This window comes from Siculibacillus lacustris, assembly GCF_004328075.1.
Taxonomy (GTDB): domain Bacteria; phylum Pseudomonadota; class Alphaproteobacteria; order Rhizobiales; family Ancalomicrobiaceae; genus Siculibacillus; species Siculibacillus lacustris.
The window spans coordinates 1-112,489 of sequence record NZ_SJFN01000001.1; the positions used below are offsets into that span (position 1 = coordinate 1).

Genomic DNA, 112,489 nt, shown 5'->3' on the forward strand with positions numbered 1-112,489 from the left:
CTCGCCCGTTTCGGCAACCGGCCCGATCTGACCATCATCCTGTTCACGTTGGACGAGACGGTCTATTCGCGCGAGCTCGCCCCGCTCGCCGGGCACTATCCGGCGCTGAAGCTCGGGCCGGCGTGGTGGTTCCACGACAGCCCGGAGGGCATGCGGCGCTACCGCGAGCAGGTCACCGAGACCGCCGGCTTCTACAACACCGTCGGTTTCAACGACGACACCCGGGCCTTCCTGTCGATCCCGGCGCGTCACGACGTCGCCCGCCGCATCGACGCCGGCTTCCTGGCGCGTCTGGTCGCCGAACACCGCCTCGACGGCGACGACGCCTTCGAGGTCGCCCACGACCTCGCCTACCGCCTCGTCAAACAGGCCTATAAGCTCTGAGCGAGGTCCCGTTCCACGACGGACGGAGAAACCGTCGTGACGAAGCACAAAGAGACGAAGGGAGAGACCCCATGTTCGATCGCAGCCTATCTCGCCGCGGCTTCTTGCTGACCACCGGCGGTGCCGCCGGACTGCTGGCCGGCGCCGGCCCGGTGTTCGCCGCGCTGGCCAAGCCGGCCGCCCCGGTGACGCTCAACATCGTCGACGTCGCCGGCAACCTCGCCCTCACCCAGAAGGCGATCGACAACTACCGCAAGGCCAAGCCGGAGTGGGTGTCGAAGATCACCTTCTCCAAGGCGCCGGCCCCGGAACTGCCGGGCAAGCTCAAAGCCCAGCAGGACGCCGACCGCGTCGACATCGACATGGTTCTGACCGGCACCGACGTGCTGTCGGCCGGCGTCGACCAGAAGCTGTGGCAGGAACTGATCCCCGCCCATGCAGGCGATCTGCCCAAGCTCCAGGACGTGTTCCTCGAGCCGGCGTGGCGGATGCAGGCGCTGGCCCAGGGCCAGGGCGTGGTCGTCACCTATTATCCCTCCGGGCCGCTGATCGAATACGCCCCCGAGCGGGTCAAGTCCGTGCCGAAGAACGCCGCCGAGCTGCTCGCCTGGGCCAAGGCCAATCCGAAGCGCTTCATGTATGCCCGTCCGGCCAACTCCGGCCCGGGGCGGACCTTCATCATGGGTCTGCCGCACATCCTCGGCGACAAGGATCCGCAGGACCCGATCAACGGCTGGGCCAAGACCTGGGATTATTTGCGCGAACTCGGCGAGACCATCGACAACTATCCCGCCGGCACGACCCCGACGATGAAGGCGCTGGGCGAAGGTTCCTGCGACATGATCGCCACCACCACGGGCTGGGATATCAACCCGCGGGTGCTCGGCGTGGTGCCGAAGTCGGCCGAGATCTTCTCGCTGGCCGGCTTCAAGTGGGTCGCCGATGCGCACTACATGTGCATCCCGAAGGGCGTCAAGGCCGACAAGGTCGCGGTGCTGCTCGACCTGATGAACCATCTGCTCAGCCCCGAGCAGCAGGCCTATACCTATGACGAGGGCTACTTCTATCCGGGTCCGGCGGTGAAGGGCGTGACCCTGAAGATGGCTCCGGCCGACAGCCAGGCGGCGATCGCCGAATACGGCCGCCCGATCTACGAGAAGCTGATCGCCGAAACGCCGATCGAACTGCCCCTGCCCGCCGACAAGCTCGTCCAGGCGTTCCGCCGCTGGGACGAAGAGATCGGCTCGCGCAAGGGCAAGTGAGCGGGCGTCGGGCGGGCGGGGTTCTCCCCGCCCGCCCCGGCCCCTCGTGATCGCCTCCCTACCGTTCCCTGCGCCGATCCCGGCGCGGCAGCTCGAAGCGAGACCCCATGACCGTCGGATCGACCAAGTTCGAAACGCTGCGCCTGGAAGGCGTCAAACGCGACTTCGGCACCTTCAACGCCCTGCGCGGCCTCGATTTGACCATCGCGCGCGGCGAGTTCGTGGCGCTGCTCGGGCCCTCCGGCTGCGGCAAGACCACCGCGCTGAACTGCATCGCCGGTCTGCTCGACGTCACCGGCGGTCGCATCATGCTCGACGACACGCGGATCGACACGATCCGCACCGAAGAGCGCGGTTTCGGCATGGTGTTCCAGAACTACGCGCTGTTTCCGCACATGACGGTGCGCCGCAACGTCGGCTTCGGCCTCAAGATGCGCGGCGTGCCGCGGGCCGAGATCGACCGGCGGGTCGAACAGGTGATCGCCACGGTGCGCCTGCAGGGTCAGGCCGACAAGTTGCCCGGCCAGCTCTCCGGCGGCCAGCAGCAGCGCGTGGCGATCGCCCGGGCGATCGTCATCGAGCCGCCGCTGGTGCTGATGGACGAGCCGCTGTCGAACCTCGACGCCAAGCTGCGCCTGGAGATGCGCGGCGAGATCCGCCGCATCCATCAGTCGCTCGGATCGACCACGATCTATGTCACCCACGACCAGGAAGAGGCGCTGTCGCTCGCCGACCGCATCGTGGTGTTGCGCGACGGCGCGATCCGCCAGGTCGGCCGGCCCGACGAACTCTATGCGGCGCCGGCCCATCTCGACGTCGCCGACTTCATGGGCTACCGCAACCGCATTCCCGGTCGGGTCACCGCCCAGGACGGCGGCCGCGTCACCATCAGCGTCGGCGAAACCGCCGCGCTGATCGGCCGGCCCTGCGACGGTCTGGTCGACGGCCCGGCGATCGCCATGATCCGCCCCGACGACCTCGAACCCACCGACGCGGCGATCGGCATCCCGGCGACGGTCGAGACCATCGAATATCGCGGCCGCGAGTTTCATGGCCTCGCCCGCACCATCGCCAACCAGGAACTGCATTTCCGCTCATCGGTGTCGGTCGGACGCGGCGAGACCATCCGGCTCGGCGCCGATCCGGCCCGCGTCCTGATCTATCCGGGAGCGACGCCATGACCGATCGCGGACCGACCCTGACCCAACGCCTGCGGGCGCGCGGCCTCGACGGCGTGACCCTGCTGGTCCTGCCCTGCGTGTTGGCGATCATCGCGCTGTTCATCTACCCGTTCCTCTACGGGCTGTGGCTGTCGTTCCAGCCCAAGGACGGCACGACGATGGGCAATTACGACCGGTTCTTCCGCGAACCGTTCCTGTACAAGACGATTTGGACGACGCTGAAGATCTCGATCCCGGTGACCATCCTCAATCTGCTGCTCGCCGTGCCGATCGCCTTCCGGGTGCGGCTGATGAAGCATCAGCGGTTGCTGACCACCATCCTGGTGCTGCCGATCACGCTGGGCACCGTGCTGGTCGCCGAGGGCATGCTGTTCTACTTCGGACCGCAGGGCTGGTTCTCGCGCACCGTGATGGCCCTCGGGCTGATGGACCACGCGCCGTCGATCACCCACGGCTACTGGGGGGTGTTCCTGTCGCTGCTGATCACCGGCTTCCCCTTCACCTTCCTCTTGACCCTGTCCTACGTCACCGGCATCGAGCCGGCGCTGGAACAGGCGGCGGCGACGCTCGGGGCGGGGCCGGCGGCGCGATTCCGCGAGATCTTCCTGCCGCTGCTGCTGCCGGGGCTGGCGATCACCTTCTGCCTGTCCTTCGTCCAGGCCTATTCGGTCCTGCCGAGCGCGATCCTGGTCGGCGATCCGGCCAACACCACGCGCGTCATCTCGATCGCCGCCTATCAGGCCGCCTTCGAGGACTACGACTACTCGCTCGCCTCGGCGATCGCGATGATCATGGGGGCGGTTCAGCTCGTCGTGGTCGCGGCGATCCTCGGCGCTCGGACGCTCGTCTATCGCGGCCCCGTCGCCGCCGCCAAGGGTTGAGGAGCGGACCATGCGCGCCAGCAGTCGAACCCCGCTCACCACCCGCCTCTGGGCCTTCGGGGTGTGGAGCGTCGTGATCTTCTTCGTGCTCAACCTCCTCGGCCTGATCGGCTCGGTGGTGACCTCGTCCTTCGCGACGCGCTGGCTCGGAACCTGGTTTCCGGCCGGCTTCACCTGGAAATGGTACTTCGCCGCCTGGGACGAGTTCCAACTCGGCGACGTGCTGTGGGTCACCTTCGAGGTGGTCGGCTGGGTGGTGGTGATCTCCGGCCTGCTCGGGGTGCCGGCGGCCTATGCGCTGGCCCGTCGCGAATTCCCCGGCAAACGCTTCGTGGTGCTGCTGCTCCTGCTGCCGCTGCTGGTGCCTTCGGTGACCTACGGCATTCCGCTGGCCACGGTGCTCTACAAGGTCGGCTTCGGCGGCTCGCTGGTCGGGGTGATCCTGGCCAATCTGGTGCCGACGGTGCCCTTCGTGGTGCTGGTGATGATCCCGTTCATCGAGCAGATCGACCCGCGCATCGAGTCGGCGGCCCGGGTGTTCGGCGCCAACACCTTCAAGGTGTTCGTCTACGTGCTGGTGCCGATCCTGATGCCCGGCGTGCTGGCGGCCCTGCTCCTGGTGCTGGTGCGGACCATCGCGATGTTCGAACTGACCTTCCTGGTCGCCGGGCCGGGGTCGCAGACCCTGGTCGTGGCGCTCTATTACGCGGTCTTCGCGGCCGGCGTGCGGGCGGTGCAGTCGATCGACGCCATGGCCGTGGTCTACATGGTGACGACGCTGATCTGGCTGATCATCGCCCTGCGTTTCGTCAATCCGACCCAGATCGTCGCGCGGGCCAAGCGCGACACGTCTCACTGATCGCCGTCCTGACGCGACGCGACGTCTCCGAGGAGCGTTTCCCCATGAAGATGACCTTCCGTTGGTACGGCAAGGACGACCCGGTCACCCTCGACAACATCCGCCAGATCCCGGGCATGACCGGCGTCGTCTCGGCGGTCTACGACGTGCCGGTCGGCGAGGTGTGGCCGCCCGAGCGGATCCGCGCCCTGGTCGACGAGGTCCACGCCCATGGGCTCGCGCTCGAGGTGATCGAGAGCGTGCCGGTGCACGAGGACATCAAGCTCGGCAAGCCGAGCCGCGACCGGCTGATCGCCAACTACGGCGAGACGCTGCGCAATCTGGCGGCCTACGGCATCAAGGTGGTCTGCTACAACTTCATGCCGATGTTCGACTGGACCCGCACCACGCTCGACATGAAGCTGCCGGACGGGTCGTCGACCTTGGCCTTCGACGCCGCGGCGATCGAGAAGATCGACCCCAAGCAGGGCATCCGTCTGCCCGGCTGGGACGCCAGCTATACGCCCGACGAGCTGCGCGATCTGCTCGCCGAATATGCCCATGTCGACGAGGCGAAGCTGCGCGACAATCTCGCCTATTTCCTGCGCGGGGTGATCCCGGTGGCCAAGGAGGTCGGGATCGCCATGGCGATCCATCCCGACGACCCACCGCGGCCGATCTTCGGCCTGCCGCGGATCGTCAAGAACCGCGAGGATCTCGCCCGCATCCTCGACGTGGTCGATGACCCGGCCAACGGCCTGACGCTGTGCTCGGGGTCGCTCGGCTCGGACGTCGGCAACGACGTGGCGGCGCTGGTGCGCGAATTCGGCGGCCGCGGCCGCATCCACTTCGCCCATCTGCGCAACGTCAAGGTCGACGCCAGCGGCAGCTTCCACGAGACCGGTCACCGCTCGGCCGACGGCTCGCTCGACATGGCCGAGATCGTCCGCGCCTATCACGACACCGGCTTCACCGGCTACGTCCGCCCCGACCACGGCCGGATGATCTGGGGCGAGACCGGGCGACCGGGCTACGGCCTCTACGACCGAGCGCTCGGCGCGGTCTATCTCGCCGGCCTGTGGGAAGGCATCGACAAGGTCACGCCGACCCCGGCCCCGGCCCCCTGATCCGACCTGCGGTGCGCCAACGCGCCTCGATCTGCGCCTCTCTCACGTGCTCCGCGACCGCCGTCGCGGGGCGCGTCGGCGTTTCGGCCGGGGGTCGCGGGACCGAGCGGCGTCCGCGACCGAGGGTCGCAGCGCGCGATCTGCGCGGAGTCGCTGCGCGTTTCGCGCATGATCGACACCCGTTTCCGCCTTTTGCGCCATCCCTCGCATTTCCGCACTTGATTTTTGCGCGATTTGCGCATTTTCTGGAGCTGCACGCGCGGTTCGAGCGGCTTCGGCCGTCGCCGGATCCGGGCCCCGGCTCGCCGACGACCGGCCGCGCCGACCCTTCGCGAAGAGGACACGAGGACCATGACCGCTCCCTGGCTGATCGTCGCCGACGACCTCACCGGCGCCGCCGACTGCGGCATCGCCTTCGCCGGAGCGGGCATCGCCACGGTGGTGGTGTGGGACGACGCGTCGCAGGGCGCGGTCACGGTCACCTCGGTCGACACCCGCAGCCGCTTCCTGCCGGCGGCGCTGGCCGCCGCCCGTCAGGTCGCGGCGACCACCGCCCGCCACACCCCCGGCACGCGGGTCTACAAGAAGATCGATTCGACCTTGCGCGGTCAGTTCGCCGCCGAACTCGCGGCCCAGCGCGACCTGCTCGCCGAACGTACCGCCGGCGCCGCGCCGATGGCGATCGTCGCCCCGGCCTTTCCGGCGACCGGACGGACCACCGAGGGCGGAAAAGTGCGGGTCGCCGGGCGGCCGCTCGAAGAGACGCCGCTGTGGGCGCGCGACCACACCTATGCGGACGCCGATCTGGTGGCGATCCTGGCCGGCGTCGGGATCGGCGCCGAGGCCCTGGATCTCGCGACGATCCGCGGCGATCGCGCCGATCTCGCCGCGACCTTCGCCGAGGCCCGCCGCCGCGGCGTCGCGGCGCTGGTCTGCGACGCGGTGACCGAGAGCGATCTCGCGGCGATCGCCGCCGCTTCGCTGCCGCTCGCCGATTCGGTGATGTGGGTCGGCACCGGCGGCCTCGCCAAACATCTGGCGGCGCTGATCGCCCCGAGCGCGGCGGCCGCTTCCGCGCTCGACGTCACCGCTGCCGGAGGGCCGGTGCTGCTGGTGATCGGCAGCGTCGCCGAGGCTTCGCGGTTGCAGGCGGCCGAACTGGTCGGCTCCGGCGCGGTCGAGGGTTTCGCCGTGGCGGCGGAGGATCTCTTCGCCGGCGAAGGATCGGCGGCGACCGCAGTGCTGCGCGCGACGATCGCCGCGCGGCTCGCCGCCGGCCGCGACGTGCTGGTCAAACTCGCCGACGATGCCGCCCCGGATCTGGCGCGCGGCACCGAGCTCGCCGATCTGTTCGCCGACTGGTTGGGGCCGGTGCTGCCGCAGGCCGGTGCCCTGGTGATGACCGGCGGCGACACCGCCTGTGCGCTGCTCGGGCGGATCGGCGCGGCCGGCATCCGGCTGGTCGCCGAGGTCGAGCCGGGCGTGCCGATCGGCCGGGCGCTGGGGCCTCTGTCCCTACCGGTGGTGAGCAAGGCCGGCGCCTTCGGCGACGCGCAGACGCTGGCGCGCTGCCTCTCCCATCTCAAACGCGACGCCCGGTCGCCGGCCGCGGCCGACGCCCGCTCCTGACTTATCCGACCCCTGCGCCGGGCCATGCCCGCCCGCGCCGAACCTTTCGAGGCCACCATGCACAAGCCGATCATAGCCATCACCATGGGCGATCCCTGCGGCGTCGGGCCGGAGATCATCATGAAGAGCTTCGCCCATGACGAGCTCTATGCGATCTGCCGACCGGTGGTGATCGGCGACGCCGGGCGCCTGATTCGCGCCGGCGAAATCTGCGGCTCGACCCTGACCGTCCACGCCATCGAGGACCTCGCCGCGGCGACCTACGCCCCCGGCGTGGTCGAGGTGATCCAGGTCGGCGTGGTGCCGCCGGATCTGCCGTTCGGACAGGTGTCGGCCGAGGGCGGCGACGCCGCCTACCGCTACATCGAGCGGGCGGCGCGGCTGGCGGTGGCCGGCGAGGTCGGGGCGATCTGCACCGCACCGCTCAACAAGGCGGCGCTGCATGCCGGCGGCCATATCTTCCCCGGCCATACCGAGATGCTCGCCCATCTCACCGGCACGCCGGAAGTCTCGATGATGCTGACCGCGCCGGGGCTGCGGGTGATCCACGTCACCACCCACATCGGTCTGATCGACGCGATCGCCCGCATCGACGCCGGACTGGTGCAGCGGACCATCGAACGCGCCCACGCCACCCTGGCCAAGGCCGGCATCGCCGATCCGCGCATCGGCGTCTGCGCGATCAACCCGCACGCCGGCGAGAACGGCCTGTTCGGCCACGGCGAGGAGGCGGAGAAGATCACCCCGGCGATCGAGGTGCTGCAGGCGCGCGGCTGGCGGATCGAGGGCCCGCTGCCGGCAGACACGCTGTTCTTCCGCGCCGGTCGCGGCGATTTCGACGTGGTGGTGGCGATGTACCACGACCAGGGCCACGGACCGGTCAAGGTGCTGGGCATCGAGAACGGCGTGAACATCACCGTGGGCTTGCCGGTGGTGCGCACTTCGGTCGATCATGGCACCGCCTTCGACATCGCCGGCACCGGCGTGGCCGACGAGCGCAGCCTGCTCGAGGCTCTGCGTCAGGCGGTGGCGCTCGCCGACGTGCGGGCCCAGGCCGCCGCCTGAGCGCGGAGCGAACGGGAACACCGATGAACCGCACCGAACGTCGCCGTCGCCGTCTGCTCGAGCTGATCACCGCCGGCGAAGAAGACGTCGACGTGCTGGCCGCCGCGGTCGAGGTCTCGGCCTCGACGATCCGGCGCGATCTGGCGGCGCTCGCCGAGGACGGGCGGATCACCCGCACCTACGGCGGGGCGGTGCCGGCCCGTCCGCTCGCCGAACATCCGCTGACCACCCGCGAGGCCCTCCACCGCGCCGCCAAGGCCGAGATCGCCGAGCGAGCGCTCGATCTGGTCGAGGACGGCGACAGCCTGCTGCTCGACGCCGGCTCGACGGTGGCGGCCTTCGGCCGGCTGCTGGTCGGCCGACGGGTGCGGGTGGTGACCGGGAACATGGCGCTGGTGGCGCCGCTGATCCAGGCCGGGATCGAGGTGACGGTGCTCGGCGGGGTGGTGCGACCGCTCAGCATGGGGGTGGTCGGGCCGCTGGCCGAGGCGGTGTTGCGCCGGCTCACCGTCGACAAGGCCTTCCTCGGCGCCGACGGGGTGGTCGCCGGGCGCGGGCTTTGCGAAGCGCGCCCCGAACAGAGCGCCCTGAAGGAACTGATGATGGCCCAGGCCGCCCGCGTGGTGGTGCTCGCCGACGCCTCCAAGCTCGGCATGGCCGGGCAGCCGTGCTGGGCGCCGCTGCCCGGGGCCTGGACCCTGGTCACCGACGCGCAGGCCACCGACGAGCAGATCCGGCCGTTCCTGCGCACCGCCGGGGTCGCGGTGCTGCGCGGGCCGCGGTCGACGTGAGCCGCGGGCGTGGCCGGATGCGGCGGCGCGGGCTTTCGGTGTAGAAGAGCCCCATGAAGGGCCGGAGGCGCCGCAGCGGCGGCGCGAGGACACGGGCCTCACGCAGGGCGGGGAGACGGTGCGGGGATGGTGGCGCGGGTCTGTCTGATCGCTCCCTACGAGGATCTCTCGGAGGTCGCCCGCTCGGTCGGCGGCGACTTCGACTTCGACGTGACCACCGCCAACCTCGAGGACGCACTGGCGCTGTTGCCGCGGCTCGAGGCCGAGGGCCGGCAGGTCTTGATCAGCCGCGGCAAGACCGCGCAGCTCTTGCGCCAGCACACCTCGCTGCCGGTGATCGACATCCGCATCAGCGCCTACGACGCCCTTGCGGTGCTCGCCGATCTGGTCGGCCAGCCGTGCCGGGTGGCGATCGTCGGCCATGCCGAAGTGATGCGCCACTGCAAGCGGATCGCCGACCAGCTCGGCATCTCGGCCTATGCGATCCTGTTCGATCAGGTCGAAGCGCTCGAATACGAACGCCTCCAGGACGTGGTGCGCGAGCGGCTGGCCCGCGATCCGATCGACGTGATGATCGGCGACACCATTCCGCTCAGCCGCTTCTCGCATCTGTGCGACCGCTTCCGGCTGATCTCGTCGGGGCCCGACAGCGTGCGCGAGGCGCTGGAGAGCGCCATGGCGCTGCTCGCGGCGATCGATCGCGAGCGCGCCAACCGCGACCATCTGTGCACCGTGCTCGACATGTTCGAGAAGGCGGTGTTCTCGCTCGACGCCGACGGGCGGATCACCCACGCCAACCGCACCGCGAGTTCGCTGTTCCGCAAGAGCCGCGCCGAGATGATGGGGATGCGCATCGAGACGGTCGACCCGGCGCTGGTGATCGCCCACGACACCATCGCCGACGGCATCTGGGAGGTCGGCCAGGTGGTCGAGACCGCCCAGGGGCGGATGGTCTCCTACCTCTACCCGATCGCCGAGGACGTCGGCGTGCGCTCGATGGTGCTGGCGCTCGAACGGGTCGAGCGGATCTACACCATCGAGCAGAAGATCCGCCACCAGGAGCAGCAGAAGAGCCGCTTCACCGCCCATCACCGGCTCGACGGCTACGTCACCTCCGAACCGGAGATGCAGGCCCGCCTCGATCTGCTCAAACGCTATGCCCGCACCGACGCGACGGTGCTGATCACCGGCGAGAGCGGCACCGGCAAGGAACTGCTCGCCCAGGGCATCCACAACGCCTCGCCGCGGGTCCAGGGGCCGTTCGTGGCGGTCAATTGCGGGGCGCTGCCGCCGACGCTGCTGGAGAGCGAGTTGTTCGGCTATGTCGAGGGCGCCTTCACCGGTGCGGCACGCAAGGGCAAGAAGGGCCTGTTCGAACTCGCCCATCACGGCACGCTGTTCCTCGACGAGATCGGCGAGCTCGACAAGTCGCTGCAGACCCGGCTGCTGCGGGTGATCCAGGAGCGCGAGTTGATGCGGCTCGGCGCGGAACACGCCATCCCGATCGACGTGCGGCTGGTGGCGGCGACCAACCAGGACCTCGAGGCGATGGTGGCGGCCGGCAGTTTCCGCCAGGATCTCTATTATCGGCTGGCGGTGTTGGAGTTCGAGACGCTGCCCTTGCGCGAGCGGCCGCGCGACATCGTGCCGAGCGCGCTGCTGCTGCTGCGCAAGTTCGCTCGGCTGCACCACAGCGTCGCGGTCGATCTCGACCCGGACTTGCGCCGACTGCTCGCCGGCCACGACTGGCCGGGCAACTTCCGCCAGCTCAGCAACGTCATCGAGCGGATCGCCATCATCGCGTCGTCGGCGATGGTCGACCTCGACGGCGTCGCACCGGCCTTGAAGGAACTGCGGCGCGCGCCGCGCCGGGGAACGGCGAGCGACGACGACCCGTTGGGCGGTTCGATGGACGACATCCGCCGGCGGGCGGTCGCCCGGGTGATGCAGGACGAGAAGGGGTCGAAGACCCGGACCGCCCGACGCCTCGGGGTCGACCGCACCACGCTCAACCGCTGGCTCAAGGACGCCGGCGAGAGCGTCGGCGACGACGGCTGAGGGAAGCCTGCGGCCGCCCCGACCCTGCACGTGGCAAAATCCAACGAGGGCGATGCATTCTGCTCGGCGCAGGCGCCGCGGCGATCGACACATCCCTCTGGTCTCACAGCTCTTTTCTTCTTGGCACGGAGCTCGCTTACGCAGGCGCCAGTGGACCCGAACCGGCGCAACGACGCGGTTCGCCACACCGCGAGGTCCTCCACGACGACGGGCCGGCGGACGGCCCATCTTCAGGAGGAAACGAACATGCAGATTCCGATCAAACGCGCGATCGAGAGAGTCCCCGGCGGGATGATGGTGGTGCCATTGCTGCTCGGGGCGATTCTCAACACCTTCTTCCCCGGCACGCCGAAGTTCTTCGGATCGTTCACCGGCGCCCTGTTCGCCGGCGGCATGCCGATCTTGGCGGCGTTCTTCATCTGCATGGGCGCCAGCATCGACATCAAGGCGACCCCCTACGTGCTCAAGAAGGGCGGTTCGCTGTTCGCCACCAAGATCATCATCGGCGCGGTGTTCGGGGTGATCCTCGGGCATTTCCTCGGCGAGGCACCGATCCAGGGCGGCCTGTTCGGCGGTCTGTCGACGCTCGCGGTGGTCGCGGCGATGAACGACACCAACGGCGGCCTCTATTGCGCGCTGATGGGCCAGTACGGCCGCTCGCGCGACGTCGGCGCCTATTCGATCATGTCGCTGGAATCCGGACCGTTCCTGACCATGACGACGCTCGGGCTGGCCGGCCTGTCGTCGTTCCCGTGGCAGACCATGCTCGGCGCCATCCTGCCGCTGTTGATCGGCATGGCGATCGGCAACCTCGATCGCGAGATGCGGCTGTTCCTGGGCAAGATCGCCCCGGGCCTGATCCCGTTCTTCGCCTTCGGCCTCGGTGCCGGCCTCGATCTCAGCAAGGTGTGGAGCGCCGGTCTGCTCGGCCTCGGCGTCGGCGTGGCGGTGGTGGCGATCACCGGTCTGGCGCTGTTCTTCGTCGACCGGGCGACCGGGGGCACCGGGGTCGCCGGCGTCGCCGCCTCCTCGACCGCCGGCAACGCCGCGGCGGTTCCGGCGATCATCGCCGGCGCCAACCCGGCCTATGCGGAAGCCGCGCAGAGTGCGACCATCCTGGTCGCCGCGGCGGTGGTGGTCACCGCCATCCTGGTGCCGCTGGTGACGTCCTTCGTGGCGTCGAAGTTCGGAACCATGACCGACGACGACGACGAGACCGCGGCGGAGACCGACACCGTGCCGGTCCATCCCTGATCGCGACGGTCGGCGGCGGATTCCTCGCCGCCGACCGCTCCTCGTCGTCCGCCGCGACGCGTCCACCCGAGAACGGAAGCCCCCCATGAACGACACGGTCAACATCGCCTACGGCCGCGGCCATCTCGCCGTCCGCCTGCCCGACGACGCCGAGGCGACGGTCATCCGCAAGGTCACCCTGCCCAAGCTCGGCGACCAGACGGCGGCGATCCGGGCGGCGCTCGAGGCCCCGATCGGTGCGGTCCCCTATTCGACCCTGGTGAAGGGCCGGAGGAGCGCCTGCATCCTGATCTGCGACATCACCCGGCCGGTGCCGAACCGGCTGTTCCTGCGGCCGATGATCGAAGGGCTGCTCGCCGCGGGCATGCCCGCCGCGGCGATCTCGGTGGTGGTGGCGACCGGCCTGCATCGCCCCAACGAAGGCGCCGAGTTGGCCGAGCTGGTCGGCGACCCCTGGGTGCTCGACACGGTGCGGGTCGAGAACCATTTCGCCCGCGACGACGACGCCCATGTCGACCTCGGCCCGACCTCGCGCGGCACGCCGGTCAAGATCGACCGCCGCTTCGTCGACGCCGATCTGCGCATCGTCACCGGGCTGATCGAGCCGCATTTCATGGCCGGCTGGTCGGGCGGGCGCAAGGTGATCGCCCCCGGCGTCGCCCATCACGAGACCATCCGCACCTTTCATTCCGCCCGCTTCATGGAAGATCCGCTGGCGGTCCAGTGCAATCTGGTCGGCAATCCGCTGCACGAGGAACAGCTGGAGATCGTCGCCAAGATCGGCGAGGTCTACGCGCTCAACACCGTCCTCGACGAGGACCGCGATCTGGTCCACGTGACCTTCGGCGAGGTGATCGCCAGCCATCTCGCGGCGATCGAGTTCATCGCCGAATCCACCGCGATCGCCGTGCCGCGGCGCTTCAAGACCATCGTCACCTCGTCGGCCGGCTATCCCCTCGACAAGACCTACTACCAGACGGTCAAGGGCATGGTCACGCCGATGGACATCCTGGAGCCGGGCGGCACGCTGATCATCGCCTCGGAATGTTCGGAGGGCTTCGGCTCGCCGGAGTTCCGCGACGCCCAGGAGCGACTGGTGACCCTCGGACCGGAACGCTTCCTGGCCACGCTGAAGGCCAAGACCTTCGCCGAGATCGACGAGTGGCAGACCGAGATGCAGCTGAAGCCGATGCGGATGAGCCGCGTCCAGCTCTACACCACCGGCCTCGGCGCGGAAGAGCGGCGGATCACCGGCGTCGAACTGGTCGAGTCGGTCGAGGCGGCGATCCGGGCGAGCATCGATCGCGCCGGCGACGTCGCGGTGGCGATCATCCCGGAAGGACCCTATGTGGTGCCGGTCCATGCCGCTCGAAGCTGAACCGCTGCACGTCCATCTCGATGCGGTCGGGGGGGCGGCCGGCGACATGTTCGTCGCCGCCCTGCTCGACGCGCTGCCGCATCTGCGGCCGCGGGTGTTCGCCGATCTCGCCGCGGTGCTGCCGGCGTCTTGCGGCCGACCGGTGCTGGTCCCCGGCACCAGCGGCGGCATCGCCGTCACCCGCTTCGGCCTGGACGGGCCGGAGCCGGAGGTGGCGCGAGAGCATGGGCATGGGCACGAGCACGCGCATGCGGCCGGACACGATCACGGTCACTCGCACGGGCACGGCCATGACCACCCCCACGGCCATGATCACAGCCACGACCATGCCCATGGCCACGATCACCCCCACTCCCACGACGCCCCGTCCGGGCCGGCGCGGATCGTGCGCTTTCCGGAGATCGCCGCGATGATCGCGGCGGCCGACCTCGCCCCGGGCACCGGCGCGGCGGCGATCGCCATTCTGCGCCGCCTCGCCGAAGCCGAGAGCCGGATGCACGCGGTGCCGCTCGACGACGTGCATTTCCACGAGCTCGCCGATTGGGATTCGCTGATGGACGTGGTGGCGGCCGGCAGCCTGATCGCCGCGTTGCCCAACGCCACCTGGAGCGTCTCCGATCTGCCGCGCGGCCGCGGATTGGTGCGCACCGCCCATGGCCTGTTGCCGGTGCCGGCGCCGGCCACCGCGGCGATCCTCGGACGCTTCTCGTGGCGCGACGACGGCATCGGCGGCGAGCGGGTGACCCCGACCGGCGCGGCGATCCTCGCCCATCTGATCGACCCCGACACGCCGCATCCCGCCGCCGGGCGGCTCGGTGCGACCGGCACCGGCGCCGGCACGCGAACCCTGCCGGGGATGCCCAACATCCTGCGCGCCCTGGTGTTCACCGCCGCGCAGGAGGCGGCCCCGGCCGACGACGACGAGGTGATGGTGGTCACCTTCGACGTCGACGACATGACCGGCGAGGAGATCGCCGTGGCGGCCGAGCGGCTGCGGGCCTGCGACGGGGTGATCGACCTGACGCTCGGCGCCCGCCAGGGCAAGAAGGGCCGCCCGGTCACCGACTTCCGCCTGATGGTCCGGCCCGCCGCTCTCGCCGCGGTCGGCGAGCGCTGTTTCCTGGAGACCGCGACGCTCGGCTTGCGTTGGCGCGCGGAACGGCGCATCTGCCTGCCGCGGGGCGCCGCGGCAGTGGTCGTCGACGGCCGCACCCTGGCGGTCAAGCGGGCGGAACGGCCCGACGGCCGCACCACCGTCAAGGTGGAGAACGATTCCCTCGCCCCGATCGACGGGCTCGGCGCGCGGCGCCGGGCGCAGCGGGCGGCCGAGAACGACGCAGAGGAGACCGACGCTTGACGATCGCCATCCGCGAAGCGGCCCTGGTGGCCGCCCTCGACCGCCACCCCGCCCTGGCGATCGCCGTCAGCGGCGGCGTCGATTCGATGGTGCTGGCCCATGTCGGCCACCGCCTGTCGCAGGCCGCGACCACCGCGGTCCATGCGGTGTCGCCGGCGGTGCCGGCGCTGGCCACCGCCCGGGTCGAGGACCACGCCCGCCGCTTCGGCTGGCGGCTGCGGCTGATCGACGCCGGCGAGCTCGCCGATCCGGCCTATCGCGCCAATCCGGTCGACCGCTGTTTCTATTGCAAGAGCAACCTCTACAGCCGCATCCGCGAGGTGATCGGCGGATCGATCGCCTCCGGCACCAATCTAGACGATCTCGACGACTTCCGACCGGGCCTCGACGCGGCACGACGGGCCGAAGTCGTGCATCCCTTCGTCGAGGCGGGGCTCGGCAAGGCCGACATCTACGAACTCGCCCGCGCCTATGGGCTCGACGACCTCGCGGCGCTGCCGGCTCAGCCGTGTCTGGCCAGCCGCATCGAGACCGGCATCGGCGTCGACGAGGACGCCCTGGCGTTCATCGAGGCGGTGGAGATCGAGCTCGCGGCGGCGCTGCCCGGCGCCGAGGCGCTGCGTTGTCGCATCACCGCGGCCGGCGTCTTCGCCGAATGCGCGCCGCTGCCCGAGGGGCCGCAGGCCGAAGCGATCGCCGCTCGGGTCGCGGCACTGGCGGCCGCCGCCGGGCGGCCGTTCGGCGGGCTCCGGGCCTATCGCCGCGGCGCGGCCTTCCTGCGGGACCTGCGATGAGAGAGTTCGAGATCGACTGGGACCGCGAAGCCCGCACCGGCAGTGCCGAAGCGATCCTGTGCGACGGCAAGAGCGTCGCGCAGATCGAGGCGATCCTCGCGGCGGCCGGCGATCGCCGTCTGTTGCTGACCCGTCTCGACGGGGAGAAGCACGACGCCCTGGCGGCGGCGACGCGGCGGCGGCTCGACCACGATCCGCTCTCGCGTACGGCGACCCACGGCGCGCCGGCGCCGGTGCGGCGCCCCGGGCCGGGGATCGTCTGCGCCGGAACCTCCGACCTGCCGGTGGCGCGCGAAGCGGCGCGCAGCCTCGCCTTCGCCGGCTGGGCGGCACCGATCGTCGCCGACGTCGGGGTCGCCGGGCTGTGGCGGCTCTTCGCCCGGCTCGACGAGATCCGCGGCTTCTCGGTGGTGATCGTGGTGGCCGGCATGGAGGGGGCGCTGTTCGGCGTGCTCGCCGGCCTGATCGCCGCGCCGGTGATCGCCGTGCCGACCTCGATCGGCTACGGCGTGGCGACCGGCGGCCGCGCGGCGCTGACCGGGGCGCTGGCCTCCTGTGCGCCGGGGCTGGTCACCGTCAACATCGACAACGGCTTCGGCGCCGCCTGCGCGGCGCTGCGCATCCTCGAGACCTTCCCGACCGCCCCTCACCCGATTCCATGACCACCCGCCCCGTCCGCGGCTCGCGCCGCGCACGGCTCAGCAGCCTCCAGGGAGACTCCCCATGAAGATCGTGATCGCGCCGGATTCCTACAAGGAGAGCCTGTCGGCGCTCGAGGTGGCCCTGGAGATCGAAACCGGATTCCGCGAGATCTTTCCCGATGCGGTCTATGTCCGCATCCCCGTCGCCGACGGCGGCGAGGGCACGGTCGACGCGATGGTCGCGGCGACCGGCGGCACCTCGATCGACACGCCGGTGACCGGCCCGCTCGGGCAACCGGTCGTGGCACGCTGGGGCCTGACCGGCGACGGCGGCACCGCGGTGATCGAGATGGCGGCGGCGAGCGGCCTGACGCTGGTCGCGCCGGACGCGCGCAATCCGCTGCTCACCACCACCTACGGGGTCGGCGAGCTGATCCGCGCCGCCCTCGACCAGGGCTCGCGGCGCTTCATCATCGGCATCGGCGGCAGCGCCACCAACGACGGCGGCGCCGGCATGGTCGAAGCGCTGGGCGGACGTCTGCTCGACGGCGAAGGCCGGGCGATCGTCCGCGGCGGCGGCGGCCTCGCGTCGCTCGCCCGCATCGACGTCGCCGGGCTCGACCCGCGGCTCGCCGAGTGCCGGATCGAAGTCGCCTGCGACGTCGACAATCCGCTGACCGGGCCGCACGGCGCTTCGGCGACCTTCGGGCCGCAGAAGGGCGCGACCCCGGCGATGGTCGCCGAACTCGACGCGGCGCTCGCCCACTATGCCGCCATCATCCAGCGCGACCTCGGCAAGGCGGTGGCCGATCTGCCCGGCGCCGGTGCGGCCGGCGGCCTCGGCGCGGCGATGGTCGCCTTCCTCGGCGCCACCCTGCGGCCGGGGGCCGAAATCGTCACCACCGCGCTCGGCCTCGACGCGGCGGTCGCCGACGCCGATCTGGTGATCACCGGCGAAGGCCGGATCGACGGCCAGACGGTGCACGGCAAGACGCCGATGGGCGTGGCGCGGGTCGCCGCCCGCCACGGCAAGCCGGTGATCGGCATCGCCGGCTGCCTCGGCACCGGCTCGGAGCTGGTCCATGGCCACGACATCGCCGCGGTGTTCGCGGTGATGCGCCGGCCCTGCACGGTGGCCGAAGCGCTGGCCGACGCCGCCGTCAACGTCCGCACCGCGGCGCGCAACGTCGCCGCGGCGATCGCGCTGGGCCGCAGTCTCGCGCGCTGAGAGGCGCGCCTCAGCGGCCGCTCTCGCGGGCGAAGCGCCGGGCGACGTCGACGAAGGCCCGGAGTTTCGGCTGGGTCTGGGCGCGCGCCGGAAAATAGAGGTAGAGGCCCGGCCCGGTCGGCAGGTCGGCGGTGAGCACCCGCTCGAGCCGGCCGGCAGCGACGGCGTCGGCGACCAGCCCGAGCGGCAGGTAGGTGAGGCCCTGCCCGGCCTCGGCCAGGCGCAGCGCCAGATCGGCGTCGTCGAGGGTGATCGCCCCCGGCACGTCGATCGACAGATCCCGGCCGTGCCGAGTGAACTCCCAGCGATAGACCGCGCCGGAGGTCGGGAAGCGGTAGCGCAGCGCCACGTGGCGGGCGAGATCTTCGGGCGCCGCCGGTCGGCCGTGGGCGGCGAAATAGGCCGGGGAACCGACCACCGTCCAGGTGATGTCGGCGGTGAGGGCCACGGCGATCATGTCGCGGGCGAGCGATTCGCCGATGCGGATGCCGGCGTCGTAGCCCTTCTCGGTGATGTCGAGGGTCCCGTCCTCGACGGCGATCTCGAGCGTCACGTCGGGACAGGCGGCGCGGAACCGCGCCAGCAGCGGCGCCAGTACCAAGGACACCGCCAGCCGCGGCACGCTCAGCCGCAACCGACCCATCGGCCGATCGCGGAAGCCGGCGAGCCCCTCGACCGCGGCGCGGATTTCGCCGGCCGCCGGCCCGAGGCGGGCAAGGAAGGCGGCGCCGGCCTCGGTCAGCCCGACCCGGCGGGTGGTGCGGGCGAACAGCGCCACGCCGAGGCGGGTCTCGAGGGTGCGGATCGCCTGGCCGACCGCGGTCGGGCTGACCCCGAGGCTCGCGGCGGCGGCGGTGAAGGAGCGATGTTCGGCGACCGCGAGGAATTCGGTCAGCCCGTCGAAGGGGTCGATGCGCATCGGATCATGAAGCCCTGCTTCGCGGTTCATCCAGTCTAGCGCGGTTTATCTCCGCAATGCGAGGGGCGATGGTGAGCGGGTCCGGCGGGAGCGGCCCGCCGCGGCACCCTCGAGGAGGATCCCCATGCGCACCACCACCCTCGGAGACAGCGGTCTGATCGTGTCGCGGCTCGCCTTCGGGGCGATGACCTTCACCGCCGGCCATCCCGGTCTGGCGGCGGTCTACAAGACCGAGGCGGCCGAGGCGGAGGCGATGGTCGGCCGGGCGCTCGACGCCGGCATCACCCTGTTCGACACCGCCGACGCCTATGCCGACGGGCAGTCCGAGGAGATGCTGGGGCGGGCGCTCGGCGCGCGGCGCGACGAAGTGGTGATCACCACCAAGGTCGGCTTCCGCATGGGCGCGCCGCTGAACCGGGCCGGCCTGTCGCGGCGCCACATCCTGTGGTCGGTCGACGGCAGTCTGAAGCGGCTCGGCACCGACCGGATCGACCTCTATGTGGTCCACAAGGAAGATCCCTACACGCCGCTCGAGGAGACGCTGGAGGCGCTCGACGCGGTGGTGCGGGCCGGCAAGGTGCGCTATCTCGGCTTCTCCAACTGGTCGGCGTGGAAGGTCGCGGCGGCGCTGGAGATCCAGAAGGCACGTGGGCTCGCCCGATTCTGCCACGGCCAGATGCACTATTCGCTGCTCGGGCGCGACGTCGAACGCGACGTGATCCCGATGATGCGGCGCTACGGCCTCGGCCTGACGGTGTGGAGCCCGCTCGCTTCCGGATTCCTGACCGGCAAGTACACGCCCGAGACCCTGAACGATCCGGCCAACCGCTATTCGGGCTTCGACATCCTGCCCTTCGACAAGGCGGCGGGGTTCCGGCTGGTCGAGACCATGCGGGGGATCGCCGCGGCGCACGGGGCGAGCGTCGCCCAGGTGGCGATCGCCTGGCTGTTGGCCAAGAGCGCCGTGTCGAGCGTGCTGATCGGCGCATCGCGGCCGTCGCAGCTCGCCGACAATCTCGGCGCCGCCGACCTGACCCTGTCGGCCGAGGCGATTGCCACCCTCGACGCGGCGACGACCCCGGCGCCGGTCTATCCCAACTGGTTCATCGACCGGCTGGTCGACCCGGCGATGGTCGAAGCGCTGGGCCCGCGCTGACCCGCCCGGCGCGACGACCGACCGGCGCCTCGGGGTGTCGACGCCTCAGGGCGCCGGGGCGATCATCGCCACGCAGGCGCGCAGCGCCAGGAGATAGGACTCGACGCCGAAGCCGACGATCTGGCCGCGGACGATCGCCGAGATCACCGAGGTGTGGCGGAAGGTCTCGCGGGCGTGGACGTTGGACATGTGGACCTCGACGATCGGCACCGTGAGGATCGCCAGGGCGTCGCGGATGCCATAGCTGTAATGGGTCCAAGCGCCGGCGTTGACCATCACCGCGTCGACGCCCTCGAGATGGGCGCGGTGGATGCGCTCGACGAAGACGCCTTCGTGATTGCTCTGGAAATTCTCGACCTCGACCCCGAGCTCGCCGGCGAGCGCTTCGATCCGGCCGTAGATGTCGGCGAGAGTGGCGGTGCCGTACTGGGCGGGATCGCGCCGGCCGAACATGTCGTGGTTGATGCCGTGCAGCGCCAGGATCTTCGCCATGTCGCTCTCCGTCGCGGGTTGGGAACGGCGGCGGCGGACCGGCCCGGTCGGGGCCGCTCCGCCGGGCCGGGATCAGGCGGGGTTCAGCGCGTGGACGGCGCGGGCGGCAATCATGTCGGCGGTCGCGGCGCCATAGGCGGCCATGTGCGGGGCCGCGGCATGGGCGGCGAGATGAGCGGCGCTCTCCCACTTCTCGATCACCACGAAGGTGTCGGGACCGAAGGTCGCGAGCCCCGGCACGCCGGCGTCGACGGTCGGGCCGTATTCGATGCAGCCGGCCTCGGCGCGGACGGTCGGGACGAGCGCCCGGAACAGGTCGAGGACCTGGGCGCGCAGGCCGGGCTTGGTGGTGATGATCGCCACTACGTGCAGCATGGGGCTTCCTCGTGTCTGGGAGACGGAACGGCCGGGGCACCGTCGCGGCGCCCTGCGGAGCGCTCCGCGGCCCCGACCTGACAGGCTCGCTCGGGTCGAGTCAAGGGCTCGCCACGGGAGTGCGGCGAGGGCGACCGGTCACCGCACGTCGTCCCAGATCGCGCTGTGGGCGACGCCGTCGCGGCCGATCCAGGCGCGATACATGCCCTCGCTGTTGTAGGGCAGCGACACCGCACCGGTGGCGTCGACCGCCACCAGACCGCCCGACCCGCCGAAGGGGGCGATCTCGGCGACCACCGCCGGGGCGGCTTCTTCGAGCGACTGGCCGAGCAGGCGCATGCGCGCGTCGATCTCGTGGCCGACCGCCCAGCGGACGAAGATCTCGCCGTGACCGGTCGCCGAGATCGCGCAGGTGCGGTCGTCGGCCCAGGTGCCGGCGCCGATCAGCGGGCTGTCGCCGACCCGGCCGGGGCGTTTGCCGGTCATGCCGCCGGTCGAGGTGGCGGCGGCGAGATGGCCGTGGGCGTCGAGGGCGACCGCCCCGACGGTGCCGTGGCGGCGGGCCGGATCGTCGTCGCCGGACAGGCCGGCGGCGCGGCGGGCGAGTTCGTCGTCGAGGGCGGCGAGGCGGGCGTCGGTGGCGAACCACGTGGGATCGGCCATTTCCAGACCGCTGTCGCGGCAGAAGGCCCGCGCCCCCTCGCCGGTGAGCAGCACGTGCTCGGTGGTCTCCATCACCGCGCGAGCGGCGAGCACCGGGTGGCGCGGCCCGAAGATGCCGGCGACCGCGCCGCAGCGGCGATCCGCCCCGACCATCACCGCCGCATCCATCTCCTGGGTGCGGTCGGAGGTATAGACGGCACCCCGGCCGGCGTTGAACTGCGGATCGTCCTCGAGCGCCATCACCGCCGCGCAGACCGCGTCGAGGGCGGCGCCGCCGGCGCGCAGCACCGCGTGGCCGGCCTCCAGGGCGGCGCGCAGGCCGGCGTGGTAGGCGCGGGCGCGATCGGGAGTGACGACGGCGCGACGGATGGTGCCGGCACCGCCGTGCAGCGCGAGGACGGGAGGAATTTCGGACATCGGAACCTCGAGGGTCGGAACGGACGGGCGGATCACCGCAGGGCGGCGGAGAGGGCGGACAGCGCGTTCATCCAACCGACGGCGTCGGCGGCATCGGCGCAGTCGAAGGCGACGGTGGTGGCGTCGAGGCGACGGGCCGGCGGCAGCACCGCGGCGAGATCGGCGAGCGCCGGGGAATTCATCTCGAACTCGGCGACGAAGGGGCCGGGCACCACGAAGGGCGCCATCGCCCGGCAGCGCGCGACCGCGGCGGCGGCGGCGGCGCGGATCGCGGTGCGGGCGCGGGCCGGCGAGATCTGGCGGGCGGCGCGGTGGCCCAGCGCGGTCTTCACCGCCACGAACTCGGCCTCCGGGAACAGCGGCCGCGTCTCCTCGACGGTGCGGTCGTCGCCGGTGACCAGCGCCACCGGCACCCCGAGGGTGCCGGCATAGGCGCCGTAGATGCCGGGCTCGCCGAGCGGCCGGCCGGCGAGGCGGACGGCGCGGAAGGCGAAGCCGTTGGTGGTGTGGGCGAGCACGCCGCGGCCGCCGGCGGCGCCGTGGTGGCCGACCAGGAACATCGCATCGAAGGCGCGGTCGAGCCCGGCGGCCATGTTGAAGGGCTTGGGCTTGCCGAGGATCAGGTCGGCGCGAGGATCGAGCGCCTCGGGCAGGAGGTTGATCATCGAGCCGTGGGAATCGTTGACCACCACCTCGGTCGCCCCGCCGAGAAAGGCGCCGACCACCGCGGCGTCGACCTCGTCGGTCATCAGGCGGCGGGCGCGTTCGTATTCGGGATTGCCCGGCGTGCCCTGGAGGGGAGAAACGACGCCCGCCACGCCCTCGATGTCGGCGGAAATGAAGATCTTCATGACTTGTCCTTCAGCACATCGGCGAGCGAGGGGCGAAAATGACCGTCGCGGCCGCCGGTCGCCGGGGCGGCGAGGAGGGCGTTGAGGACCGCCTCCTGGGTGGCGTCGGCGGCGGCGCGGAACAGGAGATCGATACGGGCTTCGTCGAGCACCCGGCGCGTGGCGATCGCCGTCGGCGCGCGATGGGGGATGCGTTCGGCGGTGGAGACGGCCAGCGCGACGTCGCCGCTGCCGTTGCCCCAATGGGCGCCGAGCCGGGCGAGGCCGACGCCGGCCCGCTGCGCCACCCGCCGCAACTGGCGGCCGTCCATCGGCACGTCGGTGGCCAGCACGACGATCACCGAACCGCGCTCGGGCGGATCGGCGTCGACGACCGCGGCCGGGCGGCGCGGCGCTCTGGGCGGCCGCGGCCGGCGGCCGTCCGGCAGCACCAGATCGCCGGCGCGGCCGAAATTGGCGAGCACCAGGGCGCCGAGCGTCAGACCGGTGCCGTCGAGATCGAAACGGCGCGAGGCGGTGCCGATGCCGCCCTTGAAACCGAAGGCGCTCATGCCGGTGCCGGCGCCGACCGCGCCTTCGGCGACCGGTCCGCCGGCCGCCGCATCGAGGGCGGCCTCGGCGTCGGCGACCCCGAGGGCGCGGGCGCGGATGTCGGACAGCCAGCCGTCGTTGCACTCGAACACCACCGGATTGACGGTGCCGGTGTCGCGGCCGATGTCGGGATGGGCGGCGAGCGCCCGGCCGACCAGGGCATCGAAGCCGCAGCCGACGGCGAAGGTATTGGTGAGCAGGATCGGCGTCTCGAGCTGGCCGAGCTCGGCCACCTGCATCAACCCGAGGCTCTTGCCGAAACCGTTGATGACCTCGACGGCGGCCGGCAGTTTCTCGGCGAAGAGATCGCCGTCGTGGGGCCGGATCGCGGTGAAGCCGGTGCGGACGTCGCCGGCGACCAGGGTGCGATGGCCGACGGCGACGCCGGGGACGTCGGTGATGGCGTCGCACGGTCCGGTCGGCAGGTCGCCGCAGGCGAGACCGAAGGCGCGGGCACGGGCCGGGCGGGAGCCGTCCATGTCACAGACGCCTCAATTTGGGATCCAGCGCATCGCGCAGACCGTCGCCGAGCAGGTTGAAGGCCAGCACGGTGACGAAGATGGCGAGGCCGGGGAACAGCGTGACGTGGTCGGCGACGCCGATGTAGTTGCGGCCGTCGGCGAGCATGGCACCCCATTCCGGCGACGGCGGCTGGGCGCCGAGGCCGATGAACGACAGGCTGGCGGCGGTCAGGATCGAAGTGCCGATGCGCATCGAGAAATAGACCACGACGTTGGGCAGCGCGCCGGGCAGCAGGTGGCGGACCATGATCAGCCGGTCGGCGACGCCGATGGCACGAGCGGCGTCGATGTAGACGGCGCGTTTCAGCGACAGGGTCGAGCTGCGGGCGAGCCGGGCGAACACCGGCACCGAGAACACCGCCACGGCGTAGATGACGTTGTCGATGCCGGGGCCGAGGATGGCGATGACGGCGATCGCCAGCAGGATGCCGGGGAAGGCCAGCAGCACGTCGCAGATGCGCATGATCAGGCTGTCGACGAGGCCGCCGTAATAGCCGGAGATCACCCCGAGGGTGACGCCGCCGAGGCTGCCGAGGCTGACCGACAGGAAGCCGACGGCGAGCGAGATGCGGGCGCCGTGGACGATGCGCGAGAAGACGTCGCGGCCATAGGCGTCGGTGCCGGCCCAATGGCGGGCCGAGACGCCCTCGAGCACCGCCTCGTAGTCGGGGGCGACGGGGTCGAAGGGCACGATCCACGGCGCGGCGATCGCCACGGCGATCAGCGCGCAGAGGAACAGGCCGGCGAAGAGGGCGACCTTCTGGCGGCGGAAACGGCGCCAGAATTCTCCGAACGGGGTGCGGGTGGCCTCGGCGGCGAGGGAAGCGACGGTCGCGTCGGTCATCTGAAGCGGATCTCCGGATTGGCGAGCGCGTAGAGCACGTCGACGGCGAGGTTGATGACGATGAATTCGAGCGAGAACAGCAGGATCTCGGCCTGGATCACCGGATAGTCGCGATAGGCCACCGAATCGACCAGCAACCGGCCGAGGCCGGGCCAGGTGAACACCGTCTCGACGACGATCGAACCGCCGAGCAGAAAGCCGAACTGCAGGCCGACCATGGTGATCACCGGCACCAGGGCATTTCGCAGGGTGTGCTTCCAGATCACCGTCTGCTCCGGCACGCCCTTGGCGCGGGCGGTGCGGACGTAGTCCTCGCGGGCGATCTCGATGAAGGCGGAACGGGTGAAGCGGGCCATCACCGCCGCGACGCCGAGGCCGAGGGTGAAGGACGGCATCACGAAATGGGCCGGGGTGCCGTAACCGCCGGTCGGCAGCCAGCCGAGGCGGACCGAGAACAGGTCGATCATCAGCAGGCCGAGCCAGAAGGACGGGAAGGAGATGCCGGAGACGGCGACGAACATGCCGCCCCAGTCCTGCCAGCGGCCGCGCTTGACGGCGGAGGCGACGCCGATCAGCAGGCCGGCGGCGGTGGCCCAGACCATCGCGAAGACGGTCAGCCAGACGGTCGGCATCAGGCGTTCGCCGATCTCGGTGATCACCGGCCGGCGGCTCTTCAGCGACATGCCGAAGTCGCCCTGCACGGCGTGCGACAGGAAGCGCCAGTACTGGTCCCAGATCGGTCCGTCGAGGCCGAGCGACTTGCGCACCGCGGCGACGTCTTCGAGGGTCGCGTCCATGCCGGCGACCAGCCGGGCGGGGTCGCCGGGCAGGAGGTGCACGAAGGCGAAGACCACCACCGAGATCACCAGGATCACGGGGATCGTCCCGAGGATGCGACGGACGAGATAGTCGAGCATGGCGGCTCCGGCGGCGCGAAGGGTGGGGCGGGCCGCCGCCGGGACGTGTCCCCGGCGGCGGCCCGGCGTCTCACTTGAGTTCGGCGTCTTCGACCACGAAGCCGCGGTCGGGCAGCATGTAGACGCCGGACAGCGACTTCGACTGGGCCGAGATGTTCTCGATCACCCCGAGATAGACCCACGGCGCATCGACCCAGGCGAGCTTCTGCGCCTCGGCGTAGAAGGCGGCGCGCTTGGTCGGATCGGCGGTGCCCAGCGCCCCCTCGATGGCCGCGTCGACCTTGTCGTTCTTGTAGTAGGCGACGTTGTACATCGCCGGCGGGAAGCTCTTGCCGTAGAGCAGCGGGCGCAGACCCCAGTCGGCGTCACCGGTCGACGACGACCAGCCGCCGTACTGCAGCTGGACGGTGGCGTCCTCGGGCTTCTGCACCGACCAGATCTTCTGGGCCATCACGCCGGATTCGAGCGGGGTGACCGTCAACTTGACACCGACCTGGGCGAACTGCTGCTGTAGGAACTGCATGGCGCGGATCGCATTGGTGTTGTTGTTGGCGAACATCTCCGCCTCGAAGCCGTTCGGGAAGCCGGCGTCGGCGAGCAGGGCCTTGGCCTTGGCGACGTCGAAGGCGAATTCCAGCTGCTTCTGGTAGAAGCCGAGCTTCTGCGGGATGACCGAATCCGCCGGGGTGCAGAAGCCGGTGTAGACGATCTTGCAATAGGCGACCTTGTCGACCGCATGGTTCAGCGCCTGGCGGACGCGGAGATCGTCGAAGGGCTTCTTCATGGTGTTGATCGCCACGTACCACTCGACGATCGACGGTTCCTTGACCACCGACAGGGTCGGGATCTTCTCGGCGACGGCGACCAGTTCGGACGGGAACGGCACCGCGTACTGGATCTCGCCGGCCTGGAGCATGGCGAAGCGGGCGCCGTTCTCCGGCACCGAGCGGAAGGTCACGCCGTCGACCTTGGGCCAGCCCTTCTTCCAATAGCCGTCGAACTTCTCGACTTCGAGCACATCGGCGGCCCAGCGCTTGAACTTGAACGGGCCGGTGCCGACCGGGTTGCGGCCGATGTCCTTGCCGTACTTCTCGATCGCCGCGGGCGACAGCATCATCGCGCCGGGATGGGCGAGCGAGTTGATCATCGCGCCGAACGGGGTCTTGAGGATGATCTTGACGGTCGCGGCATCGATCACGTCGACGTGGTCGACCATCGCCACCAGCGAGCGGCGGGAGAGCTTGTTGTCGGGATTGGCGAGGCGCTCGATGTTGATCTTGACCGCGGTGGCGTCGAAGTCGGTGCCGTCGTGGAACTTCACGCCCTTGCGCAGGTGCAGGACGAATTCGGTGGCGGTGTCGTTGGCCTCGTAGCTCTCGGCGAGCAACGGCACCAGCTTCATGTCGTGGTCGAAGCCGAACAGGCCCTGATAGATCGTCCGCATCGCCGTCTGCGACTGGGTGTCGTTGACGTTGGTCGGATCGAGGCCGGTCATGTTGTCGGGCACGCCGACCACCAGGGTCTTGGCCGCAGCCAGACCCGGCAGCAGGAGAACGGTCGCCAGAGTGCCGGCGGCCAGAAGGTCACGGATACGCATCGCGGGGTTTCCTCTCTCTTCTCGCGTCAGGTGAAGTCGCCGATCGGGTGACGGGCGACGAAGTGTCCGGGTGCGACCTCGACCAGGGGGCGAACCACGGGGAGATCGTCGAGACGGCGGATCGGGCTGGGGATCTCGCCCTCGAGCATCGGTCGATCGCGGTCGCGACGGGTCGGGTCGGCGATCGGGACGGCCGCCATCAAGCGGCGGGTATAGGCGTGCTGGGGGTTCTCGAAGACCGCGATGCGCGGGCCGATCTCGACGATCTGGCCGAGATACATCACCGCCACGCGGTGGCTGACCCGCTCGACCACGGCGATGTCGTGGCTGATGAAGACATAGGCGAGGCCGCGCTTTTCCTGCAGTTCCATCAAGAGGTTGACGATCTGGGCCTGGATCGAGACGTCGAGCGCGGCGACCGCTTCGTCGGCGATCAGCAGTTCCGGCTCGCAGGCGAGTGCGCGGGCGATGCACAGGCGCTGACGTTGGCCGCCGGAGAATTCGTAAGGGTAGCGCTTGGCGTGTTCGGGTAGCAGGCCGACGTCGGCGAGCAGGGCGGCGACCCGGTCGTCGATCTCGGCGCGCGGCACCAGCTCGTGGGTCAACAGCGGTTCGGCGATCGAGAAGCCGACGGTGAGACGCGGATCGAGCGAGGCGAAGGGGTCCTGGAAGACGTATTGGATCTTCTGGCGCAGCCGCCGCCGCTCGGCCGGGGCCATCGCGAAGATGTCGCGACCCTTGAAGGCGATGCGGCCCGAGGTCGCCGTCTGGAGCTGCATGATGGTGCGGCCGGTGGTCGACTTGCCGCAGCCGCTCTCCCCGACCAGTGCCAGGGTCTCGCCGGCGCGCAGGTCGAAGGACACCTGCTCGACGGCGTGGACGCGGCCGGTCAGGCCGCCGAACAGGCCTTTGCGGACGTCGAAGCGGGTGGTGAGGTCGCCGACCTCGAGCAGGGGCCTGTCGCCGCGGACGGTGTCCTGCGGCGGCGACTGGGTGGTCGAGCCGGCGACGCCGGCGGCGCCGTCCTCGATCACCACCAGCGGGAAGCGGCGCGGCAAGGTCTCGCCGGCGAGTGCGCCGAGGCGCGGCACGGCGGAGAGCAGGGCGCGGGTATAGGGATGGCGGGGGCGCGCGAAGATCTCGGTGGCGCTGCCTTCTTCGACCTTCTTGCCCCGATGCATCACCAGGACCCGGTCGGCGACTTCGGCGACCACGCCCATGTCGTGGGTGATGAACATCACCGCCATGCCCATCTCTTCCTGGAGGATCCGGATGAGCCGCAGGATCTGGGCCTGGATGGTGACGTCGAGGGCGGTGGTCGGTTCGTCGGCGACCAGGAGCTTCGGCCGGCAGGCCAGCGCCATGGCGATCATCACCCGCTGGCGCATGCCGCCGGAGAGCTGGTGCGGGTGGCGGTCGAGCAGACCGCGGGCCTCGGGGATGCGGACCTTCTCCAGCATCCGCAGCGCCTCGGCGCGGGCGTCGCGGTCGTTGGCGCCCTGGTGCAGGCGCACCGCTTCGGCGATCTGCTCGCCGATGGTGAACACCGGATTGAGCGAGGTCATCGGCTCCTGGAAGATCATGGCGATCTCGTTGCCGCGGATGCCGTTCATCGCTTCGAGCGGCTCGGCGGCGAGGTCGCGCCGGCCCGTGCTGCCGTCGAACAGGATCGAACCGGCGGAGATCCGGCCACCGCCGAATTCGACCAGCCGCATCAGGGCGAGCGAGGTCACCGACTTGCCGGAGCCGCTCTCGCCGACCACCGCCAGGGTCTCGCCGGGATCGATGTGGAAATCGAGCCCGTCGACGGCGCGCAAGGCCCCCTCTTCGGTGGCGAATTCCACCGTCAGGCCGCGGACCTGGACGAGGGGCGTCGGCGCGGGGGACGCGGCGGCGGAAAGGGTCATTCGCGGAACCTCGTGGAGTCCGGGGCGGCACCTGGGCCGAAGGCTTCGATGTCCTCGACCCACAGATGGGGCGAGATGCGACGGGAGAGCTCGGCTTCCGCCGCGGTGCTGCGGCGACGGGCGGTGAGCAGGGCCGCGAAGGCCTCGAACAGCCCGACCACCGCGGTCGGCGAGGCGTGCAGCAGCGGATGCTGGGCGGAGGCGACGAGCACCAGATCGGCGAGGGCGGCGAGCGGCGCGGCGCGGGCATCGGTGAAGCCGATCACCGTGGCGCCCTGGGCGCGCAGCGCCGCGGCATGGTCGAGGGTCGCACGGGAATAGCGCGGCAGGGTGACGGCGATCACCACGTCCTCGGGGCCGACGTCGAGGGTGCGGCGCAGGATGCGCTCCTGGCCGCCGTGACCGTCGAGCACCACCGAGGCGCGGCAGAACGGACCGATCATGTCGGCGAACAGGTCGACCAGCGCCGCCGACAGGCCGAAACCGAGGAAATAGACCCGCCGGGCCTCGGCGACCGCTTCGGCGGCCCGCACCCAGGTGGCGAGATCGAGGCTCGCCCCGGCCTCGCGCAGGTTGGCGCCGGCGGCCTCCAGCGAAGCGGCGACGACGAAACCATCGTCGCCGAGACGATCGGCCTGCGCCTCGAGCTTTTCGACCGGCGACATGATCCGGCGGAAACCGGCGACCGCCAGGAGGCGGAAGGCGGCGAACCCGTCGAGCCCGAGGCCGCGGGCGAAGCGGTTGACGGTGGCCACCGAGACGCCGGCGGCGAAGGCCAGTTCCTCGATGCCCATGGTCGCCGTCTGGACCGGATGACCCGCGACGTAGTCGGCGATCCGCCCCTGCTGAGGCGTCAGGTCGGCGCGGCGCGAGGCGATCAACGACAACAGCGGGGACATCGGCACCGAGGGTCCTCCTGCGTGTCCGGTCGGCGGTGAAAATATCTCGGTCAGATCGCGCGGCCTTGCAATGAAATTTTTCTCTGTCCCGCCTGAGAATTGGGCCGCCGGGCAGCGGCGGCGTCGAGCGAGCCGCCTCTCCGCACAATGCATGGCACCCGCCCCGAATCCGGGCTTGGGCCCGGCCCCGCCCGCGTATTAGGCTCCGCGTTTGCCGGAGGCGTCGCCGCCCGTCGCCTCCCGTCCGTCACCCGCCGGCCCCACGCGTCCGAACGACGCAGGGGGATCGCGCCCGCCCGGGAGCTTCGCCTTGAACCGGATCGCCTATCTCAACGGAGACTTCGTGCCCCTCGGGGAGGCCCGCGTGTCGGTGCTCGACCGCGGCTTCCTGTTCGCCGACGGCATCTACGAGGTCTCGGCGGTGCTCGACGGCAAATTGATCGACAACGACAGCCATCTGGCGCGGCTCGAACGGTCGGTCGGCGAGATTTCGCTGGCCCTGCCGGTGTCGCTACCGCGTCTGGTCGAGATCCAGCGCGAGCTGATCGCCCGCAACGGGCTCGCCGACGGCGTGGTCTACATCCAGGTGACCCGCGGCGTCGCCGATCGCGACTTCCACTTCCCCGAGGGCGCCACCCCGACGCTGTTCCTGTTCACCCAGGCCAAGAACATCATCGAGTCGCCGGCCGCCAAGACCGGGGTCGCGGTCAAGCTGGTGCCCGACCTGCGCTGGGGGCGCTGCGACATCAAGAGCGTGGCGCTGCTCGCCCAGGTGCTGGCCAAACAGGCGGCGCACGAGGCCGGCTGCGCCGAGGCCTGGATGACCCGCGACGGCTTCGTCACCGAAGGCGGCTCGTCGACGGCGTTCATCGTCACCGCCGACGGCACCGTGGTGACCCGGCCGAACTCGACGGCGATCCTGCCCGGCTGTACCCGCAAGGCGCTGCTGGCGCTGGCCGCGGAAGGATCGATCCGGCTCGAGGAACGGGCCTTCTCGGTCGACGAGGCCTTCGCCGCGTCGGAAGCCTTCATGACCTCGGCGTCGAGCTTCGTCTATCCGATCGTCACCATCGACGGCCGCCCGGTCGGCACCGGCCAGCCCGGCCCGGTCGCCACCCGTCTGCGCGAACTCTACATCGCCTTCGCCCGCGCCACCGCGGTGTGAGCGAGGCTCGCGAACGACCTCGGATCCCGGCCCCGGCGGCAACGCCGGGGCCGTCGTCTTTCGGGGCCTCGCCCGGCCGCGTCAGGCGTTGTCGCGAACCCAGGCGGCGATCTCGGCATGGGTGGCGAACCACACGTCGCCGGTCGCCTTGATGTGGGCGATCAGCTCCTCGAGGATGAAGAAGCGCGAGCGGTAGGTGATGACGTGCGGATGCATGGTCAGCAGGAACAGCCCGCCAGCGGCGGCCGCGCCGTCGAATTCGCGACGGAAGATCTCGGCCACCGTCGAGGGCGCGGTATAGGGGCGCAGCGCCTGGAAGCGGTTCATGTTGAAATAGACCGCGTCGTCGCGGATCCATTCGACCGGCAGTTCGACGATGCCGGTGGGCTCGCCGTTTTCGACGATCTCGTAGGGGTCGTCGTCGGCCATCAGCGAGCTGTCGTAGAGCAGGCCGAGCTCGCGCTCGATCTTCAGGGTCGCCGGCGAGAAGTCCCAGGACGGGGTGCGCATGCCGACCGGGCGCACCCCGGTGATCTTTTCCAGCGTGTCGGCGGCGCGGAAGTGCAACTCGCGTTCGTCGGCTTCCGGCAGGGCGGTGTTGAGCTCGTGGATCCAGCCGTGCAGGCCGATCTCGTGGCCCTCGGCGATCACCCGGCGCTGTTCGTCGGGGTGGAGCAGGGCCGAGACCGCCGGCACGAAGAAGGTCGCCGGGATGCTCTCCCGGCCCAAGAGATCGAGGATCTTCGGCACGCCGACCCTGGCGCCGTATTCGCCCCAGGACAGGCGCCCGAAGGACTTGCCGCCGTCGCGCAACTCGTTGGTCTCGTGGTCGCTGTCGAAGGACAGGGCGACGGCGCAGCGCTTGCCGCCCGGCCAGGCCTTCGGCTTCAGCGAGCGGCCGGCCCGCACCTTGGCGACGCGGGCGCGCCATTCCTCTTCCGGCCATTGCCAGGGTTCCATCGGATCAACCTCCATGCGGGACGTGGGGGGGAGCGTCGGTCGCCAGATGGCAGGCGACGTCGCGGCCGTCGGCGAGGCGGCGCAACAGCGGGCGTTCGACGCGGCAGCGCGCCTCGGCCAACGGACAGCGCGGATGGAAGTGGCAGCCCGGCGGCGGCGCCAGGGGCGAGGGCAATTCGCCGCTGATCGGCGAGACCCCGCCGGCGGCGTCGGGATCGAGGCGCAGGCGCGGCACGCTGTCGAGCAGGGCGCGGGTGTAGGGGTGGCGCGGATGGCCGTAGACCTCCGCCGCGGTGCCGACTTCGACGATGCGGCCGAGATACATGATCGCCACGCGGTCGCAGAGATGGCGGACCACGCCGAGATCGTGGCTGATGAACAACAGCGTCAGGCCGAGGTCGCGCCGCAGTTTCAGGAACAGATTGACGATCTGCGCCTGGATCGAGACGTCGAGCGAGGCGACCGGCTCGTCGCAGACCAGCACGTCGGGACGCATGGCGAGCGCCCGGGCGATGGCCACACGTTGGCGCTGGCCGCCGGAGAACTGGTGGGGGAAACGGCGGGCGAAGGCCGGATCGAGGCCGACCCGGAGCAGCCATTCGGCGACATGGGCCTGCGCGGCGCGGCGCTCGACGAAGCCATGGGCGATCGGCCCCTCGGAGATCGTCTCGCCGACGGTCATGCGCGGATCCAGCGAGGCGAAGGGATCCTGGAACACGGTCTGGACGCGGGTGGTGGTCTTGCGGCCGGCGGCGTCGGTGACCGGCCGGCCGTCGATGCGCACCCGGCCTTCGCTGGCGCGGTGGATGCCGGCGAGGATGCGGCCGAGGGTCGACTTGCCGCAGCCGGATTCGCCGACCAGCCCCAGAGCTTCACCCTTGGCGATGGTCAGATCGACGCCGTCGACGGCGTGCAGCACCCGGCGATCGAGGCCGGCGCCGAGATGGGCGAGGAGTTCCTCGGCGAGCGAGATCTGCGGCGCGAAGATCTTGCCGACCTTGTCGAGCACCACGAAGGCCTCGGCGGCGACGCCGGCGGGCGGGGCGAGGGTCATCGGCGGGCCTCCTCGAGCGGATGGTGGCAACGCCAGCCGCGCGGCCCCACCTCGGTCGCCGGCGGCGCCACGCCGCAGGCGGCGTCGGCATGGCCGCACCGCGGGGCGAAGGCACAGCCGGGCGGCAGGGCGGCGAGCGACGGCGGTGCGCCGGGGATCTGGGCGAGGTCGTGGCCGGGCTCGCCGCGCGACGGCAGCGAGTCGAGCAGGCCGCGTGTATAGGGATGGCGCGGCCGCGACAGGACCGCGGTGGTCGGGCCGTGCTCGACGATGCGGCCGGCGTACATCACCGCGACGCGGTCGGCGACGGTCGAGACGGTCGCCAGATCGTGGCTGATCCAGATCATCGCGGTGCCGTCCTCGCGGGCCAGCCGCTGCAGCTCGACCAGGATCTGCGCCTGGATCGACACGTCGAGCGCGGTGGTCGGCTCGTCGGCGATGATCACCGCGGGGTGGTTGAGGATGGCGATGGCGATGGCGACGCGCTGGCGCATGCCGCCGGAGAACTGGTGGGGATAGGCGTCGAGCCGGGCGCGGGCCTCGGGGATGCCGACCCGGGTCAGGGCCTCGGCGGCGCGGGTCGCCATGTCGGCGCGGCTCATGCGGTGATGGGCGGCGATCACCAGGCCCATCTGGTCGCCGATCGACAGCACCGGGTTCAGGGTCATCATCGGATCCTGGAACACCATCGAGATGCGGCGGCCGCGCAGGGCGCGCATCTCGGGCTCGGCCAAGCCGACCAGCTCGCGGCCGTCGAGTTCGACCGACGCGGTCGGCTCGACCCGGCCGGGCTCGTCGACCAGACCGATCAACGAGAAGCCGGTCATCGACTTGCCCGATCCCGACTCGCCGACGAGGCCGAGAACCTCGCCGCGATCGAGGGTGAAGGACACGCCGTCGACGACGGTGACGGTGCCGGCACGCGAGCGGAAGCGGGTGGTCAGGTCGCGGACGCGCAGGATCGGTCCGGTCATCGCTTCAGCCTCGGATTGAGTTGGTCGCGCAACTGGTCGCCGACCAGATTGATGGCGACGATCAGGATGATCAGCGCGACGCCGGGATAGATCGAGATCCAGTAGCGGCCCGAGAGCATGTACTGGAAGCCGTTGGCGATCAGCATGCCGAGGGAGGGCTCGGTCGGCGGCAGGCCGACGCCGAGGAAGGACAGGGTCGCCTCCAGCGACACCGCGGCGGCGACCTGGACGGTGGCGACGACGATCAGCGGCGGCAGGCAGTTGGGCAGGATGTGGCGCAGCACCACCCGCGGCGCCGACAGCGGGATCGACAGCGCCGCCTCGACATAGTCCTTCTGGCGTTCGGCCGCCGCCGAGCCGTGGGCGGTGCGGGCGAAATAGGCGTATTGCGCGGCGACCAGGGCGGTGATCAGCGGCCCGCGGCCCTGACCGAGCAGCGCGGCGAGGACGAAGGCGAGCAGGATCGCCGGAAACGACAGTTGCAGATCGACGATGCGCATGATCAGCGATTCGATGCGCCCCCCCGCATAGGCCGCGCCGGTGCCGAGCAGGGCGCCGATGACGAAGGCCAGCGCCCCGGCGGCGAGCCCCATCTCGAGCGAGATCCGGAGGCCGTAGAGGATCGCCGACAGCAGGTCGCGGCCCTGGGCGTCGGTGCCGAGGAGGTGGTGGATGCCGGTCGAGCCGACGAAGCCGGGCGGACGGCGGGCGTCGCGCAGGGTCAGGCCCGAGAGGTCGTAAGGGTCCTGGGGGGCCACCAGCGGCGCGAACATCGCCAAGAGCAGGATCACCACCACCACCACCGCGGCGGCGACGGCGACGCGGTTTTCCAGGAATTCGGCGAGGAAGCGGCGCAGCGGGGTCGAGGTGTCCATCACGAGCGACCCTTGCTCAGGCGCGGATCGAGCGCCGCATAGGCGAGATCGACCGAGAGGTTGATGGCGATGAACACGAAGGAGACGATCACCAGATAGGCGACCATCACCGGGCGATCGAGGGCGGTGATCGACTCGATCACCAGCTTGCCGAGGCCCGGCCAGGAGAAGATCGTCTCGGTGACCACCGCGAAGGCCAGCGTCGAGGCGAGCTCGAGACCGAACACGGTGACGATGGGGATGGCGATCAGGCGCAGGACGTGGCGGCTCAGCACCGTCCATTCCGACAGGCCGGCGGCACGGGCGAACTTGACGACGTCGCTCGACATAGTCTCGCGGGTGCCGGAGCGGGCGAGCCGGACCATCATGGCGAATTTGAACAGCGACAGGTTGAGCGCCGGCAGCAGCATGTGGCGCAGGCCGTCGAGGGTCAGGAAACTCCATTCGACTCCGAACAGGCTCACCGTCTCGCCGCGGCCGCCGGCGGGCAGCCAGCCGAGATCGACCGCGAAGACGAAGATCAGGACCAGGCCGATCCAGAAGGTCGGCACCGAGAAGCCGAGGATCGACAGGCCCATGACCACCCGGGAGAAGATCCGGTCGGGTCGATAGCCGGCGTACATGCCGAGCGGCACGCCGACCAGGGTGGCGCCGAAGATCGCGGTGAGGGTCAGTTCCAGGGTCGCCGGCAGGCGGGTCAGGATCAGCTGGGTCACCGGAATGCCGTAGACGAAGGAGGTGCCGAAGTCGCCGCTGAGCACCCGGCCGAGGAAGGCGAAATACTGCTCCCACAGCGGCAGATCGAGGCCGTAGCGGGCGATCGTCGCGGCGCGGATGTCCTGGGTGGCATCGGGCGAGATCAGCACGTCGATCGGGTTGCCGATGGCGTAGACCCCGACGAAGACGAGGGCCGACATCACCAGCATGACGACCACCGCCTGCATCAATCTCTGGAGTACGAACCCGGCCATCCCGTCCTCTTCTCGCCGTCGCCGACGTCGTATCCGCTCAGGCCCAGGGACCTTCGATCGCCGCGCGAGTCTCTTCGACCGCCACCGCCCAGATCGCCGCCATCTCGGCGTCGTCGCGCTGGTAGAGGCCGTGGTAGTTGCCGTCGCCGATCAGCCGGCGGCGTTCGCCGGGATCGGACATGGCCAGCGCCACGCGGTCGATCTCGGGCTTGCGTTCGGTCGGCTGGACGACGCCGGCGACCCGCGTCCAGGGGAAATTCTCCATCCACGAGGCGTGCGAGGCGGCCGGATCGATCGCCATCACCTTGGCCCAGGTGGCCGGCGCGCGCCACCAGTCGTGCAGCTTGACCCGGCTGCCGCGGCGGCGGTCGAGCCATTCGGCGGCGATGGTCGCCACCGGACTGTTGCCGCCGTGGCCGTTGACCAGGGTGATGCGGCGGAAACCGGAGCGGTGGAGGCCCTCGAGCAGGTCCTCGATCAGCGCGCAATAGGTCGAGAGCCGCAGCGACACGGTGCCGGGATAGTCGACGAAACCGGCGGCCAGCCCATAGGGCAGCACCGGGAACACCGGCACGCCGAGCGGTTCGGCCGCTTCGATCGCGACCTTCTCGGCGAGGACGGCGTCGGTGGCGAGGCTGAGATGGGCGTGCTGTTCGACGCTGCCGATCGGCAGGACACAGCGGTCGTCGAGCGCTGCGCGTTCGGAAACGCCGTTCCAATTCATCGCTGCGATCCGCATGAAACCTCCCCTGTCGCGCCCGTCCACGAAGACACCGTTTCGCTTGCCGCAGAAATGAGCAAATGCAAACGAATGCGTCACCGCGTTAGTTCTGATCGGAACCAGATCAAGATGATTGACGGCTCAATCCATTGGTGTCAAGTTTCATACGGAACTAATTCCCCGAAGATGACGAGAGCCGGATGGACGCCTTGGAGAGCCGTATCGGGATGCTCTGGCCGGATGCGGCGGCCTTCGCCGCGGGTCATGGGCTCGATCCGCTGGTGGCCACCAAGCTGTGGGAGAACCCGTGCTGGTTCTCGTTCCGGCTGAACTACCTCGCCCTGCACTTCAACGGACCGGTCTACGGCTACATCCAGGAGCGTCACGGCCTGATGCGGCCGGAATACGTGGTGCTCTATTCGCTGTCGCTGAAGGACGGCTCGACCGCCAAGGCGATCAGCGAATCCTCGGGCTTCCCCAAGACCACCATCAGCCGGGCGGTACAGTCGCTGATCGAGCGCCGGCTGATCGAGCGTACACCCGATTCCGGCGACCGTCGCAGCTTTCGCCTCGAACTGACCGCCGAGGGCCGCCGGATCACCGACGAGACCCTGACGCCGATGTTGGAACGCGAGCGCCTGATGCTCGCCCCGCTCAGCCCGGCCGAACGTTTCATGCTCGCCGAACTGCTCGCCAAACTGGTCGTCGCCGCCCCGACTTGGCCCGACGCCGTACTTCCCGGACCCGCGACCGTCTGACGACGGACGGACCGTTCATCGGAGGACTCGACATGATGCGCATCCGCAGTCTCACGTTGGCGACCTCACTGGTCGCCCTCGGCCTCGCCGCCGCGCTCGTCCCGGCGAGTGCCCAGACCCTGAACATCGGCGTCCGCGCCGGGCCGCTGTCGATCGACCCGCACTTCACCGCGGTCGGCACCCAGGCCGAGGCGGTCAAGCACATCTTCGACAGTCTGGTGGTGTCGGGCAACGATCTCGAGCTGAAGCCGGGCCTGGCGACCAGCTGGACGGTGCTCGACGAGACCCATTGGGAGTTCAAGCTGCGGCCGGGCGTCAAGTTCCACGACGGCTCCGACTTCACCGCGGAAGACGTCAAGTTCTCGATCGAGCGCATCCCGGCGGTGACCGGACCCAATCCGACGACGATCTATGTGCGCCGTGTCAAGGGCATCACCATCGTCGATCCGCTGACCATCCGGATCGAGACCGACGGTCCGGCGCCGACCCTGCCCAACGACTTCGTCCGGCTGTTCGTGGTGTCGCACACCGCGGCCAAGGACTTCTCGACCAAGGACACCGCGACCGCCGGATTCAATTCCGGCAAGGCGGCGATCGGCACCGGCCCCTACAAGTTCGTCTCGTGGACGCCCAACGAGCAGTTGGTGCTGGAGCGGTTCGACGGCTACTGGGGCGGCAAGGAGCCCTGGGAGAAGGTGGTCCGCAAGGAACTGCCCAACGACGCCGCCCGGGTGGCGCAGCTCAAGGCCGGTCAGGTCGACATCATCGCCCGCACCCCGGCCGCCGACGTGCCGTCGCTGGAGAAGGATCCGAAGATCGCCACGGTGCGCAAGGAGAGCGCCTACATCTTCTACGTCGAGTTCGACATGCGCGAGAAGACGCCGCAGGTCACCGCCAAGGACGGCTCGCCGCTGCCCAAGAACCCCTTCCTCGATCCCAAGGTGCGCGAGGCCTTCGATCTGGCGATCGATCGCGAGGCACTGACCGAGATCGCCATGGAAGGGCTCGGCAGCGCCACCGGCCAGCTGGTCACCTCCAACATCTTCGGCTACGACAAATCGATCGGCGTGCCGAAGCCCGACATCAAGAAGGCCAAGGCGCTGCTCACCGAGGCGGGCTATCCGGCCGGCTTCAAGGTGGTGTTCTCCTTCACCAACGACCGCCTGCCCGGCGACCGCGCCGTCGGCACCACCATCGCCCAGATGCTGGCGTCGATCGGCGTCGACGCCGCGGCCAACGCCCAGCCCGGCGCCGTCTACTTCCCGGCCAAGACCCGCGGCGACTATTCGCTGACCATGGCCGGCTGGGGCACGCTGACCGGCGAAGCGAACTACACCCTCGGCGGCCTGCTGCACACCTATGACGCCAAGACCAAGTTCGGCACCTTCAACGTGCGCGGCTATTCCAACGCCCGCATGGACGAGATCGTCGAAAAGGCCGCGGTGGAGATCGATCCGGCCAAGCGCGAGGCGCTCCTGAAGGAGGGCAACCGGCTGGTCGCCTCCGATCGGCCGTCGCTGCCGATCGCCTCGGTGGTGACCGTGTGGTCGATGCAGAAGGACAAGGTGACGATCGTCCCGCGTTCCGACGAGGACACGCTGGCGATGAACATCAAGCCCGCCAAGAAGTGAGACCGACTCCTCCGTCGCCGCGGATCCCTGCAGCGACGGAGCGTCTTTCCGGAGGCGCCGCGGGCGCCGACCACCGCCCCGAGGCGCGGCCGATCGCCCCGCCGCAGCCTCTGCCATACAAGTTCGAAGACTTCGGTTGACGCCATCGGCGGCTTCGGCTTTGATCCCTCCCAATCGCTCGCGTGACCCGCACGAGCACGCCCGGATCTGCGCAAGGATCAGGGTGGGGGAGGACGGCCTTGTACGATTTCAACTTCGCGCCGGTGTTCGCGTCGAGCGACCAGCTCCTGCGCGGAGCGGCGGTCACGCTGGAATTGTCCTGCGAAGCGATGGCGATCGGTCTGGTGATCTCGATCGGGCTCGCCGCCGCCAAGACCTCCAAGATCGCGCCGCTGCGCTGGGTGGTCCAGGCCTATATCGAGCTGATCCGCAACACGCCGTTCCTGGTGCAGATCTTCTTCATCTTCTTCGGTCTGCCGAGCATCGGGCTCCGGATGTCGCCGGATGCGGCGGCGCTGCTCGCCCTGGTGGTCAATTTCTGCGCCTATGCGACCGAGATCATCCGGGCCGGCATCGAGTCGATCGCCGTCGGGCAGATCGAGGCGGGCCGGGCGCTCGGGCTGAAGCCGCTGCAGGTGTTCCGCTACATCATCCTGAAACCGGCTCTGCGGACCGTCTATCCGGCGCTGACCAGCCAGTTCATCTATCTGATGCTGACCTCCAGCGTCGTCTCGGTGATCTCGGCCGGCGACCTCACCGCCGCCGGCGCCGACGTCCAGTCGCGGACCTTCGCCAGCATGGAGGTCTACCTGGTGATCACCGTGGTCTATTTCCTGATGTCGGCCGGGTTCTCGGCGCTGTTCGGAGCGATCGAGCGCGCCGCCTTCCGCTATCCGTTGTCCCGCTAGGAGGCCAGGCATGATCCGCACCTTCGGCTGGAACGAGTTCCTGTTCATCCTGATGGCGATCCGCTGGACGATCGCCCTGTCGGCGATCGCCTTCATCGGCGGCGGCATCGGCGGGCTGGCGATCGCTCTGGCGCGGACCTCCGGCGACAAGGTCGTCCGTCAGGCCACCGCCGGCTTCATCCGCGTCTTCCAGGGCACGCCGCTGCTGTTGCAGCTGTTCCTGGTCTATTTCGGCATGGCGGTGGTCGGCGCGGCGATCAACCCGTGGATCGCCGCCGCCCTCGCCCTGACCCTGCACGCCTCGGCCTTCCTCGGCGAGATCTGGCGCGGCTGCATCGAGGCGGTGCCGCTGGGGCAGAACGAGGCGGCGACGGCGCTCGGCCTCAAATGGGCCTCGCGCCAGCGCTGGATCATTCTGCCGCAGGCCGCCCGCATCGCGGTGGCGCCGACCGTCGGCTTCCTGGTGCAGTTGATCAAGGGCACTTCGCTCGCCGCGATCATCGGCTTCACCGAGCTGACGCGGGCCGGGCAGATCATCAACAACGCGACCTTCGAGCCCTTCACGGTGTTCTCGATCGTCGCGGGCCTCTACTTCGTCCTGTGCTGGCCGCTGTCGCTGCTCGCCCGTCAGGCCGAAATCCGTTTCGCACGGGCCTCCGCACGCTGAGAAAGGCCCCGGCAGCGCCGGTCGTCGACCGTCAACAGAGAGGAAATCCCATGAATCTCACTCGTCGCAACGCAACGCTCCTGATCGGCTTCGGGCTCCTCGGCGGCGCCGCCGTGGGCCCGGCTTCAGCCCAGACCGTGTCCGAGATCAAGGGGCGCGGCGTCATCAACATCGGCATGCTGGTCGACTTCCCGCCCTTCGGCATCATGAACACCGACAACCAGCCCGACGGCTACGACGCCGACGTCGCCAAGCTGCTCGCCGCCGACCTCGGGGTGAAGGTCAACATCGTGCCGGTGACCGGCCCGAACCGCATCCCCTACCTGCTGTCGAGCCAGATCGACGTGCTGGTCGCCTCCCTCGGGATCACCCCGGAACGGGCCGAGAAGGTCGACTTCTCGTCGCCCTACGCCGGCATCCGGCTGTCGATCATCGGCGACAAGACCAAGGATCTCGCCAGCCCCGAGAAGCTGGTCGGCAAGCGCGTCGGCGTCGCCCGCGCCTCGACCCAGGACACCGCAGTGACCAAGGTGGCGTTGCCCGGCACGCTGATCCAGCGCTTCGACGACGACGCTTCGGCGACCCAGGCCCTGCTCTCCGGTCAGGTCGACGCGATCGGCTGTTCCAACACCGTCGTCGCCCAGATCCTCAAGGTGGCGCCCGGCCGCTTCGTCGAGACCTTCCCGCTCAGCCAGCAGGTCCAGGGCATCGCGGTGCGGCCGAAGCAGACCGAGTTCCTCGCGGCGATCAACGCCTTCGTGGCCAAGATCAAGGCCGACGGCCGGCTCGAGGCGATCAGCCAGAAGTGGCTGAAGGCGCCGCTCGCCGACTTCGTGGCCGCGGCCAAGTGATGTGACGACAGGGAGTCTTCCGCGATGACGACGACGAGCGAGACTGCGGCGGAGGCACCGCGGAAGACCCTGGAGACGGCGGTCCGGATGGAGGCCGTGAACAAGTGGTACGGCGCCTTCCAGGCGCTGAAGAACGTCGACCTCGAGGTCAGAAGCGGCGAGCGCATCGTCGTCTGCGGGCCCTCGGGGTCGGGCAAGTCGACGCTGATCCGCTGCATCAACCAGCTCGAGGCGATCCAGTCCGGGCGGATCTTCGTCGACGGCATCGAACTCACGGCGGGGGGCAAGAACGTCGACGCGATCCGCCGCGAGGTCGGCATGGTGTTCCAGCAGTTCAATCTGTTCCCGCACATGACGGTGCTGGAGAACTGCACGCTGGCGCCGATGAAGGTGCGGGGCGAGACTCGCGACGCGGCCGAGGCGACGGCGCGCAAGTACCTCGCCCGGGTCCACATTCCGGAACAGGCCGACAAATATCCGGCGCAACTCTCCGGCGGCCAGCAGCAGCGGGTGGCGATCGCCCGTGCCCTGTGCATGAACCCCAAGATCATGCTGTTCGACGAACCGACCTCGGCGCTCGATCCGGAGATGGTCAAGGAGGTCCTCGACACGATGATCGACCTCGCCGACGGCGGCATGACCATGCTGGTGGTGACCCACGAGATGGGCTTCGCCCGCCGCGTCGCCGACCGGGTGATCTTCATGGATCGCGGCGAGATCGTCGAAATGGCGCCGCCCGACCGGTTCTTCGACGACCCACAGCACGAACGCACCCGCACCTTCCTCGGCCAGATCGCCTGAGGCGGGACCCGGGGGCGGATCCCGCCGCGCCGAGCGCCGGCGAACCGGCCAGTCGGCCTGCGGACCCCTTCGCTGCGCCGCCGCGAGATCGGGTCTCCCATGCGGCGGCGCAGCAACGCAGGCGTTGCGGGCCGCGGCGGTCGTCTCTAGAAGAGCTCGGGTCCGGTCGCGGCGACCGAGGCTGCGAGGGACGACCCGATGATCCGCGGTTTCGCGATCCTGCTCTTGTGCCAATTGGTCGGCGAGGCGATCGCCCGCGGCACCGGTCTGCCGGTGCCCGGGCCGGTGCTCGGCTTCGCCGGGCTGGTGGCGGCGCTCGCCTGGTTCGACCGGCACGGCGACGTCGACGACACGATCCTCGCCTCGAGCGATCTCGGACGGGTGTCGAACGGCCTGCTCGCCACGCTGTCGCTGCTGTTCGTGCCGGCCGGCGTCGGGGTGATCCAGCATCTCGACGTGATCGGCGCGCAAGGGCTGGCGATCACCCTCGCCCTGGTGATCTCGACGGCGGTGACGCTGGCGGTGACCGTCGGCACCTTCGTGGCGGTCAAACGCTTGATGACCCGCACCGAGGAGCCGCGGCGATGACCGGCACGGCGCTGTGGGTCTACCTGTCGACCAGTCCGCTGTTCTGGCTGACCGTGACGCTGATGGTGTGGATCGCCGCCGATCAGCTGTCGCTGGCGGCCAATCGCCATTCGCTGGTCAACCCGGTGCTGGTGTCGATCATCGTGCTGGCTGCGACGCTGAAGGTGACCGGCACCGACTACCGGGTCTATTTCGACGGCGCCCAATTCGTGCATTTCCTGCTCGGGCCGGCGACGGTGGCGCTGGCCGTGCCGCTCCACCGCAATCGCGAGTTGGTGCGCAAGAATCTGGTGCCGATGGCGGCGGCGTTGGTCGTCGGGTCGGTGGTGGCGATCGTCTCGGCGGTGGGGATCGCGCTGGTCGCCGGGGCCTCGCGCTCGGTGGTGGTGTCGCTGGCGCCGAAGTCGGTGACCGCGGCGGTGGCGATGGCGGTGTCGGAGACGCTGGGCGGGGTACCGGCGCTGACCGCGACCATGGTGATCGCCACCGGCATCCTCGGGGCGATCCTGCTGACGCCGATGATGGACGCGCTCCGGGTCCGCGATCCGGCGGCGCGCGGTTTCGCCGCCGGCCTCGCCTCGCACGGCATCGGCACGGCGCGGGCCTTTTCGGTCGATCCGGTGGCCGGCGCCTTCGCCGGCATCGCCATGGCGCTCAACGCGCTCCTGACGCCGGTGCTCGCCCCGTTGGTGCTGCGGCTGTTCTTCTGACGGCCGCCGGACTCCCGGAACGGTCGTAAATTCGAACGAAGTCCTCGCCGAAACTGTAATTTCAATTTTTATAAACGAATAATCGACCCCTCCGCCGGCAAGAGTGTAGGCCCGACCGACCTCCCGACGAGAGCGAGCAGATGAAGACCATTTCCAGCCGTATGTTGGTAATATTTCTATCGCTGTTCCTGTCGATCGTGGGTTTGGCCGGGGTCAGTCTCTACTCAAACTCGCAGATGACCGCCGCTCTGGAGAGTGTCTTCGCCGACCGGGTGGTTCCCTTGCGTGACCTCAAGGCGGTCTCCGACGCCTATGCCGTCGACATCGTCGACACCACCCACAAGACCCGGGCGGGTGCGCTGAAGCCCGACCAGGCGATCATCACCGTCGAACACGCGGGAACCGCGGCGCACCGGCGTTGGTCCGCCTACATGGCGACCTACATGGACGCCCAGGAGAAGGCGCTGGCCGCGACCGCGGGCGATCGCTTCGCGGCGGCGGATACCGCGGCGGCCGAGCTCGTGACGATCCTGAAGAGCGGCGACCGGGCGCGCCTGGCGACCTTCGCCGAGACCCGCCTCTATCCGGCGATCGATCCCTTGACCGGGGCGATCGACGACCTGATCAAGCTGCAGGTCACCGAGGCCGAGGCCTCCTACACCCACGCCGTGGCGATCAACCGGGTGATATGGGGACTGATCGTCGCCTCGATCGTTCTCGGCCTGGGTCTGGTCGCCGGCGGCGCCTGGATCGTCCGGCGCTCGGTGGTGCAGCCCCTGGCGGCGATCACCGAGACCATGCATCGCCTCGCCGACCACGATCTCACGGTCGAGATCGGCTCCGCCGGCGCCCGCGACGAGATCGGTACGATGGCCCGCGCCGTGGTGGTGTTCCGCGACGGGATGCGCGAGGCCGACGGACTGCGCCGCGCTCAGGCCGAGGAAGAGGCGGCCAAGCGGCTGCGGGCCGAGCGCATCGATGCGCTGCTCGACGGGTTCGACCGCACCGCCGGGCAGATCGTCGGCGTGGTCTCTGCGTCGGCCGGCGAGTTGCAACTGGCCGCCCGGACCCTGACCGGCGCGGCGGAGGAGGCGACGCGGCAATCGACCGCAGTGTCGGCGGCCTCCGAAGAGGCGACGGCCAACGTCCTCACCGTGGCGGACGCCTCGGAACGGATCGCCGACTCGTTCCGCCGGATCACCGAGCGGGTCGACGAGGCGGCTTCGGTCTCGGCGGAGGCGGTGCGCGAGGCCGATACGACGATGCAGTCGGTGAAGGCCCTGACCGCCGGCACGCTGAAGATCGGCGAGATCTCCGGCCTGATCGACGCCATCGCCGCCCAGACCAATCTGCTCGCCCTCAATGCGACGATCGAAGCGGCCCGCGCCGGCGAGGCCGGCCGCGGCTTCGCGGTGGTGGCGGCGGAGGTCAAGGGGCTCGCCGACCAGACCGCCCGGGCGACCGCCCAGATCACCGCGCAGATCGGCGAGATCCAGGCGTCGAGCGACGGGGCGGTGACGGCGCTGACGACGATCGCCGAGACCGTCGGCCGTTTCGAGGCGATCTCCGCGGCGATCGCTTCGGCGGTCGACGCCCAGGCGGCGACCAGCGCCGAGATGGCCCGCAACGTCCAGCAGGCGGCGATCGGCACCGGCGAGGTCACCACCAACATCGCCGGCGTCAACCGCGCAACGGAAGAGACCTCGTCGGCGGCGACCCAGGTCTACGGCGCCTCGAGCGAACTCACCCGCCAGGCCGATGCGCTCCGCGACGAGGTCGGACGCTTCCTCGGCGCGGTGCGGGCCGCCTGATCACGCCGCGTCGACCGGGGCCGGCACGACGGCCGCGGTGGCCGCGGCGCCGAGCGGCGCCTCGAGCCGGCGGCCGGTCGCGGCGTCGAAGAGATGCAGCGCGTCGGGCGGGCAGCCGAAGGCGAGGCCCTCGGGCGCGCCTTCGACCAGACGGGCCGGCACCTGGGCGACGAAGGTGCGACCGGCGAACAGGCCATGGGCGAGCGCCGCCGGTCCGAGATGTTCGACGAACTGCAGATCGAAGCGACCGCGGATCGGCTGCTCGAGCGCCGCTTCGCCGACCACCAGGGCTTCGGGGCGCAGACCGAGGGTGACGGCGCGGCCGGGCGCCAGAGCGAGGCCGGGCACCGCCAGGGTGGTGCCGTCGGCGAAGGCCAGCGTCTCGTCGCGGCCGACGGTACCGTCGATCAGGTTCATCGGCGGCGAACCGATGAAGCCGGCGACGAAGCGGCTGGCGGGACGGTGATAGACCTCGGTCGGGGTGCCGATCTGTTCGATCCGGCCGGCGTCGAGCACGACGATGCGATCGGCCAGCGTCATCGCCTCGACCTGATCGTGGGTGACGAAGATCGAGGTGGCCGACAGGCGATTGTGCAGGCGGCGGATCTCGATGCGCATCTGCACGCGCAGTTTGGCGTCGAGATTGGACAAGGGCTCGTCGAACAGGAACACCTTGGGCGAGCGGATCATCGCCCGGCCCATGGCGACGCGCTGACGCTGGCCGCCGGAGAGCTGGGCGGGACGGCGATCGAGGAGATCGCCGAGCCCGAGGATCGCCGCCACCGCCTCGACCCGGGTGCGCCGCTCGGCCTTGGGCACGCCGGCGACCTTGAGGGCATAGGAGATGTTGTCGGCGACGGTCATGTGCGGATAGAGCGCGTAGTTCTGGAACACCATGGCGCAGCCACGCTCACGCGGCTCGAGCTGGTTGACCACCACGCCCTCGATGGCGATCTCGCCGCCGGTGATGTCCTCGAGGCCGGCGATCATGCGCAGCAGCGTGGATTTGCCGCAGCCCGAGGGCCCGAGCACCACCAGGAACTCGCCGGAGCGGATCTCGAGGTCGAGGGCATGGACGATCTGGGTCTTGCCATAGGACTTGGCGACCTTGCGGATGGAAATGTCGGCCATGGCGCTTCTCACTTCTCGGTGGCGATGAGGCCGCGGACGAACCATCGCTGCATGACGATCACCACCACCAGGGTCGGGGCCATGACGATCAGGGTCCCGGCCATGGCGATGTTCCATTCGGGAATGCCGCCGACGTTGGGGATCAATTGCTTCAGTTCGGTGACGGCGGTGGCGTGGCTCGGCTCGGTGGTGACCAGGAGCGGCCACAGGTATTGGTTCCAGGCCCACAGGAACATGATGGTGGCGAGCGCCGCGACGTTGTTGCGCGACAGGGGCAGGACCATGTCGAAGAAGAAGCGGATCGGTCCGGCGCCGTCCATCTTGGCGGCCTCGACCAGTTCGTCGGGCAGCGTCAGGAAGAACTGGCGATAGAGGAAGGTGCCGGTCGCGGTGGCGACCAGCGGCAGGATCAGGCCGGTGTAGGAATTGAGCAGGCCGAACTGCAGATCGACATGGACGCCGGCGAAGCGTTCGATCAGCCAGGTGAGCCCGGTCACGTCGAGGATCGCCTGATAGGGGCCGAGGACGTTGGCGGCGACCGCATAGGTCGGGACGATGCGCACCTCGAGCGGCAGCATCAGGGTGACGAAGATCGACCAGAAGATCAGCTGCCGGCCGGGGAAGCGGAAGAACACGATGGCGTAGGCGGTGAGCGCCGAGACGATCACCTTGCCGCCCGCCACGCCGGCGGCGAAGACGAAGCTGTTGAACAGCTTGTGGCCGAGGTCGGCGCGGGTCCAGGCTTCCGTGAGATTCTCCAGGAAGTGGCCGCCGGGGATGAGCGGCATCGGCACCAGATTGACGTCGCGCAGATCGTGCGAGGCGGCGACGGCCACCACCACGAAGGGCAGGACCGCGACGACGAAGCCGAGGGCCAGCACCACCTGGGTGACGACGTCGAGAACAGGCGTTCGTTCGATCACGGTCGCCTCACTTGTAGTGGACCCGCCGCTCGATGAAGCGGAACTGGAGGATGGTGAGCCCCATGATGAGGATCATCAGGATGATCGACTGGGCCGCCGCGCCGGAATAGTCGAGGCCGCGGAAGCCGTCGAAATAGATCTTGTAGACCATCAGTTCGGTGGCCCGCGCCGGACCGCCGGCGGTCATGATGTCGACGATGCCGAAGGAGTCCTGGAAGCTCTCGGTGATGTCGATCACCAGCAGGAAGAACACCGTCGGGGTCAGCAGCGGCAGTTGGATGTCGACGAGGCGGCGCAGCACGCCGGCGCCGTCGAGCGCCGCCGCCTCGATGTGCGAGCGCGGGATCGACTGCAGCGCCGACAGGAAGAAGATGAAATCGTAGCCGACGTATTTCCACGAGAAGGCGGCGATCACCGAGATCATCGCGTCGGTGCCGTTCAGGCCCGGATCCCAGATCCCCGGCCAGACGTCGTTGACGAAGGCGATCAATCCGGCCTGGGGCGCCAGCATGAAGCGGAAGGCCAGCGCCAGGGCCGGCGCGGCGATGCCGTAGGGCCAGATCAGCACCACCCGGTAGAGCCGCGAGCCGGTCAGTTCGCGATCGACGCAGACCGCCAGCAGCAGGGCGCAGATCATGGCGATCGCGGTCGAGAAGCCGGCGAAGACGATGCTGCGCCAGACCGAGGCCCAATAGTTGGGATCGGACAGTATCTCGCGGAAATTGTCGAGGCCGACCCAGATGTTGCCGCCGCCCCAGGGCTGCTGCAGGGTCAGCGACCAATAGACCGCCTGACCGGCCGGCCAATAGAAGAAGGTGAAGATCAGCACGATCTGGGGGATCGCGAAGCCGATGCCGATCCACCATTGGCGATAGGTCGCACGCTTTTCCATACGATCCGAAGCTCCACCTCGCGCCTGTCCGCAATCGTCCGAGCCACGCCGTCTGCCGTCATCCCCGGCCGGAGTGCGCGGAGCGCACGCCGGGAAAGGGGATCCAGCGGCGTCCCTCGAACGGAAACGCCCCCTGGATCCCCTTCCCTCGCTGCGCTCGCCGGGGACGACGGCGCAGCGAGGGGCGGTGATCGAGGGGGCTCGTCTCCGGATCAGGGATCAGGGCAGGGTCTTGCCCTTGTAGGTCGCCTCGAAGCGGCGCAGCACGGCGTTGCCGCGAGTGACGATGCCGTCGATGGCGGTCTGGACGTCGGACTTGCCGGAGAAGATCTCCTGCAGGCCGTTGCCGACCTCGGCGCGGATCTGGGTGAAGCCGCCCAGCCGGATGCCGCGGGTGACGGCCGAGGGCTCGGCGGCGGTCAGCGAGGCGATCGCCACTTCACGGCCCTTGTAGGGGGCCTTGTCGTAGAACCCTTGCGCCTTCATGTATTCGAAGCCGGAGGTGGTGACCGGGATGTAACCGGTGACGGTCGACCAGAACAGCGCGCTCTCGGGCTTGGCGATGAAGGCGAGGAAGGCGGCCGCGCCCTTGTATTCGGCGGGCGACTTGCCCTTCAGCACCCACAGCGAGGCGCCGCCGACCAGGCTGTTCTGACGCTTGACGCCGGCATAGACCGGCAGCGGCGCGACGTCCCAGGAGAGGCCGTCCTTGGCGGTCTTGGCGACCGTGCCGTGATCGCCGACCGAGGTCATGATCATCTGGCAGTCGCCGCCGGCGAAGGCCTGGACCATGTCCTGACCCTGCTCCTTGGCCTTGATCTTGACGAGGCCGGCGTCATACCACTTCTTCAGATCGGTGACGTACTTGACGAACTTGGTCTTGTTGAACACCAGTTCCGCGTCGAGCCCGTCGAAACCGTTGTTCTTGCTGGCGATCGGCTCGTTGTGCAGGGCCGAGAACTGCTCCAGCAGCTGCCAGCTCTCGTTGGCCGAGATATTGATGGCGACCGGGCACTCGTAGCCGGCGGCCTTCAGCTTGGTCGCGTCGGCTTCGACCTCTTCCCAGGTCTTGGGGGCTTCGGTCTTGCCGATCTTCTCGAAGGCGGCCTTGTTCCAATAGAGCAGCGCGGTCGAGGAGTTGAAGGGGAAGGAGAACATCTCGCCCTTCGAGGTGGCGTAGTAGGACGAGATGCCGTGGATGTAGTCGCCCCATTTGATGTCGTAGCCGTTGTCGGTCATCAGCTTGTTGGCCGGATAGAAGGCTTCCGACAGCATCATGGTGGCGGTGCCGACGTCGTAGACCTGGACGACGGTCGGCTGTTTGTTGGCGCGGAAGGCGGCGATGGTGTTCTGCAGCGCGGCGTCGTAGTTGCCCTGGCTGGTGCAGACCACTTCGAAGTCGCCCTGGGCGGCGTTGAAGCGGCCGCAGACGTCCTGGACGCGCTTCTCGAGGTCGCCGCTGAGGCCGAACCAGAAGTCGAACTTGGTCTTGTCGGCGGCGGGCGCCGCGGCCGACGTCAGCACGACGGCGACGGTGGCGAGCAGGATCTTCTTGAGCATGGGCCGTTCCTCGATTGCGCGGAGCGGCGGCCCGACGGGCCCCGCTGCGTCAGGGAGATGCGGCGGACATTGCTCGGACGAGATGACGGTCGGCCGACGCTTTCATGACGGTCGAATGAATTCGCCCGGCTCTCCCCAGGCGAGGCGCGGGCGGCGGGGAGGCGCCGCCCGCAACCCGCGTCAGAGGGCGGCGCCGGCGCGGGCCGAGCCGAAGATCGTGTCGCGTGGGGGCAGTTCGCCCGAGGCGAGCCCGGCGATCCATTCGTCGGTCGGCAGGACCGCGGCGAAGCGCGCCTGCATCACCACCAGGCACACGCGGTGGATCTCCTCGGCGGTGGCCCGGCCGGCGCGGTTGGCGTAAGCCAGCGACCCGGTGGCGTCGGACAGAACTTCGACGGCGAAGCCCATGTGCAGCGCGTGGATCACCGTCGACAGATCGCAGTTGTGGGTCATGTAGCCGACCACGGTGATCGTCTCGATCGCCCGGGCGCGCAGCCAGGATTCGAGGTCGGTGCCGGTGAAGGCGCTGGGCAGGGCCTTGTCGATCAGGTGGTCGCGCGGGCGGTTCGCCACGACGGGGTGGAGGGTGCCGCCGTGGCTGCCGCGGGCGAAGATCGGCGCGGTCTCGGGGGCGTTCTGGCGGATCACCACCACGGGAATCCCGGCGGCGGTGGCGGCGTCCATGGCGCGGCCGATCGCCGCGATGCTCTCGGCGAAGGGCGGATGGACGATCGGCAGGCCGCCGCCGTCGTAGTCGTTCTGGACGTCGACGACGATCAGGGCGCGGCGCGGGGCGGCGTTCGGTGCGGTCATGAGGCTCTCCTCGGGTCGAAGGGGGTGGCGTGGCGCCGATCCCGTGGTCGCATGGACGGGGCTTGCGGCGTGAGTGGCCCGAATGCCATCATGCGCGGTGATCGGGCCAATATGCCCGACGCTCGACGAGACCCTCCGCCATGCCCGCGATCGCGCCCGCGCCCCTCCTCCCGCCCCGCCCCCGCACGGTCGCCGCACCGGCGGCGACGATCGGCGTGGTGGCCTTTCCCGGAATCAATCCGTTCCATCTGGCGGTGCCGGGTCTGGTGTTCGGGGTCGACCGCGGTCTCGGCGACACCCCGCGCGATCGCCTGCTGGTCGGCGCCGCGGTGCCCGGGCGATGCCCGACCAGCGGCGGCTATGCCCTGGAGATCGACCACGACTTCGCGGCGCTGGCGGCCTGCGACATGGTGATCGTGCCGAGTTGGACCGATCCCGACGACGAGCCCGATGCGGCGCTGCTCGACCTGCTGCGCGAGGCCCACGGACGCGGCGCGCGGATCGTCGGATTGTGCCTCGGGACCTTCGTGGTCGCCGCCGCCGGGCTCCTCGACGGCCGCGCCGCCACCACCCATTGGGCGGCCGCCGAGATCCTGGCGGCACGCCATCCGGCGATCACGGTGCGGCCCGAGGTGCTCTATGTCGACGAGGGCGACGTGGTCACCGCCGCCGGGGTGGCGGCCGGGCTCGACTGCTGCCTGCACCTGCTCAGGACCCGCCACGGTGCCGAGGTCGCCAATCGGGTGGCGCGGCGGTTGGTGGTGTCGCCGCATCGCCAGGGCGGGCAGGCCCAGTTCATCGAACAGCCGGTGCGGCCGGGCCCCGAGGTCGACCGTTTCGCGCGGGTCCTCGACGCCGTGCGGGCGCGGCTCGACCGGCCGCATTCCCTCGACGCGACGGCGGCCGCGGCATCGATGAGCCGGCGAAGCTTCGTGCGCCACTTCCGCCGGGCGACCGGCACCAGCTTCGCCGCGTGGCTGCGCCACCAGCGCCTGACCGCCGCGCAGCGTCTGCTCGAGACCACCGATCGGCCGATCGAAGCGATCGCCGCGGCGGTCGGCTTCGGGTCGGCGGTGTCGTTGCGCGAGGCCTTCGAACGCAGTTTCGGCACCTCGCCGTCGCGGTGGCGGGCGACGTTCGCGAGCCGCGAGCCCGCGGGCTCCGGGGCGGAGCGTCGCACGGCGGTCGTCGAGACGGCCCATGCTGCGGTGCAGTCAAATCCGCGTCACTCTGTCGCAACCGCGAAACGAATGGCGTAAGTTCTTTTGCAATGCAGCGAAAGTCGAAAGAATCGGCCATTGTCGCGCCGCGAGGCGACGCATGATCGGCGCCCGAGACCCCATCCCAGGCGCGGCGCCACAGAGGCCGCCCGGACGAAGCGAGGATTCAGCATGACCAGCGACATCAGATCGATCACCGTGATCGGCGGCGGCACCATGGGCAGCGGCATCGCGGCGGCCTGCGCGGCCGCCGATCGCGACGTGCTGGTGCTCGAGGCGACCCGCGAACTGGCGGAAGCGGCGCGGGCGCGGGTGACGGCCCTGGCGGTCGACGCCGACGAGGCGGCGCGCTTCGCCCGTCGCCTGTCGGTCGGCACCTTCACCGACGATCTGGCGCTGATCGGCGGCTCCGACTGGATCTGCGAGGCGGTGATCGAGAAGCTCGAGGTCAAGCGCGACCTGCTGCGCCGGCTCGAGCCGCTGCGCCGCGACGGCTCGATCGTCTCGACCAACACCTCGGGCATTCCGCTGCACGACATCCTGGAGGGCGCACCGGAGCGGCTGCGGCGCGACACGCTGGTCACCCACTTCTTCAATCCGGTCCGCCTGATGCGGCTGATCGAGATCGTCTCGGGCGACGACACCAGCGCCGACGCCCACGACCGGTTGGTGCATTTCATCCACGACGTGCTCGGCAAGGGCGTGGTCGACGCCAAGGACACGCCGAATTTCATCGGCAACCGCATCGGCTGTTTCTGGATCCTGGCCGGGCTGCACAAGGCGACCGCGCATCGGGCGGCCGGCCTGTCGATCGAGACCATCGACGCGCTGATGAGCGCGCCGGTCGGCATTCCCTCGACCGGGCTCTACGGACTGGTCGATCTGATCGGCCTCGACGTGATGGATTCGATCGCCCGCAACCTCGCCGCGACGCTGCCGAACGGCGACGTCGGTCGCCATTTCGCCAGCCTGCCGGCGGCGGAAGCGGCGATGCTGGCCCGCGGTCAGCTCGGCCGCAAGTCGGGCGGCGGCTACTACCGCCTGCAGCGGACGCCGGAGGGCGGCAAGGTCAAGGAAGTCTACGAATCGGCGAGCGACAGTTGGTCGGCGGCCCGGCGGGTGACGCTCTCGCCGGCCCATGCCGATCTCGCCTCGCTGATGTTCACCGACGACGCCGAAGGCCGCTTCGCCTGGGATCTGCTCGGCGACACCCTGTGCTACGCCGCCGATCTGGTTCCCGAGATCTCCGACGACATCGTCGGCATCGATCGGGCGATGCGCTGGGGCTTCGCCTGGGGACAGGGGCCGTTCGAACTGCTCGACCGGATCGATCCGGCCCGCTTCGCCGCCCGCCTGCGGGCGGAAGGGCGGCGGATCCCGCACATGCTGGCGGTGGCGGAGAGCGTCGGCGCGACCCGGTTCTACGTCGACGGCACCCATCTCGGCACCGATGGCCGGCGGCGGCCGATCGGGCCGGAGTGAGGGCGGCACCGTCGCGGTCGGCCGGCGTGGTTCGGTCGACCGGCGACGGTGGCTGTGGGGCGACGGTGCGGCGGTGCGGCGGTGCGGCGGGATGGCACGCGCCTCCGCGGGTGACAGACTTTATTCCATAACGTCGATCGACTATGATTCCCGACGACGACCCTCCTCCGCCGATCGGAGTCGCGCCGGCCGTCGCCCGAAGCGGATCGTTCCGTCGTGGCGACGGCGTCGCACCGGTCGAGCCGCGGCGGCGGACCGCTTCCTCGTCGGGAAGGGCAGGCGATGACCGATACCGCATTCGAGGATCGCGCCACCGACCATCCCGATCGGCGCGACGAGTCCGGCGCGACGGTCGATCGCGCCGGTCGCGCGGCGATCCCGACCCTGGTGATCGGACGGTGTCTCGTCGCCGAAGCCGCGGCGGCCAGACCGGATCTGTTCGACGTCCGTCTGCACGTCTGGAACCACGCGACGGCGAGCCTGACCCGACCGCCGGTGGCGCTCGACCCGGACTTCGTGCGGTTGGCCGCGCCCAAGGTCCGTCGCGAGCTGTCGGCCGATGCCACGCGGCTGTTCCAGCGCAAGTTCGACGATCTGGCCTATGACCTGATCCTGATGGATTTCCTGCGCGACACGCGCAATCCGGTGTTCGACATCGACGGTGGGCTGGTCACCTTTTCCGAGGCCTATACCACCGACGTCGCCCTCAACCGGGAGTTCCTGGCACGGGGCCGGATGATCCCGCCCTATTCCGATCCCCACATCGAACTGTGGTTGGAGGCGATCGGCGAATTCGCAGCGCTCCTTGAGCAATGCCGACCGACGACGCCGGTGGTCTTCGCGGTCATCCCGGTGGCGCGCGTCCATCGCGACCACGCCGGGGCGATCCACCCTTTCGATGCCGAAACCCTGGCCGCCTGGGATCTGCAGATCCGCCTGCAGCAGGCGATGGCCCGCTATGCGCTCGGGCTGATTCCGAAGGCGCGGATCTACCGCTCCGACCTGGCGCTGGTCGCCGGTCACGGGGCGCCCAACGGATTGCCGCTGTCCCCGTCCCATCCGACGCTCGACGGCCTGCGGCGTCTGGGCGCGGGACTGTTCGCCCGGGCGCAGTCGAGCGAAGTGGACGAACCTCTGACCTTGTGCGATTTCTTGAAGGAATTCGCAGACATTCGACGCCGGTTCGAGCTCGCCAAATGGTCTATCCACCTGGATTCGCACTCCGCCAATAGAAACAAAACAGAAATGAACCGAGATTTTTCTCTTCGACCAGACCTCGCCGAAGTCGCGCCATTGCCGTGCGAGCCCGGCCTGCGGCGTCGGTTCGATCAGATCGTCCTGCCGCTTCTCGAGCAGGTGGCGGCCTTACGCGAAGTCGATACGTTCGCCCGCTTTCTCGGCGACACCCGCGGGCGCCATCCGATCATCCGCAAGATCGACCTCGAGAACGAGGCCGGCACGACCGGCGACGTCCTGCGGGCCGACGGCGATCATTTTCTCGACGGCTTCGGCATCCGGATCGGCGTCGGGGCGGCGTGGATCTGGGAGGGCGAATGCCGACGCCTCCTGCTCGACTTTCTGATGCACCCCTGGAGCGGCGAAGCGGAGGTCCGCTGCGACGGACGGATCCTGACCTTCGATCTGCACCACTCCGGAACGACGACGAAATCGGTTCTGCTGGCCTTCGACGACACCCGTCGGCGGCGCCTGGAGATCACGGCGACGGGCGTCGCCAATCCGCTCGGCGACGGCAGCGAGGTCTGGCTGCAACGGATCTGGGCGCTGGAACTTCCACCGGAGGGCCCCTGAGGGCCGCGCGGCTCGCGGCGAGACGGTTTGTGACCGATGGGGCGCGGCCGACGGGCGAAGGGCTCGGCGCCGAGTGATGGAGACCTTCGTCCCCGGCTTCGCCGCGGCGTGACGGTGGGCGGGGGCGGATGGCGACCGCCGTCGGTCTACCGATGCGGGCACTTGATCGTTCCTACAACGTCATCCACACTACGTTGTCGTCGCGGAAGCCTGGATCGACCGCCCAACCCGTCGCGGGACGCGACGTGTGAATCGGAAGGTGTCGGATGGCGTATGGATTGACCGAGGTCCATATCGGAGGTGATACGGTTCTGCTCGGCCGGTCGCGTCTGTTCGTCGATCTGCCGTCCGCTCTCAAGATCAATCGCGGACTCGACGTGGTGCTGAGGCGATCCCTCGCCAGTCACGATGCCACGCGGACCATCCGGACCTTCGTGGCCACGGAGAAACTCACCGATTCGATCGCGACGCTGTCGGATCAGGAGGTCCTGGCGACCCTGGAGGCCAAATTGGCGTCCGGCCAGATCGAGGCCCTGCTGCTCCGCCAGACCAGAGCGAGAGGCGCCCTGCCGACCAAACGGGCCAAGATCGCGCCGACGACACCGCGCGCGCCGGCCCGCACTGCCAACCCCTTCGCAATGGGACACCCACAGGTCGCGAGTTCGGGAGCGGGCGCCCCGCCGACGACACCCGCAGCGCAGAGAATTCCGCCGGGCTTTCCGGCGGCCCAACCCGGGGGCGGGACGGCGCGCCCCGTCGCCCAGTGGTCGACCGAGGAACGCCTCTCCTTCGTGATTCGCGGCGCCGCGTCGCGGGTCCCCGGGGAACTGGAGCAGGGACTGCTGGAGCTGCTGTCGCCGCAGAGTCTCGCCCTGATGGCCGGTTTCATCGTCGTCGGCGTCGCGGCCAACATGACTCCCTATGGATGGGTGGCCGATGCGGTGATCGCCGGGGCGGCCTTCGTGTTCGGGGGAATCGCGGCGATCCACGCCCTGAAGGATCTGGCGGAATGTTTCGCCGAGATCTCGACGGCCAAGTCCGAGAGAGATCTGGACAAGGCCGGCGACGCGCTGGCCCGCGCCGTCGTGGCGATCGGCCTGACCGGCCTGATGGCGATCCTGCACCGCATCGCCGCGCGGCGAGCCGGGCGAGGGGGGGTCAAGGGGGCGGAGTCGGAGGAGACTCTTCCGAGGAATTCCGAACGCCGCCCCGATGTTCAGCGAAGTTCAGGCGCCAATTCGTTCGCCGAAAAGCCAGAAAAGCCCTCTCCGAGCCCGGCACGAGAGGAGAAGCCCAAGCCAAAGGAAGCCACGAAGAGCGTCAAATCACCCAGGACCAATGAAGAAATACGCCAATGGTACAATGATGAAGTCGGCAAAATCCCCGAACTGAATGCGAAGTGGAAGGAACAAGGACTCGGAGCGGAAGAGCGTGCTCGACGAGCATATGAAATACGCCATAATGCACGCTTGCAGGCTCGGGCGTTCATGGAAAACCCCGACGAGGTCGCGGCACTGCGCGCCCGCGACAAGGCGAAATATGGCAATCCTGACGGACCCTCCTTCGAACAACTCGTGGAGGACAACAAAAAGTCGGGGCTCTCCGGAGATGAAATCTATGAATCGATGATCGACAGCTCAAGGCGTACGAGCAAAGAATACAATGAAAAATTCGGTATAAAGCCAAGGAGTCCTTAAATGCCGAAAATCTCCATGCGACTTGAGCCGATATCCTGGGAAAAGACTCCATCGGCGGAATTTCCCTACGAGGCCGAACACGAAGGAAAGAAATTGTCCATAAGGATAAATGATTTTCCGGAAGAGCCGTTCTATACGCTCTTTGTCGATCTTGAGCTTGCTGAAAACTTCGATGATTGGCCGAAAAATTGGAAGCGCCCCAAGTAATCCATCGGGCACGATTTTCGGAGTTTACCTTCTTTGTTGCGTCGGTCGATTTGTCCTGTCGCCGGGCATGCCGTCATGCTCGGCACGAACAACATCAATTCGTCGACTTCGTCGACTCACCGACATCTGGTCTCGACCGCGGGCTCGTTTCCGTGCGCAACCGAATCGACCGCACCGAGAGGCCCGAGTCATCCTCAGACGACTTCCGGTTTCGCCGGATACCGAGTCTCAATGTGAGGCCGCCCACCGATCATGACGAGGGCGCGTCGTCGAGTTTTTGATTTCGAGCAACGGAAAGATTTGGCGATCTCCATCCCGCCCCGGTCGACACCGAACCACCGCGACGCAGAAGGGTCGCCCATCGCGTTTCCGGCTTCGCCTCTGGCCTTCCCCCCGCCCACGAGGCCCGCTTCCCTGCACGACCCCAGCCGGCGATCCGTCCCCGGATGTCGGCGGGAATGCGCTTCGAGAACTGTGGGAGAGGGTGCCTGAACGTTGCGCAAGTCGGTTCGGCCCGAACGGCCTGCGTCACACCCTACCTCACGGTCGGGTGACCACACCACTCTGATGGGCTTCAACTCTTTGACGCGTAACACATCTCGGGAGAGATGGTGCCCAGGAGAGGACTCGAACCTCCACTCCTTGCGGAACACGGACCTGAACCGTGCGCGTCTACCAATTCCGCCACCTGGGCAACGGCGGCGTAAGTACGGGCTCGGGCGGGGCTTGTCAATCGCCTCGAGGTCGCTCCGACGCGCTTTCCACCATTGGCGGTTCCGCGGGCGCTTCACAGGAGGCGCGGGGAAGGCTAAGAACCAATCCGGTATTCGACAGGCGAGAAGGTTCGAACGCATGACCGCTCCGCTCCAAGGCTCCTCGCAGGGCAGGCTCGTCACCATCTTCGGCGGTTCGGGCTTCGTCGGACGACAGGTCGTCCGCGCGCTCGCCCGTCGCGGCTGGCGCATCCGCGCCGCCGTCCGCCGGCCCGATCTCGCCGGCCATCTCCAGCCCTGCGGAACCCCCGGCCAGATCACCGCGGTCCAGGCCAACATCCGCCGCGAATATCGCTGGTCGATCGACCGGGCGATCGAGGGCGCCGACGCCGTCGTCAATCTGGTCGGCATCCTCGCCCAGAGCGGCCGCCAGCATTTCTCCGAGGTCCAGGCCGACGGCGCCAAGATGATCGCCGAGGCGACCCGGGCGGCCGGCCTGACGTCGATGGTCCATCTCTCGGCGATCGGCGCCGACGACGACAGCCCGTCGCTCTATGCCCAGTCCAAGGCGCGCGGCGAGAACGCGGTCCACCACGTCCTGCCGCAGTCGGTGATCCTGCGTCCGTCGGTGCTGTTCGGACCCGACGATTCGTTCTTCAACAAGATCGGCGGCCTCGCCGCGCTGTCGCCGGTGTTCCCGCTGATCGGCGGCGGCCACACCCTGTTCCAGCCGGCCTTCGTGCGCGACGTCGCCGAGGCGGTGGCGATCGCGGTGGAAGGCGGCGCCAAGCCCGGCACGACCTACGAACTCGGCGGACCGACCGTGAAGTCGTTCCGCGAATGCGTCGAACTGGTGCTGGAGATCACCCATCGCAAGCGCTGGCTGGTCACCTGGCCGTCGGCGATGGCCAAGTTCCAGGCGAAATATTTCTTCGAGTGGCTGCCCAACAAGCTGGTCACCGCCGATCAGGTCGAACTGCTGAAGACCGACAACGTGGTCTCGGCCGCGGCGGTCGCCGAAGGGCGCACCTTCGCCGGGCTCGGCATCGCGCCGATCGCCGCGGAGGCCGAACTGCCGACCTATCTGTGGCGCTTCCGCGAGCACGGCCAGTTCGATCGCGGGCTCGCCTGAGCGGCGCGACCCACCGCGGGCGGCAGGGGCGGCGCGCTTGTCGACCCGGCCGGGGCGGCCTATAGCTCTGGTCATCGGTCGTGCCCCCGGCGAGGTCGGGCGGACGCCGCTTCAAACGGTCGCGATGATCAAGGTCTTCCATCATCCCTTTTCGACGTCCTGCCGCTTCGTGCGGCTGATCTGCGGCGAATACGGCGTTCCGGTCGAGTTCGTCGTGGAAAAGCCGTGGGAACGGCGCCGCGACTTTCTCCTGATGAACCCGGCGGGCACCTTGCCGGTCCTGGTGGAAAACGACGGCCCGCCGATCTGCGGCGCCACGGTGATCATGGAATATCTCGACGAGACCCGCGGCTACACCATGGGCGACCGGCGCCTGATGCCCGGCCACGCCGAGACGCGGGCCGAGGTGCGGCGGCTGGTCGACTGGTTCCTCGGCAAGTTCGACGGCGAAGTGGTCGGCTATCTGGTCCACGAGAAGATCTTCAAGCTGGAGATCCCGCGCGGCCAGGGCGGCGGCGAGCCGGATTCGGCTGTGCTGCGCGCCGCGCGCGCCAACATCCGCCACCATCTCAAATACATCGGCTGGCTGACCGCGACCCGCGACTGGCTCGCCGGGCAGCGCCTGTCCTTCGCCGATCTGGCGGCGGCGGCGGCGCTGTCCTGCGTCGACTATCTCGGCGAAGTGCCCTGGGACGACGACGAGACCACCAAGGCCTGGTACGGGCTGGTCAAGTCGCGCCCGTCGTTCCGCCCGATCCTCGCCGACCGGATCCTGGCGATCCCGCCGGCGGCGACCTACGTCGACCTCGACTTCTGAAGGGTCCTGATGTCCGCCGACGCACCGATCCGCCCCTTCGTCGTCGCCATCGACGGGCCCGCCGCCGCCGGCAAAGGCACGCTGGCGACGGCACTCGCCGCCCATCTCGGCCTGCCCTATCTCGACACCGGCCTGCTCTACCGGACGATCGGCAAGATCATGGCCGACCGCGGCTGGGATCTCGACGACGGCGAACTCGCCGGGCAGTTGGCGGGGGCGCTCGATCCCGAAGATCTGAAGCGGCCGGATCTGCGCGGCCGCGAGGCGGGGGAACTGGCGTCGCGGGTGGCGGTGCATCCGCAGGTGCGCGCGGCGCTGGTCGACTTCCAGCGCGGCTTCGCGGCGACGCCGCCGGGCGCGGTGCTCGACGGACGCGACATCGGCACGGTGATCTGCCCCGAAGCGCAGGTGAAGATCTTCGTCACCGCGAGCGCCGAGGTGCGGGCGCGGCGGCGCACCGACGAACTCGCGGCCAAGGGCCGCAGCGTCGATTACGCCCGGATCCTCGACGAGGTACGCGAACGCGACGCCCGCGATTCGTCGCGGGCGACCGCGCCGCTGAAGGCCGCCGACGACGCCGTGGTGCTCGACACCTCGACGCTCGATCGCGACGGCGCCCTGGCCGCGGCACTCGCCATCGTCGCGGCGAAGCGCGCCGCGGTCGCATGAGGCGCGCGCACCCGCCGGCGTTTTCTCGACCACGTTCCGAAGACCCGTCGCGATCCGCCGGTCGCCCGCCGCCCTGCGCGGGCTGCGGGGCCGGGGCGCCGCAAACGCCGCTTGACCTGGAGTGCGCTCCAGCTCGTAGCCTCGCGGACCTCGATCGGCCTTCGGAAAGGCATTCCCCATGTTCATCGGCGATCTCGTCGCGGCGACCGGCCTCGGGCACGACACGCTGCGGTGGTACGAGAAGATCGGCCTGATCCCGCCGCCGCCCCGCGACCGCGGCGGCCGGCGGGTCTATCCGGGCGAGACCCTCGCCTGGATCGCCTTCCTCGGACGGCTCAAGTCGACCGGCATGGGGATCGCCGAGATGCGGGTCTACGCCGCGCTGCGGGCCCAGGGCGACGTCACCGCGGCGGCGCGGCGCGAGCTCCTGGAGCGGCATCGCGAGCGGGTGCGGGCGGCGATCGCCGCGCTCGGCGAAAACCTCGCGGTACTCGACGACAAGATCGAGATCTATCGGACGATCGAAGCCGCCGCCCCCTGCCCTACCCCGGAGATCCAGCCATGACCGAATCCCTCTCCCTCGACCGCTTCGAACGCGGCTCCGCCAAGCTCGCCGAGATCGACGGCGCCGCCGGCCACGCGGTGGTCGCGGCGCTGGCCGACATCGCCCCCGACTTCGCGCGCCTGCTGGTCGAATTCGGCTTCGGCGACGTCTACGCCCGGCCGGGGCTCGACCTGCGCTCGCGCGAGATCGCCACCATCGCCGCCCTGACCGCCCTGGGCACCGCGACACCGCAGCTGAAGGTCCATCTCGAGGCCGGGCTCAACGTCGGCCTGACCCCCGACGAGATCGTCGAGACGCTGATCCAGATGGCGCTCTACGCCGGCTTCCCGGCGGCGCTGAACGGGCTGTTCGCGGCCAAGGAGGTGTTCGCGGCGCGCGGGCTGCGGCCGAGCGGGGTCTCGGCCGTGGCCGATCGCGCCGGAAACACGTGAAATCCCGCGGTGGCGCTTGCCCGCGGGGCCCGCATCCGCTATGGAACGCCGGTTCGATCGGCCGGGCTCCAACGAGTGCGGACCGTCCGTGCGGTGGCCTCGTCGGAGGCCGTCGGCTCCGCCTCCAGCGGCACGGGCGACCCTTCGGACGCATGGACTTCACCGGTCTCGATCATCGTTCGCCGGCGCCGGCCCGCGGAGAACCTCCGTGGCAGCCCCTCTCGATCGGAGGGGTCGGACATGATCGAAACTGCGCATCAACACGAACCCGCCGGCGCACGCCGAACCATCGGCTTCAGGAGTTTCAATGTCTCAGATGAACCCCACGCGCGAAGATTTCGCGGCTCTCCTCGACGAGTCGATGGAGGGGTCCAATCTCTACGAAGGCAGTGTCGTCAAGGGCACGGTCGTCGCGATCGAGAAGGACCTCGCCGTCATCGACGTCGGACTGAAGGTCGAAGGCCGCGTCGCGCTGAAGGAATTCGGCCTGCCCGGCCGCGAGAGCACCCTCAAGGTCGGCGACATCGTCGAGGTCTATCTCGACCGCGTCGAGAACGCCCTCGGTGAGGCGGTCATCTCCCGCGAGAAGGCCCGCCGCGAAGAGAGCTGGACCCGTCTCGAGGAGGCCTTCGCCAAGAACGAGAAGGTCACCGGCCTGATCTTCAACCAGGTCAAGGGCGGCTTCACCGTCGATCTCGACGGCGCCGTGGCGTTCCTGCCGCGCTCCCAGGTCGACATCCGCCCGGTGCGCGACGTCGGCCCGCTGATGCACGTGCCGCAGCCGTTCCAGATCCTCAAGATGGACAAGCGCCGCGGCAACATCGTCGTGTCGCGCCGGACCGTTCTCGAAGAGACCCGGGCGGAACAGCGTTCCGAGCTGGTCCAGAGCCTGCAGGAAGGCCAGATCGTCGACGGCGTGGTCAAGAACATCACCGACTACGGTGCGTTCGTCGACCTCGGCGGCATCGACGGCCTGCTGCACGTCACCGACATCGCGTGGCGCCGCATCAACCATCCGTCCGAGGTTCTCACCATCGGTCAGACCGTCAAGGTCCAGATCATCCGCGTGAACCCCGAGACCCACCGCATCTCCCTCGGCATGAAGCAGCTCGAGGCCGATCCGTGGGAGGGCATCGCCGCCAAGTATCCGGTGCAGGCGAAGTTCCAGGGTCGCGTGACCAACATCACCGACTACGGCGCGTTCGTCGAACTGGAGCCGGGCATCGAAGGCCTGATCCACGTCTCCGAGATGAGCTGGACCAAGAAGAACGTCCATCCGGGCAAGATCGTCGCCACTTCGCAGGAAGTGGAAGTGATGGTGCTCGAGGTCGATCCGGTCAAGCGTCGCATCTCGCTCGGCCTGAAGCAGACCCTGTCGAACCCCTGGGAGGTCTTCACCGAGAAGTACCCGCCGGGCACGGTCGTCGAAGGCGAAGTCAAGAACAAGACCGAGTTCGGTCTGTTCGTCGGCCTCGACGGCGACGTCGACGGGATGGTCCACCTCTCCGATCTCGACTGGAACCGTCCGGGCGAGCAGGTCATCGAGGAGTTCCGTCGCGGCGACAAGATCAAGGCCGTGGTCCTCGACGTGGATGTCGACAAGGAGCGGATCTCGCTCGGCGTCAAGCAGCTCGCCGGTGACCCCTTCGAGAAGGCCGGCGACATCCGTCGCGGCTCGATCGTCACCTGCGAAGTGACGGAAGTGAAGGACGCCGGTCTCGAAGTGAAGATCGTCGACACCGAGTTCTCGACCTTCATCAAGCGTTCGGAACTGGCGCGCGAGCGTCCCGACCAGCGCCCGGATCGCTTCGCCGTCGGCGAGCGTCTCGATGCCCGCGTCATCCAGTTCGACCGCAAGACCCGCAAGGTCTCGGTGTCGATCAAGGCGCTGGAAATGGCCGAAGAGAAGGAAGCGATCGCGCAGTTCGGTTCGTCCGACAGCGGCGCCTCCCTCGGCGACATCCTCGGGGCGGCGCTGCGCGCCCGCACCGACGACAAGTGATCGCGCCGGCCGGGCCTTCGGGTCCGGCCGAACGCAACGCTTCTCGAGACCCGCGTCGGGGAACCGGCGCGGGTCTTTCGTCGTCGCCACGCCCCCCCGGGGCGCCGATTTCGGCACCGTCGGCAGGCGGCGAAGAAATGTGACTGGACGCGCCCTTTGCTTCGTCGCCTAATGGCGAAAGCGTCATCGGAACCGCTCGTTGATGCCGTCACTCTCCCGTCATCGAACCTTCGTCGAAAGGTCTCGTCCCGAGAGGCGCCCGCGCCCATGGCCACCACGTCGTTGCTCGTCGATCTCGCCGGAACCGTCGCGCTGCTGCTGTGGGGCATCCACATGGTGCAGACCGGGATCCAGCGGGCCTTCGGATCGAGCCTGCGACGGGTGATGGCGGCGTGGGTCGGCGGACGCCTGCCGGCCTTCGCCACCGGCCTCGGAATCACCGCGGCGCTGCAGTCGTCGACCGCCACCGGCCTGATGGTCGCGTCGCTCGCCGCCGACGGGTTGATCGCCACCGTGCCGGCGCTCGCCGTCATGCTCGGGGCCAACGTCGGCTCCACGTTGATCGTCCAGCTTCTGGCCTTCGACGTCCGCCATCTCGCGCCCTTCGCGATTCTGGTCGGAGTGGTGATGTTCCGCACCGGCGGTATCACCCGCACCCGCGATCTCGGCCGCGTGGCGATCGGCCTCGGCCTACTCATGCTGTCGCTGTCGCGGCTGGTCGCGATCCTGACGCCGCACGACGACGTCGCCGGACTGCGGGTGCTGATCGACGTGGTGGTCGGCGACCCGATCGTCGGCGTGCTGGTCGCGGCGATCGGCGCCTGGCTCGCCCATTCCAGCGCCGCGGTGGTCCTGCTGGTGATGTCCTTCGCCGTCCAGGGGGTGGTGCCCCTCGATGCGGCGATCGCCCTGGTGGTCGGGGCCAATCTCGGCACGGCCCTCAATCCGGTGATCGAAGGACGGGGCGAGCCGGCCGGTCGCCGGGTCGCGGTCGGCAATCTCGCGGTGCGGATCCTGGCGGCGATCGCGGCGATCGCCGGCGCACCGATCGTGATCGCCGCGATGCGCCGGTTCGACGGCGACCCGGCGCGCGCCGTCGCCGACTTCCACACCGCCTTCAATCTGGCCGCCGCACTGGTGGCGCTGCCGCTGCTGACCCCGGCGGCGCGGCTGCTGCATCGCCTGCTGCCCGACCACGCCGAGGCCGCCGACCGGTCGCGGCCGCTCTATCTCGACCCCGCCGCGACCACCGTGCCGGCGCTGGCGATCGGCCATGCGGCGCGCGAGGCGCTGCGGATGGTCGATCTGCTGGAGGAGATGGTGGCGGCGATGCGCCGGGCCCTCGACGACGGCGACCGCGTCCGCCTCGCCGCGGCGATCCGCCTGGACGACGCGCTCGATCGTCTCAACGGGGCGATCAAGACCTATCTTTCGCGCCTCGATCCGGACGGCCTCTCGGCCCCGGAGGAGGCCCGGCTCGCCGCGGTGCTGGCCTTCGTCATCAACCTCGAGCACGCCGGTGACATCGTCCATCGCGACGTCGCCGCCGGCGTCGGCAAATACGTCGAGCGCGGCTTCTCCTTCTCGCACGAGGGCGAGGCGGAGATGCAGGCGGTGTTCGACCGGGTCCTCGCCAATCTCCGGGCGGCGGCCTCGATCTTCGTCACCGAGAACGTCGCGGCGGCACGCCTGCTGGCCGGCGAGAAACAGGTGTTCCGCAACCTCGAGACCCGCCTGCAGGCGATCCATTTCTCGCGTCTGCGCGAGACCCCGGACGGGGCCCGTGACGCCGGCGCCCTGCATCTCGATCTGGTGCGCGACCTCAAGCGCCTCAACGATCATCTCGTCGCCGGGGCCGCCTATCCGGTGCTGGAACGGGGCGGCGACCTGATGGCGACGCGGTTGCGTCAGGACGGCGGCGCGCGGCGCTGACCCAGCCGAGGCCGGCGGCAGGCGAGGGGCCGGCCGCCCGGCCTTGCGGGTACGGGCACTCCCTGATACCCCTCGCACTCGTCGAAGCTCGAGGAGGCCCCGATGCTCGATCCCGATTCCATCGTCGATCGCCGCCGGCTGAAACGCAAGCTCACGATCTGGCGGATCGCCGCCTTCGTGCTGGCGGTGATCGTGGTGCTGGCCGGTGCCGCACGGCTCGGCGCCTTCGCCGGTCTCGACCGGGCGCGGCCGCACGTCGCGCGCATTTCCGTCCAGGGCGTGATGGTCCCCGACCGGGCGCTGCTCGAACTGGTCGACCAGCTCGCCAAGACCGACGCGGTCAAGGGGGTGATCGTGTCGATCGACAGCCCCGGCGGCGCGACCTCGGCCGGCGAAGGCCTCTATGCGGCGCTGCGGCGGCTCGCCGCCAAGAAGCCGACCACCGCCTATGTCGGATCGCTGGCGGCCTCGGCCGGCTACATGACGGCGATCGGCACCGACCACATCGTCGCCCGCGGCACCGCGCTGACCGGCTCGATCGGCGTGCTGATCCAATGGCCGGACGTCTCCAAGCTGATGGACACGGTCGGGGTCCGCCTCGACGAGGTCAAGTCGTCGCCGATGAAGGCCGAGCCGACACCGTTCAAGACGACCTCGCCGGAAGCCCGCGCGATGCTCGACCGGGTGGTGCGCGACACCTACGACTGGTTCGTCGGGCTGGTCGCCGAGCGGCGCGGCCTTCCCCCCGCGGTGGCGCGGGCCTTGGCCGACGGCCGCGTCGTCACCGGGCGTCAGGCGCTCGACCTGAAGTTGATCGACGCGATCGGCGAAGAGAGCGTCGCGCTCGACTGGCTGCACGAGAAGGGCGTCGCCGCGGAGACTCCGATCGTCGACTGGAAGCCCAAGGCACCGGCCGGCGGCTGGCCGATGGCCGAGGCGCTCGCCGAAGCCGCGACCCGCGGCATGATCGCCGCGACCGGCCTCGAGCGGCAACTCGCCGCCGCACGGCCGCTTGACGGACTTCAGTCCGTTTGGCACCTTGGGGCGCGCGAAAATCCGAGTAATTCCGGGGAGATCGGTCGATGATCAAGTCAGAGCTGGTGAGCCGGCTGGCGGAACGCAATCCCCACCTCTACCAGCGCGACGTCGAGCATATCGTCAACGCCGTCCTCGACGAGATCACGTCGGCCCTGACCCGCGGCGATCGGGTCGAATTGCGCGGATTCGGCGCGTTTTCGGTCAAGAATCGACCGGCGCGCACCGGACGCAACCCGCGGACCGGCCAGAAGGTGGCGGTGACCGAAAAATACGTGCCGTTCTTCAAGACCGGCAAGGAAATGCGCGAACGCCTCAACGACGGCGTCGACCTCGGCGACTGATCGCCGCAACCTCTCATCGACGGGCGATCGGCCCGCGGGAGTCCGCCATGACCCGTCTCCTCTCCTGGCTCGTGGCCGTGCCGCTCGGCGTGGTTGTGGTCGCGCTGGCGGTGGCCAATCGCCGCCCGGTGACCCTGTCGCTCGATCCCTTCCGGCCCGACAGCCCGGCGTTCTCGGTGGCGGTACCGCTGTTCGCGCTGATCTTCGCGGCGCTGTTGCTCGGCGTGATCCTCGGCGGCGTCACGGTGTGGTGGCGCCAGGGCGTCCATCGCCGGACGGCGCGGGCGCGCGGCCGCGAGATCGACCGCCTCCAGGCCAATGCCGAACGGCTCACCGCCGACCTCGCGGCCCGCACCGAGGCCGGCGGCGGCGCCCTGCCGGTGTTGCCCGGCCCCGGCCGTCGCGCCGCCTGACGACCACCGCCGGTCGCAGCGTTTCATCCCCACGGCCCCGAGCCGCCATCGAACCGGCGGTCTCCGCCGTCCATCGAACCCGGCGGCCTTCGCCGCCATCAGAATCCGGTGGCCTTCGCCGCCCGGAACTTCTCGGAGTTGCCATGCGGACCATCGATGCCGAGACGATCGACCGGGTGCTGACCCGTGCCGACATGGTGGCGGCGCTCCGGGCCGGTTTCGCCGAGGCCATGGTGACGCCGGTACGCCATCACCACACGCTGGCGCGCGCCGGCGAGCCGACGGCGATGCTGCTGCTGATGCCGGCGTGGAGCGACACCGCAGAGACCATCGGCGAGGACGCGGTGATGGGGGTCAAGCTGGTGTCGGTGGTGCCGGGCAATGCGGCGCGCGGCCTGCCCTCGGTGGTCGGCGCCTATGTGCTGATGTCGGGGGTGACCGGCGAGCCGCTGGCGGTGATCGACGGCAGCCGCCTGACCCTGTGGCGGACCGCCGCGGCCTCGGCGCTGGCCGCCGATCACTTGGCCCGGGTCGACGCCCAGCGGATGGTGATGGTCGGCGCCGGGGCGCTGGCCGAGCATCTGATCGAGGCCCATACGGCGATTCGGCCGATCCGCGAAGTGCGGGTGTGGAACCGCTCGCTCGAGCGGGCGCAGGAACTGGCGGCGAAGTTCGCCGACCGCGCCTTCACGGTCACCGCCACCGACGACCTCGAGGGTGCGGTGGTCGCCGCCGATCTGGTCTCGACCGCGACCATGTCGAGCGATCCGGTGGTGCGCGGCGCATGGTTGGCGCCGGGGACCCATCTCGATCTGGTCGGGGCCTATACCCCGAAGATGCGCGAGACCGACGACACGGCGATCGGCCGAGCGCGGATCTATGTCGATACCCGGGCCGGGGCGCTGGCCGAGGCCGGCGATCTGGTGCAGCCGATCACCGAGGGCCGCATCACCGCCGCCGACGTGGTCGGCGATCTCGCCGACCTGTGCCGCGGGACCGTCGCCGGACGCGGCGGCGCCGAGGAGATCACCCTGTTCAAGTCGGTCGGCACGGCGCTCGAAGATCTGGTCGCGGCGCGGCTGGTGTGGCGGCGGGTCGCCGCCCTCGGCTGAGCCCCGATTCGATCGGCGCGCGCCGTGCGGGCCGGTTGCCCGCTCCCGCCGGAGAGGATCCGCCATGTCGCGTCTCGCCGCCCTCCTCGCCCTCGTGCTCCTCGCCCTGCCCGCCACCGCGCGGGCCCAGGCCGCCGGCGAAGAAGCGGCGCGCGACATCGCCGCGGCGCGGGCGGCACTGCCGTCGGATGCCGCCAAGGTGCTGTTCGGGGGCGTGACACGGCCGGCGCCGCTCGCCGCGCGGTCGATCGGCGCCTATGCCAAGGGCTGTCTCGCCGGGGCGGTGGCGCTGCCGGTCGACGGCGCCACCTGGGCGGTGATGCGCCTGTCGCGCAACCGCGCCTGGGGCCATCCGGCGCTGATCGCCTTCCTCGAGCACTTCGCCGAGGAGGGCCGCAAGATCGGCTGGCCGGGCCTGTTGGTCGGCGACATGTCGCAGCCGCGCGGCGGGCCGATGCTGACCGGCCACGCCAGCCACCAGATCGGCCTCGACGCCGATGTGTGGTTCTCGCCGCTGCCAGACCGCCGCCCGACCGCCGAGGAACGCGAGACGATCTCGGCGGTGTCGATGGTGACGCCGGAGCGCGAGATCGACGCCACGCGCTGGACCGAGACGCGGGCCCGGCTGGTGCGGGCGGCGGCGCTCGATCCGCGGGTCGCGCGGATCTTCGTGCATCCGGCGATCAAGAAGACGCTGTGCGGCTGGGCCTCGGGCGACCGCGCCTGGCTCGCCAAGGTGCGGCCGTGGTGGGGCCACACCTATCATTTCCACATCCGCCTCGCCTGCCCGGCGGGCACGACCGGCTGCGTCGGTCAGGATCCGGTGCCGGCCGGCGACGGTTGCGGCGCCGACCTCGCCTGGTGGCTCGGCCCCGAGCCGTGGCGGCCGTCGGAGCCGGGCCCCGAGAAGCCGCCGATGAAGCTCGCCGATCTGCCGGCGGCCTGTCGCGAGGTGCTGACGGCACCGTGACGGCGGTCAGTGGCCGCCGTCGCCGGGCGGGCCGCCGTGGATGCGGTCCATCAGGGCGAGCAGGACGCCGGAGCCGACGAAGACGACGTGAATGATCACCATCCACATCACGTCGCGGTCGCTGTATTTGGCGATGTCCATGAAAATCTTGAGGAGATGGATCCCCGAGATCGCGACGATCGAGGCGATCAGTTTGATCTTCAACCCGGCGAAGTCGACCTTGCCCTTCCAGTCCGGCTGATCCTCGTGATCGCCGACGTCGATCTTCGACACGAAGTTCTCGTAGCCGGAGAAGATGACGATCAGCATCAGGTTGCCGGCCAGCGTCAGGTCGATCAGCGACAGGATCGCCAAGACCGTCTGGCTCTCGGTCGCGGTGGTGGCATGGAGCGCGAATTCGACCACCGCCTGGAGGAACTTGCCCATCAGGATCACCAGGGCGCCGGCGAGGCCGACGTACATCGGAGCCATCAGCCAGCGGCTGGCGAAGAGTCCACGTTCGAGCAGGCGTTCGGCCATGGCGGGGCGCTCCCGAAGGGTCATGTCAGATCTCGTGGAGGGGCGCGAGGTCGCGCGTGAAGAGGCGGGTGCGGTCGCCGTAGAGCTCCTCGCCGAAGGCCAGCGCGGTCTTCAACAATTTGCGCCGGCGGTGGGCGATCATCTCGAAGAGCGCTTCGCGATCGCTGCGGCGTTCGACGAGGCCGGGGCGGGTTTCGATCTCGAGGCGCATCAGAGCGAGATCGTGCTCTTCGCCGAGCACCTCGGCTAGGTCCTCGAGATCGTCCTGGATCGAACGGGTGGTGACCGCGGTGTCGAAGGGCACCATCACCGAGAGGTGGCGGCGCTGCTTGACCCGTTTGCGCCAGTCGTGCAGGCGCTCGCCGGCGACGCCGTCGGCGATCTCGCACCAGTCGCGCCGGCCCTGGCGGTAGCTCTGGCCGAGCGCCTCGGCGAGCAGACGGCCGGCCTCGAAACGCTCCGGCAGCGAGCGGGCGTCGGCCTCGCTGGCGCGCAGACGGGCGACCACCGCGTCGAGCGGCGGGGCTTCGGCATGGGCCAGCCGGGCGGCGACCTCGAGACGACCGACCAGCCGCGTCGCCGCCTCGCTCGCCTGACCCGCCGCCTCGATCTTCAGGCGCCGCGCCCCGGCGGCGAGTACGTCGGCGTCGCGGCCGGCGGCGAGCAGGCGGCCGGTGTCGCGGATCTGGCGGGTGCGGCCCTTCTGGTTGGCGCCGGGCACGTCCTCCAGCACCTCGAACAGGCTGCGCGCCCGTTTCAGGCGGCGCCGGACCAGATGGATGGCTTCGGAACGGGCGATCGCCGGGTCGACCAGGGTCGCGGCGGCGCCGGTGATCTCGCCGATCAGCACGCGCTTCAGCGCCTGCGCCAGGGTCTCGCCCTCCAGCAGCAGAAACCGGGCCTTGCCGACCGCCGTGCGTTGGATCGGCGCCGACGCGGTCGCGCCGGCGCTCATGGCGTCCCCGTGCGGCGATCGGATGGCCGAAGATCGGCGTCGGCGAAGTCGTTCATGGAGCCTCTCGTCACGGCGATCGTCGGGCGGCGTCGGTGCCGCCGCCCTCCCGATATGTCGACCCGCCTCCCACGGTTCAAGGGCGACGCGCCGCGCCACCGTTAGAGGCGCGGTTCGACGTTTCCGTGACGGTCGTCTGCGACCTTCGGGCGAGGGCTCAGGGCTCGTGGCCGATGGGCGCCCGCGGAGGCCGCGCCAGACTGATCAGCGCCGCGCCGAGCACCGCGGCGACCGCCCAGAGCGGGACGGTCAGAGCCGGGGCGACCAGCGTCGACCACACCCAGCCGCCGAGCCGGGCCTCGACCAGGGCGCGGGCAGCACTGAGCGAGGCGGGGGCGAGATCGCTCCAGGCGTCGGCGAGCGAGGTCATCACCAACCGCGAGGCGGCGATGCTCTTCATGCCGTCGATGACCGCGGCGGCGAAACCGCCGGCCGCCAGCCACAGGCCGATCGTGCGCGCCACGAAGCGGATCATCCGACCTCGTCGGCGGGGTTGTACCGAGGGGACGGGCGCGCCCCGATTCGCGATCCCGACCGATCTGTCCTAGGGCGCGGGCGGGCGCCGCGCAACCGTCGCGTGGCGCCGCGCGGCCCCCGAGGTGCCGTTGCGCCACAGGCTTAACCCCGCCTTAAATCGCCCCGATTAACCTCGCAAGAGGGGAGCGCCGCCGGATCGACCCGGCGGGGTCGAGGAGGTGGCGGTGGTGCATCCGGCGGATCGACGGCGAGATCCGGTGTTCGACGAGGACGTCGACGCACCCGATCGCCTCGACCTGCGCCTGCGGCCCGAGGATCGTCCGACCGCCGGCCAGGGCCCGGTGCGCCGGCGAGCCCCCCGGCCGGCCGGGCGCGGCCGCGTCGAACCCACGCCCTACATCGAAGACCAACCGATCCGGGCCTCCCGCGACGACGGCGACGACCGCCCGCGGCGACGGCAGCGGCCGATCGACGACGAGGAGCCGGAAGTGTCCGAACGCCCGCCGACACGACGCGGTCGCGGCGGCGACGAACCGCCGCGCCGGCGGACCAGCCGCTTGCGCCGCTTCGTCTACTGGACCCTGGTGCTCGGCCTGTGGGGGGTGATCGGGGTCGGCGGGATCGTCGTCTATTACGGAGCGCGGCTGCCACCGACCTCGGAATGGGCGGTGCCGAAACGGCCGGCCAACGTCAAGATCCTCTCCGCCGACGGCAAGCTGGTCGGCAATCGCGGCGACACCGGCGGCGAGGCGGTGCACATCGCCGATCTGCCGCCCTATCTGCCCGGCGCGGTGGTGGCGATCGAGGATCGCCGCTTCCGCTCGCATCTCGGCATCGATCCGATCGGTCTCGCGCGCGCGGTGGTGGTCAATCTGACCGCCCGCGGCGTGTCGCAGGGCGGTTCGACCCTGACCCAGCAGCTCGCCAAGAACCTGTTCCTGACCCAGGAGCGGACCTTCGGGCGCAAGGTCCAGGAGGTGCTGCTGGCCCTGTGGCTGGAGCGCACCTACACCAAGGACCAGATCCTCGAGCTCTACCTCAACCGCGTCTACATGGGCGCCGGGGCCTATGGCGTCGACGCGGCGGCGCGGCGCTATTTCGGCAAGTCGGCGCGCGAGGTCACGGTGATGGAGGCGGCGATGCTCGCCGGCCTGCTCAAGGCGCCGTCGCGCTATGCGCCGTCCCACGATCCGGCGCGGTCGCGGGCCCGCGCCGAGACGGTGCTGGCGGCGATGGCCGACACCGGCACGATCACCCCGGCGCAGCGCACGGCGGCGCTGGCCCAGACCAACATGATCTTCACCCAGGGCAACACCGGCTCGGAGAACTATGTCGCCGACTGGGTGATGGACCAGCTGCCGAGCTTCATCGGCGCGGTCGACCGCGACGTGGTGGTCGAGACGACGATCGATTCGTCGCTGCAGATCCTCGCCGAGGCGTCGCTGCAGGCCGGGCTCGCCCAGTTCGGCGACAAGCGCGACGTCAGCCAGGGGGCGATCGTCTCGCTCGACCCGACCGGCGCGGTCAAGGCGATGGTCGGCGGCATCGACTATTCCAAGAGCCAGTTCAACCGCGCGACGCTGGCCAAGCGCCAGCCCGGCTCGACCTTCAAGCCCTTCGTCTATCTGACGGCGATGGAACAGGGAATGACCCCGGACACGGTGCGCGAGGATTCGCCGTTCACCTGGAAGGGCTGGAGCCCGAAGAATTTCGAGAAGGAATACAAGGGCGCGGTGACCCTGAAGGAGGCGCTGTCGCAGTCGATCAACACCGTCGCCGCCAAACTGGCGATCGAGCTCGGGCCGCAGCGCATCGCCGATACGGCGATGCGGCTGGGCATCACCTCGCCGCTGATGGCGACGCCGTCGCTGGCGCTCGGCACCTCGGAAGTGACGCCGCTGGAGATCACCGGCGCCTATGTGCCCTTCTCCAACGGCGGCTTCGGCGTGGTGCCGCACGTCGTGACGGGGATCCGCACCGCCGACGGCAAGGTGCTCTATGCCCGCAAGGGATCGGGCATCGGCCGGGTGATCGATCCCCTGCCGCTCGCCGAGATGAACACCATGCTGTCGGAGACGCTGGCGACCGGCACCGGCCGCGCCTCGAAGATCCCCGGCTGGCCGTCCGGCGGCAAGACCGGCACGTCGCAGGATTTCCGCGACGCCTGGTTCATCGGCTACACCGGCCTGCTGACCACCGGCGTGTGGCTCGGCAACGACGACGGGGCCCCGACCAAGCGGGGGACCGGCGGCACCATGGCCGGCATCGTCTGGCAGCGCTACATGGTCGACGCCCATCGCGGGCGTCAGGCGGTGGCGGTGCCGGGCACCGTGCCGACGGTGGCGCGGGTCGAGCCGGGAACGCCGGCGATCCGCCGCGATCCGGCGGTGACCGGCTCGCTGCCGCGTCCGGCGGTCAATGCCGCGGTCGAGCCGGGGCGGCGCGAGGCCCCGTCCGACGGGCTCGGCGGGCTGCTCGATCGGCTGTTCGGCCGCTGAGTCCGGGCGACGGCGCGCGGCGGCGGCTCAGGCGGCGGGCGACGGCGGGGTGGGCGACGACCGGCCGGCGGTGGCGCGTTCGACCACCACCGCGCCGAGGCCGAGGACGGCCAGGACCAGGGCCAGGGGCACGGCGGTCGGCCAGATCTCCAGAGCATGACCGATGCCGACGCCGACGGCGGCGCCGAAGCCGAGCTGGAGGCAGCCGAGCAGCGACGAGGCCGAGCCGGCGCGATCGGGAAACGGCTCCATCGCCCGCATCATGGCGAGCGGGAACAGCGGTCCGAGCCCGAACATGAAGACCATGTAGGGCGCCACCACTTCCGCCGCGCCGAGGCGGATCGGCAGCAGCGGCGACACGGTCACCAGGACGGCCATGGCGACGCCGCCGATCGCCATCAGACTCGTTCCGAGCCGCATCATCCGGGGCACCCCGAGGCGGCGGGTCATGCGCTGGCCGAAGAAGTTGCCGGCCATGATCGCCCCGGCGCCGAGGCCGAAGCACACGCCGTAGGCGACCGCATCGAGCCCATAGGCGCCCTGGAGGATGAAGGACGAGCCGGAGATGAAGGCGAAGATGCCGCCGAAGCCGAGGCTGTTGAGCAGTACGGCGCTGCGGAAACGGCGATTGGCCAGCAGCACGCCGAAACCGCCGACCACCACGCCGACGGTGAAGGGCTCGGCGAGGCGCTGCCGCACGGTCTCCGGCAGGCGCCAGCGGACCGCCACCAGGGCGATCACCGCGAAGATCACCATCAGCGCGAAGGAGGCGCGCCAGCCGGCCTGGGCCTCGAGGACGCCGCCGAGCAGCGGTGCGAAGCTCGGCACGACGCCGACGATCAGGCCCATGCGGCCGAGTTCGAGGGCGGCGCGCGGGCCGTTGTAGAGGTCGCGGACGATCGAGCGGGCCAGCACGATCGGTCCGGCGGCGCCGATCGCCTGGACCAGCCGGCCGGCCAACATGGTGCCGATGTCCGGGGCGATGGTGCAGGCGAGCGAGCCGATCAGATAGAGCCCCAGCGTGCCGAGCAACACCGGCTTGCGGCCGCGGCGATCGGACAGCGGGCCGAACACGATCTGACCGACCGCGAAGCCGATCATGAAGATCGACAGGGTCAGCTGCACCGAGGGCAGATCGGTGGCGAAGGCGGCGCGGATGGTCGGCAGCGACGGCAGGAAGATGTCGGTCGACACCGGCCCGATCGAGGCGAGCAGCGCGAGAAGCCCGGTGAGGGCCAGAGTATCGGGGCGAAACACGGGAGAAACTCCGCGAGGCCGAGGCGGCTCGCCGGGACGCGCGGAGACCCGGCGCCGGAGGAAGGGGACGGACCGTCATAGCCGAGCGGCGGCGGCAGCGCCGGTCAGATCTTCGTGAAGCCGCCCGGCGAGCCCGTTCAGTCGGGCGGCATGCCGGCCAGCGCGAGGATCTCGCCGGCCAGATGCAGGGAACCGCAGATCAGGATGCGCGGCGCTTCGCCGCCGGCGGCGCGCAGAGCGGCGAGCGCGGCCAGCGGCCCGGCGAAGGTCTCGGCGGGCAGGCCGGCGGCGCGGGCCGCGGCAGCGAGCTCTTCGGGATCGCGGCCGCGCTGGTCGCCGCTGACCGGCACGCAAGCGACCGAGCGGGCGAGGCCCGCGAAGGGCCGGAAGAAGCCGATCGGATCCTTGGTCTCGAGCATGCCGGCGATCAGGTGGAGGGGCTTGGGCGCGCGGTCGGCGAGATCGGCGACGACCTCGGCGACGACCACGCCGGCGCCGGGATTGTGGCCGCCGTCGAGCCACAGCTCGGCACCGGCCGGAGCGGCGTCGACGAGCGGCCCGCCGGCGATGCGCTGCATCCGCGCCGGCCAGACCGCCCGCTCGAGACCGCGGCCGATCTCGTCCGCGGAGAGGACGAAGCCGGCGGCTTCGAGCGCGGCGATCGCCGTGCCGGCATTGACGACCTGGTGACGGCCGACGAGGCGGGGCCGCGGCAGGTCGAGCAGGCCGTGTTCGCTCTGGAAGACCATCCGGCCGCGCTCTTCGCCGACCGTCCATTCGCGGCCACCGAGCTGCAGGGGCACGCCGGCGCGCGCCGCGGCGCGTTCCAGCACGGCCTCGACCTCGGGTTCCTGCGGGGCCGAGACCACAGGACGGCCGCGCTTGACGATGCCGGCCTTCTCGCCGGCGATCGCGGTCAGCGTCGAACCGAGGAACTTCTCGTGGTCGATGGAGATCGAGGTGATGACGGAGACGAGTGGCGCCGGCACCACGTTGGTGGCGTCGAGGCGGCCGCCGAGCCCGACCTCGAGCAAGGTGACGTCGGCCGGGTGCTCGGCGAACAGCACGAAGGCGGCGAGCGTCATCAGTTCGAAGAAGGTGATCGGCTCGCCGGCATTGGCGTCTTCCGCCCGCTCGATCGCCGCGACCAGTGTGGCGTCGTCGGCGAGGCGGCCGGCGACGCGGACGCGCTCGTTGAAGCGCACCAGATGCGGCGAGGTGAAGACGTGGACGCGGCGCCCGGAGGCTTCGAGGATCGCCCGGAGATCGGCGACCGTCGAGCCCTTGCCGTTGGTGCCGGCGACGTGGATCACCGGCGGCATCGCGAGATGGGGATCGCCGAGCCGGGCGAGCACCCGGGTCATGCGCTCGAGGCCGAACTCCCAGCCGGCGGGAATGGTCCGGGCGAGGCGGGCGACGAGGTCGTCGAGCCGAGATGCGGCCATCGCTGCCCTCCCCCCAGACTCGTCCGATCAGGCCGGCTCGGCGATCGCCAGTTCGGTGCCCGGGGCGCCGGGCGCGTCGCGCTTCATGAACATGTGGGCGAGGCGCGACAGGGTCGGACGGATCTGGTGACGATGCACCACCATGTCGACCATGCCGTGTTCATGGAGATATTCGGCGCGCTGGAAGCCCTCGGGGAGCTTCTCGCGGATGGTCTGCTCGATCACCCGCGGCCCGGCGAAGCCGATCAGGGCGCCCGGTTCGGCGATGTGGACGTCGCCGAGCATGGCGTAGGACGCGGTGACGCCGCCGGTGGTCGGGTTGGTCAGCACCACGAAATAAGGCAGCTTGGCCTGGCGCAGGGCCTGGACCGCGACCGTGGTGCGCGGCATCTGCATCAGCGACAGGACGCCTTCCTGCATGCGCGCGCCGCCGGAGGCGACGAACAGCACGAAGGGCGTGCCCTTGTCGCGGGCGGCGAGCATGCCGGTGACGATCGCTTCGCCGGCGGCCATGCCGAGCGATCCGCCCATGAAGTCGAAGTCCTGGACGGCGGCGGTCAGCGCCAGCCCGTCGAGGGTGCCCGAGCCGACGATCACCGCGTCGTCGCGGCCGGTCTTGGCGCGGGCGTCGCGCAGGCGGTCGACGTAGCGGCGTTCGTCGCGGAAACGCAGCGGATCGGCGGGCACGGTCGGCAGCGCCAGCGCGGTCCACATACCGCCGTCGAAGAGCGTGTCGAGGCGCAGCTTGGCCGGCATGCGCATGTGGTAGCCGGAGGCGGGAATGACGAACTGATTGGCCTCGAGATCGCGATGGAACACCATCTCGCCGGTCTCGGGACACTTGATCCACAGATTCTCCGGCACGTCCTTCTTGGTCAGAAGGCTCTTGATCTTCGGCCGGACGACGTTGGTGAGCCAGTTCACGCTGTTCTCCCTGAAGCTGCGGTCGGCGGTCGCGCCGGACCGGCTCGCGGTGGTTCGTCGATCGTCACTCGGCGGCGCGGGCCCGGGCGGCGCGGACGCCGGCCGCGAGTTCGGCGACCAGGGCCGTGACCGCGGGCACCGTGCGGGCGGTCGCCCGGCCGGCGTCGAGGGACGCGGCGATCGCCGCGACCAGCGCCGAGCCGACCACCACGCCGTCGGCGTTGCCGCCGATGGCGCGGGCCTGATCGGCGGTGCGGACGCCGAAGCCGACCGCCACGGGCAGACCGGTGTGGCGCTTGATGCGATCGACCGCGCCGGCCACGGCGCCGGCATCGGGGGCGGCGGAGCCGGTGATGCCGTTGATCGAGACGTAGTAGACGAAGCCCGAGGCGTTCGCGAGCACCGCCGGCAGGCGGGCGTCGTCGGTGGTCGGCGTCGCCAGCCGCACGAAGTTGAGCCCGACGGCGCGGGCCGGCAGGCACAGTTCGTCGTCGGCTTCCGGCGGCAGATCGACGACGATCAGCCCGTCGACGCCGGCGGCGACCGCATCGGCGCAGAAGCGATCGACACCGTAGATGTAGATCGGGTTGTAATAGCCCATCAGCACGATCGGCGTGACCGCGTCCGCGGCGCGGAAGCGGCGGACCAGCTCGAGGGTCTTCGGCAAGGTCTGGCCGGCGTCGAGGGCGCGCTTGCCGGCGGCCTGGATCGCCGGGCCGTCGGCCATCGGATCGGAGAAGGGCATGCCGAGTTCGATCACGTCGGCGCCGGCGGCGGGCAGGGCCCGGACGATCGCCAGCGACGTGTCGAGGTCGGGATCGCCGGCGGTGACGAAGGTGACCAGCGCCGGCCGACCTTCGGCGGCGAGAGCGGCGAAGCGGCGGGTGATGCGGGTATCGATGGTGGTGTCGGTCACGGGCGTCACATCCTCTCGCCGAGATGTTCGGCGACCGAGAACACGTCCTTGTCGCCGCGGCCGGACAGGCACAACACGATCGACTGCGACTTGTCCATGGTCGGCGCCATCTTCAGCACCTGGGCCAGGGCGTGGGACGGCTCCAGCGCCGGAATGATGCCCTCGAGCTTCGAACACAGCATGAAGGCGTCGAGCGCCTCCCTGTCGGTCGCCGGCACATAGGTGACGCGACCGGAATCGCGCAGCCAGGAATGTTCCGGGCCGACGCCGGGATAGTCGAGGCCGGCGGAGATCGAATGGCCCTCGAGGATCTGGCCGTCGGCGTCCTGCAGGAGATAGGTGCGGTTGCCGTGGAGCACGCCGGGGCGGCCGCCGGTCATCGAAGCGGCATGGCCGTTCTCGACGTCGATGCCGTGGCCACCGGCTTCGACACCCCAGATCGCCACGCCGGGATCGTCGAGGAAGGGGTGGAACAGACCGATGGCGTTGGAGCCGCCGCCGATGCAGGCGATCACCGCGTCGGGCAGCTTGCCCTTGGCGGCGAGGAACTGTTCCTTGGTCTCGGTGCCGATCACCGACTGGAAGTCGCGAACCATCGCCGGATAGGGATGGGGCCCGGCGGCGGTGCCGATCAGGTAATAGGTGTTGTCGATGTTGGTGACCCAGTCGCGCAACGCCTCGTTCATCGCGTCCTTGAGCGTGCCGGCGCCGGAGGTGACCGGGGTCACTTCCGCCCCGAGCAGCTTCATGCGGAACACGTTGGGCTTCTGCCGCTCGACGTCGGTGGCGCCCATGTAGACCATGCAGGGCAGGCCGAAGCGCGCCGAGACGGTGGCCGAGGCGACGCCGTGCTGGCCGGCCCCGGTCTCGGCGATGATCCGGGTCTTGCCCATGCGACGGGCGAGCAGGATCTGGCCGAGGCAGTTGTTGATCTTGTGCGAGCCGGTGTGGTTGAGCTCTTCGCGCTTCATCCAGATCTCGGCGCCGAATTTGCCGCCGGTGAGCGCCCGGCAATGCTCGGTCAGGCGCTCGGCGTAATAGAGCGGGCTCGGCCGGCCGGCGTAATGGACCGAGAGATCGGCGAGTTCGGCGGCGAAGGCGGGGTCGGCCTTGGCGTCCTCGTAGGCCTGCTCCAGTTCGAGGATCAGCGGCATCAAGGTCTCGGCGACGAAGCGGCCGCCGTAGAGGCCGAAGAAGCCGCGTTCGTCGGGGCCGTTGCGCAGCGAATTGGCGATGGTGGTCAAGATCGCAGTCCTCGGTCAGGGGTCGCGCCGCGGCGCCGATGCGGCGCGGGCGGCACGGGCATTACGGACGAAGGCGCGGATCAGATCGGGATCCTTTTCGCCCGGCATCTTTTCGACGCCCGACGACACGTCAACCGCGCCGACACCGGAGATCTCGATCGCCCGCGCGACGTTCGAGGGATCGAGCCCCCCCGATAGCATATGCGGCCGACCCGGGTCGAGACCGGCGAGCAGGCGCCAGTCGAAGGCGACGCCGTTGCCGCCGGGCAGCGCCTGGGGGGTGCGGGGCGGCTTGGCGTCGAACAGGAAGCGGTCGACCGAGGCGACATAGTCGGCGACCACGGCGAGATCGGCGGCCTCGGAGATCGCCAGAGCCTTCATCACCGGCACGCCGGTCAGGGCGCGGATTTCCGCGGCGCGGGCCGGAGTCTCGCGGCCGTGGAGCTGCAGGAGGTCGGGATTGAGGCGGTCGACGATCTCGGAGAGGAAGTCGTCGGAGGCGTCGACGGTCAGCGCGACGATGCGGGCGCGGCCGCGCGCCGCGGCGGCGAGGCGCACCGCTTCGGCGATCGGCAGATGGCGCGGGCTGCGGGTGTAGAACACGAAGCCGAGGAAATCGGCCTTGGCTTCGAGCGCCGCCGTGACCGCCTCGTCGGTGTTCAGGCCGCAGATCTTGACTTCGATCGCCATGGTATGCTCACCCCGTGTCCCCGGCCGGCTCGGTCGGTGAAGCCGGATCAGTGCCACGCCGAGGATGCGGAGTCCATGGCGGAGCCGCCGTGCGCCGGGCGCCCCGCGCATTCCCACATGCGTCCATCCTCCCGTGGCGAGGCCGGCGGGCGGCTGATAGGGTGCGCCCTTTCGCGGCCGGACCTCGCGCCCGACCGTGCCTCCTCCTCGCGGAGTTCCCGCCATGCTGGCCGACAAGCGCATCCTTCTCGTCATCGGCGGCGGCATCGCCGCCTACAAGTGCCTCGATCTGATCCGCCGCCTGCGCGAGCGCGGTGCGACGGTGCGGGTGGTGCTGACGCCGGCGGCCAAGGAATTCGTGACGCCGCTCGTCGTCGGTACGCTCAGCGAGAACCCGGTCGCCAGCGAATTGTTCGATCTGACGAGCGAGCAGGAGATCGGCCATATCCGGCTGTCGCGGGAGTCCGATCTGGTGGTGGTGGCGCCGGCGACCGCCGATCTGATCGCCAAGATGGCCAACGGGCTCGGCAACGACCTCGCCACCAGCCTGCTGCTCGCCAACGACAAGCCGGTGATCGTGGTGCCGGCGATGAACCCGCGGATGTGGGCCCATCCGGCGACCCGGCGCAACGTCGCAAGGCTCGCCGCCGACGGGGTGCGGATCCTCGGACCGGCCGCCGGCAAGATGGCCGAACGCGGCGAGGAAGGGCTCGGGCGGATGGTCGAGCCGATGGAGATCCTGGCGGCGATCGAGGCGTTCTTCGCCGAAGCCGAAGGTCCGAAGCCGCTCGCCGGCAAGCGGGTGGTGGTCACCGCCGGGCCGACCCACGAGCCGATCGACCCGGTGCGCTACATCGCCAACCGCTCGTCGGGCAAGCAGGGCTTCGCCCTGGCCGCGGCGCTGGTCAAGGCCGGGGCCGAGGTGACGCTGATCGCCGGGCCGGTGGCGCTCGCCGATCCCGTCGGCGCGCGGGTGGTGCGGGTGGTGACGGCGTGCGAAATGCTGGCGGCGGTCGAAGCGACCCTGCCGGTCGACGTGGCGGTGATGGCCGCGGCGGTCGCCGACTGGCGGGTCGATGCGGCGGCGGCGGAGAAGATCAAGAAGGGTCCGGGCGGCACCCCGACGCTGGCCTTCGTCGAAAATCCCGACATCCTGGCCACCGTCGGCCGCCATCCGGCGCTGCGACCGCAGCTGGTGGTCGGCTTCGCGGCGGAGACCGAGAACCTGATCGCCAACGCCCGCGGCAAGCTCGAGCGCAAGGGCGCCGACGTGATCGTCGCCAACGACGTGTCGCCGAAGACCGGGATCATGGGCGGCGACCGCAACACCGTCCGGATCGTCGAGGCGAGCGGCGTCACCGACTGGCCGGACCTGCCCAAGGACGAGGTCGCGGCGCAATTGGTGGCGATGATCGTCGAGAAGCTCGGCTGATCGCGCCGGCGACCGCCCCTCGCGGCACGAGCGGGAGGGGTGCGACGGCGGTGGTCGCGGCAGCCGCGGATCTGCGCTAAGGATCTGCGCCAACACGGGCCGCGCGGCGACGGCCGAGCGCCGCTTCCGGCGCGCCGCCGGCCGCCGCCGTCTCCCGAAAGTCCGAGGTCGCCGATGTTCGACACCGATCCGCGGGGCGAGCCCTCGCTCGCCTTCCGCTTCGCCCGCAACGCCCTCGATCGCCGCTCCGACCTGCGTGACGACGCGGCGGCGATCGCCGCCCGCGCGTCTGCGCCCGAGGCGCGCTTCCTGATCGTCGCCACCGACCGGCCGGTGCTGGCGGCCGATCCCGGCGTCGATCTCACCGCCTGGCTGACCCGCGATCGCGCCGCCCGGCTCGGTGCCGACTTCGAGGCGACGATCTTTCTCGGCGACACCCCCGACGGCCCGCGCTTCGCGGCGCTCGCGGCGATCGACGAGGCCGAACTCGCCGGCCTGCCCTGGGCCGAGACCGGCGAGTTGCGCGCCCTGGCGGTGGCCGGACGGCTCGCGGCGGACGAATACGGGGCACTGGCGACCGCCCGCTCGATGCTCCACTGGCACGTCTCGCACCGTTATTGCGCCCGCTGCGGCACGCTCTCGCAATTCGCCTCGGCCGGTTGGAAGCGCACCTGCCCGTCCTGCGCCGCCGAGCATTTCCCGCGCACCGACCCGGTGGTGATCATGCTGGTGGTCGACGGCGAGCGCTGCCTGCTCGGCCGCAGCCCGCGTTTCGCGCCCGGCATGTTCTCGGCGCTGGCCGGCTTCATGGAGCCGGGCGAGACGATCGAGGCGGCGGTGCGGCGCGAGACCTTCGAGGAGGCCGGCATTCGCGTCGGGCGCATCGCCTATTTCGCCAGCGAGCCGTGGCCCTTTCCGGCGTCGCTGATGATCGGGGTGTTCGCCGAGGCGACGACCACGGCGATCACCCGCGACGAGGTCGAACTGGTCGACTGCCGCTGGTTCGCGCGCGGCGAGATCCGCGCGATGCTCGCCGGAACCCACCCGGAGGGGATCGTCGCGCCGCCGGGGATCGCCATCGCCCATCACCTGATGCGGCGCTTCGCCGAAGGCTGAAGGCCTACGGTCGAGCAGATGCCGCAACCCGAGAGCGTAGAAGCGGGAGAACTGTGTCTGGCGTGTATCGACCTTCGTCGTTGTCTGCAAAGCAACGCGTCCTTAAGGTCATGAGGGCATAAAGGGGGGGAAACCGCGTGCCGAACCTCCGTCGGCGCACCTCCGGAGCCCATCGATGCGCCTGGCGCCCTTGCACAAGCTCCCCCCCTCGGTCGTTCACATCGCCGCCCGCGTCGAGAAGTTCGTGCTGGCCACGCTCTTCGCGGTACTGCTGACCATCGATCTGCAATGGGGTCTGCTGCGGCGCTTCATCACCATTCTCGAGGGCATCCAATCGACCGCCGGCTCGGTGGCGCTGGCGGGCGGCTTCGCCCTGTGGGTCGGCGTGTTCACCTATGCGGCGCGGCGGCGCGCCGAATTGCGCGAGGCTCAGGCGGGGCTCGCCGAGGCGGAAGCCGAAGCGGAGCGGGTCGGCGTCTGCGATCCCCTGACCGGCCTGCCCAACCGCCGCGGCATGCAGGCGGGGCTACAGGCCCGGATCGCCGTGATGCGCGCCTCCGGTGGCCGCGCCGCGGTGATCGCCTTCGACATCGATCGATTCAAGACCCTCAACGAGGTCCGCGGCCAGGCCTGCGGCGACCGCGTGCTGATCGAACTGTCCGATCGTCTCGCCGTCGCGGTGCGGCCCGGCGACTTCGTGGCGCGCGCCGGTCCCGACGAATTCCACGTGTTGCTCGCCGACGTCGGACCCGACGAGGCGATGGTCATCGCCTCGCAGCTCCAGGACGACGTCGGCCGGCCGTTCCGCGCCGAGAACCCGCCCTTGCAGATTCGCGCCAGCGTCGGCATCGCGGTGTTCGACGCTGCGGACCCGGCGCTCGACGTCGAGTTGGTGATGCGGCGGGTCGACATCGCCCTGCAATATGCCAAGGCCGACGGCGGCTCCGGGATCTCGGCCTTCGAGGACGACATGGAAATGTCGATCCGCGAGCGCGCCCAGCTCGAACGGTCGCTCGAAGTGGCGCTGGCCAACGGCGAGATCCAGCCGCACTTCCAGCCGGTGATCGACCTGCAGTCCAACCGGATCAGCGGCTTCGAGGTGCTGGCGCGGTGGAATCACCCCGAGCGCGGTCCGATCTCGCCTTCGGTGTTCATCCCGATCGCCGAGGAGATGGGCCTGCTCGGCGAGCTGACCACGGTGATCCTGCGGCGCGCCTGCGCGGCGGCGCGCGACTGGCCGGCCCACATCAAGCTGGCGGTGAACATCTCGCCGGTCGATTTCAAGAACCCCTGGCTCGCCCAGGAGATCCTGCAGACCCTGACCGAGGTCGGATTCCCGCCGCAGCGCCTGGAGCTCGAGATCACCGAGAACGCCCTGGTGGTCGACCAGGAGCAGGCGATGAAGACCATCACCTCGCTGAAGAACCAGGGCATCTCGATCGCGCTGGACGACTTCGGGACCGGCTATTCGAGCCTGCATCACCTCAGGGTGCTGCCTTTCGACAAGATCAAGATCGATCAGTCCTTCGTCAAGACGATGCGCGACAACGCCGACAGCCGGATGATCGTCAAGGCGATCATCGGTCTGTCGGGATCGCTCGGCCTGCCGACCACGGCGGAAGGCATCGAGACCAACAACAACGCCGATCTGTTGCGCGACCTCGGCTGCACCAACGGTCAGGGCTTCCTGTTCTCCAAGGCGGTGCCGGGGCGCGACGTCCCGACGTTGCTCTCCAACCTCGCCCAACAGGCGGTGCATCCGGAGCTCAGGCCCGACGTCGAAGGGCGCGAGGAGGCCGGTCTGCCAGGCCCGGCCGCCACCGCGGCGAGTTCGGCGGCGACCACCGCCGCGGCCGCGGCGCAGGTGCCAAACCCGGCGGAAACCGAACCCCTGGCCGCGCCGGTCGCCCAGAGCGCCTGAGCCCGCGGGCGGCGCCCGTCAGGCGGCGCGCTTCAGCACCTCGGCGAGCTTGCCGAACAACTCGTCGATCTGCGCCTTCTCGATGATCAGCGGCGGCGACAGCGCGATGATGTCGCCGGTGGTGCGGATCAGGATGCCCGACTGATAGGCGTCGAGGAAGATGTCGAAGGCCCGCTTGGTCGGCTGGCCGGCGATCGGTTCGAGTTCGATGGCGCCGATCAGGCCGAGGTTGCGCAGGTCGATGACGTGCGGCAGGCCCTTCAACGAATGCAGCGCGTCGGCCCAATAGGATTCGAGCTCGGCGCCGCGGGTGAGCAGACCGTCCTCGGCATAGGTGTCGAGCGTGCCGAGGCCGGCGGCGCAGGCGATCGGGTTGGCCGAATAGGTGTAGCCGTGGGCGAACTCGATCAGATGCTCGGGTCCGGTCATGAAGGCGTCGTGGATCTTGGACGTGGTGAACACCGCACCCATCGGCACGACGCCGTTGGTCAGGCCCTTGGCGGCGGTGAACAGGTCCGGCTTGACGCCGAAGCGATCGGACGCGAAGGGCGTGCCGAGACGGCCGAAGCCGGTGATGACCTCGTCGAAGATCAACAGGATGCCGTGCTTGTCGCAGATCTCGCGCAGGCGCTGGAGGTAGCCCTTCGGCGGGATCAGCACGCCGGTCGAGCCGGCCATCGGCTCGACGATCACCGCGGCGATGGTCGAGGGATCGTGCAGGGCGCAGACCCGCTCCAGCTCGTCGGCGAATTCGACGCCGAATTCCGGCTCGCCGCGGGTGAAGGCGTTGCGGGCGAGATCGTGGGTGTGGCGGATGTGGTCGACGCCGGGCAGCATGACGCCGAACATCTTGCGATTGCCGGCAATGCCGCCGACCGACATGCCGCCGAAGTTGATGCCGTGATAGCCGCGCTCGCGACCGATCAGGCGGACACGCTGCGCCTCGCCGCGGACGCGGTGATAGGCCAGCGCCATCTTCAGGGCGGTATCGACCGATTCGGAGCCCGAATTGGTGAAGAACACGTGGTCGAAGCCCTCGGGCGCGATCGCCGTGACCCGATTGGCGAATTCGAAGGCCTTGGGGTGGCCCATCTGGAAGGCCGGGGCGTAGTCGAGCTCACCGGCCTGTTGGCGGATCGCCTCGACGATCTTCGGCCGGTTGTGGCCGGCGTTGCAGCACCACAGGCCGGCGGTGCCGTCGAGGACCTTGCGGCCGTCGTCGGTGGTGTAGTGCATGCCGTCGGCGGCGACGAACATGCGAGGGGCCTTCTTGAACTGCCGATTGGCCGTGAACGGCATCCAGAAGGAGGCGAGATCGTTGGGGCGCGGGGGCACGTTCATGGGACAACCTCGTTGGTCGGACGGCGCGGTGATCGGGAAAGTGAACGTTACGGACCCCACTCCCCGGCGACAATCCCTTGACGGCGTTCAATCCGTTCTGAATATCGAACGCATGAACAGCCCCCGCGACATCGACGTCGGCCGCCGCCTGAAGGACCTGCGCCTCGCCCACGGCCTGTCGCAGCGGGCGCTGGCCAAGCGCGCCGGCGTGTCCAACGCCACCATCTCGATGATCGAGGCCGATCGGGTCAGTCCCTCGGTGTCGGCCTTGAAGCAGATTCTCGCGGGATTCCCGATCGGGCTGTCGGCCTTCTTCGCGGCGGAGGAGACCGAGGCGGAGAAAGTGGTGTGGCGGGCCGACGAGTTCACCGAGATCGCCGGCGGGGCGATCTCCTATCGCCAGGTCGGCGGCGACCTCACCGGCCGCTCGTTGCAGATGATGCACGAGCGCTACCGGCCCGGCACCGATTCGGGGCGGCCGACCATCTCGCACCAGGGCGAGGAGGCGGGGCTGGTGATCCGCGGCCTGTTGGAACTCGAGGTCGACGGGGCGCGCTACGAGCTCAAGGCGGGCGACGCCTATTTCTTCGACAGCCGCAAGCCGCACGCCTTCCGCAACATCGGCGACACCGATCTGGTGATCGTCTCGGCCTGTACGCCGCCGAGCTTCTGAGGCGCCGCTCCCGTCACGCGGGCGGGCGCAGTACGCCGTCGACCAGGATGCGCAGCAGGGTGTCGCGGGTGGTGGAGAAGAAGGCCGGATCCTCCAGCGAGCGGCCAGTCAGGAGCGCGATCTGGGCGGCGAAGTCGGCATAGTGCTGGGTGGTCGCCCAGATGGTGAAGAGCAGGGTCTGGGGATCGATCGGCGCCAGCCGTCCCTCGGCGATCCACACCTCGAAGGTCTCGACCGTGGCGGCGACCAGCGGCGTCAATTCGCCGTCGAGGGACGCGGCGAGATAGGCGCCGCCCTGGATGATCTCGGTGGCGAACAGCCGCGAGGCGTCGGGGAAGTCGCGCGAATAGGACAGTTTGGCCTCGACGTAGGCCGACAGCGCGACGCGCGGATCGGCGGCGCGATCGATCGCCGCCAGGGGCTCCAGCCAGTTGCGCAAGGTGCGCTCCAGCACCGCGACGTAGAGATCCTGCTTGGTGCGGAAATAATAGTGGAGGTTGGGCTTCGACATGCCGGCGGCTTCCGCCAGCTGGTCGGTGCGGGCGCCGCGCAGGCCGAAACCGGCGAAGATCGGCAGGGCGGCGTCGAGGATCTTCTCGACGTTGGCCTCGCCGATGCGGGTCTTCGTGCCTCGGGGTCGAGCGGGGGGCGGCGCCATGCGGGGTCTCGCGATGGAACGGAGGCGATCAGACCGGGAAACCGGACTGACGGGCGAGATCACGCAGGTCGGATTGCGATCGGGCGCCGACCTGGCCGATGACGTTGCCGGCGAGCAGGCCGCCGAGCTCGGCGCAGATCGCGTGGTCGAAGTCGTGGGTCAGGCCGTAGAGGAAGCCGGCGGCGTAGAGATCGCCGGCGCCGGTGGTGTCGACCACCCGCTCGACCGGCGCGGCCGCGACCCGCACCACCCCTTCGCGCGTCGCGACCAGGGATCCTTCCGCGGACAGCGTCACCGCGGCGAGCGGCACGTCGGCGCGCAGGGCGGCGATGCCGCTGTCGAGATCGGCGGTCTCGTAGAGCGCCTTCACTTCCGACTGGTTGGCGAACAGGATGTCGACGAGGCCGCCGCGCATCAGCTCGAAGAACTCGGTGCGCCAACGGTCGACGCAGAAACTGTCGGACAGCGTCAGGGCGACGCGGCGGCCGTGGGCATGGGCGATCGCCGCCGCCTCGCGGAAGGCCGCCTTGGCCTCCGGCGGATCCCACAGATAGCCTTCGAGATAGACGATCTGCGACGCCGCGACGACGGCCGCATCGACGTCGCCCGGGCCGAGGCGGGTGCAGGCGCCGAGATGGGTGTTCATGGTGCGCTCGCCGTCCGGGGTCACCAGGATCATCGAGCGGGCGGTCGGCACCGGATCGGGGTCGGTCGCGGCGAGCGGCGCGGTCTCGAAATGCACGCCGGCGGCGCGGATGTCGTGGCGGAAGATGGTGCCGAGGGGATCGGCGGCGACCTTGCCGAAATAGGCGCCGCGGCCGCCGAGGCCGGCGAGGCCGGCGGCGGTGTTGCCGGCCGATCCGCCCGACATCTCCTCGGCGGGTCCCATGTGGTCGTAGAGCCGCTCCGCCTCTGCCGCGTCGATCAGGCGCATCGAACCCTTGACCAGGCCTTCGCGGACCAGGAAGGCGTCGTCGGTGCGGGCGATGATGTCGACGATGGCATTGCCGATACACAGGACGTCGAAGCGGGAGGCGGTCATCGGCGAACTCTTCGGCGGCGGGGACGACGGCGACCGGGGCGGGCCGAAAGCGGCCGATCACCCCGCCGGGTATAAGGGTTTCCGCGGCGCGCGCAACCGTCGCACCGCCGCGCGCCGACCCGAGCGGCGGAGTTTTCGATTGAGATTCCGGGCGGTCTGCCCTATCTCGCGTCGAGGGGGGAACGAGGGCCGCGGGCCACTCGCTCCGCCGCTCCGGCATCGCACCCCCCGCGAAGGAGAGGCTCACCGATGGGTAGACAGGTACCGGCGCCGGCCGTGGATACGCGTCAGCGCTTCGTCACCCCGACCGGGCTCGCCGCCGAGCTCGCCGCCCGCGCCGACAGCGGCCGACCGATCCGCATCGGCCTCGTCGGGGTCGGCGAGATGGGCACCGACATCGTCACGCAGGTGTCGCTGATGAAGGGGCTCGCCGTCGCGGTGATCGCGGTGCGCGATCCCGCCAAGCGCCATGCCGAACAGGCCTTCCGCATCGCCGGGCTCGATCCGGCTCGCGTCGTCCACGCCGAGACCGCGTCGGCGATCGCCCGGGCGGTCGAGGCCGGGAATACCGCGGTCACCACCGACGTGGCGGCGCTGATCGGCAGCGATCACGTCGACGTGGTGATCGACGCCACCGGCAAGCCGGAGATGGGGGCGATCATCGGGCTCGGGGCGATCGAGGCCGGCAAACACGTGGTGATGATGAACGTCGAGGCCGACGTCACCATCGGCGCCTATCTGCAGAGCCGCGCCCGCGAAGTCGGCGTGGTCTATACCGTCGGGGCCGGCGACGAGCCGTCGTCGACGATGGAGCTGATCGAATTCGTCACCGCTCTCGGCTACCCGGTGATCGCCGCCGGCAAGGGCAAGAACAATCCGCTCGACGTCACCGCCACCCCCGACCGCTTCGAGGAAGAGGCGATTCGGCGCAACATGAACCCGCGGATGCTGGTCGAGTTCATCGACGGCTCCAAGACCATGGTCGAGATGGCGGCGATCGCCAATGCCACCGGCCTGGTCCCCGACGTCGCCGGCATGCACGGGCCGGAGGCGACGCTCGAGACCCTGCACCACATCCTGTGTCCCGAGGCCGACGGCGGCATCCTGTCGCGCAAGGGCGTGGTCGACTACACCATCGGCCGCGGCGTCGCGCCGGGGGTGTTCGTGGTCGCCGAACTGTCGCACCCGCGCCTGATGGAGCGGTTGGGCGACCTCAAGCTCGGGGCCGGGCCCTATTACACCTTCTACCGGCCCTATCACCTGACCAGCCTCGAAGTGCCGCTGTCGGCGGCCCGCGCGGTGCTGCACGGGACTACCGACATGCGGGCGCTGGCGCGGCCCTCGGCCGAGGTCTGCGCGGTGGCCAAGCGCGATCTGGCGGCCGGCGAGCGGCTCGACGCGATCGGCGAATACACCTATCGCGCCTTCACCCTCGAATACGACGCGGCGCGCGCCGCCGGCTGCCTGCCGATCGGCCTGATCGAAGGCGGCGTGACGCTGGCGCCGATCAAGCGCGGCGAACTCCTGACGGTTCTCAATGCCGCACCGCCGAGCGGCTCGAAGATCGTCGAACTGCGCCGGCGCCAGGATCGGATGGTCCACGGATGAGGCGGGGGCGATGACCGGGCCCGTCCTCGCGGCGATCCGCGACGCGCTGCACGACCTGCCGACGCCGCCCTTGCGCGGCGTGCTGTGGCGGTCGCTGGGGCTGACGCTGGCGATCGTCGCGGTGATCTGGGCGATCGGTACGCGGCTGATCAGCGGGTTCGCCGGAGATCTCGCCGGGGCGCACCCGATCGACGTGCCCTATTTCGTGACCATCGTCGGCTGGCTGGCCGGGCTCCTGTCGGGCGGCGTGCTGCTGGTCGCGGCGGCCTTCCTGATCGCCCCGATCACCACCGCGGTCGCCGGGATCTTCCTCGACGACGTGGCGGAGGCGACCGAGCGCGGGCGCTATCCCGGCGAGGCGCCGGGCCGGCCGATGCCGTGGCGCGAGAGCCTCGGGCAAGCGCTGCGCTTCACCGGCCTGTCGCTGGCGGTCAATCTCGTCTGCCTGGCGGTCGCGTTGATCCCGGGGGTCGGTCTCGTCGCCTTCTGGGTCGGCAACGGCTGGCTGATCGGACGAGAATATTTCGCCTTCGCGGCGCGGCGGATGCTCGACCGGCCGGCGGCGCAGCGGCTGGCAGCGGCCCATTCGGGGGCGGCCTTCCTGGCGGGGCTGGCGGCGGCGGCGGTGCTGTCGATCCCGATCGTCAATCTGGCGACGCCGCTGTTCGCCACCGTGACCATGGTCCATCTGGTCAAGCGCCTGTCCGGATCGCGTCCGGTCGCGGGCACGGTGCCTCAGGCCCGCCAATAGGCGCGGGCGCCGTCAGGCAGCGCGGCGAGCACCTGGTCGAGGGCGACGCGGTCGACGTGGCGGCGCAAGGTCGCGGCGACGTCGGCGATTGCCGAGGATGGTGCGACGTTGTGCGGTTCTCGTTCCGCCGCGACCTCGGCGGCGAGATCATCGGGATCCCCGAAGCGCGCGACCGGCGCCCCGATCGGCCAGTCCTCGACGAACAGGGCGCGCAGCAACGGCGGCAGAACGGTGGCGAAGGCCAGCCCCTGCTCGGCCGTCAGGCGGCGGCGGAAGACGTGCAGCACGGCGCGGGTCTCGGCATAGGCGACGTTGTGGGTCGCCAGCAGCGTCGAGTCCTTCAGATCCCCGAGAAACTGCTCGAAGTCCTGGAACGCCCGGACATAGTCGCGCGGCAGGGTCATCGTCGTCACACCTCGCTCCGGCGACGCCGGGGTGCAGCCGATCCGGCGGCGGCTCAGGCCCGCCAATAGGCGCGGGCGCCCTCGGGCAGGGCGGCGAGCACCCGGTCCAAGGCGACGCGGTCGACGTGGCGGCGCAAGGTCGCGGCGACGTCGGCGATCGCCGCGGCGGCATCCCGCACCACCTGCTCGGTCGCGAACTCCGCCGCGAGGCCGGCATCGTCGTCGGGAAAAGCGGCGATCGGCGCCTCGATGTCCCAGTCTTCGAGGAACATCGCCTTCAGCAGCGGCGGCAACACCGCGGCGAAGGCCAGCGCCTGCGCCGGTGTGGCGTGGCGGCGGAAGACGTGGAATACGGCGCGGGCCTCGGCATAGGCGTTGCTGTGCGACGCCAACAGCGAGGTCTCCTCGAGATCGCCGAGGAAGCGTTCGAAATCCGGAGTTGCGAAGACGTAGTCGCGGGGAATCGGCATGGCGAATCCTCCCTGCCGCGCCGAGCTTCGCACGCCGCGCTCAGAACGCCACCGGTTTCTCCGGCGCATCCACCGACTTTTCCGGCCATTTGCACAGATCCGAGACCAGACAGCGGCCGCATTCGGGGGTGCGCGCCTTGCAGACGTAGCGGCCGTGGAGAATCAGCCAGTGATGGGAATGGCGCTTGTAGGCGTCGGGGATCACCGCCTCGAGGCCGCGCTCGACCTCGTCGGGCGTCTTGCCGGGGGCGAGGCCGAGGCGGTTGGCGACGCGGAAGATGTGGGTGTCGACGGCGATGGTCGGCTGGCCGAAGGCGATGTTGAGGACGACGTTGGCGGTCTTGCGGCCGACGCCGGGCAGCGCCTGGAGCGCCTCGCGGTCGTCGGGCACCACCCCGCCGTGGCGCTCGACCAGCAGGCGCGACAGTTCGGCGACGTTCTTGGCCTTGGTCTTGAACAGCCCGATGGTGCGGATCAGCTCGCGGATGCGCTCCTCGCCGAGCGCCACCATCGCCGCAGGGGTGTCGGCGAGGCGGAACAGTTCGACGGTCGCCTTGTTGACGCCGACGTCGGTGGCCTGGGCCGAGAGCACCACCGCCACCAGCAGGGTGAAGGTGTTGGGCGCGATCAGCTCGCCCTTGGGCTCGGGTTCGGCGGTGTGGAAACGGCGGAACAGCGCCTCGACCTCGGCCGCGGTCCACCGGCGGGTCGCCGCGGCGCGCGGCGCGGCCTTGCCGGCGGTGCGGGGTTTCGGGGCGGCGGGGCGGGCGGCGCGGGGCGGCATGGGCGATCTCCGGGTTCCCTCGTTCCTAGGCCGGCGCGCCTCCGCCGGCAACAGGCGCGCGTTCGGCGACCGCAGCCGCCCGAGGCTTGCGCGACGGGCGTCTGAAATCGGGTGTCGCGGGGCGGGCGGCGGCGCTAGTCTCGAAGATCGATCCCGGTCCGGATCGGTCTCGCCAGCGGAGCCGCCATGACCCTCACGATGCCCTCCCCCGCCGACGTCGACGCCGCCGACGCGATCGCCGACTACGACCGGATCCGCCGGGCGATCGCCTTCCTCACCGAATGCCGCACCGACCAGCCCTCGACCGACCAGGTCGCGGCGGCGGTCGGCATGACCCCGGTGCAGCTGACCCGGTTGTTCGCCCGCTTCGCCGGGATCACCCCGAAGCAGTTCCTGGCGGCGATCACCCTGGACGCGGCGCGGCGGCTGCTCGACGATTCGGCCTCGGTGCTCGACACCGCGCTGGAGGTCGGGCTGTCGGGGCCGGGGCGGCTGCACGACCTGTTCGTGACCCACGAGGCGATGAGCCCCGGCGCCTACAAGAGCCGCGGGGCGGGCCTCGTCATGCGCCACGGCTTCCACCCCTCGCCCTTCGGCATCGCCGTGCTGGTGGCCACCGAGCACGGGCTGGCGGGTCTCGCCTTCGCCGATCCGGGCGAGGAGGCGGCGGCGCTCGACGATCTCTGCGCCCGCTGGCCGGCGGCGCGGCACCTGCGCGACGACGCGGCGACGGCACCGCACGCCACCCGCATCTTCGATCTCGAGGCGTGGCGGCCCGACCGGCCGCTGCGGCTGGTGCTGATCGGCACCGATTTCGAGATCCGGGTGTGGCGGACCCTGCTGGCCATCCCCTTCGGCCGGGCGACGACCTATTCGACCATCGCCTCGCACATCGGTGCGCCCAAGGCGTCGCGCGCCGTGGGTGCGGCGGTCGGTCGCAACCCGCTGAGCTTCGTGGTGCCGTGCCACCGGGTGCTCGGCCGCTCCGGCGACATCACCGGCTACCACTGGGGCCTGACCCGCAAGCGGGCGATCCTCGGCTGGGAAGCGGGCAAGTGCTGGTCGGCGTGAGCGGCCGCGAAACGCCGACGGCGGGCGCGCCGCTATGGCCCGCCCGCCGTCTATGAACCGTCGAGGATCGTCGCGCGGAGGCGAACCGCCGCGCGGGCCGATCGATCAGCCGGCGAGATCCTCGTGCGACAGGACTTCGCCTTCGGCGTCGAGCCGGTAGAGGATCGGTACGCCGGTGGCGAGTTCGCGCTTGAGGATCTGCTCGGGCGAGAGCTTCTCGAGCTTCATGATCAGGGCGCGCAGCGAATTGCCGTGGGCGGCGACCAGGATCCGCTTGCCGGCCTTGAGGTCGGGCAGGATGTGGGCGTCCCAATAGGGCAGCACGCGGGCCGCGGTGTCCTTCAGGCTCTCACCGCCGGGGGGCGGCACGTCGTAGGAGCGGCGCCAGATATGGACCTGCTCCTCGCCCCACTTGACCCGGGCCTCGTCCTTGTTGAGGCCGGACAGATCGCCGTAGTCGCGCTCGTTGAGCGCCTGATCGCGGATCTCCGGCAGGCCGGTCTGGCCGAGCTCGGCGAGGATCAGCGCGAGGGTGTGCTGGGCGCGGGTCAGCGCCGAGGTATAGGCGAGGTCGAAGGTCAGGCCGAGGGCCTTCAGGCGGCGGCCGGCGGCCTTGGCCTCTTCGACGCCCTTTTCGGTCAGGTCGGGATCCTTCCAACCGGTGAACAGGTTGAGCTTGTTCCATTCACTCTCGCCATGGCGACAGAGCACCAGCAGACGGTCCATGCGCGACTCCTTCGGGCGTCATCGGGTCAGGTTCGGGTCGAAAGTCCGAGTACGTCGGCCATCGAATAGAGGCCGGGCTTTCGGCTCATGCCCCACAGCGCCGCCTTGACGGCGCCGCGGGCGAAGATCGAGCGATCTTCGGCACGATGGGCGAGTTCGATGCGTTCACCGGGGCCGGCCAGGATCACCGTGTGGTCGCCGACCACCGAGCCGCCGCGCAAGGTGGCGAAACCGACGTCGCCGAGGCGGCGTGCCCCGGTGTGGCCGTCGCGGACCCGCACGGAATGTTCGGCGAGCGGCACACGGCGGCCTTCGGCGGCGGCCTGGCCGAGCATCAGGGCCGTCCCGGAGGGGGCGTCGACCTTGGCGCGGTGATGCATCTCGAGAATTTCGATGTCGTATTCGGGGCCGAGCGCCCGGGCCGCCTCGCGCACCAACTGGGCGAGGAGATTGACCCCGAGGCTCATGTTGCCGGACTTGATCAGCACCGCATGGCGGGCGGCGGCGGCGAGCTTGGCGTCGTCGGCCGGCGTGCAGCCGGTGGTGCCGACGACATGGACGAGGCGCGCCTGGGCGGCGAGCTCGGCGAAATGGATCGTCGCGGCGGGGGTGGTGAAGTCGAGGACGCCGTCGGCATGGGCGAAGGCGGCGAGCGGATCGTCGGTGACCGCCACGTCGAGGGCGGCGACGCCGGCCATCACCCCGGCATCGCTGCCGAGTTCGGCGGCGCCGGCCCGTTCGACGGCGGCGACCAGACGGGCACCGGCGGTCTCGGCGATGACGCGGATCAGCGTCCGGCCCATTCGTCCGGCGGCGCCGACGACCACGAGGCGCATGTCCGACATCTCGATCCCCTCGCCCTCTTGCCCATGGCACGGCCGGAGGTCGGCCGGTGCCCTCGGCTCCTGGGCTATATCAGGCGAGGGGCCGGCGCAAGGCGGGCGAGCACCGACCCGCCCGGCGTGCAGCGCCGATCAGCCATCGAGCAGACGCTTCAGCATCTCGATCTCGTCGGCGAAGCCGCGGTCGGCGCCGGCCATCTCCTCGATCTTGCGCACCGCGTGCAGCACCGTGGTGTGGTCGCGGTTGCCGAAGCGGCGACCGATCTCGGGCAGCGAACGCGGGGTCAGGGCCTTGGCGAGATACATGGCGATCTGGCGCGGCCGCACCACCGTGCGGGTGCGTCGGGCCGACAGGAGATCGGCCTTGGAGACGTTGAAGTGCTTGGAGACGACCCGCTGGATGTCCTCGATCTTGACCTTGCGCGGCTCGCGGGTGCGCAGCAGATCGCGCAGCGCCAGTTCCGCCATCTCGACCGAAATGTCCTGACCGGTCAGCTGATTGTGGGCGACGAGGCGATTGACCGCACCGTCGAGGTCGCGGCCCGAGGACACCACGTTTTCGGCGACGTAGTCGATCACCGCGGCGGAGATCTCGAGGCTCGGCGAAGCGCGGCGGGCGACCTCGACCCGGTGACCGACGATGCGGCGGCGCAGGTCGACGTCGGGGGCGGCGATCTCGACCAGGAGACCGCCGGCGAGGCGCGAGCGCACCCGCTCGTCGAGGGTCTCGAGATCGGCCGGCGGACGGTCGGCGGCGACCACCACCTGACGGGCGCCGTCGATCAGCGAATTCAGGGTGTGGCAGAACTCCTGCTGGACCTGACGGCCCTGCAGAAACTGCATGTCGTCGATGAGCAGCAGGTCGATGCCGCGCAGCGCCTCCTTGAAGGCGATCGCCGACTGGGCCATCAGCGCCGCGACGAAGCGGTACATGAAGTGCTCGGCGGTGAGATAGAGGACCCGACGGCCCTGGGCCTTGGCGGCGTGGGCGACCGCCTGCAGCAGGTGGGTCTTGCCGAGGCCGACCGCGGCATGGATGTAGAGCGGATTGAAGCCGACCGATTCACCGGGGCGGGCATCGGCGACGCGGCGGGCGGCGGCGAAGGCGAGGCTGTTGGAGCGGCCCTCGACGAAACCGTCGAAGCCGTAGCGCGGATCGAGCGGACTGCCGGCGAGGACGTCCTCTTCGCGATCGTCGTGCCGGGTCGAGGCGGCGACGACCCGCACCACCGGCGTCTGGAGGGCGGCGGCGCGGGTCGGGGCGGTCGGCAGCGGCGTCACGACGTCGCGCGGGGCGACCACCGGCCGCATCGCCGAACGCACCGCGAACTCGATCTGATCGATCGGGCCGAAGGCCTCGCGGAACAGCACCAACAGCCGGTCGCGGTAGCGGCTGTGCAGCCAGTTCTTGAGAAAGCGGGTGGGCACGGAGAGGAACACGCAACTGCCGTCGCGGCTCTCGAACTCGACCCGTGTGAACCAACTGGTGAAGGCGTCCTCGCCGAGCTCGACGCGCAGCCGGAGCTTGATGCGATCCCACTCCTCGCGATCCGAATGGATCGGGGTCATTGCACGAGCCTCCATCGTCTTCCGCCTTTCCTGCCGTGAACGACGCCGCCGTGCGTCGGTTCCGGCCGTCCCAGTTCATCGTCGTCTCATTCCGCCGCCCGAAGGCGACGATCGAGCGACGCCCCGTCGACGAGAGACGACCACCGGCGGGCCTCGCGCGGCGTCCGTCTCGTCTCGTCGACCGGCGCGCCGGTCGGGTGATTCAGGATTGATTCCAGGGCAATCCGGACGCCTTCCAACCCGCGACGGCACCACGATGGCCATCGGGATCGGGGGGGCCTTCGAAGCCGTCGGAGATGTTCCGACATCGGCTCCATCCGGCGGCGGTCATGGCGATCGCCGCCTTGCGGCTGCGCACGCCGGACCGGCAGAGGAAATAGATCGGCACGTCATGGGCGAAGCCCGCCTTGACCAGGGCGGCATCGAGGACCGCGACGAAGTCGGGGTTCTCGGCCATCGAGGGGTAGACCTGCCATTCGAGGGTGATCGGCTGCTTGGCGACGGCGGCGAGCTGCGGCACGCCGACCCACGACCACTCGGCCCGGGTGCGAACGTCGACCAGCACGCTCGCCGGCACCGACGCCAGGGCGTTCCAGGCCTCGAGCGGTGTGACGTCGCCGTCATAGGATGCACCGACTTCACTCGACATGACGATCTCCCGAGGGGCGAACATGATCCGCCCCGATTCCCTCGACTCTCGCTACTTGATTGTCGACCGATCACAGTGGAGCGGGCATCACCCACCCAACAGATCGTATACCAGACATCCGGTGGATATCGGATGTTCGATCCGTGAAATTGCACTCATGAGAAATTCTACTAATCTCACAAAGAATGCTTCATTCGCAGTCCGAACAACTGCCCCCCGGCACCCGTCCCGAGGTCGTCGACCTCCATGAGCCGAACTCTACACAGGCGTTTCGGACGACGCAACGGCCCTCCGGGAGCAAATGCCGGCCGGCCCGAGACGCTTCGCCGCGGCGACCCCCGAGTCCTCACGGGGAAGTCCTTCCGACTCAAGGCGCTGCCCCTCACGAGCGAGGATTCGAGAAAATCGAAGCCTGTGCCGACGAAAAAATCCGCACCCCGCGACGGAGGCCCCGAAGCGGGGCACAATGGGGTTGATATTTTTGTACTTGCCGTCAAGCCCATGAAATCAATAGAAAATTCATGACACCCCCTTCCGCCGCGGCAGGACCACCGGAAGATCTCGATGCGGAATTGTGCGTAGCCGAGAGCGTCGGATCTCGTGAGCCGGGAAACAAAAACCCGGGCGTCGCCGCCCGGGTGGAATCGGTGTCTCGAGAGTCGCCCGGGCCCGAAATTCAGGCGCCGAGGAGCTTCACGCGGTGGGCCAGACGCGAGATCTTGCGCGAGGCCGTGTTGCGGTGCACCACGCCCTTGGAAGCGGCGCGCTGCAGCTCGGGCTGGGCGGCCTTGAGCGCGGCGGCGGCGACGGTCTGGTCACCGGAGGCGATCGCCTCTTCGACCTTGCGCAGGAAGGTGCGGACGCGGCTGCGACGGGACTTGTTGACCGCGGTGCGGCGCGCGATCTTGCGGGCCGCCTTCTTGGCGGACGGCGTATTGGCCATGGGCGAGCTTCTCCTGGGTCTCGACTGCGCTCGACCTCGAACCGACGGTCGTCGCCCGAAGGGCCGCCTCCGGCACTTCGGGCCACGCCCCACCGGGGCCGACACGAACACGATGAAGCGGCGGCGGAACACGCCGCCACCGAGTGGGGCGAGCTTATAGCCGCGCGGACCGGCCTCGTCAACGGCGCAGGCCGGTCACCGCGCGACTTCAGCGATGGCGGAAGGCGGCGGGACGCTTCTCGACGAAGGCGGCCATGCCTTCCTTCTGGTCTTCGGTGGCGAACATCGCCTGGAACAGCCGGCGCTCGAAGCGCAGACCCTCGCCGAGGGTGGTCTCGAAGGCGCGTCCGACCGACTCCTTGGCCATCATCACCGCGGGCAGCGACAGGCCGGCGATCTCGGCGGCGATCGCCACCACCGCGTCGACGAAGCCTTCCGCCGGCAGGATGCGGGCGACCAGGCCCGCGCGCTCGGCCTCGACGGCGTCCATCAGCCGGCCGGTGAGGATCAGGTCCATGGCCTTGGCCTTGCCGACCGCCCGGGTCAGGCGCTGGGTGCCGCCGGCGCCGGGCATGATCCCGAGCTTGATCTCCGGCTGGCCGAACTTGGCGGTGTCGGCGGCGACGATCAGGTCGCACATCATCGCGAGTTCGCAGCCGCCGCCGAGCGCGAAGCCGGCGACCCCGGCGATCACCGGCTTGCGGAAGCGCGACACCCGGTCCCAGGAGGAGATGAAGTCGGCGGTGTAGGTGCCGGGGAAGGTCAGCGACGCCATCTCCTTGATGTCGGCGCCGGCCGCGAAGGCCTTCTCGGAGCCGGTGATCACCACCGCGCCGATGCCCTCGTCGGCCTCGAAGGCATCGAGCGCCGAGGTGACCTCGGCGATCAGCGCCGAGTTCAGCGCGTTCAGCGCCTTGGGACGGTTCAACGTGACGACACCGACGCGCCCGCGCGTCTCCACCAGGATGGTCTCGTAGGCCATGGACGGCTCCTTGTCCGACGACCGACACCGGCATGGCGCGGCCTGTTCGCCCCAGGAGCTAGCGCTTCGCGGGCCGCCGATCAATCGTCCCTCCGCAGGGCGGCCCGGCGCGGCGGCGCGACGCGCGGCTGGCAGACCGGGCAGTGGAAGGTCGAGCGGCCGGCCTGGACGAGGCGCTCGACGATACCGTCGCAGCTCGGCCGGGCGCAGGGCTCGCCGGCGCGGCCGTAGACCGCGAAGGTGTGCTGGAAATAGCCGAGCTCGCCGTCGACGGTGCGGTGATCGCGCAGACTCGAGCCGCCGGCGGCGATGGCCTCGGCGAGGACGTTGCGGATCGCCCCGCCGAGGCGGGCGAGGCGCGGCCCCGGCCGCCCGGAGGCGGCGACGGTGGCGCCGGCCGGGGKGCGAGGATCGAGCCCGGCCCGCCACAGCGCCTCGCAGACATAGATGTTGCCGAGCCCGGCGATCACCCGCTGATCGAGCAGCACGGCCTTCAGCGGCGTGGTGCGGCCGGCAAACAGCCGGGCGAGCACGGGCCCCGAGAGGGCGTCGCCGGTCGGCTCCAGGCCGAGGCCGGCGAGCGCCGGGTAGGTCGCGAGATCGCCCGCCGCGACCAGGTCCATGAAGCCGAAGCGGCGGGGATCGTTGTAGGTGACGGTGGCACCGCTTTCGAGGTGGAACACCACGTGGTCGTGGGCGCCGGCCGCGCCACGGGGATGGACGAAGGCGCCGGGCAGGAGTTCGTCGCCGGGGCGGCGGATGCGGAACGAGCCGGACATGCCGAGATGGGCGATCAGCACCTCGCCGGTCGAGAGCGTCGCCAGGAGGTATTTGGCGCGGCGCTCGAGGGCCGTGACCGTCGCGCCCTCCAGGCGTTCGACGAAGCGGGCGGGAAAGGGGATGCGCAGGTTGGCGCGGCGCTGCTCGACGCGGGCGAGGGTCGCGCCGACCAGGACCGGCGCGAGGCCGCGGCGGACGGTTTCGACCTCGGGCAGTTCGGGCATGGCGGGTCTCTCTCCGGGATCGCGCGCCGAGCGGCGGCGGGGCCTGCGACGATAGCGTCGGCGCGAGGCTTCCGCTATGGTCCGGCCGTCCACGGAGAGAAGCGTCATGTCCCACGATCCCGCCGCCGCCGCGTCGCCGCGTCCGACCCCGTCCCAGGGCGGACAGGGGGTGAGCGTCCCGGAGGCGACCGCCTCCTTCGGCTTCCGCGAGGTGCCGTTGGCCGAGAAGCAGACCCTGGTCGACGACGTCTTCCACAAGGTGGCGAGCCGCTACGACATCATGAACGACGTCATGTCGGGCGGGCTGCACCGGCTGTGGAAGGACGCGATGGTGGCGCGGCTGTCGCCGCCGCGGCTCGGCCGGCGCCCCTACGAGGTGCTCGACATGGCCGGCGGCACCGGCGACATCGCCTTCCGCATCGTCGAGAAGTCGGACCGCAAGGCGAAGGTGACCGTCTCCGACATCAACGCCTCGATGCTCCAGGTCGGCCGCGAGCGAGCCGAGAAGCGCGGGCTCTCGGCCAATCTCGATTTCGTCGAGGCCAATGCCGAGGAGCTGCCGTTCGAATCCAACCGCTTCGACGCCTATACGATCGCCTTCGGCATCCGCAACGTGCCGCGCATCGACAAGGCGCTCGCGGAAGCCTTCCGGGTGCTGCGGCCGGGCGGGCGGCTGCTCGTCCTGGAATTCTCGGCGGTCGATCTGCCGGTGCTCGACCGGCTCTACGACGCCTTCTCGTTCAACGTCATCCCGCTGATGGGCCGGGTGATCGCCGGCGACGGCGAGCCCTATCGCTATCTGGTGGAATCGATCCGCGCCTTCCCGTCGCAGGAGCGTTTCGCGGGGATGATCCGCGACGCCGGATTCGCGCGCGTCGACTACACCAACTTCACCGGCGGCATCGCCGCGCTGCACTCCGGCTGGAAGATCTGACGCGATGAGCGGAGCCCTGGGGTCGCTGCTGCGCCTCGCCCGCGCCGGATGGGTGCTCGCCCGCGAAGGCGTGATCGTCGCCATGGCGCCACCCGATCCACCGCCGATCGGCCGATTGGTGCTGGTGCTGGCGCGGCTGGTCGAACGGCGGGCGGTCGTCGGCATTTCGCGCGGCCAACGCGCCTCGCGGGCGCTGAACCGGCTCGGACCCTCCTACGTCAAGCTCGGCCAGTTCCTGGCGACCCGGCCCGACGTGGTCGGCCGCGCCATGGCCGACGATCTCGAGGCGCTGCAGGACCGGGTGGCGCCGTTCGACGACGCCCAGGCGCGCGCCCTGGTCGCCCGCGCCCTCGGCCGGCCGATCGAGGCGCTCTATGCCGAATTCGGCGACGTGGTGGCGGCGGCGTCGATCGCCCAGGTCCACCGTGCCCGGGTGGTCGGTCGCGACGGCGCGTCGCGCGACGTGGCGGTCAAGGTGCTGCGGCCCGACGTCGAGGCGCGGTTCCGCCGCGATCTCGACGACTTCTATCTCGCCGCCCGGCTGATCGAGGCGATGGTGCCGCCGACCCGGCGATTGCGGCCGGTGGCGGTGGTCGACACGCTGGCCCGCTCGGTGCGGCTCGAGATGGATCTGCGGCTGGAGGCCGCGGCGCTGTCGGAGATGGCCGAGAACATCGCCGGCGATCCCGATTTCCGGGTGCCCTCGGTCGATTGGGAACGTACCCAGCGCGGCGTCCTGACCATCGCCTGGATCGACGGCGTCAAGCTCAACGATCCCGAGCGGCTGGCGGCGGCCGGTCACGATCCGGTGCGGCTGGCGCGGGTGGTGATGCAGTCGTTCCTGCGCCACGCCATGCGCGACGGCTTCTTCCACGCCGACATGCACCAGGGCAACCTGTTCGTGCAGCCCAACGGCGACGTGGCGGCGGTCGATTTCGGCATCACTGGCCGATTGGAGCCCGAGGAACGGCGCTTCCTCGCCGAGATCCTCTACGGCTTCATCACCCGCGACTACCTGCGCGTCGCGCGGGTGCATTTCGAGGCGGGCTACGTGCCGGCCTCGCAGGACGTGGTGGTGTTCGCCCAGGCGCTGCGCGCGGTCGGCGAACCCTTGCGCGACCGGCCGCCGGCCGAGATCTCGATGGCGGCACTGCTCGGCCAGCTGTTCGAATATACCGAGCTGTTCGAGATGCCGACCCAGCCGCGGCTGATCCTGCTGCAGAAGACCATGGTGGTGGTCGAGGGCGTGGCGCGATCGCTCGATCCGGATCTCGACATCTGGGCGGTGTCGGAACCGGTGGTGCGCGACTGGGTCGCCGCCAATCTCGGCCCCGGCGCCAAGATCTCCGACGCGGCGACCGCCGCCGGGGCGGTCGGCCGGCTGGCGCTGTCCCTGCCGCGACTGGTCGAACGGCTCGAGGCGATCTCGATCGGCGCCGCCCACTGGGCCGAGTCCGGTGTCCGGTTGGCGCCGGAGACGGTGGCGGCACTGGCGCAGGCGCAGGACCGGCGCGGCCGGCCGATGCGGATCCTGGCGACCATCGCGACCCTGGCGCTGGTGGTCATGGCGGTGGTGCTGGTCGCCGGTTGACCGGGGATCGCTGCCGTCGCAGCATCGGACTCCCGTCCCCCGGATCGCCGGAGAGGTCCTGCCCCATGTCCGAAATCGACGCCCGCCTCGCCGCGGTCTTCGCCCGCATCGACGCCGCCAATGCCGAGGATCCGACCCGGATCCCCACCGAAGCCGGCGAACGACCGCATGCGCTGGTCTACGGCGAACGCATGTCGGCATGGCTGGCGCGGCTGGTCCCCGAGGCCTCGGATCTGTTGCAGATCGCCGTGCGGGCCCAGCATCTGCGCCGCTTCGACATTCCGCGCAGCGCCCATCCGATGGACAAGCCGGGCTATTTCGCCTGGCGCAACGCGCTGAAGGCCCATCACGCGACGCTGGTCGGCGGTTTCATGGGGCAAGCCGGCTATGACGCTGAGGCGATCGCTCGGGTCGGGTCGATCGTGCGCAAGGAGCGGCTGAAGCGCGACGTGGAGGCCCAGGCGCTCGAGGACTGCGCCTGTCTGGTGTTCCTGGAGTTCGAATTCGCGCCCTTCGCCGACAAGCACGCCGACGACAAGGTGGTCGACATCGTCGCCAAGACCTGGACCAAGATGTCGGCGGCCGGCCACGCCCGGGCGCTCGAACTGGTCCCGAGCCTGCCCGAGCGGCTCAGGACTCTGACGGTTCGAGCGGTGGCGGGGTGACCACCGGCGGGGCTTCGGCCTGCAGGCGCAGACGGCGGAGCACCCCGAGGCCGGCGGCGCGGCCGGTCGAGAAACAGGCCTGGAGCAGATAGCCGCCGGTCGGCGCCTCCCAGTCGAGCATCTCGCCGGCGACGAACACGCCGCGCAGGTGGTAGAGCATGAAGTTGCGGTCGATCTCGGAGAAGGCGATGCCGCCGGCCGAGGAGATCGCCCGCTCGATGGCGCTGGCCGCGACCACCCGGATCGGCAGCGCCTTGAGCAGACGGGCGAGCTCGGCGGGATCCTCGGGCAGGATGCGGCCGACGCCTTCGCGCAACAGGCCGATCGCCACCGGCGGCAGATGCAGCGCCTTGCGCAGGCGGTTGGTCAGGGTGTCGCCGCGACGCCCGGTCGAGCCCAGCGCCGCGACGATCATCTCGGGACTCATGCCGGGCTTCAGATCCAACACCACCTCGACGGGGCCGTTCGCCGCGGCGATCGCCTCGCGCAAGGGGCCGGACAGGGTGTAGATGGCGCCGCCCTCGAGGCCGTCGGCGGTGACCATCGCCTCGCCGACCGCGACGTGCTCGCCGAAGGAGATGGTCAGGCGCTTCAACGGTTCGCCGGCGAAGCGTTCGCGGAACACCTCGGTCCAGGCGACCGAAAAGCCGCAATTGGCCGGGCGCAGCGGCGACACGACGATGCCGGCCTCTTCGAGGATGCTCGTCCAACGGCCGTCGGAGCCGAGGCGCGGCCAGCTGGCGCCGCCCAGCGCCAGGACCACGGCGTCGGCGGGGATCGTCTCGGCGGCACCGTCGGCGTCGAGCACGGTGACGCCGTCTTCGGCGAAGCCGGTCCAGGTGGTGCGGGTGCGGGCGACCACGCCGAGGCCGGCGAGGCGCGCGAGCCAGGCGCGCAGCAGGGGCGAGGCCTTGAAGGCGGTGGGGAAGACCCGGCCGGAGGAGCCGACGAAGGTCTCTTCGCCGAGGCCGGCGGCCCAGGCGCGCAGGGCCTCGGGCGGAAAGGCCTCGATCGCCGGGGCGAGCGCATCACGGGCGGCGCCGTAGCGGCCGAGAAACTGGTCGAGCGGTTCGGAATGGGTGAGGTTGAGGCCGCCGCGCCCGGCCATCAGGAACTTGCGGGCGACGCTCGGCATGCGATCGACGACCGTCACCGCATGGCCGGCGGCGGCGATGGTCTCGGCCGCCATCAGGCCGGCCGGCCCGGCACCGATCACCACCACCCGCGGGCCGTCGCCGCGTTCCCGATCCATCGTCACGACCTCACCTCCCGCATCCGCCCGATTCCCGGGCAGGCAAGCTCCGTTGATGGGCGATCGCCCGGCCGAGCGCAAGACCCGGAGCGGTCATCGGCCGAGGCAGGCGGCGACGGTGCGAGAAATTCCGCTGCGATCGTTCGACATCGTCGAACGATCCATTCGCCGCCGCGGGGATGTACGTAGGGGCGCGGGAGGTGCAGTGTCCGACCATCGACGAAGGGGTGGTCGTCGGCGCGCCGCGCCGGACCCCCGATCCACGGAGAGAGATTCATGACCAAGGTGTTGGTGCTCTACTACTCGACCTACGGCCACATCGAGACGATGGCCAACGCCGTCGCCGAAGGCGCTCGTGCGGCGGGCGCCGAAGTTGCGGTCAAGCGGGTGCCGGAGACGGTGCCGGAGGACGTCGCCAAGGGCGCCCACTACAAGCTCGATCAGGCCGCCCCGGTCGCCACCGTCGACGAGCTCGCCGATTACGACGCGATCATCTTCGGCGCTCCGACCCGCTTCGGCACGGTCGCTTCGCAGATGCGGTCGTTCATCGACCAGACCGGCGGGTTGTGGTTCACCGGCAAGCTGATCGGCAAGGTCGGTTCGATCTTCACCTCGTCGGCGACCCAGCACGGCGGCCAGGAATCGACCATCCTCGGCTTCCTGCCGACCCTGCTCCATCACGGCATGGTGGTGGTCGGCCTGCCCTATTCGTTCCAGGGCCAGATGGGCCTGACCGAGATCATCGGCGGCTCGCCCTACGGCGCCTCGACCATCGCCGCCGGCGACGGCTCGCGCCAGCCGACCGCCACCGACCTCGACGCCGCCCGCTTCCAGGGCAAGCACGTCGCCGAGATCGCCGCCAAGCTCTCGGCCTGAGCCTCGGTCCGATCGTCCGTCCGAACTTCGACCCCCGCCGATCGGCCGATCGGCGGGGGTCTTCGTTTCAGGGGCCTCGGAATGGGGTTCGCCGACCCTGCGGCTCAGGGCGCGGCGGCTTCACCGACCATGCGGCTCAGCGTGACGTTGTCGATCTTGCCGGTGCCGAGCAGCGGCAGCTCCTCCCAGATCACCACTTCCGCGGGGATCATCAGGTCGGCGAGGCCCGCCTCCTTGGCGGCGGCGACGAAGCTCGGGCGGTCGGCGCCGGCCTTGGTGGTGACCAGGACGATGCGCTCGCCCTTCTTGGCGTCGGGCACCGCGGCGGCGGCCGACTGGGCGTCGGGCCACAATTGGGCGGCGAACTTCTCGATCGCCGCCAGCGACACCATCTCGCCGCCGATCTTGGCGAAGCGCTTGGCGCGGCCGAGGATGGTGACGTAGCCCTCGGGATCGATCGAGACGATGTCGCCGGTGTCGTGCCAACCGTCGGGCGGCACTTCGAGGACGCCGGGGTGCTCGCTGCGCAGGTAGCCGAGCATGACGTTGGGCCCGCGCAGGAACAGGCGGCCGCCTTCGTCGATGCCCTCGACCGGATCGAGGCGCCACTCCATGCCGGGCAGGATGCGGCCGACGGTGCCGAAGCGGTTGTACATCGGCGTATTGATGGCGATCACCGGCGCGGTCTCGGTGACGCCGTAGCCCTCCAGGATGCGCAGGCCGAACTTCTCCATCCACACCCGGCGGGTCGCCTCCTTGACCGGCTCGGCGCCGGCGACGACCAGGCGCAGCGAGCGGAAGTCGTAGGGGTGGGCGGCGCGGGCGTAGCCGGTGAGGAAGGTGTCGGTGCCGAACAGCACGGTGGCGTTGAAGCCGTAGACCAGTTCCGGCACCACCCGGTAGTGGAGCGGCGAGGGGTAGAGATAGACCGGCAGGCCGTTGGTGATCGGCAGGACCAGACCGGCAGTGAGCCCGAAGGAATGGAACAGGGGCAGGACGTCGAGCACCTTGTCGGCGCGGCCGAAGTCGATGCGGGCGGCGATCTCGGCGATGTTGGCGAGCATGTTGCGCGACGACAGCACCACGCCCTTGGGCAGGCCTTCGGAACCCGAGGTGAACAGGATCGCCACCGGATCGTCGGGCCGGCGCCGCGCCAGGGCATGGCGCCAGCGCAGGAGGCCGCGGATCTTGTCGAGGGCGCCGATCTCGCCGCGCACGTCCTCGAGATAGACGATGCGCAGGCGCGGCTCGAGCGCGGCGATCAGTCCCTCGAGACGGCCCTTCTCGACGAAGGCGCGCGAGGTGACGATGGTCGTGAGCTCGGCGGCGGCGGCGGCGGCCAGGACATTGGCCGAACCGGCGGTGAAGTTGATCATCGCCGGAACCCGGCCGGCGGAGTGGATGCCGAGGAACGTCGCCACCGCGGCATTGGCATTGGGCAGCATGACGCCGATCGCCTTGGACGGCGGGGCGAGTTCGGCGAGACGCGAGCCGAGCACATGGGCGCCGATCAGCAGGCGGCGATAGGTCATCTGCCCGGCGAGCGGATCCTCGAGCACGACGCGGCCGGGCCCATGGACCTCGGCGGCCAGCGCGATCGCCTCGAAGACGGTGCGGTCGGTCGAGGTGGTGCGGAAGATCAGGTCGGACATCACGCCGTAGAGGGCGTTGCCGGCGGCACGGCGGCGGGCGCGTCCGGTCAGCGCCGGATCGACCGCCAGCCGCTGGGCCGGGAGGATGGTCACCCGCACCTTGGGGAACAGCCGGCGGCGGATCTGCGACGGGTCGAGGCGGGTGAAGGGGGTCTGCTCCAGCCCTTCGAGGCGGACCGGCACGACCTGCGCGTCGGACTTCAGCGCCACCAGTCCGGCGCCGTCGTAGACCTTCATCAGCGAGCCGGTGACGGTCAGGCGGCCTTCGGGGAAGATCACCAGGGGATCGCCGGATTCGACCGCATGGATCAGGGTGCGGGTGGCCATCGGCTTGGTCGGATCGAGCGGCAGGGCGCGGGCGACGCGCAGGAACGGCCGCACCCACCAGCGCTTGGCGATCGCCGAATCGATGGCGAAGACCGGCTCGCGCTCCATCAGGGCGAGCGCCAGGGCGGCGTCGAGGAAGCTCACGTGGTTCAGCGCGATCACCACCCGGTCGCCGAGATTTTCGAGGTTCTCGGTGCCGGTGACCTCCAGGCGGAACAGGATGCGGTAGATCAGGAACAGCGCGTCGCGCAGGGCGTGGGTCGGCAAGGTCCGCCACACCGCCACCGCGACCACCAGCGACAGGGCGCCGAGGCCGGCGAGCAGGGCGGCGAGCGTCACGCCGGCGACCTGCAGACCGGCGACCGCCAGGGTCGCGCCGGTCATGGCGAAAGCATTGAGGATGTTGACCGCGGCGACGACGCGGGCGCGGCGCTCGACCCCGGCCCAGGACTGCAGCGCGGCGAAGACCGGCACCACGAACAGGCCGCCGGCGGCGGCGAGGCCGGCGAGATCGACCGCGAGGCGCAGGCCGCCGGGGACGCGGGCGAAGGCGGCGATTCCCACCGGATCGGCGCCGGGAGCGGCGAGATGGCCGACGGTCCAGGCGGCGTCGAGGCCGAAGACACCGATCAGCAGGCCGGCGATCGGCACCCCGACCAGCACGATGCGATGGCCGGAGAGCCAGGCGGCGAGGCCCGAGCCGAGCGCGATGGCCACCGCGAAGACCGCCAGGAAGGCGGTGACGAGATCTTCGCTGCCGCCGATCGCGCCCTTGACCAGGGAGGGCAGCAGCGACAGCACGACGGCACCGACCGCCCAGAACCAGCTCGACACCACGCCGGCCCAGAACAGCCGCGGACTGCGGTGGAGTTCGACCACCAGATCGAGGGTCGAGGCGAGGATGTTCCAGCGGACCTTCAGGTCGGGGGCGGCCTGGCCGGTGCGCGGGATCCACAGCGCCGCGACGAAGGCGGCGACGGCGAAGGCGATCATGACCCCGGCGAGCGCCGCCGGATCACCGCCGCGGGAGGCGGCGAGGCCGCCGATCACCGTGCCGAGCAGGATGGCGAGGAAGGTCGCGCCCTCGATCAGGGCGTTGCCGGCCGGCAGTTCGCCCTTCTCCAGGTGGTCGGGCAGGATGCCGTATTTGATCGGGCCGAACAGCGCGGCGATCACCCCGAAGCCGGCCAGCGCCGCGAACAGGGTCGGGATCGAGGCGGTCCAGAAGCCGATCACGGCGAGTCCGGCGACCGCGATCTCGGCGAGTTTCAGGCGGCGGGCGACCACCGCCTTGTCGAAGCGGTCGGCGAGTTCGCCGCCGAGTGCCGAGAGGAAGAAGAAGGGCGCCATCAGGGTCGCCGCGGCGAGGGTGACGAGCGGGCCGGCGCGCTCCTGGCCGACATGGAACAGGATCAGGAAGACCAGGGCATTCTTCAGGAAATTGTCGTCGAGAGCGGAGAAGAACTGGCACCAGAACAGCCCGGCGAAGCGGCGGGAGGCGAGTAGCGACTTCGACATCGATGGGCTCCTGACCGAGTGGGTGGCGGCTCCGCGGTCGTTCCGCCGCCTCACGCTGCAGCGGCGGCAAGTAGACACGGAAGTCCGGGCACGGCCATCCCCCTCGATGAGAAAATCGGCCGGGCACTGCGCTGCGGATTGTCGCCGCAGGTTTATGAACGTTGTTCAAAACAACATACACGAAGTTCCCGGCGATGCAAGCGGGGTCGGCGCCGTGCGCCCTCGCCCCCGTCCCGGCATTGCCGCGGCCGCGACATCGCTTATACCTGGAGGCCACAGAGGAGACGCGGATGGCGGGCGGCGACGATCGAGAACCGGCGGGACCGGGGCGTGGACGGGCGGCGATCGCGGCGATCGCCGCGGCGATGGTCCTGCTCGGCGGGAGCCCGGCCGCGGCGGCGACGCTCGACGGCGCGACGCTCGGCGGGATCTGGGCGGTGCCCTTCGCCGGCCTGCTGGTGACCATCGCCCTGGCGCCGCTGATCGCGCCGCATCTGTGGCATCGCGCCGCCGGACCGATCGCCGCCGGCTGGGCCGCGGCCTTCGTCGTCCCCTTCGCCGTACTGGCCGGGCCGGGGGCGGCCTTCCATGAAGTGGTGCATGTCCTGCTCGCCGAATATCTGCCCTTCGTGGTGGTGCTCGGGGCGCTGTTCACGATCTCCGGCGGCCTGCTGGTGGAAGGCGATCTGCACGGCGATCCGCGACTCAACACCGCGCTGCTGGCGCTGGGCACGGTACTGGCCTCGGTGATCGGCACCACCGGCGCCTCGATGGTGCTGATCCGGCCGCTGCTGCGCGCCAATGCCGGCCGCCGCCATCCGGTCCACGTCGTGGTGTTCTTCATCTTCCTGGTGTCGAACATCGGCGGCGCCCTGACCCCGCTCGGCGATCCGCCGCTGTTCCTCGGCTATCTCCTCGGGGTCGACTTCTTCTGGACCGCCCGCCACCTGTTCGCCGAGACGGCGGTCGCCGCGGGGGCGCTGCTGGCGCTGTTCTTCGTGGTCGACACGGTGCTCTACCGGCGCGATGCCGACTACCGGCCGGCGGCGGTGCCGCCGGAAGGGCCGGTCGCGCTGCGGGGGCGGGTCAATCTGGGGCTGCTCGTGGTGGTGATCGCCGCGGTGCTGATGTCGGGGTCGTGGAAGCCGGGAATCGTCGTGCCGATCGCCGGCACCGACATCGAATTGCAGAATCTGTTGCGCGATCTGGTGCTGGTCGCCGCCGCGGCGGCGTCGCTGGCGCTCACGCCGGCGGGCTTGCGAGCCCGCAACGGCTTCACCTGGGCGCCGATCCGCGAGGTCGCCGAACTGTTCGCGGCGATCTTCGTCACCATCGTGCCGGTGATCGCCATGCTCAAGGCCGCCGAGCACGGCGCCTTCGCGCCCCTGGTGGCGCTGGTGGCGCGGCCCGGCGGCAGCCCCGACGTCGCCATGTACTTCTGGGCGACCGGGCTCCTGTCGTCGTTCCTCGACAATGCCCCGACCTATCTGGTGTTCTTCAACCTGGCCGGCGGCGACGCGGCGCGGCTGATGGGCGAAGGCGCGGCGGTCTTGGTGGCGATCTCCTGCGGGGCGGTGTTCATGGGCGCCAATTCCTACATCGGCAACGCCCCGAACTTCATGGTCAAGGCGATCGCCGAGGATGCCGGCGTGCCGATGCCGAGCTTCTTCGGCTATCTGGTGTGGTCCTTCGGCATCCTGACGCCGCTGTTCGTGGTGATCACCGTCCTGTTCCTCCGCGTCTGAGGGGCTCGCCATGTCCGCCGACGAGACCTTCCCGCAGGCCGCCGAACTCGATCCGGAGACCGCGACCTCGCTGACCGCGCCGCCGCCGACCCGGCCGGAGGAGACGCGGGCGGTGGCCCGCGGGGTCAAGCGCCATCTGGTCCAGCTCGGTTTCGCGGTGGTCGAGGAACTGCCGCTCGCCTCGGGGCGGCGCGCCGACGTGGTCGGGCTGGCGGCCAACGGCGAGATCTGGATCGTCGAGGTGAAGTCGTCGGTGGAGGACTTCCGGGTCGATCACAAGTGGCCGTTCTACCGCACCCATTGCGACCGGCTGCTGTTCGCCACCAGCCCGCGGGTGCCGCTCGACATCTTTCCGGAGGACTGCGGTCTGATCCTCGCCGACGCTCACGGCGGCGAGGTGATCCGCCCGGCGCCCGAGCATCGCCTGTCGGCGCCGACGCGGCGGGCGATGACCCTACGCTTCGCCCGCGCCGCGGCGCTCCGGCTCTACGGATTCACCGATCCGCGCAGCGGCGGCAACGTCGAGATCGGGTGAGTCGGCTCAGCGCGGGGCGCGCTTGGCGAGAATCCGCTGCAGGGTGCGGCGGTGCATGTTGAGCCGGCGGGCGGTCTCGGAGACGTTGCGTTCGCACAGCTCATAGACCCGCTGGATGTGCTCCCAGCGCACCCGGTCGGCCGACATCGGGTTTTCCGGCGGGGCGGCGCGGTCGTCGTCGGAGCGCAGCAGGGCGCGCATCACCTCGTCGGCGTCGGCGGGCTTCGACAGATAGTCGACGGCGCCGAGCTTCACCGCGGTCACCGCGGTGGCGATGTTGCCGTAGCCGGTGAGGATCACGGTGCGGGCGTCGGGGCGCTTGGCGCGCAGGTGCTCGACCACGTCGAGGCCGTTGCCGTCGCCGAGCCGCATGTCGACCACCGCATAGGCCGGCGGCCGGCCGTCGACCCGGGCCAGGCCCTCGGCGATCGACCCGGCGGTCTCGACCTCGAAGCCGCGCAGCTCCATCGCCCGCGCCAGACGCTGCAGGAACGCCTTGTCGTCCTCGACGATCAGGAGTGTGCGATCCGTATCGGCGGTATCGAAGACCGGCGATTCCGTCATGATCGTGACTCGTCCATCCATGGGGGCCAGCTCCGTATCGGACCTCCGACCGCGCGCCAGTCGGATAGTAGGTCGAGACGCCTTGCGGAACAATCCCCTAGCAGGGCCGCTCGGCGATGGCGACGGGTCATCCGTCGATTGTGGTGAAATTTGAGGACCCGATCGCCTCCGACGAACTCTCCATGCGGGCGCGCGGCCAGACCACACGGATCACGGCACCGTGATCGGGGTACGAACGGTTGCGCGCCGACAGTTGCGCGCCCGAGCGCAGCAGGAAGGTCTGGGCGATGAAGTAGCCGAGACCGAGACCGCCGCCGGCCTCGTCGCCACTCGCCGCGTCCTCGCCGTTCGGGCGGCGGGTGGTGATCCAGGGTTCGCCGAGACGGGCGATCACCGCGGATGCGAAGCCCGGCCCGTCGTCGTCGATGGTGACGACCACGTCGGCGGCGTCCCAGGTGACGGTGACGCCGACCCGGCCCTGGGCGAAGTCGACGGCGTTCTCGACGATGTTGGCGAGCCCGTAGAGCACCG

The 112,489-nt window shown here is 70.2% G+C and carries 106 protein-coding genes and 1 tRNA gene (1 of these 107 cut by a window edge); 58 read left to right on the forward strand and 49 right to left on the reverse strand.

All coding sequences use genetic code 11. The features are described from left to right. The 16 genes from EYW49_RS00005 to EYW49_RS00080 form a co-directional block, all read left to right on the forward strand. On the forward strand, positions 1-384 hold a 384-nt coding region (locus EYW49_RS00005; RefSeq protein WP_206365330.1), incomplete at its 5' end, for a glucuronate isomerase. Between the two features lie 71 nt (positions 385-455). Further along, complete coding sequence (locus EYW49_RS00010) at positions 456-1,646, forward strand: extracellular solute-binding protein (RefSeq protein ID WP_131304642.1); 1,191 nt, start codon at positions 456-458, stop codon at positions 1,644-1,646. A 107-nt stretch (positions 1,647-1,753) separates the two neighbouring features. Next, positions 1,754-2,827, forward strand: a complete 1,074-nt coding sequence (locus EYW49_RS00015) for an ABC transporter ATP-binding protein (RefSeq protein WP_131304644.1) — start codon at positions 1,754-1,756, stop codon at positions 2,825-2,827. Next, the gene (locus EYW49_RS00020) at positions 2,824-3,708 is read left to right on the forward strand and encodes an ABC transporter permease (RefSeq protein ID WP_131304646.1); all 885 of its coding nucleotides are present in this window, start codon (positions 2,824-2,826) and stop codon (positions 3,706-3,708) included. The genes EYW49_RS00015 and EYW49_RS00020 overlap by 4 nt, the downstream gene beginning before the upstream one ends. 10 nt (positions 3,709-3,718) lie before the next feature. Next, on the forward strand, positions 3,719-4,567 hold the full coding sequence (locus tag EYW49_RS00025) for an ABC transporter permease (RefSeq protein ID WP_131304648.1): 849 nt from the start codon (positions 3,719-3,721) through the stop codon (positions 4,565-4,567). Positions 4,568-4,611: 44 nt separating this feature from the next. Continuing rightward, positions 4,612-5,673, forward strand: coding sequence for a mannonate dehydratase (gene uxuA, locus EYW49_RS00030; RefSeq protein WP_131304650.1), 1,062 nt, complete (start codon positions 4,612-4,614; stop codon positions 5,671-5,673). 351 nt (positions 5,674-6,024) lie between these two features. Further along, entirely contained in the window at positions 6,025-7,302 is a 1,278-nt protein-coding gene (locus tag EYW49_RS00035) for a four-carbon acid sugar kinase family protein (RefSeq protein WP_131304652.1), read from the forward strand. Positions 7,303-7,359: 57 nt separating this feature from the next. Further along, complete coding sequence (gene pdxA / locus EYW49_RS00040; protein WP_131304654.1) at positions 7,360-8,367, forward strand: 4-hydroxythreonine-4-phosphate dehydrogenase PdxA; 1,008 nt, start codon at positions 7,360-7,362, stop codon at positions 8,365-8,367. Between the two features lie 23 nt (positions 8,368-8,390). After that, entirely contained in the window at positions 8,391-9,158 is a 768-nt protein-coding gene (locus EYW49_RS00045) for a DeoR/GlpR family DNA-binding transcription regulator (RefSeq protein WP_131304656.1), read from the forward strand. Between the two features lie 126 nt (positions 9,159-9,284). After that, positions 9,285-11,216 carry a sigma 54-interacting transcriptional regulator gene (locus EYW49_RS00050; RefSeq protein WP_131304658.1) on the forward strand — a complete coding sequence of 644 codons (1,932 nt, stop codon included), beginning with the start codon at positions 9,285-9,287 and terminating at the stop codon, positions 11,214-11,216. A 246-nt stretch (positions 11,217-11,462) separates the two neighbouring features. Further along, positions 11,463-12,470, forward strand: coding sequence for a 2-keto-3-deoxygluconate permease (locus EYW49_RS00055; protein ID WP_131304660.1), 1,008 nt, complete (start codon positions 11,463-11,465; stop codon positions 12,468-12,470). A gap of 85 nt (positions 12,471-12,555) precedes the next feature. Beyond that, on the forward strand, positions 12,556-13,848 hold the full coding sequence (locus tag EYW49_RS00060) for a nickel-dependent lactate racemase family protein (protein ID WP_131304662.1): 1,293 nt from the start codon (positions 12,556-12,558) through the stop codon (positions 13,846-13,848). Then, positions 13,832-15,205 carry a nickel pincer cofactor biosynthesis protein LarC gene (larC, locus tag EYW49_RS00065; RefSeq protein ID WP_165498073.1) on the forward strand — a complete coding sequence of 458 codons (1,374 nt, stop codon included), beginning with the start codon at positions 13,832-13,834 and terminating at the stop codon, positions 15,203-15,205. Before EYW49_RS00060 ends, larC begins: the two co-directional genes overlap by 17 nt. Then, entirely contained in the window at positions 15,202-15,999 is a 798-nt protein-coding gene (locus EYW49_RS00070; RefSeq protein ID WP_131304666.1) for an adenine nucleotide alpha-hydrolase family protein, read from the forward strand. Before larC ends, EYW49_RS00070 begins: the two co-directional genes overlap by 4 nt. After that, positions 15,996-16,661, forward strand: coding sequence for a nickel pincer cofactor biosynthesis protein LarB (larB, locus tag EYW49_RS00075; RefSeq protein ID WP_131304668.1), 666 nt, complete (start codon positions 15,996-15,998; stop codon positions 16,659-16,661). Before EYW49_RS00070 ends, larB begins: the two co-directional genes overlap by 4 nt. Positions 16,662-16,722: 61 nt before the next feature. Continuing rightward, a complete protein-coding gene (locus EYW49_RS00080; protein ID WP_131304670.1) occupies positions 16,723-17,868 on the forward strand; it encodes a glycerate kinase in 1,146 nt (381 codons plus the stop codon). Between the two features lie 10 nt (positions 17,869-17,878). Here EYW49_RS00080 and EYW49_RS00085 read toward each other — a convergent pair whose 3' ends face one another. Beyond that, positions 17,879-18,817, reverse strand: a complete 939-nt coding sequence (locus tag EYW49_RS00085) for a LysR family transcriptional regulator (RefSeq protein ID WP_323052973.1) — start codon at positions 18,815-18,817, stop codon at positions 17,879-17,881. A gap of 94 nt (positions 18,818-18,911) precedes the next feature. Here EYW49_RS00085 and EYW49_RS00090 point away from each other — a divergent pair, with 94 nt between their 5' ends. Further along, on the forward strand, positions 18,912-19,943 hold the full coding sequence (locus tag EYW49_RS00090; protein ID WP_131304672.1) for an aldo/keto reductase: 1,032 nt from the start codon (positions 18,912-18,914) through the stop codon (positions 19,941-19,943). 45 nt (positions 19,944-19,988) lie between these two features. Here EYW49_RS00090 and EYW49_RS00095 read toward each other — a convergent pair whose 3' ends face one another. The 10 genes from EYW49_RS00095 to EYW49_RS00140 all read right to left on the reverse strand — a co-directional run bounded on the left by EYW49_RS00095 (position 19,989) and on the right by EYW49_RS00140 (position 30,017). Beyond that, the gene (locus EYW49_RS00095; protein WP_131304674.1) at positions 19,989-20,435 is read right to left on the reverse strand and encodes a type II 3-dehydroquinate dehydratase; all 447 of its coding nucleotides are present in this window, start codon (positions 20,433-20,435) and stop codon (positions 19,989-19,991) included. A gap of 72 nt (positions 20,436-20,507) precedes the next feature. Beyond that, positions 20,508-20,810, reverse strand: a complete 303-nt coding sequence (locus EYW49_RS00100) for a putative quinol monooxygenase (protein ID WP_131304676.1) — start codon at positions 20,808-20,810, stop codon at positions 20,508-20,510. 138 nt (positions 20,811-20,948) lie between these two features. Then, positions 20,949-21,890, reverse strand: coding sequence for an isoaspartyl peptidase/L-asparaginase family protein (locus EYW49_RS00105; RefSeq protein WP_131304678.1), 942 nt, complete (start codon positions 21,888-21,890; stop codon positions 20,949-20,951). Between the two features lie 32 nt (positions 21,891-21,922). Continuing rightward, positions 21,923-22,741, reverse strand: a complete 819-nt coding sequence (locus EYW49_RS00110) for a M55 family metallopeptidase (protein WP_131304680.1) — start codon at positions 22,739-22,741, stop codon at positions 21,923-21,925. Beyond that, positions 22,738-23,811 carry a DmpA family aminopeptidase gene (locus EYW49_RS00115; RefSeq protein WP_131304682.1) on the reverse strand — a complete coding sequence of 358 codons (1,074 nt, stop codon included), beginning with the start codon at positions 23,809-23,811 and terminating at the stop codon, positions 22,738-22,740. Before EYW49_RS00115 ends, EYW49_RS00110 begins: the two co-directional genes overlap by 4 nt. Position 23,812: 1 nt before the next feature. Next, positions 23,813-24,697, reverse strand: a complete 885-nt coding sequence (locus tag EYW49_RS00120; protein WP_131304684.1) for an ABC transporter permease subunit — start codon at positions 24,695-24,697, stop codon at positions 23,813-23,815. Next, positions 24,694-25,614, reverse strand: coding sequence for a glutathione ABC transporter permease GsiC (gene gsiC / locus EYW49_RS00125; protein ID WP_131304686.1), 921 nt, complete (start codon positions 25,612-25,614; stop codon positions 24,694-24,696). The genes EYW49_RS00120 and gsiC overlap by 4 nt, the downstream gene beginning before the upstream one ends. 70 nt (positions 25,615-25,684) lie before the next feature. Beyond that, complete coding sequence (locus EYW49_RS00130; RefSeq protein ID WP_131304688.1) at positions 25,685-27,211, reverse strand: glutathione ABC transporter substrate-binding protein; 1,527 nt, start codon at positions 27,209-27,211, stop codon at positions 25,685-25,687. 26 nt (positions 27,212-27,237) lie between these two features. Continuing rightward, on the reverse strand, positions 27,238-29,118 hold the full coding sequence (locus EYW49_RS00135) for an ABC transporter ATP-binding protein (RefSeq protein ID WP_131304690.1): 1,881 nt from the start codon (positions 29,116-29,118) through the stop codon (positions 27,238-27,240). Beyond that, positions 29,115-30,017, reverse strand: coding sequence for a MurR/RpiR family transcriptional regulator (locus EYW49_RS00140; protein ID WP_228259369.1), 903 nt, complete (start codon positions 30,015-30,017; stop codon positions 29,115-29,117). Before EYW49_RS00140 ends, EYW49_RS00135 begins: the two co-directional genes overlap by 4 nt. Positions 30,018-30,327: 310 nt before the next feature. Here EYW49_RS00140 and EYW49_RS00145 point away from each other — a divergent pair, with 310 nt between their 5' ends. After that, the gene (locus EYW49_RS00145) at positions 30,328-31,182 is read left to right on the forward strand and encodes a D-amino-acid transaminase (RefSeq protein ID WP_131304694.1); all 855 of its coding nucleotides are present in this window, start codon (positions 30,328-30,330) and stop codon (positions 31,180-31,182) included. Between the two features lie 81 nt (positions 31,183-31,263). Here the strand turns inward: EYW49_RS00145 and EYW49_RS00150 are convergent, their stop codons facing one another. From EYW49_RS00150 to EYW49_RS00175, 6 genes are read right to left on the reverse strand one after another with little or no spacing between them, the layout of a single operon-like run. Further along, positions 31,264-32,142, reverse strand: coding sequence for a polysaccharide deacetylase family protein (locus EYW49_RS00150; protein ID WP_131304696.1), 879 nt, complete (start codon positions 32,140-32,142; stop codon positions 31,264-31,266). A gap of 4 nt (positions 32,143-32,146) precedes the next feature. After that, positions 32,147-33,196 (reverse strand): ABC transporter ATP-binding protein, encoded by a 1,050-nt coding sequence (locus tag EYW49_RS00155; RefSeq protein WP_131304698.1) that lies wholly within the window; start codon positions 33,194-33,196, stop codon positions 32,147-32,149. After that, positions 33,193-34,170 (reverse strand): ABC transporter ATP-binding protein, encoded by a 978-nt coding sequence (locus EYW49_RS00160; RefSeq protein ID WP_131304700.1) that lies wholly within the window; start codon positions 34,168-34,170, stop codon positions 33,193-33,195. The genes EYW49_RS00155 and EYW49_RS00160 overlap by 4 nt, the downstream gene beginning before the upstream one ends. Then, positions 34,167-35,045, reverse strand: coding sequence for an ABC transporter permease (locus tag EYW49_RS00165; RefSeq protein WP_131304701.1), 879 nt, complete (start codon positions 35,043-35,045; stop codon positions 34,167-34,169). Before EYW49_RS00165 ends, EYW49_RS00160 begins: the two co-directional genes overlap by 4 nt. Further along, entirely contained in the window at positions 35,045-36,016 is a 972-nt protein-coding gene (locus tag EYW49_RS00170; protein WP_131304703.1) for an ABC transporter permease, read from the reverse strand. Before EYW49_RS00170 ends, EYW49_RS00165 begins: the two co-directional genes overlap by 1 nt. Positions 36,017-36,053: 37 nt before the next feature. After that, positions 36,054-36,755, reverse strand: coding sequence for a creatininase family protein (locus tag EYW49_RS00175; RefSeq protein WP_131304705.1), 702 nt, complete (start codon positions 36,753-36,755; stop codon positions 36,054-36,056). 209 nt (positions 36,756-36,964) lie between these two features. Between EYW49_RS00175 and EYW49_RS00180 the strand changes: the two genes are divergently transcribed. The 9 genes from EYW49_RS00180 (at position 36,965) to EYW49_RS00220 (ending at position 45,462) form a co-directional block, all read left to right on the forward strand. Continuing rightward, positions 36,965-37,495, forward strand: a complete 531-nt coding sequence (locus EYW49_RS00180; RefSeq protein ID WP_131304707.1) for a MarR family winged helix-turn-helix transcriptional regulator — start codon at positions 36,965-36,967, stop codon at positions 37,493-37,495. 32 nt (positions 37,496-37,527) lie between these two features. Beyond that, entirely contained in the window at positions 37,528-39,126 is a 1,599-nt protein-coding gene (locus EYW49_RS00185; protein WP_228259342.1) for an ABC transporter substrate-binding protein, read from the forward strand. A 239-nt stretch (positions 39,127-39,365) separates the two neighbouring features. Next, complete coding sequence (locus EYW49_RS00190; RefSeq protein ID WP_131304712.1) at positions 39,366-40,034, forward strand: amino acid ABC transporter permease; 669 nt, start codon at positions 39,366-39,368, stop codon at positions 40,032-40,034. A gap of 10 nt (positions 40,035-40,044) precedes the next feature. Continuing rightward, positions 40,045-40,701 (forward strand): amino acid ABC transporter permease, encoded by a 657-nt coding sequence (locus EYW49_RS00195; protein WP_131304714.1) that lies wholly within the window; start codon positions 40,045-40,047, stop codon positions 40,699-40,701. Positions 40,702-40,751: 50 nt separating this feature from the next. Continuing rightward, entirely contained in the window at positions 40,752-41,552 is an 801-nt protein-coding gene (locus EYW49_RS00200) for a transporter substrate-binding domain-containing protein (protein ID WP_131304716.1), read from the forward strand. 87 nt (positions 41,553-41,639) lie between these two features. Beyond that, entirely contained in the window at positions 41,640-42,353 is a 714-nt protein-coding gene (locus EYW49_RS00205; protein WP_407695456.1) for an amino acid ABC transporter ATP-binding protein, read from the forward strand. 198 nt (positions 42,354-42,551) lie between these two features. Then, positions 42,552-42,941 carry a CidA/LrgA family protein gene (locus tag EYW49_RS00210; RefSeq protein WP_131304720.1) on the forward strand — a complete coding sequence of 130 codons (390 nt, stop codon included), beginning with the start codon at positions 42,552-42,554 and terminating at the stop codon, positions 42,939-42,941. Further along, entirely contained in the window at positions 42,938-43,651 is a 714-nt protein-coding gene (locus EYW49_RS00215) for an LrgB family protein (protein WP_131304722.1), read from the forward strand. The genes EYW49_RS00210 and EYW49_RS00215 overlap by 4 nt, the downstream gene beginning before the upstream one ends. 140 nt (positions 43,652-43,791) lie before the next feature. Beyond that, positions 43,792-45,462 (forward strand): methyl-accepting chemotaxis protein, encoded by a 1,671-nt coding sequence (locus EYW49_RS00220; protein ID WP_131304724.1) that lies wholly within the window; start codon positions 43,792-43,794, stop codon positions 45,460-45,462. On the opposite strand, the gene EYW49_RS00225 is transcribed toward EYW49_RS00220, so the two are convergent. The 5 genes from EYW49_RS00225 to EYW49_RS00245 all read right to left on the reverse strand — a co-directional run bounded on the left by EYW49_RS00225 (position 45,463) and on the right by EYW49_RS00245 (position 50,781). After that, positions 45,463-46,593 (reverse strand): ABC transporter ATP-binding protein, encoded by a 1,131-nt coding sequence (locus EYW49_RS00225; RefSeq protein ID WP_131304726.1) that lies wholly within the window; start codon positions 46,591-46,593, stop codon positions 45,463-45,465. A gap of 8 nt (positions 46,594-46,601) precedes the next feature. Next, complete coding sequence (locus EYW49_RS00230; protein WP_131304728.1) at positions 46,602-47,516, reverse strand: ABC transporter permease subunit; 915 nt, start codon at positions 47,514-47,516, stop codon at positions 46,602-46,604. 7 nt (positions 47,517-47,523) lie between these two features. Further along, positions 47,524-48,408, reverse strand: a complete 885-nt coding sequence (locus tag EYW49_RS00235) for a carbohydrate ABC transporter permease (protein ID WP_131304730.1) — start codon at positions 48,406-48,408, stop codon at positions 47,524-47,526. 219 nt (positions 48,409-48,627) lie between these two features. Then, entirely contained in the window at positions 48,628-49,968 is a 1,341-nt protein-coding gene (locus tag EYW49_RS00240) for an extracellular solute-binding protein (protein ID WP_131304732.1), read from the reverse strand. 180 nt (positions 49,969-50,148) lie between these two features. Then, positions 50,149-50,781, reverse strand: a complete 633-nt coding sequence (locus tag EYW49_RS00245) for a cysteine hydrolase family protein (RefSeq protein WP_131304734.1) — start codon at positions 50,779-50,781, stop codon at positions 50,149-50,151. 140 nt (positions 50,782-50,921) lie between these two features. On the opposite strand from EYW49_RS00245, the gene EYW49_RS00250 reads away from it, so the two are divergent. The 5 genes from EYW49_RS00250 to EYW49_RS00270 all read left to right on the forward strand — a co-directional run bounded on the left by EYW49_RS00250 (position 50,922) and on the right by EYW49_RS00270 (position 57,196). Further along, positions 50,922-52,040: a GlxA family transcriptional regulator gene (locus EYW49_RS00250; protein ID WP_131304736.1), complete on the forward strand. Its 1,119-nt coding sequence runs from the start codon at positions 50,922-50,924 to the stop codon at positions 52,038-52,040. A 132-nt stretch (positions 52,041-52,172) separates the two neighbouring features. Then, positions 52,173-53,483: a 3-hydroxyacyl-CoA dehydrogenase family protein gene (locus tag EYW49_RS00255; RefSeq protein ID WP_131304738.1), complete on the forward strand. Its 1,311-nt coding sequence runs from the start codon at positions 52,173-52,175 to the stop codon at positions 53,481-53,483. A gap of 282 nt (positions 53,484-53,765) precedes the next feature. Further along, a complete protein-coding gene (locus EYW49_RS00260) occupies positions 53,766-55,292 on the forward strand; it encodes a DUF6270 domain-containing protein (protein WP_131304740.1) in 1,527 nt (508 codons plus the stop codon). Between the two features lie 266 nt (positions 55,293-55,558). Next, on the forward strand, positions 55,559-56,989 hold the full coding sequence (locus EYW49_RS23220; RefSeq protein WP_206365332.1) for a hypothetical protein: 1,431 nt from the start codon (positions 55,559-55,561) through the stop codon (positions 56,987-56,989). Continuing rightward, the gene (locus EYW49_RS00270; RefSeq protein WP_206365333.1) at positions 56,990-57,196 is read left to right on the forward strand and encodes a hypothetical protein; all 207 of its coding nucleotides are present in this window, start codon (positions 56,990-56,992) and stop codon (positions 57,194-57,196) included. Positions 57,197-57,805: 609 nt separating this feature from the next. Here EYW49_RS00270 and EYW49_RS00275 read toward each other — a convergent pair. Continuing rightward, positions 57,806-57,890: transfer RNA gene (locus EYW49_RS00275), tRNA-Leu, on the reverse strand. Between the two features lie 158 nt (positions 57,891-58,048). Between EYW49_RS00275 and EYW49_RS00280 the strand changes: the two genes are divergently transcribed. The 12 genes from EYW49_RS00280 to mepA all read left to right on the forward strand — a co-directional run bounded on the left by EYW49_RS00280 (position 58,049) and on the right by mepA (position 69,331). Next, on the forward strand, positions 58,049-59,041 hold the full coding sequence (locus EYW49_RS00280; protein WP_131304742.1) for a complex I NDUFA9 subunit family protein: 993 nt from the start codon (positions 58,049-58,051) through the stop codon (positions 59,039-59,041). Positions 59,042-59,165: 124 nt separating this feature from the next. Beyond that, positions 59,166-59,858 (forward strand): glutathione S-transferase family protein, encoded by a 693-nt coding sequence (locus EYW49_RS00285; RefSeq protein WP_131304744.1) that lies wholly within the window; start codon positions 59,166-59,168, stop codon positions 59,856-59,858. 9 nt (positions 59,859-59,867) lie between these two features. Further along, positions 59,868-60,527: a (d)CMP kinase gene (gene cmk, locus EYW49_RS00290; protein WP_131304746.1), complete on the forward strand. Its 660-nt coding sequence runs from the start codon at positions 59,868-59,870 to the stop codon at positions 60,525-60,527. 178 nt (positions 60,528-60,705) lie between these two features. Continuing rightward, positions 60,706-61,092: a MerR family transcriptional regulator gene (locus EYW49_RS00295; protein WP_131304748.1), complete on the forward strand. Its 387-nt coding sequence runs from the start codon at positions 60,706-60,708 to the stop codon at positions 61,090-61,092. Beyond that, the gene (locus EYW49_RS00300; protein WP_131304750.1) at positions 61,089-61,523 is read left to right on the forward strand and encodes a carboxymuconolactone decarboxylase family protein; all 435 of its coding nucleotides are present in this window, start codon (positions 61,089-61,091) and stop codon (positions 61,521-61,523) included. Before EYW49_RS00295 ends, EYW49_RS00300 begins: the two co-directional genes overlap by 4 nt. Before the next feature lie 307 nt (positions 61,524-61,830). After that, positions 61,831-63,525, forward strand: coding sequence for a 30S ribosomal protein S1 (rpsA, locus tag EYW49_RS00305; RefSeq protein WP_131304752.1), 1,695 nt, complete (start codon positions 61,831-61,833; stop codon positions 63,523-63,525). Positions 63,526-63,792: 267 nt separating this feature from the next. Continuing rightward, positions 63,793-65,457: a Na/Pi cotransporter family protein gene (locus EYW49_RS00310; protein ID WP_131304754.1), complete on the forward strand. Its 1,665-nt coding sequence runs from the start codon at positions 63,793-63,795 to the stop codon at positions 65,455-65,457. 102 nt (positions 65,458-65,559) lie between these two features. After that, complete coding sequence (gene sppA / locus EYW49_RS00315) at positions 65,560-66,543, forward strand: signal peptide peptidase SppA (protein ID WP_131304756.1); 984 nt, start codon at positions 65,560-65,562, stop codon at positions 66,541-66,543. Beyond that, entirely contained in the window at positions 66,540-66,836 is a 297-nt protein-coding gene (locus EYW49_RS00320; protein ID WP_131304758.1) for an integration host factor subunit beta, read from the forward strand. Before sppA ends, EYW49_RS00320 begins: the two co-directional genes overlap by 4 nt. A 47-nt stretch (positions 66,837-66,883) precedes the next feature. Then, complete coding sequence (locus EYW49_RS00325) at positions 66,884-67,249, forward strand: LapA family protein (RefSeq protein ID WP_131304760.1); 366 nt, start codon at positions 66,884-66,886, stop codon at positions 67,247-67,249. A 143-nt stretch (positions 67,250-67,392) separates the two neighbouring features. Further along, complete coding sequence (gene lhpI, locus EYW49_RS00330) at positions 67,393-68,361, forward strand: bifunctional Delta(1)-pyrroline-2-carboxylate/Delta(1)-piperideine-2-carboxylate reductase (protein WP_131304762.1); 969 nt, start codon at positions 67,393-67,395, stop codon at positions 68,359-68,361. A 64-nt stretch (positions 68,362-68,425) separates the two neighbouring features. Next, complete coding sequence (gene mepA / locus EYW49_RS00335; protein WP_131304764.1) at positions 68,426-69,331, forward strand: penicillin-insensitive murein endopeptidase; 906 nt, start codon at positions 68,426-68,428, stop codon at positions 69,329-69,331. Between the two features lie 6 nt (positions 69,332-69,337). On the opposite strand, the gene EYW49_RS00340 is transcribed toward mepA, so the two are convergent. The 3 genes from EYW49_RS00340 to EYW49_RS00350 all read right to left on the reverse strand — a co-directional run bounded on the left by EYW49_RS00340 (position 69,338) and on the right by EYW49_RS00350 (position 71,337). After that, complete coding sequence (locus EYW49_RS00340; protein ID WP_131305177.1) at positions 69,338-69,850, reverse strand: TIGR00645 family protein; 513 nt, start codon at positions 69,848-69,850, stop codon at positions 69,338-69,340. Positions 69,851-69,875: 25 nt separating this feature from the next. Continuing rightward, entirely contained in the window at positions 69,876-70,805 is a 930-nt protein-coding gene (locus EYW49_RS00345) for a CHAD domain-containing protein (protein WP_131304766.1), read from the reverse strand. Positions 70,806-71,019: 214 nt separating this feature from the next. Further along, entirely contained in the window at positions 71,020-71,337 is a 318-nt protein-coding gene (locus tag EYW49_RS00350; RefSeq protein WP_131304768.1) for a hypothetical protein, read from the reverse strand. A 259-nt stretch (positions 71,338-71,596) separates the two neighbouring features. Here EYW49_RS00350 and EYW49_RS00355 point away from each other — a divergent pair, with 259 nt between their 5' ends. Then, positions 71,597-73,837: a transglycosylase domain-containing protein gene (locus EYW49_RS00355; protein WP_228259352.1), complete on the forward strand. Its 2,241-nt coding sequence runs from the start codon at positions 71,597-71,599 to the stop codon at positions 73,835-73,837. 27 nt (positions 73,838-73,864) lie between these two features. On the opposite strand, the gene EYW49_RS00360 is transcribed toward EYW49_RS00355, so the two are convergent. From EYW49_RS00360 to EYW49_RS00385, 6 genes are all read right to left on the reverse strand, one after another. Continuing rightward, entirely contained in the window at positions 73,865-75,094 is a 1,230-nt protein-coding gene (locus EYW49_RS00360) for a multidrug effflux MFS transporter (RefSeq protein WP_131304770.1), read from the reverse strand. Positions 75,095-75,231: 137 nt separating this feature from the next. Beyond that, a complete protein-coding gene (locus tag EYW49_RS00365; RefSeq protein WP_206365334.1) occupies positions 75,232-76,539 on the reverse strand; it encodes a bifunctional folylpolyglutamate synthase/dihydrofolate synthase in 1,308 nt (435 codons plus the stop codon). 27 nt (positions 76,540-76,566) lie between these two features. Next, positions 76,567-77,463 (reverse strand): acetyl-CoA carboxylase, carboxyltransferase subunit beta, encoded by an 897-nt coding sequence (accD, locus tag EYW49_RS00370; protein ID WP_131304772.1) that lies wholly within the window; start codon positions 77,461-77,463, stop codon positions 76,567-76,569. Between the two features lie 64 nt (positions 77,464-77,527). Next, complete coding sequence (trpA, locus tag EYW49_RS00375) at positions 77,528-78,364, reverse strand: tryptophan synthase subunit alpha (RefSeq protein WP_131305183.1); 837 nt, start codon at positions 78,362-78,364, stop codon at positions 77,528-77,530. Between the two features lie 20 nt (positions 78,365-78,384). Then, positions 78,385-79,623, reverse strand: coding sequence for a tryptophan synthase subunit beta (gene trpB / locus EYW49_RS00380; protein ID WP_131304774.1), 1,239 nt, complete (start codon positions 79,621-79,623; stop codon positions 78,385-78,387). 15 nt (positions 79,624-79,638) lie between these two features. Continuing rightward, a complete protein-coding gene (locus EYW49_RS00385; protein WP_131304776.1) occupies positions 79,639-80,313 on the reverse strand; it encodes a phosphoribosylanthranilate isomerase in 675 nt (224 codons plus the stop codon). A 223-nt stretch (positions 80,314-80,536) separates the two neighbouring features. On the opposite strand from EYW49_RS00385, the gene coaBC reads away from it, so the two are divergent. The 3 genes from coaBC (at position 80,537) to EYW49_RS00400 (ending at position 84,782) form a co-directional block, all read left to right on the forward strand. After that, positions 80,537-81,745 carry a bifunctional phosphopantothenoylcysteine decarboxylase/phosphopantothenate--cysteine ligase CoaBC gene (coaBC, locus tag EYW49_RS00390; RefSeq protein ID WP_131304778.1) on the forward strand — a complete coding sequence of 403 codons (1,209 nt, stop codon included), beginning with the start codon at positions 80,537-80,539 and terminating at the stop codon, positions 81,743-81,745. Between the two features lie 174 nt (positions 81,746-81,919). Further along, complete coding sequence (nudC, locus tag EYW49_RS00395; protein ID WP_131304780.1) at positions 81,920-82,861, forward strand: NAD(+) diphosphatase; 942 nt, start codon at positions 81,920-81,922, stop codon at positions 82,859-82,861. 175 nt (positions 82,862-83,036) lie between these two features. Continuing rightward, on the forward strand, positions 83,037-84,782 hold the full coding sequence (locus EYW49_RS00400) for a putative bifunctional diguanylate cyclase/phosphodiesterase (RefSeq protein ID WP_131304782.1): 1,746 nt from the start codon (positions 83,037-83,039) through the stop codon (positions 84,780-84,782). An 18-nt stretch (positions 84,783-84,800) separates the two neighbouring features. Here the strand turns inward: EYW49_RS00400 and EYW49_RS00405 are convergent, their stop codons facing one another. After that, positions 84,801-86,123 carry an aspartate aminotransferase family protein gene (locus EYW49_RS00405; RefSeq protein ID WP_131304785.1) on the reverse strand — a complete coding sequence of 441 codons (1,323 nt, stop codon included), beginning with the start codon at positions 86,121-86,123 and terminating at the stop codon, positions 84,801-84,803. A gap of 112 nt (positions 86,124-86,235) precedes the next feature. Here EYW49_RS00405 and EYW49_RS00410 point away from each other — a divergent pair, with 112 nt between their 5' ends. Then, the gene (locus tag EYW49_RS00410; RefSeq protein WP_131304787.1) at positions 86,236-86,796 is read left to right on the forward strand and encodes a cupin domain-containing protein; all 561 of its coding nucleotides are present in this window, start codon (positions 86,236-86,238) and stop codon (positions 86,794-86,796) included. 13 nt (positions 86,797-86,809) lie between these two features. Here EYW49_RS00410 and EYW49_RS00415 read toward each other — a convergent pair whose 3' ends face one another. Together EYW49_RS00415 and EYW49_RS00420 are read right to left on the reverse strand one after the other, a co-directional pair. Beyond that, positions 86,810-87,454, reverse strand: a complete 645-nt coding sequence (locus EYW49_RS00415) for a TetR family transcriptional regulator C-terminal domain-containing protein (RefSeq protein ID WP_131304789.1) — start codon at positions 87,452-87,454, stop codon at positions 86,810-86,812. A gap of 28 nt (positions 87,455-87,482) precedes the next feature. Further along, a complete protein-coding gene (locus EYW49_RS00420; RefSeq protein WP_131304790.1) occupies positions 87,483-88,496 on the reverse strand; it encodes an adenosine kinase in 1,014 nt (337 codons plus the stop codon). Between the two features lie 249 nt (positions 88,497-88,745). On the opposite strand from EYW49_RS00420, the gene EYW49_RS00425 reads away from it, so the two are divergent. Together EYW49_RS00425 and EYW49_RS00430 are read left to right on the forward strand one after the other, a co-directional pair. After that, the gene (locus tag EYW49_RS00425) at positions 88,746-90,104 is read left to right on the forward strand and encodes an NAD(P)H-dependent oxidoreductase (RefSeq protein ID WP_131304792.1); all 1,359 of its coding nucleotides are present in this window, start codon (positions 88,746-88,748) and stop codon (positions 90,102-90,104) included. 10 nt (positions 90,105-90,114) lie between these two features. Further along, positions 90,115-90,855, forward strand: coding sequence for a sulfate transporter family protein (locus EYW49_RS00430; protein ID WP_165498075.1), 741 nt, complete (start codon positions 90,115-90,117; stop codon positions 90,853-90,855). Here the strand turns inward: EYW49_RS00430 and EYW49_RS00435 are convergent. Genes EYW49_RS00435 through nth form a run of 3 tightly spaced genes read right to left on the reverse strand, consistent with a single transcriptional unit; the run spans position 90,840 to position 92,513 of the window. Further along, positions 90,840-91,259, reverse strand: coding sequence for a DUF2267 domain-containing protein (locus EYW49_RS00435; RefSeq protein WP_131304796.1), 420 nt, complete (start codon positions 91,257-91,259; stop codon positions 90,840-90,842). The two genes, EYW49_RS00430 and EYW49_RS00435, sit on opposite strands and share 16 nt — an antisense overlap. Positions 91,260-91,312: 53 nt before the next feature. Further along, positions 91,313-91,729, reverse strand: a complete 417-nt coding sequence (locus EYW49_RS00440; RefSeq protein ID WP_165498076.1) for a DUF2267 domain-containing protein — start codon at positions 91,727-91,729, stop codon at positions 91,313-91,315. 40 nt (positions 91,730-91,769) lie between these two features. Beyond that, positions 91,770-92,513 carry an endonuclease III gene (gene nth / locus EYW49_RS00445; protein ID WP_131304800.1) on the reverse strand — a complete coding sequence of 248 codons (744 nt, stop codon included), beginning with the start codon at positions 92,511-92,513 and terminating at the stop codon, positions 91,770-91,772. Positions 92,514-92,699: 186 nt separating this feature from the next. On the opposite strand from nth, the gene EYW49_RS00450 reads away from it, so the two are divergent. Then, positions 92,700-93,584 carry a methylated-DNA--[protein]-cysteine S-methyltransferase gene (locus EYW49_RS00450; protein ID WP_131304802.1) on the forward strand — a complete coding sequence of 295 codons (885 nt, stop codon included), beginning with the start codon at positions 92,700-92,702 and terminating at the stop codon, positions 93,582-93,584. A 105-nt stretch (positions 93,585-93,689) separates the two neighbouring features. Here EYW49_RS00450 and EYW49_RS00455 read toward each other — a convergent pair whose 3' ends face one another. The 7 genes from EYW49_RS00455 to mutM form a co-directional block, all read right to left on the reverse strand. Next, complete coding sequence (locus EYW49_RS00455) at positions 93,690-94,310, reverse strand: 2,3-bisphosphoglycerate-dependent phosphoglycerate mutase (protein ID WP_131304804.1); 621 nt, start codon at positions 94,308-94,310, stop codon at positions 93,690-93,692. 26 nt (positions 94,311-94,336) lie between these two features. Beyond that, the gene (dapB, locus tag EYW49_RS00460; protein ID WP_131304806.1) at positions 94,337-95,155 is read right to left on the reverse strand and encodes a 4-hydroxy-tetrahydrodipicolinate reductase; all 819 of its coding nucleotides are present in this window, start codon (positions 95,153-95,155) and stop codon (positions 94,337-94,339) included. A gap of 129 nt (positions 95,156-95,284) precedes the next feature. After that, positions 95,285-96,721, reverse strand: coding sequence for a chromosomal replication initiator protein DnaA (gene dnaA, locus EYW49_RS00465; protein WP_228259353.1), 1,437 nt, complete (start codon positions 96,719-96,721; stop codon positions 95,285-95,287). Positions 96,722-96,923: 202 nt separating this feature from the next. Continuing rightward, on the reverse strand, positions 96,924-97,370 hold the full coding sequence (locus EYW49_RS00470; protein WP_131304810.1) for a rhodanese-like domain-containing protein: 447 nt from the start codon (positions 97,368-97,370) through the stop codon (positions 96,924-96,926). Between the two features lie 676 nt (positions 97,371-98,046). Continuing rightward, on the reverse strand, positions 98,047-98,313 hold the full coding sequence (gene rpsT, locus EYW49_RS00475) for a 30S ribosomal protein S20 (RefSeq protein ID WP_131304812.1): 267 nt from the start codon (positions 98,311-98,313) through the stop codon (positions 98,047-98,049). Positions 98,314-98,521: 208 nt separating this feature from the next. Then, positions 98,522-99,295 carry an enoyl-CoA hydratase gene (locus EYW49_RS00480; RefSeq protein ID WP_131304814.1) on the reverse strand — a complete coding sequence of 258 codons (774 nt, stop codon included), beginning with the start codon at positions 99,293-99,295 and terminating at the stop codon, positions 98,522-98,524. Between the two features lie 80 nt (positions 99,296-99,375). Beyond that, positions 99,376-100,299 (reverse strand): bifunctional DNA-formamidopyrimidine glycosylase/DNA-(apurinic or apyrimidinic site) lyase, encoded by a 924-nt coding sequence (gene mutM, locus EYW49_RS00485; protein ID WP_131304816.1) that lies wholly within the window; start codon positions 100,297-100,299, stop codon positions 99,376-99,378. A gap of 106 nt (positions 100,300-100,405) precedes the next feature. On the opposite strand from mutM, the gene ubiE reads away from it, so the two are divergent. The 3 genes from ubiE to EYW49_RS00500 all read left to right on the forward strand — a co-directional run bounded on the left by ubiE (position 100,406) and on the right by EYW49_RS00500 (position 103,489). Further along, a complete protein-coding gene (gene ubiE / locus EYW49_RS00490; RefSeq protein WP_131304818.1) occupies positions 100,406-101,233 on the forward strand; it encodes a bifunctional demethylmenaquinone methyltransferase/2-methoxy-6-polyprenyl-1,4-benzoquinol methylase UbiE in 828 nt (275 codons plus the stop codon). A 4-nt stretch (positions 101,234-101,237) separates the two neighbouring features. Beyond that, positions 101,238-102,824, forward strand: a complete 1,587-nt coding sequence (gene ubiB, locus EYW49_RS00495; RefSeq protein ID WP_131304820.1) for a 2-polyprenylphenol 6-hydroxylase — start codon at positions 101,238-101,240, stop codon at positions 102,822-102,824. A gap of 65 nt (positions 102,825-102,889) precedes the next feature. Continuing rightward, entirely contained in the window at positions 102,890-103,489 is a 600-nt protein-coding gene (locus tag EYW49_RS00500) for a DUF4202 domain-containing protein (RefSeq protein ID WP_131304822.1), read from the forward strand. On the opposite strand, the gene EYW49_RS00505 is transcribed toward EYW49_RS00500, so the two are convergent. After that, positions 103,455-104,741 carry a BaiN/RdsA family NAD(P)/FAD-dependent oxidoreductase gene (locus tag EYW49_RS00505; RefSeq protein ID WP_131305185.1) on the reverse strand — a complete coding sequence of 429 codons (1,287 nt, stop codon included), beginning with the start codon at positions 104,739-104,741 and terminating at the stop codon, positions 103,455-103,457. The genes EYW49_RS00500 and EYW49_RS00505 overlap by 35 nt on opposite strands. Positions 104,742-105,017: 276 nt before the next feature. Here EYW49_RS00505 and wrbA point away from each other — a divergent pair, with 276 nt between their 5' ends. Continuing rightward, complete coding sequence (gene wrbA / locus EYW49_RS00510) at positions 105,018-105,617, forward strand: NAD(P)H:quinone oxidoreductase (RefSeq protein ID WP_131304824.1); 600 nt, start codon at positions 105,018-105,020, stop codon at positions 105,615-105,617. Between the two features lie 104 nt (positions 105,618-105,721). Here the strand turns inward: wrbA and EYW49_RS00515 are convergent, their stop codons facing one another. Then, positions 105,722-109,114, reverse strand: a complete 3,393-nt coding sequence (locus EYW49_RS00515; protein ID WP_131304826.1) for an acyl-[ACP]--phospholipid O-acyltransferase — start codon at positions 109,112-109,114, stop codon at positions 105,722-105,724. A gap of 290 nt (positions 109,115-109,404) precedes the next feature. Here EYW49_RS00515 and EYW49_RS00520 point away from each other — a divergent pair, with 290 nt between their 5' ends. Both EYW49_RS00520 and EYW49_RS00525 read left to right on the forward strand, forming a co-directional pair. Beyond that, positions 109,405-110,859: a sodium:proton antiporter gene (locus EYW49_RS00520; RefSeq protein ID WP_206365335.1), complete on the forward strand. Its 1,455-nt coding sequence runs from the start codon at positions 109,405-109,407 to the stop codon at positions 110,857-110,859. Between the two features lie 10 nt (positions 110,860-110,869). Next, the gene (locus EYW49_RS00525) at positions 110,870-111,394 is read left to right on the forward strand and encodes an MmcB family DNA repair protein (RefSeq protein WP_131304828.1); all 525 of its coding nucleotides are present in this window, start codon (positions 110,870-110,872) and stop codon (positions 111,392-111,394) included. A gap of 6 nt (positions 111,395-111,400) precedes the next feature. Here the strand turns inward: EYW49_RS00525 and EYW49_RS00530 are convergent, their stop codons facing one another. Continuing rightward, positions 111,401-111,958: an ActR/PrrA/RegA family redox response regulator transcription factor gene (locus EYW49_RS00530; RefSeq protein ID WP_131304830.1), complete on the reverse strand. Its 558-nt coding sequence runs from the start codon at positions 111,956-111,958 to the stop codon at positions 111,401-111,403. Between the two features lie 127 nt (positions 111,959-112,085). Further along, positions 112,086-112,489 carry the 3' portion of an ActS/PrrB/RegB family redox-sensitive histidine kinase gene (locus EYW49_RS00535; RefSeq protein ID WP_131304833.1) on the reverse strand. It continues 952 nt past the right edge of the window, so the window shows 404 of its 1,356 coding nt (coding positions 953-1,356); its start codon lies off the right edge, out of view — the gene reads right to left on this strand; its stop codon occupies positions 112,086-112,088.

Coding starts and splice junctions, on each gene's coding strand:
- EYW49_RS00385 (WP_131304776.1), bottom strand. CDS start 80,313: ATGGCGATCGAAGTCAAGATCTGCGGCCTGAACACCGACGAGGCGGTC.
- EYW49_RS00055 (WP_131304660.1), top strand. CDS start 11,463: ATGCAGATTCCGATCAAACGCGCGATCGAGAGAGTCCCCGGCGGGATG.
- EYW49_RS00235 (WP_131304730.1), bottom strand. CDS start 48,408: ATGGAAAAGCGTGCGACCTATCGCCAATGGTGGATCGGCATCGGCTTC.
- EYW49_RS00105 (WP_131304678.1), bottom strand. CDS start 21,890: ATGTCCGAAATTCCTCCCGTCCTCGCGCTGCACGGCGGTGCCGGCACC.
- EYW49_RS00260 (WP_131304740.1), top strand. CDS start 53,766: ATGACCGATACCGCATTCGAGGATCGCGCCACCGACCATCCCGATCGG.
- mepA (WP_131304764.1), top strand. CDS start 68,426: ATGTCGCGTCTCGCCGCCCTCCTCGCCCTCGTGCTCCTCGCCCTGCCC.
- pdxA (WP_131304654.1), top strand. CDS start 7,360: ATGCACAAGCCGATCATAGCCATCACCATGGGCGATCCCTGCGGCGTC.
- EYW49_RS00520 (WP_206365335.1), top strand. CDS start 109,405: ATGGCGGGCGGCGACGATCGAGAACCGGCGGGACCGGGGCGTGGACGG.
- EYW49_RS00400 (WP_131304782.1), top strand. CDS start 83,037: ATGCGCCTGGCGCCCTTGCACAAGCTCCCCCCCTCGGTCGTTCACATC.
- EYW49_RS00295 (WP_131304748.1), top strand. CDS start 60,706: ATGTTCATCGGCGATCTCGTCGCGGCGACCGGCCTCGGGCACGACACG.
- EYW49_RS00225 (WP_131304726.1), bottom strand. CDS start 46,593: ATGGCCGACATTTCCATCCGCAAGGTCGCCAAGTCCTATGGCAAGACC.
- EYW49_RS00150 (WP_131304696.1), bottom strand. CDS start 32,142: ATGGAACCCTGGCAATGGCCGGAAGAGGAATGGCGCGCCCGCGTCGCC.
- EYW49_RS00310 (WP_131304754.1), top strand. CDS start 63,793: ATGGCCACCACGTCGTTGCTCGTCGATCTCGCCGGAACCGTCGCGCTG.
- EYW49_RS00285 (WP_131304744.1), top strand. CDS start 59,166: ATGATCAAGGTCTTCCATCATCCCTTTTCGACGTCCTGCCGCTTCGTG.
- EYW49_RS00220 (WP_131304724.1), top strand. CDS start 43,792: ATGAAGACCATTTCCAGCCGTATGTTGGTAATATTTCTATCGCTGTTC.
- EYW49_RS00085 (WP_323052973.1), bottom strand. CDS start 18,817: ATGAACCGCGAAGCAGGGCTTCATGATCCGATGCGCATCGACCCCTTC.
- uxuA (WP_131304650.1), top strand. CDS start 4,612: ATGAAGATGACCTTCCGTTGGTACGGCAAGGACGACCCGGTCACCCTC.
- ubiB (WP_131304820.1), top strand. CDS start 101,238: ATGAGCGGAGCCCTGGGGTCGCTGCTGCGCCTCGCCCGCGCCGGATGG.
- EYW49_RS00050 (WP_131304658.1), top strand. CDS start 9,285: ATGGTGGCGCGGGTCTGTCTGATCGCTCCCTACGAGGATCTCTCGGAG.
- cmk (WP_131304746.1), top strand. CDS start 59,868: ATGTCCGCCGACGCACCGATCCGCCCCTTCGTCGTCGCCATCGACGGG.
- EYW49_RS00405 (WP_131304785.1), bottom strand. CDS start 86,123: ATGAACGTGCCCCCGCGCCCCAACGATCTCGCCTCCTTCTGGATGCCG.
- EYW49_RS00120 (WP_131304684.1), bottom strand. CDS start 24,697: ATGACCGACGCGACCGTCGCTTCCCTCGCCGCCGAGGCCACCCGCACC.
- dnaA (WP_228259353.1), bottom strand. CDS start 96,721: ATGACCCCGATCCATTCGGATCGCGAGGAGTGGGATCGCATCAAGCTC.
- EYW49_RS00440 (WP_165498076.1), bottom strand. CDS start 91,729: ATGCCGATTCCCCGCGACTACGTCTTCGCAACTCCGGATTTCGAACGC.
- dapB (WP_131304806.1), bottom strand. CDS start 95,155: ATGTCGGACATGCGCCTCGTGGTCGTCGGCGCCGCCGGACGAATGGGC.
- EYW49_RS00185 (WP_228259342.1), top strand. CDS start 37,528: ATGATGCGCATCCGCAGTCTCACGTTGGCGACCTCACTGGTCGCCCTC.
- EYW49_RS00435 (WP_131304796.1), bottom strand. CDS start 91,259: ATGACCCTGCCGCGCGACTATGTCCGGGCGTTCCAGGACTTCGAGCAG.
- EYW49_RS00410 (WP_131304787.1), top strand. CDS start 86,236: ATGAACAGCCCCCGCGACATCGACGTCGGCCGCCGCCTGAAGGACCTG.
- sppA (WP_131304756.1), top strand. CDS start 65,560: ATGCTCGATCCCGATTCCATCGTCGATCGCCGCCGGCTGAAACGCAAG.
- EYW49_RS00505 (WP_131305185.1), bottom strand. CDS start 104,741: ATGGATCGGGAACGCGGCGACGGCCCGCGGGTGGTGGTGATCGGTGCC.
- EYW49_RS00430 (WP_165498075.1), top strand. CDS start 90,115: ATGACCGGGCCCGTCCTCGCGGCGATCCGCGACGCGCTGCACGACCTG.
- EYW49_RS00415 (WP_131304789.1), bottom strand. CDS start 87,454: ATGGCGCCGCCCCCCGCTCGACCCCGAGGCACGAAGACCCGCATCGGC.
- EYW49_RS00135 (WP_131304690.1), bottom strand. CDS start 29,118: ATGACCCTTTCCGCCGCCGCGTCCCCCGCGCCGACGCCCCTCGTCCAG.
- rpsT (WP_131304812.1), bottom strand. CDS start 98,313: ATGGCCAATACGCCGTCCGCCAAGAAGGCGGCCCGCAAGATCGCGCGC.
- wrbA (WP_131304824.1), top strand. CDS start 105,018: ATGACCAAGGTGTTGGTGCTCTACTACTCGACCTACGGCCACATCGAG.
- EYW49_RS00205 (WP_407695456.1), top strand. CDS start 41,640: ATGGAGGCCGTGAACAAGTGGTACGGCGCCTTCCAGGCGCTGAAGAAC.
- lhpI (WP_131304762.1), top strand. CDS start 67,393: ATGCGGACCATCGATGCCGAGACGATCGACCGGGTGCTGACCCGTGCC.
- larB (WP_131304668.1), top strand. CDS start 15,996: ATGAGAGAGTTCGAGATCGACTGGGACCGCGAAGCCCGCACCGGCAGT.
- nudC (WP_131304780.1), top strand. CDS start 81,920: ATGTTCGACACCGATCCGCGGGGCGAGCCCTCGCTCGCCTTCCGCTTC.
- EYW49_RS00180 (WP_131304707.1), top strand. CDS start 36,965: ATGCTCTGGCCGGATGCGGCGGCCTTCGCCGCGGGTCATGGGCTCGAT.
- EYW49_RS00025 (WP_131304648.1), top strand. CDS start 3,719: ATGCGCGCCAGCAGTCGAACCCCGCTCACCACCCGCCTCTGGGCCTTC.
- EYW49_RS00010 (WP_131304642.1), top strand. CDS start 456: ATGTTCGATCGCAGCCTATCTCGCCGCGGCTTCTTGCTGACCACCGGC.
- EYW49_RS00270 (WP_206365333.1), top strand. CDS start 56,990: ATGCCGAAAATCTCCATGCGACTTGAGCCGATATCCTGGGAAAAGACT.
- EYW49_RS00320 (WP_131304758.1), top strand. CDS start 66,540: ATGATCAAGTCAGAGCTGGTGAGCCGGCTGGCGGAACGCAATCCCCAC.
- EYW49_RS00420 (WP_131304790.1), bottom strand. CDS start 88,496: ATGACCGCCTCCCGCTTCGACGTCCTGTGTATCGGCAATGCCATCGTC.
- EYW49_RS00480 (WP_131304814.1), bottom strand. CDS start 99,295: ATGGCCTACGAGACCATCCTGGTGGAGACGCGCGGGCGCGTCGGTGTC.
- EYW49_RS00525 (WP_131304828.1), top strand. CDS start 110,870: ATGTCCGCCGACGAGACCTTCCCGCAGGCCGCCGAACTCGATCCGGAG.
- larC (WP_165498073.1), top strand. CDS start 13,832: ATGCCGCTCGAAGCTGAACCGCTGCACGTCCATCTCGATGCGGTCGGG.
- EYW49_RS00100 (WP_131304676.1), bottom strand. CDS start 20,810: ATGCTGCACGTAGTGGCGATCATCACCACCAAGCCCGGCCTGCGCGCC.
- EYW49_RS00215 (WP_131304722.1), top strand. CDS start 42,938: ATGACCGGCACGGCGCTGTGGGTCTACCTGTCGACCAGTCCGCTGTTC.
- EYW49_RS00345 (WP_131304766.1), bottom strand. CDS start 70,805: ATGAGCGCCGGCGCGACCGCGTCGGCGCCGATCCAACGCACGGCGGTC.
- EYW49_RS00470 (WP_131304810.1), bottom strand. CDS start 97,370: ATGTCGAGTGAAGTCGGTGCATCCTATGACGGCGACGTCACACCGCTC.
- EYW49_RS00300 (WP_131304750.1), top strand. CDS start 61,089: ATGACCGAATCCCTCTCCCTCGACCGCTTCGAACGCGGCTCCGCCAAG.
- EYW49_RS00325 (WP_131304760.1), top strand. CDS start 66,884: ATGACCCGTCTCCTCTCCTGGCTCGTGGCCGTGCCGCTCGGCGTGGTT.
- EYW49_RS00425 (WP_131304792.1), top strand. CDS start 88,746: ATGGGTAGACAGGTACCGGCGCCGGCCGTGGATACGCGTCAGCGCTTC.
- EYW49_RS00350 (WP_131304768.1), bottom strand. CDS start 71,337: ATGATCCGCTTCGTGGCGCGCACGATCGGCCTGTGGCTGGCGGCCGGC.
- EYW49_RS00035 (WP_131304652.1), top strand. CDS start 6,025: ATGACCGCTCCCTGGCTGATCGTCGCCGACGACCTCACCGGCGCCGCC.
- ubiE (WP_131304818.1), top strand. CDS start 100,406: ATGTCCCACGATCCCGCCGCCGCCGCGTCGCCGCGTCCGACCCCGTCC.
- EYW49_RS00255 (WP_131304738.1), top strand. CDS start 52,173: ATGACCAGCGACATCAGATCGATCACCGTGATCGGCGGCGGCACCATG.
- EYW49_RS00020 (WP_131304646.1), top strand. CDS start 2,824: ATGACCGATCGCGGACCGACCCTGACCCAACGCCTGCGGGCGCGCGGC.
- EYW49_RS00015 (WP_131304644.1), top strand. CDS start 1,754: ATGACCGTCGGATCGACCAAGTTCGAAACGCTGCGCCTGGAAGGCGTC.
- EYW49_RS00115 (WP_131304682.1), bottom strand. CDS start 23,811: ATGGACGGCTCCCGCCCGGCCCGTGCCCGCGCCTTCGGTCTCGCCTGC.
- EYW49_RS00140 (WP_228259369.1), bottom strand. CDS start 30,017: ATGTCCCCGCTGTTGTCGTTGATCGCCTCGCGCCGCGCCGACCTGACG.
- EYW49_RS00210 (WP_131304720.1), top strand. CDS start 42,552: ATGATCCGCGGTTTCGCGATCCTGCTCTTGTGCCAATTGGTCGGCGAG.
- EYW49_RS00130 (WP_131304688.1), bottom strand. CDS start 27,211: ATGCGTATCCGTGACCTTCTGGCCGCCGGCACTCTGGCGACCGTTCTC.
- EYW49_RS00060 (WP_131304662.1), top strand. CDS start 12,556: ATGAACGACACGGTCAACATCGCCTACGGCCGCGGCCATCTCGCCGTC.
- coaBC (WP_131304778.1), top strand. CDS start 80,537: ATGCTGGCCGACAAGCGCATCCTTCTCGTCATCGGCGGCGGCATCGCC.
- EYW49_RS00515 (WP_131304826.1), bottom strand. CDS start 109,114: ATGTCGAAGTCGCTACTCGCCTCCCGCCGCTTCGCCGGGCTGTTCTGG.
- EYW49_RS00195 (WP_131304714.1), top strand. CDS start 40,045: ATGATCCGCACCTTCGGCTGGAACGAGTTCCTGTTCATCCTGATGGCG.
- EYW49_RS00045 (WP_131304656.1), top strand. CDS start 8,391: ATGAACCGCACCGAACGTCGCCGTCGCCGTCTGCTCGAGCTGATCACC.
- EYW49_RS00530 (WP_131304830.1), bottom strand. CDS start 111,958: ATGACGGAATCGCCGGTCTTCGATACCGCCGATACGGATCGCACACTC.
- EYW49_RS00455 (WP_131304804.1), bottom strand. CDS start 94,310: ATGGACCGTCTGCTGGTGCTCTGTCGCCATGGCGAGAGTGAATGGAAC.
- EYW49_RS00240 (WP_131304732.1), bottom strand. CDS start 49,968: ATGCTCAAGAAGATCCTGCTCGCCACCGTCGCCGTCGTGCTGACGTCG.
- rpsA (WP_131304752.1), top strand. CDS start 61,831: ATGTCTCAGATGAACCCCACGCGCGAAGATTTCGCGGCTCTCCTCGAC.
- EYW49_RS00250 (WP_131304736.1), top strand. CDS start 50,922: ATGCCCGCGATCGCGCCCGCGCCCCTCCTCCCGCCCCGCCCCCGCACG.
- EYW49_RS00110 (WP_131304680.1), bottom strand. CDS start 22,741: ATGAAGATCTTCATTTCCGCCGACATCGAGGGCGTGGCGGGCGTCGTT.
- EYW49_RS00155 (WP_131304698.1), bottom strand. CDS start 33,196: ATGACCCTCGCCCCGCCCGCCGGCGTCGCCGCCGAGGCCTTCGTGGTG.
- EYW49_RS00170 (WP_131304703.1), bottom strand. CDS start 36,016: ATGGCCGGGTTCGTACTCCAGAGATTGATGCAGGCGGTGGTCGTCATG.
- EYW49_RS23220 (WP_206365332.1), top strand. CDS start 55,559: ATGGCGTATGGATTGACCGAGGTCCATATCGGAGGTGATACGGTTCTG.
- EYW49_RS00365 (WP_206365334.1), bottom strand. CDS start 76,539: ATGGCCGCATCTCGGCTCGACGACCTCGTCGCCCGCCTCGCCCGGACC.
- EYW49_RS00245 (WP_131304734.1), bottom strand. CDS start 50,781: ATGACCGCACCGAACGCCGCCCCGCGCCGCGCCCTGATCGTCGTCGAC.
- EYW49_RS00500 (WP_131304822.1), top strand. CDS start 102,890: ATGTCCGAAATCGACGCCCGCCTCGCCGCGGTCTTCGCCCGCATCGAC.
- EYW49_RS00080 (WP_131304670.1), top strand. CDS start 16,723: ATGAAGATCGTGATCGCGCCGGATTCCTACAAGGAGAGCCTGTCGGCG.
- EYW49_RS00165 (WP_131304701.1), bottom strand. CDS start 35,045: ATGGACACCTCGACCCCGCTGCGCCGCTTCCTCGCCGAATTCCTGGAA.
- EYW49_RS00280 (WP_131304742.1), top strand. CDS start 58,049: ATGACCGCTCCGCTCCAAGGCTCCTCGCAGGGCAGGCTCGTCACCATC.
- EYW49_RS00090 (WP_131304672.1), top strand. CDS start 18,912: ATGCGCACCACCACCCTCGGAGACAGCGGTCTGATCGTGTCGCGGCTC.
- EYW49_RS00340 (WP_131305177.1), bottom strand. CDS start 69,850: ATGGCCGAACGCCTGCTCGAACGTGGACTCTTCGCCAGCCGCTGGCTG.
- EYW49_RS00095 (WP_131304674.1), bottom strand. CDS start 20,435: ATGGCGAAGATCCTGGCGCTGCACGGCATCAACCACGACATGTTCGGC.
- EYW49_RS00200 (WP_131304716.1), top strand. CDS start 40,752: ATGAATCTCACTCGTCGCAACGCAACGCTCCTGATCGGCTTCGGGCTC.
- EYW49_RS00450 (WP_131304802.1), top strand. CDS start 92,700: ATGACCCTCACGATGCCCTCCCCCGCCGACGTCGACGCCGCCGACGCG.
- EYW49_RS00160 (WP_131304700.1), bottom strand. CDS start 34,170: ATGACCGGACCGATCCTGCGCGTCCGCGACCTGACCACCCGCTTCCGC.
- gsiC (WP_131304686.1), bottom strand. CDS start 25,614: ATGCTCGACTATCTCGTCCGTCGCATCCTCGGGACGATCCCCGTGATC.
- nth (WP_131304800.1), bottom strand. CDS start 92,513: ATGCCGCCCCGCGCCGCCCGCCCCGCCGCCCCGAAACCCCGCACCGCC.
- EYW49_RS00175 (WP_131304705.1), bottom strand. CDS start 36,755: ATGCGGATCGCAGCGATGAATTGGAACGGCGTTTCCGAACGCGCAGCG.